This is a genomic window from Bartonella florencae, from assembly GCF_000312525.1.
In the GTDB taxonomy this organism is placed as follows: domain Bacteria; phylum Pseudomonadota; class Alphaproteobacteria; order Rhizobiales; family Rhizobiaceae; genus Bartonella; species Bartonella florencae.
The window spans coordinates 266,898-382,240 of record NZ_HE997451.1 but is presented as its reverse complement, the minus strand read 5'-3'; the positions used below and the strand labels follow the sequence as shown (position 1 = coordinate 382,240).

Genomic DNA, 115,343 nt, shown 5'->3' with positions numbered 1-115,343 from the left:
AATTGGTGTGATTTTTGGTTCTCCTGAAACAACAACAGGTGGAAATGCTTTAAAGTTTTATGCTTCTGTTCGTTTGGATATTCGACGCATTGGCTCCATTAAAGATCGGGATATGATTGTTGGCAATCAGACGCGTGTTAAAGTGGTTAAAAATAAATTGGCACCTCCATTCAAACAGGTAGAGTTTGACATTATTTATGGAGAAGGCATTTCCAAATTAGGTGAGTTGATTGATTTGGGAGTCAAAGTTGGTATTGTGGAAAAATCTGGCGCTTGGTTCTCTTATAATTCTCAACGTTTAGGACAGGGACGTGAAAATGCGAAGCAGTTTTTGCGCCAGAACCCAGAAATTGCTGCAGAAATTGAAACAGCTTTGCGTCAAAATGCTGGTTTGATTGCCATTGAACTGTTAGAAAATGCAGGGGCAGATGTAACAGAAAGTGATGAAGCAATTTGATGCTATGTTTATTTGAGCATAAGTGCTTTATTTAGAATTTTTCTGTTTTTATTTATGAGATTTTTAAAATATAAGATCACTTGTTCTCAGTTTTTTTTAACAAATACCCCTCTCTTTGGTTAAATTCACTCCATGCACGCTAAGAGGATATTTAGTGAGGAGGGGTGATGTTTTATGCGGTATTCTGCAGGTGTACATATGAATAGTGTTAATAATATCCGGTCAACATTTTTGGATTATTTTCATCGAAATGGGCATAAAGTTCTTTCTTCTAGCCCACTTGTTCCACGCAATGATCCTACACTTATGTTTACAAATGCTGGGATGGTGCCGTTTAAAAATGTTTTTACTGGACTTGAGCAGCATCCTTATAAAAAGGCTACAACGGCACAAAAATGTGTTCGTGCGGGTGGGAAGCATAATGATCTTGATAATGTTGGTTATACGGCGCGCCATCATACATTTTTTGAAATGCTGGGTAATTTTTCTTTCGGTGATTATTTCAAAGAAGAGGCCATTTTTTTATCATGGGATCTTTTAACAAAGGAATTTTGTCTGCCAAAAGATAAATTGCTGGTAACCGTTTATCAGAGTGATGATGTTGCTGCTGAATTATGGCGTAAAATCTCAGGTCTTCCAGATGAAAAAATCATCCGTATTGCAACAGTTGATAATTTTTGGGCGATGGGCGATACAGGTCCTTGTGGTCCTTGTTCGGAGATCTTTTATGATCATGGTGATGAAATTTTGGGTGGTCCCCCTGGAACTATGGAAGAAGATGGTGATCGCTTTATTGAGATTTGGAACCTTGTTTTTATGCAGTATGAGCAGCTTTCTAAGGAAGAACGTGTTGACTTGCCTCATCCTTCTATTGATACCGGTATGGGGTTAGAGCGTATTGCTGCTGTTTTACAGGGCGTTCATGATAATTATGATATTGATCTTTTTCGTGCATTAATTGGCGCATCAGAAGAAATTACAGGAATTAAGGCAAAGGGTGATTTCATTGCGAGCCATCGTGTTATTGCTGATCATCTTCGCTCATCGGCATTTTTGATTGCGGATGGTGTTCTTCCTTCCAATGAGGGAAGGGGATATGTTTTGCGTCGCATTATGCGTCGAGCTATGCGTCATGCGCATCTTCTTGGTGCTAAAGAGCCTTTAATGTGGCAGCTTTTGCCTGCTTTAATCCGCGAAATGGGACAAGCGTATCCTGAATTGGTGCGGGCTGAATCTTTGATTTCGGAAACTTTAAAATTAGAAGAAATACGTTTTCGTAAAACGCTTGAACGAGGATTGGGTTTGTTAAATGAAGAAAGTGCTCAGCTTAAGGAAGGGGATCATTTAAATGGTGAAGTTGCTTTCAAGCTTTATGATACCTATGGTTTTCCACTTGATTTGACTCAAGATGTACTTCGGCGTCGTGGAATATCTGTTGATGTTGATGCTTTTGATAAAGCGATGGAACGCCAGAAAGAGGAAGCTCGTGCTCATTGGGCTGGTTCAGGTGAAGCTTTAACAGAGACAATTTGGTTTTCTGTTCGTGATCAAGTAGGGAGTACAGAATTTTTAGGGTATGAAACAGAAAAAGCTGAAGCCATTCTTACAGCTCTTGTGTGTGAGGGTAAAATTGTTGATAAGGTTTCTTCAGGGCAGAAAGCTATTTTTGTTGTCAATCAAACCCCTTTTTATGGTGAATCTGGGGGGCAGATTGGTGATAGCGGTATTATTTCTGGTGAAAATTTTATTTTTGAAGTGCATGATACTCAGAAAAAAGCTGGTGGTGTTTTTATTCATCTTGGAAAAGTTCAATCTGGTCAGGCATCGAGGTCTGATTGTGTAGAATTAACCGTTGATAGTGTTCGTCGTAAAAAAATTTGTGCCAACCATTCCGCTACCCATTTATTACACGAAGCTTTACGTCACGTTTTGGGATCTCATGTTACACAGAAGGGTTCTCTTGTATCGCCGGAACGGTTGCGTTTTGATTTTTCTCATCCAAAAGCTGTTTCTTTGGAAGAATTGAAAAAAATAGAAAATTTAGCAAATGAGATTGTTTTACAAAATAGTAAAGTGACAACGCGCTTCATGGCTGTCGATGATGCAATTTCTGAAGGAGCAATGGCGCTCTTTGGGGAAAAATATGGTGATGAGGTGCGTGTTGTTTCTATGGGTAATCTGCTTGAAATGGGAGACTTTAAAAGGCGTTGGTCTATTGAGCTTTGTGGAGGGACACATGTGGAGAGAACGGGTGATATTGGTTTGATTCATATTGTTTCTGAAAGTTCTGTAGCTTCTGGAGTGCGTCGTATTGAAGCTTTAACAGGCACAGCAGCCCGCCTTTACCTTAGCCACCAAAATGAGCGTATTCAGGAAATTGCTGATCTTTTAAAAATTTCTTCTGCTGGTGTGGAAGAACGGGTGAGAATTTTGCTTGAGGATCGTCGTAAACTTGAAAAAGAGTTGAATGATGTACGTAAGAAAATAATATTGAGTGATAGGGCGATACAGCATGGTCAAGAAGATATTATTATCATTAATGGTATTTCTTTTATGGGACGTGTTGTGAGCAATATTTCACCACGAGATCTTAAGGCGTTAGCGGATTCTGGTAAGAGACAGATTGGATCTGGGATTGTTGCTTTTATCGCTGTTTCAGAAGATGGTAAGGGGAGTGCTGTTGTTGGCGTTACCGATGATTTAACGGATAAATTGAATGCTGTCGAGCTCGTTCGTATTCTTTCAGCTGTTCTTGGAGGTCAAGGTGGTGGTGGGCGTCCTGATATGGCGCAGGCTGGTGGTCCTGAGGGAGAGAGGGCTGGTGAGGCACTCGCGGCATTAAAAGCGGCTCTTTGAGGGGTAATTTCTCATTTGTAGTGCTTTGTCTTGCGATCTCTTAAGGGGGATTTCGTGTTTTTGATAGATTTCTTGCTTAACGTTGGAGAGGCGATTTTATGATGCCATGGCTTCATGTAAGGGGATCACTTTTTTACCTTTTTCTTTAATTTTGGGTTGATTAATCGTCAAACCACTGGCTTTTACAAGCTCATAGAAACGTCCGCCTTTATCAATCAATTCTTGGAAGCTTCCTTTTTCAATTAAATGTCCTTGTTCTAGAAAAAGCACAATATCAGCATTGCGTATTGTTGAAAGACGGTGTGCTATAATAAAAGTGGTACGGTTTTGGCTTATGCAATCAAGAGCATCTTTCACACGCGCTTCTGTTTCAACATCAAGAGCACTGGTTGCTTCGTCTAGAATGAGAATGGGAGCATTTTTTAAAACAGCGCGTGCGATTGCTAATCGTTGTTTTTCTCCACCTGACAATTGAGAACCTTGTTCGCCAACCATTGTGTTATAACGATCGGTTTTTTTAAGAATAAAATCATGGGCTGCTGCTATTTTTGCTGCCTCATAAAGTTCTCCATCTGTTGCGGTTGTTCTTCCTATTGAGATGTTATCGTGAATGCTACGGTTGAAAAGACCAGCATCTTGAAACACTGTTGCTAGAGATTTGCGTAAAGATTCACGATTAACAGAACGTATATTAATTCCATCAATGGAGATATGTCCGAATGTAGGATCGTATACACGTTGCAAGAGATTGATTAATGTTGTCTTGCCTGCTCCTGTTGGCCCTACAATCGCAACAGTTTGTCCTGTTTTAACTTCAAAGGAAATATCAAAAACACCTTGAGAAGAATTTGGAAATTTATAAGTAACATGATGAAATTGTATTGCACCTTTAACATTTTGCAGTGAAGGAAGATTTTTGGGTTCGTTGATATGAAAGGTTGAGTCTTCCATTTCAAAAAAATCTTGCAGTTTGGCTTGTAAGGATACGGTTAAGTTAATGAAATTGCTCATTTGATCAAGACGACTGATCATTAATTGTGCGAATCCGACAAAAGCAACGACTTCACCTACGCGTAATTGACCTATTGTAACAAAAAAAGCTCCAAGAAGAAGGACACAAACTATTGAGATGGTTGAAGCCATTCGATTTAAGCCACTGGCAAGAGCCCACCAATTGAGGACAGGGTTTTGTGCTTTAAGAAGATCGCTTGTATGCTGATGCAATATGGAAGTTTCTTCTTTTATTCGGTTATAGCTTTGTACAGTGGAAACATTAAAGATTGAATCCGTGACATGTTTAAAAAGGTTGTGGTGATAGCATTCTACAGCGGCTTGTCCATCTTTTGTTTTTCGCATGACTAAATGCGCAATTAATATATAAATGATGGCAAGTACAACCAAGACTGTTGAAAGACGCCAATTCATGTTAAAGGCTATGGGGATAAGCACAAATAATGCGACAAGAGTTGAGAGATGTTGACGCATAAAATCAAGCCATATGGTTGACATGGAGTCTACCGCGCGCAAAAGTGTATGGAGAGCATTAGAGGTCCCACGCTGTTGATGCCAGATTAAAGGCATGGCGATAATGCGTTGGAAAGATTCTGCTAAAACAGCTAAGCGACGTCTATGTGTCAAGCGGTCAGCACTGCGAGCAACGAGGACATAAGCGATAATATGGAAAAGACCAAAACATACCCAAATTGTGAGGGTAAGAACAGTACCTGTTTTTTCTGCAATGGAATCAATAACACGCCCAAATAAAATAGGTTCCGCAATGGTAATAATAGCCAATATAACATTAGCACTACAAATTAAAAGAGATGCATTTTTTTCTCGATTTAGATAAGTGAGAACGCGCACATAGGTTTTGAATAAGGACACAGGTGATCATCTCCACTTGTTTGCATTATCGACTCTTGTAATTGCTTATGTTTGAGTTAATAAAATTTGGAGGTTAAGAAAAGGCAATTTTAGATACTTATTGTAATATGCTGTGATAAAGCCAATTTTCCAAGATACGGACTTTTGTGTTTATAGAGATAAAGCGTAAAACGGGGCAATTAAAATTATTGGGCAAAATTATTGCGTTAGGGAACTTTTATGGCAGGTGTAGAAATAAAAAAGGTTGAGACAGACGAGAACGGAATGCGCTTAGATCGCTGGTTTAAAGTGCATTATCCAAGAGTTGGATTTGGCCATTTACAAAAATTATTGCGTTCTGGACAAATACGAATTGATGGTGGGCGTGTTAAAGCTGATACACGTCTTCTCACAGGACAAGTTGTGCGTGTGCCGCCTTTACCTATTGATAACAAGGAAAGCTTTTCGGTCACGGATAAAACAATTCGGGGACAGGATGATGGAACCATTTTAAAAAAAATGCTGCTTTATGAAGATCCAAAGATTTTTGTGTTTAACAAACCAGCAGGTCTTGCTGTACAAGGTGGTTCTGGCTTAACGCGCCACGTTGATAGTATGCTTGAGACCTGGCGCAATAAAAAAGGTGAAAAACCGCGTTTGGTTCATCGTCTTGATCGTGAGACATCAGGTGTGCTCATTGTTGCGCGGTCAAGAGGGGCGGCACAGGCTTTAACAGCTGCTTTTAGAACACGCGAAACAAAAAAGACTTATTGGGCATTGGTTCGCGGCGTGCCTAAAAAAAAGCAAGATAAAATTTCAACATGGATGGCTAAAGAGTTGACTGCACAAGGTGATAAAATGCGGGTTTGTGACCATGGGGAGCCAGACTCTTATCATGCTGTTTCCTATTATCGGGTTGTAGATACCCGAGGGAGAGCTCTTTCATGGCTTGAAATGGAACCTTATACGGGGAGAACGCACCAGCTACGTGTCCATGCTGCTTATATGGATCATCCTATCATCGGTGATGCAAAATATTTTTTTTCCGATAGTAATTGGGTATTACCGGGGGGAATACAAAATCGTCTTCATCTTCATGCACGTCGGATTCGTATTCCTCATCCTTCAGGAGGGATCTTGGATGTCGTTGCACCTTTGCCTCCTCATATGGTACAAAGTTTTAATCTTTTGGCTTTTAATGAGAATGACGGTGACACAGAATAAGTTTTTTATCTTTTGTTCTTTTTGTTTTGTGTGTTTTTTCTGTAGATGTAATAAGGTGTTATATATCACTTATTGTTAAGGGAGCTCTTGATAAGTCATTATTCTTAAAAGTCTTATTTTTTCCATGATGAATTTTTGGATATCATTTGAAAACTTTTTTCTACATTTTTTTATTCTTTGGGGTGGAAAAATATTGATGATACTTAAAAAAGCAGAATAAAATTCTCATTATTGTTTGAATTCTAGAGATATTGAAGAGGTTCTATTACAAATGCGGTATAAAAATAGATCAAGTTCTCTCAATCGTTGATGTTTGAAATATGCCCTTTAAAAGGGAAAGCCTTTGTAAAATTTTAGGAAATCAAATTGTAGCTCTGTTTATTTTAATGAGATTTTATATCAAAGTTAAGAGTGAATAGAAAATATTTCTATCGGGTTATTTAAATATAAGATTTCCATAGGATGCTTAAGTTATCATCAAGCCATTTATGGTAATCGCGCGCTTCTTGATCTGAAGAATGAACAGAGAAAATAAAACTAGGATATCCACCAAATGCTGGTGGAGGTGGTGAAATATGATCAGGTTTAAAGAAAATTATAGTTCTGGTAGTTTGAGGATGTTGTGCAACCTTATCTAGACCTGAAAATCCAGAAAAGCGTCCATGACCACGAAGAGGAATAATGTAATTTGCAGCCACTTTTTTAGCTGGGAGTATATCAGGAAGGTCGGGGTTTTGTTCAGCTAAAGCGGCATTCATACAGAGTTTTGCAAATGAAATTCCTGTACCTTGCTCCACAATAAAATGGGAGACACCCGATCCACCGATACGAGCACCGATCTCAATGATATAAGGTAAGTTATTGGCATCTAGGCGTAGCTCTACATGGGCAGCACCCATATTTATACCAAGAGCTTTTACCCCAGAGCATGCAACCTCACATAAAGCAATAATTAGAGGATCATCTATATCACAGCGTTGACGATAAATTGTTTCTTCAAACCATGGTCCTTCCGGTTGTCCTTTGTCGCCAACTGCTAGAACATGTACACCTGCTGTATCAACAAAACATTCTATGACAAACTCTTTTCCTAGCAAATACTGTTCTATTATTAAACCTAAAGGCTTATTTGCATCGTTAAAACGTGCCATGTCTTTATGCTGAACATTCCATACCGCTTTAATGAGATCAGGAAGTTCGGTGGAATTTTTAGCTAACATTACGCCTGTACTTGCCCATCCAGAGATGGGTTTAATGACGAGCGGATAGTCTAAGGCATGCGCTTGTGATAGGTCTTCTGGATTATCTATATAAAGAAATCTTGGGGTTCTAAGCCCTGCTTTAGCAAAAGCTTGACGCATGAGATATTTATTTCGGGTTAATGCTGCCACTTCTGGTTCAATACTTGGAGTATTGATTTTTTTGGCAGCCAAAGCGGTCCATAGAATAGCTTCTTCACGCAGGGTCATAACCCCACGAATATTGCGTTCTTTTACGCCTGCTGCAAAAGCGTTTAGAGCTGCCTCTGGATTATCAGAAATAGGAAGTTGCCAAGTTGAAGTGACTGCTGCAGGTAGCTGAATAGGAGCGTTTTCAGCGGTATCATAGATCATGACTAATTCGATATTAGCGGCTTGTGCTGCTTCAAATATAAAGGGTAGTTTTGCATTGCGTTGGCAAACTAACGCGAGTTTTTTCATTTTATTTCCTCATGATAATTTGGAATTTTGGGAATGGCGTTTCTGTTGCCATTTAGATACCTTTGATGCATCTATAAATAAGAGTGACATCCCTATAACAGCCATCATCATGGTAATTATTTTGATCATGTTGAGAGAAGAGCTCGAGCCGATGATCCATTCGCATGCAACCACTGCAAAAGGAGATAATACGCCAATAGTGTTGGCATATAATACGCCTCCCTCAGCTAAAACTTTTTAATATAATACGTAAACGGGTGCCGAGCAAACAGTTCCTAAAATCAATATCTTCAATATATCTTCTAACTTAAGATAGAAGAGTGGGGTGGGATCAAAAATGAATAATGGCATAAACGATGCTGCAGAAATTGTCGTGATCCAAGCCAGTGAGGTGAGCAAAGGTAAATTTTTAAGATAACGTTTAGACAATAAGCCATAAGCAGAGTAAGAAAGGGCTGCTGTTAAAGCAAGAGCTATTCCTATTAGGCTGTAAGATTCACTCTCTGCACCGTTTATATTAAATGCTATAGCCGCTACACTGACAATGATCATACCGATAAGTTTTAACCATGAGAACGTAAGGCTATTCGTCAGTGCACCCAATATGTAGGTAATACCTGGAATAGTAGCAAGCACCATCGTTAAATCACTGGCTTTGAGCGATTTTAATGCACCAAAGCTGCATACAAAATACAGCGAGAATCCTAACACTGAGAGAATTAAAAAAGAAGGTATCATAGAAAGTAATGGTAGGGATCTGAAAATAGCTTTCTCACGAAAGACTGCAATCAACCATAAAGCGGCGGCAGTTGCACACAACCTCAGTCCAACTGCATGCATTACTGGTATATTGCTCACCAAATTCTTAGATAGTAACCAACTTATGGAAAATAACGCTAGAATGGCAAAGGTAAATAAGAATAATCGTCCTTTTATGAAATTCAATGATTTACCCCTCCAATAACGCGCTGTGCATAAGATGATGTTGAAAAATTAAATCGTGACTTTGAGGTCTGTGGTTTTCCAAGATTATTTTGGATATAATCCTTAGCTCCTGCCAAATAAGCGTCATCATCTAATGCTTCAAGCGCTTCTATATCCTCTATCATGTTATTACTTTTTCAAGACGCTCTAAATCAAATTGAAGATAACCTTGATCCGTTTCAATCAATGCGTTGTTCCGCATGAATATTTCAAAAAGCAAGATCCCTGTACCAGCATCAAAAGTTATATGCTGATCAGAACCTTTTGGATAACGAAATATGCGTTCTAATAGGATAAATTCAGTTATTTCTTTCCAAAATTTTGGATGATTTTGTAGCATAATACGCACTGTAATTAAATCAACTTTAGTTTTTCTAGAAGACCTGTGAACCAATTTAATTTTATATACAGATTTTTATCCAATGGCCGCGGTCCAGTATGATGTGCATAGTCATGATAATAGCCCCACAAACAGCGAGCATTGTAAATGCCTTCTTTAGATAAGTTACGACTATACAATTGACCGAACAGAAATTTACTATCTCGACCGAGTAAACGTTCAGCTTCCACAATTGTTTGCTTGTTGTAAATATCAAAGAATTTACTGAAAAAAAAACAAAGCAAATGCTTGCTTATCAATTTTTTTTAGCAGTCGCTACAGATTCTGGGAATAGAACAATGCAATTGCCTTCTAAAAAACCCTTTGATGCTATCCCCATTTTTATACACTGAAAAGATGATACGTAATTCTTTGTATATTTTGAGGCGTCAGCAAGATAGGTCGTTTCATGACGATATCCTGTCACTAATTCCAGCCGGAATCCTTCTGGATCAGGTTCATTTGTTGCACGCATGGGGGCCAAGAAAAACAAGGGAGCATCTGGTAATGGCGCTTTGAAAGCAGCCAAAGTGTTATCAAATTGAGGAGGGATCGTTAAATCGTTGAGCATCCACTGATGAAGATCATCAGAAATGGTCGCTAAAAGTTTTGGAGATAATCCGTCAATAATATCTACATGGTGGTTCAGCAGAGTGATCAATTCATTGATTATATTAATATCTGCTGCAATTGGTTTCTTAATGCTTCCATCGAGTTCTTGGCGCATAGGGAATTTGTCAACTAAGTTAACAATGGAAAGAAGCGCTTCAGATTGTTTCATGATAAGCTGACTTTAGTGATTGGAGCAAAAATGCCATTGGCACTTGTCCAAAATTTCCACAATATTTAGCTTATGCGGTTTGCTGCAAACGATGTTGTAATACAAGCATCTGCTTTTTCAGCCTTACAAAGAACGGCTGCAACAGCATTGCTGTTGGCAAATACTTTGTCATATTGATGAGCTACCAGAGATTGAGGGGCAGGATGAGTGGCTACGGTTTTAATTTCATCGGAGTTGTTGCGCTTCGCTAAAACCATAGAGTGAGTAGGCATGATAAAGCTGTCAAATAATTTGCATATCACCTAAACGGGTAAATATGAGTGTATGCAAATCAGGGTAAGCAGCACAACTTAAGAGATATCCATCTTTTTTCTGAGAAAGTTCATTGAATGCCTCTTCAAGAGTTGCGTATAAGGTAATACGGGATCTTGGTCAGTGGACAAAATATTTTGATTGTGATTATCAAGCCACCATTGTGCTGCTGCTGCACAGTTAGTATCTGCAGGGCCAAGTGTATAGACAAAAGTATTATTTTCAGATTGCATGATCTCTATTTTTTTAATTATGCGAATAAATTATTAAAATATATTAAGCATATTTAGTAAATTAATTTATATTTTTAATACAAATTTATGAGTTAATGCTGCCTTGTCGAAAATATTATTAAACAATTAATAAAAATATAACCCAAAATTAAAGAGTAAGTTTTTCTACTGTGCAAAGAATAGTTCTAAGATTAGTTATTTAAAGGTAATGATGGTTATTTTATTATCTTAGCAAAGACTTCTTTTTAGGGTGATGATATCAGGCAGGGAAAACTTTGCGTATGGAGAATAATATATGAGATGAATAATTGGGGTGTCTTTGCAGCTGAAAGGTATGCTGGTGAGTAAAATACACTTCTCCATATTTTGAATGATGTGCGTTTTTCTGCTTTAAAGTTCTGTGAGAAGCATTTTAAAAGCTGTAGTGTAGATACCATTCTTATAAGTGAATAAATTGCAAGGTGATGAATGCATTTTTACTGGCAAATTCAACGCGTTTAGGCTTTTAAATCAAGATAAATTCTTTTTGAAACTTGTTCTAACGGTTGCTACTGAATAGAAGGGCAAGGCCATTGTTTTGTTTGTAAAAGAGACATAAAATATATTTTAAAATCAGATTAGTGTTGGTAAGATTTTCCCTTCTTTAGAGAGAGGAGGGAGGTAGCTCCAAACCTAATCAGATATATGGAATCTTAAAAACAGTCGACTTTTTGAAAATATCAGAGGTGGAACAATATGCGCGAAATTTTGAATCATTTTGATAGGCCCTTGAATAAAAATAGTTCTGTTCAGAAGACTCAAAATCTTTCACGCCAACTACATCCAAAACGGTTTTATAGGGAAGTGAAAATCGCTTGTGAGGAGGGGGGATTTTCTCTCTTATTAGATGAACGTCCCGTTAAAACGCCCGCAAAGCGTCATTTTCTTGTGCCAACGGAAGTGTTTGCTAAATTTGTTGCTCAGGAATTTGAGAGTCAAAAGCATGTTGTTGATCCGGCAAAAATGCCGATGACGCGTCTTGTTAATACTGTTATTGATGGCATTGCCGATGATATGCAAGTTGTTTTTGAAGATTTATTGCGTTTTGCTGCTTGTGATATGATTTTGTATCGTGCACAAACACCAAAAGAGTTGGTGCAGCGGCAATGTGAACAGTGGGATCCTTTATTGGATTGGGCAGAAGAAAAACTTGGTGCACGGTTTAATTTGACAGAAGGACTTATACATGTTGAACAATCACGCGAAGCACTTCAAGCGGTAAGTAATTATCTCCGTAAAGTTGAGTCTCCTTATATGCTTGCTGCACTTCATACAATGACAACTTTAACAGGATCAGCTCTTATTGCGCTTGCTGTTATGGCAGGGAAAATCAATGCTGATCATGCTTGGTCTATTGCCCATTTAGATGAAGATTGGACGTTAGAGCAATGGGGCGTGGATGAAGAGGCAATAATGCGTCGTGCTCATAAGAAAGTTGAATTTAATGCTGCAGCTACAGTCATAACAATTTGTTTGTAAGAAGAATCTTTCTTTTGTTTACATGCGCTTTTTTCTTTCATTATAGTATTTTTGTAATTTTTTGGGGATTGATTTTTATCTTTTCAAGTCCAGGAAATGCTTCACTCGTGATGTTTAAGATTGCCTCATCATTTCCACGGATAAAATACCACTTATCGTTTTCAAGAAGAGCAATAATCTCAGTTTGAATAGAGCATTTTTTTCCAGAATTTGTTTTTGTGACAAACTCTACAGGTATAATGAAATAAGATATGCCATTATCAAGTTTGCCTTCACGTTTTTGCTTTTGGTTAATTTGGATACTTTCAATTTTATAATTTTCTGCCAATTGCTCTATTTGACTTTTCATGATTTGTCGGAATTGTGACTTACTGAATTTTTTTTTGGCAATTAAGCTGTTGATAATTTGCGGAGGAATAGCGTTTAAAATAGCATTCGCGTCGGCATTTTGAATCGCTTTGCTGTAAGCAAATGCTGCTTGTTCAAGGGTTATCAGTTTTTGATTTGTAATTGTAGAAGCTTGGGTTATCGATAGAGTAGAAGCAATGCATAAAAAAATGGAAAACAGAAAACAAATGCGCAGCATTAGAAACCTTGTGAATTAGTTGGAATAGATTCACCAAAATTATAAAGGAAAAGCACACCTGCAAAAAGCCACTTGTGCTCTTTAATGAGAGGTATATCCACAAAAATGGAGGCTTTTGCCTCCATTTTAAAACCAAAAAGAATAAACTGATATTTCTTTAAACAGAATAGTACATATCAAATTCGACAGGATGGGGTGTTGTTTCATAGCGTAAAACTTCTTGCATTTTTATTTCAATGAAAGAATTAATTTGATCATCGTCAAAAACATCTCCAGCTTTCAGAAAACTACGATCCTTATCAAGTGCTTCAAGTGCTTCGCGCAGACTTCCTGAGACGGTAGGGATTCCTTTAAGCTCTTTTAACGGAAGATCATAAAGATCTTTATCCATAGCATGTCCAGGATGAATTTTATTTTTGATTCCATCAAGACCAGCCATTAAGAGTGCTGCAAATGCTAAGTAGGGATTGGCTGTTGGGTCTGGAAAACGCACTTCTACCCGTTTTGAGTTTGGCGAATGACTCATGGGAATACGGCAGGACGCAGAACGATTGCGTGCAGAATAAGCAAGAAGAACAGGTGCTTCATAACCAGGCACTAAACGCTTATAGGAGTTTGTGGATGGATTGGTGAAGGCGTTGATTGCTTTTGCATGCTTAATAATACCACCGATAAAAAATAAGCAGGTTTCCGATAGTCCGGCATATTCATTACCTGCAAAGATCGGTTTGCCATCTTTCCAAATGGACATATGAACATGCATGCCTGAACCATTGTCACCAAAAACGGGCTTTGGCATGAAAGTTGCTGTTTTTCCATAACTATTTGCTATTTGATGAACCACATACTTAAAAATTTGCATCTTATCAGCTTCGCGAACCAGGGTATCAAAACGAATCCCCAATTCATGTTGCCCTGCTGCTACTTCGTGATGATGTTTTTCGACACGGACCCCCATATCTTTGAGCGCTATGAGCATCTCAGAACGCATATCTTGACAAGAATCGACAGGGGGAACGGGGAGATAACCTCCCTTCATTCGGGGGCGATGGCCAAGGTTGCCCACCTCATATTCCGTATCATCATTAGATGGAAGTTCACTTGAATCAAGTTTAAATCCTGTATTGTAAGGATCTGTTTTATAACGCACATCATCAAAGATAAAAAATTCTGCTTCTGGGCCTATATTGATTGTATCTCCTATATTTAAGGATTTCATATAAACTTCAGCCCTCTTGGCGATAGAACGAGGATCTCTGCGATAAAACTCCCCAGAAACAGGATCGAGTACGTCACAGAATATAACCAAGGTAGATTGTGCAAAAAAATAATCAATATGAGCTGTTTCTGGATCAGGTATCAAAACCATATCAGATTCATTAATCGTTTTCCATCCAGAAATTGAAGAACCATCAAACATAACACCATCGCTAAATGTATCTTCACTGATTTCGGCGATATCCATTGTGATATGATGCAACTTTCCTCGCGGATCGGTAAAACGTAAATCAACAAAACGGATTTCGTTGTCTGCAATCTGTTTGATAATATCTGAGGCAGTTGTCATATTCAATTTCCTTATATGGGATTGAGGTGGATAAAAATGGGGTGAAATTTGTCGTTATTTGTTAAAGGGCATCTATCCCAGTTTCATCAGTACCTATACGAATGGCATCATCAATGGAAAAAACAAATATCTTTCCATCTCCGATATGTTTTGTTTGAGCTGCTTTCCGTATTGTATTAACGGCTTGTTCTAGTTTTTCATCTGAAACAACGATTTCAATTTTTACTTTAGGTAGAAAATCAACGATATATTTAGCACCACGGTAGAGTTCTGTATCTTCTCTTTGATGACCAAAACCTTTCGCTTCTGTTACTGTAATACCATGTAAGCCAATTTTTTGAAGCGCTTCTTTCACTTCATCAAGTTTGAAAGGTTTTATGATGGCTTCGATTTTTTTCATGCTGAAATTATCTCCAACTTATTTTGTCTTTTTAGACTGCATCACAGTATATTGGCAACTGTGAGATGTCCAACAGATAGTTTTTACACAAAAAGTCATAAATTATTTCACTTCAGATATTTTGTGGAGAAAGTTTTTTTCTCGCATAAGTCATAAGTGAAGCGCTGTTGCTCCTTTGAGAGAAGATCTTTAAAGCTTGTAGCGCATAAATTAAGAGATGTTTGAGTTTCTTTAGCTCTATCATATTCTTATTTTATAATGGAAATATCTTTGAAAATTGGAATGAGATCAAGGTTAACGCTGTAAAATTTCTTTCAAAAATTTTCCCGTATAAGAAGTTGAAACATGAATAATATCTTCAGGACGCCCAACAGCAACAATTTCACCACCACGATCTCCACCTTCTGGTCCGAGATCAATAATCCAGTCAGCAGTTTTTATAACCTCAAGATTATGTTCAATGATGAGAACTGTATTGCCTTGCTCGACAAGTTCATGTAGCACTTCAAGAAGTTTAGAAATATCATGAAAATGTAGACCTGTGGTTGGTTCGTCTAAAATGTAGAGTGTACGTCCTGTTGTTTTTCGTGAAAGCTCTTTCGCAAGTTTTACACGTTGGGCTTCACCGCCAGAAAGCGTTGTAGCTTGTTGCCCTACTTTGATGTAGCCAAGACCAACTTTCATGAGTGTTTTTAGTTTGTTATGAATGCTGGGCACAGCTTGGAAAAATTCTTCTGCTTTTTCAATAGTCATATCCAAAATATCAGCAATGGATTGTTCTTTAAACTTTACTTCTAGCGTTTCTCGATTATAGCGTTTTCCTTGGCAGACATCGCAAGTAACATATACATCAGGTAAAAAATGCATTTCAATTTTAATAACTCCATCACCTTGACACGCTTCGCAACGACCTCCTTTAACATTAAATGAAAAACGTCCTGCTTTATAACCGCGCGCTTTCGATTCTGGAAGTTCGGCAAACCATTCGCGAATTGGAGTAAATGCGCCTGTATAAGTTGCAGGATTAGAGCGAGGGGTGCGTCCAATGGGTGCTTGGTTGATATCGATGACTTTATCAAGAAACTCTAATCCTTCAATTTTATCGTAAATTGCGGGACTATGATAACTGCCCATGATGTGATGCGAGGCAGCTTTGAAAAGCGTTTCAATAAGAAATGTTGATTTTCCACCACCCGAAACGCCAGTGATGCACGTGAAAGTTCCAAGAGGAATGTTCGCACTGATATTTTTTAGGTTATTTCCACGGGCACCAATGATTTTAAGTGTTTTCGTTTTTGATATTTTGCGCCGTTGAGTAGGCACTTTAATAGCCATTTTTCCTGAAAGATATTGACCTGTGAGAGAGAAGGGATTTTCTATAATTTCTTGTGGGCTACCTTGTGCTATGATTTCTCCACCATGAACACCAGCAGCAGGCCCCATATCAACTACATAGTCTGCCGTGCGAATGGCATCTTCATCATGTTCAACAACAATAACTGTATTGCCAAGATCACGCAGATGGTGCAGCATTTGTAAAAGGCGTTCATTATCGCGTTGGTGTAAACCGATGGAGGGCTCATCCAAAATGTAAAGAACACCTGTCAGACCAGAGCCAATCTGGGATGCTAATCGAATGCGTTGACTTTCTCCCCCTGAAAGGGTGCCTGAATTGCGAGATAAGGTGAGATATTCAAGCCCTACATGATTTAAAAAAGCAAGACGTTCACGAATTTCTTTTAAAATACGTATAGCAATATTGCGTTGTTTTTCCGTGAGATATTGATCAATATTAGCAAACCAATCATCGGCTTTTAGGATAGAAAGCTCTGATATTTGTCCAATATGCATTCCATGAATTTTGACAGCAAGCGCTTCTGGTTTTAAACGATACCCATGACAAGCTGGACAGGGAGAAGAAGACATATAATGTTCGATTTCTTCACGTAACCATGCAGAATCCGTTTCTTTCCATCTCCGCTCCATATTGGGAATGATCCCTTCAAAATATTCAGTTGTTTTATGTGAACTTGAATCGTTTTTGTAAATAAAGGAGATTTCTTTTCCTTTTGTACCATAAAGAATAGCATGTTGCGCTTTGTCAGAGAGATCACACCATTTATCGGTGCGTTTGAATCCGTAAGCTTTTCCTAATGCTTCTAATGTTTGCCTGTAATACGGTGAGGATGATTTAGACCAAGGTGCAATTGCTCCATCTTTTAGGGTAAGATTTTTATTGGGTACAATTTTTATTGGGTCTACTGCCTTTTTGATGCCAAGACCGTCGCAAAGAGGGCAAGCGCCAAAAGGGTTATTGAATGAGAAAAGTCGTGGTTCAATTTCAGGAATAGAAAATCCAGATAGGGGACAGGAAAACCTTTCTGAAAAAATAAGCCGTTTGTGCGTTTCATTTTTTGATTTATAAGCCGAGTCCTTTGTGGTTTCTTTTTGTGCCAAAGGTTGGTCTGCCATTTCAGCAACCGCTATCCCATTTGCGAGCTGTAAACAGGTTTCTATACTATCCGCTAAGCGAGAGGCAATATCATGGTTGACAACAATACGGTCTACTACCACATCTATGTCGTGTTTATATTTTTTATCAAGAGGAGGAATATCAGGAATTTCATAGAACTTTCCGTCCACTTTAGCACGCTGAAAACCTTTTTTTAAAAGCTCGGTGAGCTCTTTTTTATATTCTCCTTTTCTTCCTCGTACCAGAGGAGCCATAATAAAAATCCGTGTGCCTTCTGGTAAGGACATAATTTGATCAACCATTTGGCTTACCGTCTGGCTTTCAATGGGAAGTTCTGTAGCAGGGGAATGAGGAATACCAATACGTGCAAAAAGGAGACGCATATAGTCGTGAATTTCAGTGACAGTTCCTACCGTTGAGCGTGGATTGCGGCTGGTTGTTTTTTGTTCAATGGAAATAGCTGGAGAAAGTCCATCTATGCGGTCGACATCTGGCTTCTGCATCACTTCCAGAAATTGGCGCGCGTAAGCAGAGAGGCTTTCAACATAACGACGTTGACCTTCAGCGTAGATTGTATCAAAAGCTAAAGAAGACTTCCCTGAGCCAGAAAGCCCCGTGATAACAATGAGTTTGTCACGAGGCAGATCGAGATCAATATTTTTAAGGTTATGCTCACGCGCACCGCGAATAGAGATGTATTTTTGAAGAGCCATATTTTACCCTTGGCGTATGAGACAAAAACTGAGCATTTTAAAGTAGCATAAAACTGTTTTTTAGAATTACAATGTTTTTCATGGCTTTAACGAGGATACGGAATATAAGTTATGTGGAAAATAAAATGGAGAAAACAGCTTTTTATTCTTTGATGATGGAATAAACTATGCGTTGTTAGCATCTTTATGTTATAATTACATGATATGTTACCTTAGAAAGGGTAGCAAAATCAATATTGAAGGTCAATTGCAGATATGCAAAGGACAAGGTTATAATGACCGCTATGCAATAAAAGTTATTTGCGAATTAAAATTTTGGAGTTTATGCGATGGCTGGTAGCCTTAATAAAGTTATTTTGATTGGTAATCTTGGCGCAGATCCTGAGATTCGCCGTTTGAATTCTGGTGATCAAGTAGCAAATTTACGTATTGCTACCTCAGAAAGTTGGCGTGATCGTAATACAAATGAACGAAAAGAGCGCACGGAGTGGCATAATATCGTTATTTTTAACGAAAACCTTGTCAAAGTTGTAGAGCAATATTTAAAAAAAGGCAGTAAAATCTACATTGAAGGACAGTTGCAAACACGAAAATGGCAAGATCAGAATGGCAATGATCGTTATACAACAGAGGTTGTTTTGCAAAAATACCGTGGTGAATTACAAATGCTTGACGGACGTGGGGGAGTTGGTGGGGAACAAATGCAAGGAGCAAATCAGTCCGGTGGCAATTATGGCAGTGGTGGTTTTGGCGATAATAGCTTTCATCAAAGAAATGCTTTTGGTCAAAATAATAGTCAAGAAGAAGAAAGTTTTTCACATAAATTAGATGATGACGTGCCTTTTTAATAGCTTTTAAATTACGCTATTCTTATCGTAATTTTTATTGTTTCTTTTAAGATTTTTAAAGTTTGGGGAGTTTAAAGTCTTGAGTGTTTTATCTATGATTTTAATTACGAATAAATAACACGTTGAAAATTATTGTTAAATTTCTTTCCATTAGAGGAGAGAAATTGGCATTTTTTTGCATTTTTCGATATAAACTAAGCAAAGTGATTCTTTTTTGAAAGTCTTGAAACCGTGACCGATCTTATTCCACACCCAGAACGTGATGTGCTGACCGGTATTGAACCAATCAGTATTATTGATGAAATGCAACGCTCTTATCTCGATTATGCAATGAGCGTGATTGTTTCGCGTGCTCTTCCGGATGTCCGTGATGGTCTTAAACCTGTTCATCGGCGTATTCTTCATGCTATGAATGAAATGGGGCTTTCTTTTAATAAATCTTATCGTAAGTCTGCTGGGGTTGTTGGTGAAGTTATGGGGAAATTTCATCCCCATGGTGATGCTTCAATTTATGATGCTTTGGTGCGTATGGCACAGGATTTTTCTTTACGAAATCCGTTGATTGATGGTCAAGGAAATTTTGGTTCTGTTGATGGTGATCCTCCTGCTGCAATGCGTTACACCGAATGTCGTTTAGAAAAAGTTTCAGAACAGCTGTTGATTGATATTGATAAAGAGACCGTTGATTTCCAAGATAATTATGATGGGCGTGAGCGTGAACCGGTCGTTTTACCAGCACGTTTCCCCAATCTTTTGGTTAATGGATCAGGGGGTATTGCTGTGGGAATGGCTACCAATATTCCGCCCCATAATCTTGGTGAGGTCATTGATGGTTGTATCGCTTTGATTGATGATCCCAATATCACTCTTGATAAGATTATTGAAATCATTCCAGGTCCTGATTTCCCTACAGGTGGTATTATTCTTGGCCATTCCGGTGTTCGATCGGCTTATGAAACAGGGCGTGGTTCAATTATTATGCGCGCTAAAGTTGATATTGAAGAAATTCGCAGTGGTCGACAAGCAATTATTGTGAGTGAAATTCCTTATCAAGTTAATAAAGCAACGATGATTGAGAAAATGGCTGAGTTGGTGCGTGATAAACGCATAGAGGGAATCTCTGATTTGCGTGATGAGTCTGACCGTGATGGATATCGCGTTGTTATTGAGATGAAGAAAGATGCGGTTGCGGAAATTGTTTTGAATCAATTGTATCGTTATACGCCACTGCAAACTTCTTTTGGTTGTAATATGGTAGCATTAAACGGGGGAAAGCCTGAACAGATGACATTGCTTGATATGCTTCGTGCGTTTGTTGCTTTCCGTGAAGAAGTTGTCAGTCGGCGAACAAAATATCTTTTGCGTAAAGCGCGGGAACGTGCGCATGTTTTGGTTGGTCTTGCTCTTGCTGTTGCTAATATTGATGAAATTATAGCACTTATTCGCAAAGCATCTGATCCACAGACAGCGCGTACACAATTAATGGAGCGGCGCTGGCCAGCTGCCGATGTAGCACCTTTAATTAAACTTATTGATGATCCCCGTCATATTATTCATGAAGATAATACTTATAATCTCTCTGAAGAGCAGGCGCGTGCTATTTTGGAATTGCGCTTGCAAAGGTTGACAGCACTTGGACGTGATGAAATTGCTGATGAATTAAATAAAATCGGAGTGGATATTACCGATTATCTTGATATTTTGGCTTCACGTTCACGTATCATGGGTATTGTTAAGGATGAGCTAAAAGCTCTTCGTGAGGAGTTCGCAACACCTCGACGCACTGTATTTGGTTTTGGTAGCGCTGAGATGGAGAGTGAAGATCTTATTGCACCAGAGGATATGGTGGTAACGGTGAGCCATAGCGGCTATATTAAGCGCGTTCCTCTCAATACATACCGTGCGCAACGTCGTGGTGGTAAGGGGCGTTCTGGTATGTCTACAAAAGATGAGGATTTTGTAACGCGTTTATTTGTGGCCAATACGCATACACCAGTTCTCTTCTTTTCGTCGCGTGGAATTGTCTATAAAGAAAAAGTTTGGCGTTTACCACTTGGTACGCCGCAATCGCGTGGGCGAGCTCTGATTAATCTTCTGCCTTTGCAGCAAGGTGAGCGCATAACAACGATTATGCCCTTACCAGAGGATGAATCAAGTTGGAGCGCATTGGATGTCATGTTCGCAACGACGCGTGGAACTGTGCGTCGTAATAAATTATCAGATTTTGTCCAGGTTAATCGTAATGGCAAAATTGCCATGAAACTTGATGAAGAAGGTGATGAAATTCTTTCTGTTGAAACTTGTACAGAACGTGATGATGTTGTGCTAACGACCGCTAATGGACAATGTATTCGTTTTCCAGTCGTTGAGGTTCGTGTTTTTGTCGGACGTAATTCAGTTGGGGTTCGTGGTATTAATTTGGCTAATGGTGATAAAGTCATTTCGATGACGCTCTTAGAACATGTTGAAGCTACGTCAATTGAACGTTCTGCTTACATTAAACGTGTGATTAATGAACGACGTGCTGATGGCACTGATGCAGAAGATATTGTAACTCTTGATGAAGAAGATGTAGGAATTGAGACAGAGCTGACAGAGGAGCGCTATGCAGAACTTCAGGCACGCGAGCAGATGCTGTTAACCGTGAGTGAGTTTGGTTATGGAAAACGCTCTTCTTCTTATGAATTCCGGATTTCGGGACGTGGTGGCAAAGGAATTCGTGCAACAGACCCATCTAAAACCGCTGAAATTGGTAAGTTAGTGGCGTCTTTTCCAGTGAAGGCGCAAGATCAAATTATGTTGGTGTCAGATGGGGGGCAGCTTATTCGTGTTCCCGTTGAAGGTATTCGTATAGCAGGGCGTTCAACTAAGGGGGTAACAATTTTCAATACAGCTGAAGGTGAAAAGGTCGTATCGGTTGAGCGTATTTCTGAATCTGAAGAGGATGATCATCAAGTAGATGATGATGCGGGAAAACATTCTGATACGGTTGATGTGAGCGAAGAAAAATAATTTTGAAGGGTACGCAGTGAAATGGTGAGAATTGCTCTTTACGCGGGGTCCTTCGATCCTTTTACCAATGGTCATCTTGATATTTTACAAGGCAGCTTAGCTTTAGCTGATAAGGTTGTTGTCGCTATAGGGATACAGGCTAAAAAAAAACCACTTTTCAGTTTTGAAGAGCGTGTTAATTTAATTACTGAGGTGGGACAGGATTTGTTAGATATAGATCCTGATCGGTTGCGGGTTGTTTCATTTGATTCGCTTTTGATGGATAAGGCGCGTGAAATTGGTGCTTCCCTTCTTATTCGTGGATTGCGTGATGGCACTGATCTTGATTATGAAATGCAAATGGCGGGGATGAACAGCCTCATGGCCCCTGATTTGCAAACTGTTTTTTTGCCAGCAAGTATTTCTGGACGCGTAATAACTTCTACATTGGTACGGCAGATTGCTTCTATGGGGGGAGATGTAACTCCTTTTGTGCCTGCGCATATTGCTAGAGCTTTGCGTTTAAAATTTCAGTCTTCAGGAGAGAATGATTATGTATCTTAGAATTTTCACCGTTTTGGCATGTGTTTTTTGTTTTTTTTCATTGAATACTGTCGCGAATGATTTAAATGTGACCGATAATTCTAACGTTCTTATTTTATCTCTCAAAAATGGTGATGTGGTTATTCGTCTTCGTCCTGATTTGGCACCAAAGCATGTTGTACAAATCAAGAGATTAACAAAAGAGGGTGCTTATAACAATGTTGTCTTTCACCGTGTTATTCCAGGTTTTATGGCACAGACTGGTGATATAAAGTTTGGAAAAAAGGACAGTGTAGATTTTGATCTGAAACATGTTGGGATGGGAGGCTCACATTATCCTAATATCCCAGCGGAATTCTCAGAACAGCCATTTAAGCGTGGCACTGTTGGAATGGCACGTTCACAAGATCCAAATTCTGCTAATTCTCAATTCTTCATTTGTTTTGATGATGCTCCTTTTTTAAATGGTCAATATACTGTTGTTGGAGAAGTCATAAAAGGAATGGATGTTGTTGATAAAATTAAAAAAGGCAACACAAATAATAATGGATCTGTAACAAATCCTGATGTTATTTATGCTGCCACTTTGCAAGCTGATAAATAAATTAAAGGAGTTTGGCTGTATGGGCGAAATTAAAAATTTAGAAAACACCTTAATTCTTGAAACAACCAAGGGTAAGGTTGTTATTGAACTTTTGGCTGATTTAGCACCTGGTCATGTTGCACGTATTAAAGAGCTTGTGCGTGAGGGCGCTTATGATAACGTCATTTTTCACCGTGTTATTGATGGTTTTATGGCGCAAACTGGCGATGTACAATTTGGAAAAAAAGACAGTGAAAAATTTAATTTATCACGTGCGGGTATGGGTGGTTCAGAAAAGCCTAATTTGACAGCAGAGTTTTCTAATCTTTCCCATAAACGTGGTACGGTTTCTATGGCACGTAGTCAGGATCCAAATTCTGCTAATTCACAATTTTTTATTTGCTTTGCCGATGCCCCTTGGCTTGATCGTCAATATTCCATATGGGGGCAGGTTATTGAAGGTATGGAAAATATTGATCAAATTAAGCGCGGCGAGCCCGTTGTAGATCCTGATACAATTATTAAAGCCGCACTTGCTGCGGATATAAAATAAGATAATGATATCAATTTAAAATTTTTGTGAGATCACTGAGTGAAAATATTTCTCTTTCATTGTTTTGGGGCTGGATGAAGAATAAGGAGTGTGTTTTTCTACATTAAGTTTTGTTGCTTTTAGCTGTAATGGCGTTGTGGCATATGATTTGTCCCTTATTTGTAAATATCATTTGCCGACAAGGGGGGGTAAGATTTAATATTTACATAATCCTGCTCGCTTGTAATCTTAGTGCGATGGTCTTGTTTAATTATAAATTAGGGTCTTATGCTTTTGTCGCTGTTTTTATATTTTAGCTTTGTTGCTTTGAATTCACTTTCTTTATGTAAGTAGAGTTTGAGAAGCAGTTATCGGAGGCTCCAGTTTGCATTGCAGACAATTTATTTGGATACAAAGATAGGTTTTGTTTGGTGTTTCTTAAAAGCAAGCAGAAGAATTTTTTGTCTCTATATTTTTAGAAGATTTTTGATGAGGCTGAGGCATAAAAAAGTCACAGAGGGAGAAGGGTAAGATATTTCATTGATGTTTGCTATAATATATTTTTCTTTTCGTTCTCCTATTGTTGTCAAAATATTGAGATATTGATGGCGAAAATGTGAGGAATTGTCTACTTATAAAAAAGTAACAAAGCATTCGCTATCGCTTTGCATGTTCTTTGAAGGTTACTGGACAGTTGCGGACTGTTGATATTTAATAGATAGATGGTCAATTTTTTATCTATGATAAGTAAAATCTATCTGAAACTCTATTCAATATTCAATTTGGTATTTAAAGATTTCTTCTATTCCATACAAAATTCATTAGGTATTATGAGTGTTGAAAGTGTGAAAATAAGGTCATTTTTGTTGTAAAGATAGTTTCACAATCCTTTAAAACTATGGTGAGTGAGTGTAAATATCCTAGAATGTTATGTTGTCAGGTCATTGTTGAGAAATGAGATTATCACGTTGATTGTAGTCATCGCTTGATAGGAAATTTTTTATTTTATTTCATTTTTTTATGTTCGTGACAATAGTTAGTAAGTCGGGAATCAATCTACAAAGTTTATGTTGCTCGTAAGAGAGATTTAGCTTTTCTTTCTATAGCGATATGGATTTATGGAAGCAAAAAGACGAGAGTGATGATAAAGACATTTCATTATAGAAAAATTGCTCAAGATGGCTATGCGCGTCGTGGCGAAATTATAACGGGGCGTGGGTGTGTTCGTACACCTGCCTTTATGCCGGTTGGGACGGCAGGAACCGTTAAAGCTATGTATATGGATCAGATACGTGCCCTTGGAGCAGATATTATTTTAGGCAATACTTATCATTTAATGTTGCGGCCTGGAGCCGAGCGTGTTGCACGTTTGGGTGGTTTACATGAATTTTCACGCTGGTATGGACCTATCTTAACCGATTCTGGGGGATTTCAGGTTATGTCACTCGCTGGAATCCGTAAAATTACCGAACAAAGTGTGCTGTTTCGCTCTTACATTAATGGAGCCTATTATGAAATGAGTCCAGAGCGTTCTATCGAAATTCAAGGGCTTTTGGATGCAGATATCCAGATGCAACTCGATCAATGTATTGCGTTACCAGCCAGTGAAAAAGAAATCGAATCTGCTATGCAACTTTCCTTACGTTGGGCACAGCGTTGTAAAACAGCTTTCGGTAATCAGCCAGAAAAAGCGCTGTTTGGTATTGTTCAAGGTGGCGATAATATGAAATTGCGTGAACGTTCTGCCCAAGCATTAAAAGAGATGGATTTGAAAGGTTATGCTATTGGAGGGCTTGCGGTTGGTGAACCACAGAGTGTTATGACCGCTGTCTTAGATGCTACTTGTCCGATTTTACCAGAGGATAAGCCCCGTTATCTCATGGGAGTTGGAACACCTGATGATATTTTACAAAGTGTTGCACGTGGTATTGATATGTTTGATTGTGTTATGCCGACTCGTGCGGGACGTCATGGCTTAGCTTTTACACGTTTTGGAAGAATTAATTTGCGTAATGCACGTTATGCCGAAGATCGTGATCCTCTTGATCCACAATCGCTTTGTCCAGCAGCCAATGATTATAGTTGTGCTTATTTGCATCATTTGATCAAATCTGGTGAGTCTCTTGGCGGTATGTTGTTGACTTGGAATAATCTTTTTTATTACCAACAACTTATGCAAGAAATTCGTGACGCGATTGAAGAGGGGTGTTATGCCGATTTTTGTACTAAAACTCGTGCTTTATGGGCGCAAGGGCGTTAAAAACGCACTCTCTACATGGTGTTTATCTTTTTTGCTTCATTTATTTTGCATCAAAGAGTTTTGTGAAAATGGTGAAGTGAGAAATGTTTTTCAAAAACGTAAAACTACGTTGCAGTAAAAGAACAGTGCATAGTTTATATTAGTAGATATTCTCTCTGTAATTATCAGAAAAAACAGAAACTGTTACTCCGGTACGCGCTACCTGATCCGGAGGAAAACAGTTTGCTTCTGTTTCTAATGACTGTTTAGAGCAACAATGTTAATGAGGTGTTAGCGAACTCTTAAAGAAGTATAAAAATTGCATTTTTATACGATATTTTTGTATTTTTTTTTGCTAAAAATGAAGTTTTTAAAAAGCACGTTTCTTTTAAGGTGAAAGTGATGGGGACTAAATTAAAAATTTAAAAATGCAAATGGTCAATATCCTAAATTGTTGAGTTTATTTTTCTTGTAACAATATTCTCATAGTTGAAGACTTATTTGGGTTAAGAAATATTGTTGCTGCTCTATCGTTAAAAAATAAATTCTATTTACGAATATATATTTCAATTTTTCTTTTCATTGAGATAGTTTTAAAATGATACGTTGGAAACTTTTAAGGGCAGATGTAAGAATATTTTCAGTTCATTTGTACCATGTTAGGGATATTTATGATTAAAGTGTCACGCTATAGAAATGGTGATAATGAAGAATTCTTATAGCAAAAACATTCTTGCATCAGAGATTGATTTTCGTACATGGTTTTTGGCAATTTTAGCCCTTGCGGTGGGAAGTTTTGCTATTGGCACTGCAGAGTTTGTTGCAATGGGGCTCCAGCCTGAGATGGCACGAAGCTCCTATGTTGATATTCCAACAGCTGGTCAATATGTTTTTGCTTATGCATTAGGCGTTGTGATTGGAGCACCTCTTTTGGCTGTTGTAACTGCTCAATTCTCACGCAAATCTGTTTTGATAGGGCTGATGTTTTTTTATGCATTGGCAAATATTGCCAGCGCATTTTTTTCTAACTTTAGCATATTGGTGGCGTTGCGCTTTCTTAGTGGTCTTCCCCATGGCATTTATTTTGGGCTTGCGACTATGGTTGCAGCTTCAATGGTGGAAATGCATGAACGTTCTAAAGCGGTTGGCTATGTTATGCTTGGTTTAACCATAGCGACCGTTTTAGGAGCGCCCAGTGCAACTTGGATTGGTCAGCGTGTTGGTTGGCAGATTGCTTTTATCCTTGTCGGTGCTCTTGCTTTATTATGTTGTTTGCTTATTTGGAAGTTTTTGCCTTCAGGTTTAAAATTTTCGAAAACAAGTCCTCTACGCGAACTTTGCGCATTAAAGCAAAAACAAGTGTGGTTTCTCTTAATAATGGTTTCGATTGGAGCCTCAGGATTATTTTCTGTTTTCACTTATATTAAGTCAACATTAATGCATATTTCTGGTGTTTCACTTGATTGGGTACCATTTATTATGCCGTTAGTTGGATTGGGGATGGTGGTAGGAAATCTTTTGGGTCCTAAATTTGCTGTTAAAATTGGTATTTCACCATTGATATTTTTTTCTATGCTTTGGAGCACATTTGTTTTTTCTCTTTTTTTCTTTTTATCCCATGCTCCGCTAACGGCAGCATTAGGATGTTTTTTAGTTGGTACTTCTTTTGCAGCTATGCCTTCTATCCAAACAAAAATCATGGATGTTGCTCTCCATGGACAAATTTTGGCAGGAGCATTAATGCAATCTGCTTTTAATATTGCCAATGCCCTTGGAGCAGAATCTGGGGCATGGGTTTTGAAGTTGGGCTATAGTTATGAATATACCGCTGTTGTTGCGGGTATTTTAACCCTTTGTGGGTTAATGATTTTTTGTTTTTCATGGTATATGGAGAAGCGTAATTGATATTTTTCTTTACTTTGTTGAGAGAAAATAATCCTTTTTGTTTATTCAGCTTTTTGATTGTCCTTTTGGATTTTTAGATATGCTATAGGAAACACGTAGAGCAAAGGGAATTCCAAAATAAAATAAAAGGAAGATGAGTGCTCCAAGAAGCGTTTTTGCGGCGAGAATCATTCCTACTATTCCTCCAGGATCAAAAAGGCCAGCAAGATTGGTAATTGTTCCTGCAAGTGCTGCGCTTAGTGCGGCTGAAAATAGTTGTACAGAGGTGAGAGATTCGCTAGCACGGAGAGCATCTTCATCGTTTGCGCATTGTAATATTCGTTTAAGCAAATGTGGCCAAGCTAGGCCAGCACTCATTCCGATAGCAAATAATGAAACGCAAATGATAAAGATATGTTTAAATGTGGAACTTTCTGTCGGAATGAGCCATAAAAGAATGCTTATGCCCCAAATATTTAATATAGGGGAATATATAATAAATCTGCGAACTTTTTTTATGGATACACCAGCACTTGATAGAGAACCACATGTCCAACCCAAACTCATGAGTGATGCTATATAACCAGCAATAAGGGGGGACTGTCCATGAAGCTCTTGAAGAAAAAGTGGAAGATAGAGTTCTATACTATACACGGCTATCGTCATAATAAGTATCAATGCATAGACAGGAAAAAACTCAGAAAAGAAGGAAAAGGAGTTACGTGGTAACATACGGGAAAGCGTAGATGATTCAACTTTTGCTAGAATAAAGAGAAGACTTAATCCGATCACTAGTCCGCAGATCTTTGTAATTGTCGTATCCATAGCTCCTCCAACAGAAATGATAAAGAGCAACAAACTGAGTATAAAAAGTTGTGCAAGAGGGAGTGGCGATGTTGAAATATAATTTTTATTTTCTTTTGGTAAGACTTGAAAAGCTATGAGTGAAAAGACTAAAGCCAATGCTCCAATGCCCCAAAAGGATGCTCTCCATACACCATAATATATTGAAATACCACCGATAGCTGGTCCTAAAAGGGTTGATATTCCCCACATTCCGGAGATAGTGCTTAATGCATATGACCATACCGATGGATGGAAGACAATACGTATCATAGAATAGGATAGGGAGAGTAAAGAACCACTTCCAAACCCTTGCACAAAGCGTCCTATTAAGAATAATGGCATAGTCGAGGCAAAGCTGCAGATAAAAGTTCCAACGGCAAAGATCAAGCCAGAGATGATATAGGCTTTGCGAGCACCTATTTTTCCTAATATTTTTGTCGCAAGTGAAGTACCAAGGAGTGATGCTATAATAAAAACAGTTGCTACCCAAGAATAATAAAACTCACCACTCAACTCGCTTATAAGGGAGGGCAAAATAGTAATAACAATATAAACGTTTGTGGCGTGCAACACAACACCGCCTGTAAACGTCAAAAAAAGAATACCATTCTTACCCCATAAAAGCGCAGACCAGCCTTGTTTTCTCACTGTTTTGCTATTCAGTAAAAAGTTGACATCCCCCTTACTTATAAGGCAGTTACCTGAATTTGCCAAGAGAAGATTCAAAGCTCTCCTTTCGCAGAGCTTTGGAATTTAAATGAAGTTATTATTTAGTTACCCATTGCTTTTTTGAGATTTTCATCGATTTTATCGAGGAAACCTGTTGTAGAAAGCCATTTTTGTTGAGGTCCAATCAAGAGAGCGAGATCTTTAGTCATAGAACCTTCTTCAACGGTTTTAATACAAACTTTTTCCAATGTTGTAGCAAAGTGTTTTAATTTTTCATTATTATCAAGTTTGGCTCGATGTGCTAATCCACGTGTCCACGCAAAGATAGATGCAATGGAATTCGTTGATGTTTCTTCATTCCTTTGATACTGGCGATAATGGCGTGTTACTGTACCGTGCGCAGCTTCTGCTTCAACAATTTTACCATCTGGTGTCATGAGAACAGAAGTCATCAGTCCAAGAGAACCAAAGCCTTGAGCAACAATATCAGACTGAACATCACCATCATAGTTTTTACATGCCCAGACATAGCCACCCGACCACTTAAGTGCAGAAGCAACCATGTCATCAATGAGACGATGTTCGTAATATAATTTACGATTTTCAAATTCAGCTTTGAATTCTGCATCAAATATTTCTTGGAAGATGTCTTTAAAGCGACCATCATAAATCTTTAGAATGGTATTTTTTGTTGAAAGATAAACTGGCAGATTTCGCTGTAGTCCGTAATTAAAAGATGCTCTAGCAAAGTCACGAATGGATTCATCAAGGTTATACATGCCCATGGCAACCCCTGCGCTTGGAGCATCAAAAACATCATGTTCGATAACTTGATTGTCATCACCGACAAATCTAATACTTAACTTTCCTTTGCTAGGAAATTTAAAATCGGTTGCTTTATATTGATCACCAAAAGCATGACGCCCGATAATGATTGGTTTTGTCCAGTTTGGAACGAGGCGCGGAACATTTCTGCAGATAATAGGTTCGCGAAAAATAACCCCGCCTAAAATGTTACGAATCGTACCATTGGGAGATTTCCACATTTTCTTTAAGTTGAATTCTTTAACGCGTGCCTCATCAGGTGTGATGGTTGCACATTTTATACCAACCCCATATTTTTTGATAGCATTGGCAGAATCAACAGTTACCTCATCATTCGTTGCATCCCGATTCTCGACGGAAAGATCATAGTATTTGAGATCAATATCGAGATAAGGGTGAATCAATTTGTCTTTAATATATTTCCAAATGATACGAGTCATTTCATCCCCATCGATTTCAACAACGGGGTTTTCCACTTTGATCTTTGCCATTAGAAGTCCTTTTTCATTTAAGTTATATTATTTTATAACACTTTCAGCTTTATAATGAAAATTAAAAACAAGGATGATAGAGAGATGTTCAAATACGATACTCATAAGATACCTATACATAGAAGATAAATCTTATTGAGAAATTCAACTTTTAGATGGGTATATTGCGAATAGAGGGGTATAGATGTTATGTTTGTAGAATATTTTATCTCGTTATTTGATAAAGTTTTACTTTATTTATAGTTTTTCGCATTACTGCGTTAACTAAATAAGATTATGAATTTTTTTATTGCCATTTCAACTCTCAGATTATGATTGGAAAATACCTCAAAAAGAAGTTCTGATTCGAAAAATTGAAAAGAAAATCTCAAAAAATCTGTTCTTGTGGGACTATAAAGAACGAAAGAAAAATTATCAAACCATATGTTTTTGATCAAAAGTCAGCAAGGCTCATAAATTAAGAAAAGAAGCCTATGCATATCGAAAGAGTTTTACAATAAAACCTTCTGATTCATCCATATGTGATGTTGTTGGTATATTTGTTAGAAATTTAGAGAATTTTTCACAACAGAACTTAACAAAATTTAAAAAATTGTTGGAGGAAGTTGGCAAAAAAAGATGTGCTCTGTAAAGGCAAGTTGCAAAATCCTACTCCCTTACTTTTATTCGAGCATCCCTCACTTTTAAAAATACTAATAAAATCAATATATTACCTACAAAAGAAGGAATGATGGTACGCCCAAGGGGAATCGAACCCCTGTTTCCGCCGTGAAAGGGCGGCGTCCTAACCGCTAGACGATGGGCGCAAACCAATGATGAGGCTTATAGAGAGGATCTTTTTACTTCGCAAGCCCTCTATGTCATTTTTTTTAAAAAAACATGTTTTATTGAATTATTTTTAGGTATTTCTCTTTGAAAAGTGGAAATAAATAACGGTTTTTCTCTCTATTCCTCTCTACATGAGTGAATGAAGAGATCTGGGAAGAGAATGAAAGCTTAGTGCTCACTTTTTCATATAGCAAAATAATTTTTATTCAAAAGCTGCTATATATGGAAAAAATTGATTTAGGTGCCTGCCATTATAAATCACAAATCTTTCAAGATTGCACCATATAGAAGCCAAGTATATGATTTTTTTTGAATTTAAGATTTCATTTAGAGATACATATAAGGTGTTATGGCCTTGCGATTAAGGAAAAGATATTTTAAATAGAGTGGAAGCTATACAATGGTAGCAAGATATGTGGTACTGTATTCTATTACATTTTATTATATCTATCCTTTTAACTTATCATATGAAGGAATGTTGTTTATTCAATAGTTGTTGGATTTGGTAATTTTGCATGCACTTTATCCTAGTTTTTAGCAGATTGTTGGTTGTTCTTTGAAATTTTTGTTGCTTTTATACTTTGTTTATTGAATTTTTTTATGAAAAAGCTTTTGTTTTTGCTAAGAAATAAAGCTATTATGTTTATATAATTTTTTGATGATAATCTGCATCTGTAAATTTCTAGAATTCTATTAAGAGTGTTTGTAATAATTGAGTTTATGTATGAAATATTTTTCAATGTTAGGATAGCAAACGGTTTTTTTATTGGAAGCAAGTGATTTGTAGTTTTTTAAGCGTATGAAACTTTATTAAAATTATGGAGTATTTCTATTTTCATAAAAATTGGTGTTACGATTGCTTTTGAAAATAGTGTTTCTTTATAATAAACCCTTGTTGTTATACGAGAGGGAAAATTGAGTTGAATAGAGCGGGGGACTTCTTTAAATTGGCTAAGTTGTGCGTATCCTGTGAATTAATTTGCACATCATTTCAATCTTTTTCAAAGAAAACTTAAGGATAAGTAGTTAGATAATGGCAGAAGCTTTAAAAGTTGGCATTGCAGGTCTTGGTACGGTTGGTACTTCAGTTGTTCGAATTTTACGTGAAAAAGCTGATAGTTTGGCTTGTCAATGTGGACGATTAATCAAAATTGTTGCTGTGAGTGCCCGTGATAAAGGGCGTAACCGCGGAATTGATCTGAGTGATGTAAAATGGTTTGATTCGCCTGTGGAAATGGCAGCTTCTGATGAGATTGATGTCTTTATTGAATTAATTGGTGGCGAATTAGACATCGTATATGCAGCTGTGAAAAAAGCGCTCGATGTAGGACATCATGTGGTGACTGCCAATAAAGCTCTTCTCGCTCAGCATGGAGTGGAACTTGCTGTAAATGCGGAAAAAAAAGGCGTGTTTCTTCATTTTGAAGCAGCCATTGCAGGGGGAATTCCCATTATAAAAGCCATGAGAGAATCCCTCTCCGGTAATCAAATATCGCGGATTTATGGGATTCTCAATGGGACTTGTAATTATATATTAACACGCATGTTTACGGAAGGCCTTTCATTTAAAGATTGTTTAGCAGATGCACAAAGGCTTGGTTATGCTGAGGCTGATCCAACTTTTGATATTGGGGGAAATGATACCGCTCATAAATTAGCTTTATTAACAAGTTTGGCATTTGGAACCGCTGTTTCGTTAGAAGATGTTTATGTGGAAGGAATTAGCAATATTTCACAGATTGATATCCGTGCGGCTGATGAGTTGGGCTATCGGATTAAACTTTTAGGCGTTGCATTAAAAACCGATACTGGAATCGAACAACGTGTTCACCCAACAATGGTACCATCATCATCAATGATTGCACAGATTCACGGTGTAACGAATGCCGTTTCTATTCAAAGTGATTTGTTAGGTGAATTATTGTTTTCTGGTCCTGGTGCTGGAGGAAAGGCAACAGCATCGGCGGTTATTGGTGATTTGGCTGATATAGCAAAAGCACGATCTCATTTTCAATATTCACCTGTTTTAAGAAATCCAGCATTGCAGCTTACTCCTCACAAAAGAGCACGTATTTCTCACCATGCGGGTGGTTATTTTATTCGTTTGAATGTTCATGATCGCGCTGGTGTTTTTGCAGCAGTTGCAAGGCATATGGCTGATAATCATATTTCATTAGAGTCGATTGTACAAAAGCCTTTTGTAGAAAGTCAGGTTGTGAAAACAATCATTTTAATCACCCATGAAACAACGGAAGTGAATGTACGGCAAGCGCTTGAAGCAATTGAAAAAGATGGTCATCTTGTTGCCAAATCGCAATTCATTCGTATTGAACCGATAGCATAGAATTGATAATTTATTTTGGAATGGTAAAGAAACTTGAATGTTTTTTCTCTTGTGGAAAGTTCTCATCTTTGCCAAAAGCTTTCTTCTTAATATTGTGCAATGGATGCTAATATTTTTTGTTGTGCTCTTTCAGTAGGATTTTTTATATGCTAGCAACTCAGAAAACTTTACATCGACTTGATCGTATTTTAACGCTCGAATTGGTACGCGTGACTGAACGCGCTGCTGTTGCAGCTGCACACTGGCGTGGGCGTGGTGATGAAAAAGCTGCTGATCAAGCTGCTGTAGATGCAATGCGTCAAGAACTTAATCGCTTGCCTATTGATGGTACGGTGGTGATTGGCGAAGGTGAACGCGATGAAGCTCCTATGCTTTATATTGGAGAAAAAGTAGGTCTTCAAAATGGATTGGCAATTGATATTGCACTGGATCCACTTGAAGGAACGACAATTTGTGCAAAAAATCTTCCTAACTCCTTGGCTGTCGTTGCTATTGCTGAAAAGGGGAACCTCCTGTATGCTCCTGATGTTTATATGAGAAAAATTGCTATTGGTCCTGGTTATCCAAAAGGGATTGTTGATATAGATGCTTCTCCTGCTGACAATATTCACGCCCTTGCAAAGGCTAAAGGTGTGGCTGTTAATCAGATTACGGTTTGTATGATGGATCGTCCTCGCCATGCAAAACTGATTGAGGAAGTGCGAGCAACGGGGGCATCAATTCGTTTAATTGGTGATGGAGACGTTGCGGCTGTTATTGATACAACTGATCCAGAAGAAACGGGCATTGATATCTATATGGGGATTGGTGGAGCACCAGAGGGCGTGTTAGCAGCTGCAGCTTTGCGCTGTATTGGGGGGCAGATGCAAGGATGTTTGCAGCTTGATACAGATGAAAAAATAGCACGTGCGGCCAAAATGGGCATTGATAATCCTAATAAAGTTTATACCATGGAAGAAATGGCAAAGGGTGATGTGTTGTTTTCTGCAACAGGTGTAACGGATGGTAATATGCTTTCTGGTGTTAAGTTTACCTCCCGTTGTATTCAGACAGAAACGCTTGTGATGCGTTCACATACAGGTACAATCCGTAATATTAAAGCACAGCATAGAGATTATTCAAAATTTGATTAACGCATTTTTTCCTGCCGCTCTTAGAAAATAAAAAGCAACTTGTAAAAATGCTTCCATGAAAATTCTAAAAGATATCTTCATGGAAGCATGAATGATTTTTTTAAAATATATTTTTTATGAGAGCTCTACAGAATGCACCCAACCATTTTTATCTTCTCTATTGCCTTTTTGAAGGTCAACAAGCTGGGTGCGAAGTTGTTTGGTCACCTCACCAACCATTTCATTTCCGATAATGACTTCACCACCTTTGTACTTAAAACGCCCGATTGATGTAATGACGGCTGCTGTACCACAAGCAAAGACTTCTTTAAGATGTCCACTTCGTGCATCTTCTTTGAGTGATTCAAAAGAATAAGGGCGCTCTTCTATCGTTAATCCCATTTGTTGAGCTAACTGTAAAATTGAATGGCGTGTTATTCCAGGAAGGATGGTGCCATTAAGCGCAGGTGTTACAAGTGTATTATTTTCCATAATAAAACAAACATTCATACCACCAAGCTCCTCAATCCACTTATGTTCAACCATGTCAAGGAAGAGTACTTGGCTACAATTGTTTTCGGTTGCAATTTGTTGTACAAGTAAGCTTGCTGCATAGTTACCGCCACATTTCGCAGCACCTGTGCCGCCAGGACCAGCACGGCTATAATCTGTTTCAAGCCATACATTAACAGGTTTTTCTTCTCCTTTGAAATAGGATTCAACAGGAGATGCTATAATGCAGAAAATATATTCTTTAGAAGGTCTGACTCCTAAAAAGTTTTCATTACCAAACATGAAAGGGCGTAGGTAGAGGCTAGCATTAGGATTTCCAGAAACCCATTTTTGATCAATTCTTACTAATTGATGAACAGCATTTAAAAAAATGTCCTTTGGCAATTCAGGCATGGCTAATCGTTTTGCCGATGCTATAAAACGCTCTGCGTTGGCATCAGGGCGGAATAACAAAATACGTCCATCTTTGGTACGATACGCTTTTAGACCTTCAAAAATCTCTTGCGCATAATGCAAAACCGCACTTGCAGGGCTAATTTCAAAAGGTTTGTATTGAGAGATGACAGCGTTATGCCAACCTTTGGCTTCAGTCCAGCTGATAGTACACATGTGATCTGTAAAAAATTGACCAAAACCAGGATTTTTTAGAATTTCTTCACGTTTCTCATCTGATAGAGGTGAGGGGTGTTGTTCTATTTTTAATGGAAGTAATGATGTAGGAGCTTTCATAAGTAAAACCTTTTAGGATATGCTTTATTTCTAGGTATTTTTTATTATAAAAAATAATGAGATACTTTCACCACAACTTTATTCTTAGCAAATCATTTGTGTCAATGTCTTATTAGAGAATTAGAAGAAAAGGTTCTTGAGAGATATGTTTGTTACTGTGTTCATGCATTTTTTTCCCAATTTTATAATAATCAGGAACCTTTATATATATTTGTCGTTTTTTAAGATAACTGTCTGAATCATTTCATATATTGCATATCTTATAACTTAAAGACAGGGGAGTTGAGAAAAGGAGTTTTTACTATGATTGATAGAAATTACCACACATATGAGAAACGTATGGCTGTAGAAAAGAAAGAGCGTGAACAGCGTAATTCAATTGCTAGAGGTATTCTTGCCATTCTTCTTGCACTCTTTATTATCTGGCTTATTTTTGGCTTTTTTGGATCTTTTTTTGCAAAATCTCCTGAACATCTCTCTCACTATAATACAACAGAATCAAGCCAAACGATACCAAGTACAAGAACAGATCCAAATTCAACAATTCCAGTACCTTATAGCTATAAAGAGCAAGGATCCCCTTTATCTCATGAACAAAATCCTTGAGAAAAATCAACTCAACATTGGATGAAGAATTAAAGTTTTCTCAAATCTATGGAAAAGAAAAATTTGAGAAAATGGATGCTAACTTCTCAAGTTAATTGATAAATTAACATCCATCAAAATAAATAAGGCAGTGGTTTTAATAGCCGCTGCTTATTTATTTAGCGTGTGATGAAGCAACTTCCTCCAGAATTTTTAATGCTTTCACAAAGGTTTATAGCATCATTTCGATTTTGCGTTTGAATACGAACACGATAATAGGTTCCTTTTCCTGGTATGAGAGCAGACTGAATATTTAAAGGACGAGCACCGATAAGAGCTGCAAATCTCAATTGCATTTTCTTTAAAGAATCCCTAGCCAGCGCATGAGTTGGCTGGGATGCAAGTTGCACGTAATAAGCTTCTGAATTTGATGCCACTATTTGATTTGGTAGGGTTGGGCGAGACGTAGCATGTATCTGTTGTTCTGAATTTCTCTCTGTATGTGAAGGAATCGGTATAACTTTTTCTTCCATATGAGAATTAGAAGCATTTTCCGCTATTATTTTATCAATATCATTCGTGAGGTCATTTTCGGTTTCCGTGTTATCGGATTCATGTGAAGTAACAGGAGAAGAATTTTCAAATTGCTCCACAGCTGTTTGATCACTTGCCTCTTTTGCTTCATCAGCGTTTTTTCTTTCTGTCTGATGCTTTGGTTCTAATAGAATTGTACCATCTTGGTTAACAATAACAGTTTGTACTTCTCGCGTTGGAATGGTATGATTGATGGCCCCAGTGACAGCATCTTCAACCTCAGATTCATCAAGAGAATGAGATGAAGAACTTATAGATTCTTGTTGATTTACTTCCGATAATTTTTCAGGCTGTTCAGAGTTATCAATAAGAAACTGCTGTGTATTGTCTTGTTTTTCATTTTGCCCAGTTTCTTGTTTATAAATATCTAAATTATGTGCAACATCATTTTTTGTTTCAGTTGTTTCTTGTTTAAATTTAAAAGGCGTATTGTCAGCATGAATAATGGGGACCGCTTCATTTTTTTGTGATGGTGTAAAAAAATAAGAATAACCAACAAAACCAACCGCTATTAAGATGAGAATAACAGCACTTCTGGTAAGAGTTTTACCAATCATAAAATTTTTCGAATGAGAAGTGGTTGATGCATGCGTGGGGATTTCATCTATGCTTCTATGTGATGGATTCTCAGTCAAAGAAGAGGAATTATAATCCATATTGTCTGTGGGAAAATAGTTGGCATTTTGAGTTTGCGAATTTGTATATACATCATTTCTTGGATTGTGCGTGGTTTGATGAAAAATTTCATTGAAGATTTCATTTTCTCGCTGTTGCTGCGAAAAACGTTCTTCTGGAATATGTCCAACATTGAGTATATCAGCAAATTCTTCTTTCAAACCATCGGTTGGTACATCATATTCTGGAGCTCCATAGGGAACTTCAGGGACCATAATTGGTCCGGTTTTTTCTACGATCTCCTCTGCAAACTTATAAGTATCGACATTTGGAGGAGGAGTGCTTTGATGTGTATAGTTATAAGCAAAAAAACTATCCGTTTGTTTTGTGTTGAGAGTTTCTGGTGAGGCGTCCATATCATTCAAATTATTTTGATTATAGGGCACTTCTTTTTTATTGCTTCGCTCAGAGATATTCTCTGCACTATTGATGTACGGGTCTTGAATATCATAATATCTCTGGTTTTTTTCATCATAAGTTTCTTGTTGTAAAGATTCTTCCTCATAAAACTGGGGATAATTGCTTCTATGGCGTTCTTGTGGAAAGCCTTTTAAATCAGATTGTTTACCTCTTTGTGTTGAATCCAAAGCTGATGGGAAATCTTTTGTTATTTTATTTCTCCCAGTATCTTCTTTTTCTGAAATGAACTCAGAAGAAGAGAAAAACCTCTCTGTAGAGGCAAGGGAGGAATCCGTATGATACTCATTAACCTGATTTTCTTGATCAACTGAAACTTGATAGGGATGATTTACATAAGTGTCGTAGGAGCTTTGATGATCATCATAATTTTGTTGTATATGTGCAGTATTTTCCTGTTGAGAAATTGTTGGTGAAAAATGGTTAGCTTGTTCTGTGGGTTCTGTCGATACTGTCTTCTTAGCGTTTTTATCAGCTTCATCAAAAAAGAAATTTTCTTGTTGTATACTAAAATCACTGTTTTCAAAGAAAGGATCAGTATAGTGTGATGTTGTGCTATTTTGTTGTGATTGATTTTTGGGGATAGGTAAGGGAGAAAGTGCGTCTAAAATTTTCTCTTCATCATGAGTCATAGGTGAAGAATTTTCCCCTTCAGGTAAAGAACGCTTTCTTTCTAAATTGTTAAAAGAAGAAGTTGGTATAGTATCTAAGATTTTATCATCAAGGGGCAAATTATTCGTTAAATCATTTTCAAGTTGCGCTTCTAGGAAGGACAAATCAAAATCATCATAGGACGAAAGTTTAGGAGATGAAGCTTTAGAAGGATGGGATGTCACTTGATCAGCCTGCGTTGGAGATTGATCATTTTGATTGTTGCTTTGTTTTTTTGGGTTAAAAATTCGCGTAAGTCTCTCTAAAGGATCATGATGTTCATGATCTTGTTTTATTTCGTGCGGATTTTTGCGATCGTTATCGCTCATAGCTTTTCTCACATGATAACTGCATCTACATGCAATAAATGGTTAATTTTGATTTTGTTATACTAAATTATAAATTTCCACCTCCTATGACACAGATATACGAAAAAGTTTATCAATAAAGTATCTATTTTATGTATTTATAGAATTTTTTCAACGCATTTCTATTGGTGCTTCTACTCCTACAATTGTAAGTCCTGATGTTAAAACATTCATGAAAGCCTGTATTAATCCCAGTCTGGCAAGTGATAGTTCTTTATCATTAGGCTGAATAAAACGTAAATTGAGATTATCACTGCCTTTGTTCCAGTGGGAATGAAAACTAGAAGCAAGGTCATAGAGATAAAATGCTAATCGATGTGGTTCTTTATGAATAACTGCTTGTTCAATGATACGTGGATATTCAGAAAGTTTGCGTATTAAGAATATTTCATGATCGTCTGTTAATCGGTTGAGATGCGTGATCATAGTATCATGTGAAAGATTTTCGATATGGAGCGTCTCTTGTGCTTGACGAAAGACTGAGTGACAACGTGCACTTGCATATTGTACATAAAAAATAGGATTATCTTTTGATTGTTCTGTTACTTTTGCAAAATCAAAGTCAAGGGGGGCTTCACATTTACGATAGAGCATCATAAAACGCACGGGATCACGACCGACTTCTTCTACGACGTCACGCAAAGTGACAAATGACCCTGCTCTTTTTGACATACGTACAGGTTGACCGTTGCGAAAGAGTTTTACCAATTGGCATAAGAAAACACTCAATTTAGCTTTATCAGCAGAAATCGCTTTTGCCATTGCTTCTAGCCGCTTTACATAACCAGCGTGATCTGCCCCTAAAATGTAAATCATTTCATCAAAATTACGATTGAATTTGTCATGAAAATAAGCAACATCGGCCGCAAAATAAGTGTAAGAACCATCAGACTTAATTAAGACACGGTCTTGATCATCTCCAACATTCGTTGAACGGAATAAGGTTTGCTCACTTGGCTCCCAATCTTCTCCATTTTGTCCTTTTGGTGGTGGGAGTTTTCCTTTGTAAACATAACCATTTAAAGTAAGCTCATTAATGGTATTACGAATAGCACGTGCATTATCTGCATAAAGCATTCGTTCTGAGAAAAAGATATCATGATATATATTAAGAGCAGCTAAATCTTCGCGAATCATTAACATCATTGCATGAATTGCACGTTCCTTTACGATAGATAAAGCTTCCTCTTTATCCATAGTGAGGAGTTTATCACCAAACTTTTGGGAAAGTGCCTTTCCCAATGGTATCAAATATTCACCAGGATAGAGACCTTCTGGAATTTCATCAATCTTTTCTCCAAGAGCTTCGCGATAGCGCAGGAGCACAGAGTGGGCGAGTGTTTCGATTTGTTGACCAGCATCATTGATGTAATATTCTTTTGTAATGTTATAGCCGGCAAATTGCAGCAAATTGGAGAGAACATCTCCAACAACAGCACCTCGGCAATGACCAACATGCATTGGGCCTGTCGGATTTGCTGATACATATTCAACATTGATACGTTTTCCCTGTCCTATGGAAATACGACCGTAGGAGAGGCCTAATTCAAGCATCGATTTTATAACATCTTGCCAAAATAGTTTGGTAAGTCTTATATTAATAAAACCAGGACCGGCAACATCAATATTCTCAATAGAGGGATCATTTTGGAGGAGACTTATGATTTTTTCTGCAAGTGTACGGGGATTTAATCCAATAGACTTTGCAAGAACCATAGCAGCATTGCTTGATAAATGCCCATGAGAAGAATCGCGTGGAGGGTCAACAGTGACTTTTGATAAATCTAAATCTCCTCCATTTTTTCCTTTTATATCAGCTGATTCGAGTATTTTTTTAATTTTTTTCTCGAAATTTTTAAAGACATTCATATTTAATTTCCATCATGGTATTCAAAAGCAATTAAATGAAATTAATTGTGTGGTCAAATAAACGGTGATATTCACGCAGAGCGTAGTGATCGGTCATACCTGAGAGAAAGTCAGCAATAAGACGTGCTAATGCATGATCTTTTAAGTGTGCTGCTTTTTTGCACCAACTTTCAGGCATTGTATCCGGTTTTTTATAATAACAGTCGAATAATTTTTGTACAATGCATTTTGCTGTATTGCGACGGTTCAGTACTTGATCATGATAATAAAGATTTTTAAACAGAAAGTCTTTTAGTTCTTTTTCGTAAACTGTCATTGTGGGTGAAAAGGTCACAATAGTTTGTTTTGCTTGATAAATATCATTGATACTTGTTGGTTTGATTCGTCCTAAGTTTTTTTGTGATTGTTTGATAACATCTTCAACCATGCGTGTTATTTGTCTTCGTACGAGTGTGTAACCGCGCCGTGCTTGATCAAGTTGGGGATATTCGTCTGTTATCTCTTTTAATATTTCTGCTGTCAGTGAAACTTCTTCGAACTGATCGAGTGTTAAAAATTGCGAACGTAGTCCATCATCGATATCATGCGCATTATAAGCAATATCATCAGCAATAGCAGCACATTGTGCTTCTAGCCCAGCAAAACAGTCTAGTTTCAGATCCTGTTTTGCATTGTATTGGAGAATGTCAATAGGAACATCTTTGTTCTTCGCATAAGGGCCTAAAAGGGGGCCATTATGTTTCACAAGCCCTTCGAGAGTTTCCCATGTGAGGTTAAGTCCATCAAAATTTGCATAGCGCTGTTCTAATTTTGTGACAATGCGTAGTGCTTGTGCATTATGGTCAAAGCCGCCATAAGGTGCCATTGCTTCATCGAGAGCATCTTCACCTGCATGGCCGAAAGGTGTATGTCCAAAGTCGTGAACAAGGGCAATGGCTTCGGCAAGATCTTCGTCAATAAAGAGTGCACGGGCTAATGTTCGGGCAATTTGAGAAACTTCTATTGAATGCGTCAGCCTTGTACGATAATGATCGCTTTCATCGGCAATAAACACTTGCGTTTTGTGTTTAAGGCGTCGAAATGCATTAGAATGAATGATACGATCTCTATCTCTTTGAAAAGGTGATCGCAAGGTATTGGTCGTTTCATGGAATAATCTACCACGACTTGTTTGCGGGTTGGTGCTATAGACCGCTCTAGATTGATAATTGAAGTTGATAGTGCTTATATCCATTGCAAGCTGTCCATTCTCATCTTAAAATTGAGGTTGGTTTATACGAATAAACTTCTCTTTCATTGGGAATACTCTTTCTTGATAGTTTAATGCAAGGATATATGAAAATGCGTGTAAATATTTCAGATATTGCTGCCAAGCGGATTGTACAGATAGTTTCGAGTGAACCCGATAAAATAGGATTACGTATTTCCGTTGAGGGGGGGGGATGCTCGGGATTTTCTTATAAATATAGTTTGGTTTCTGAGAAGAGTGAGGATGATCTCGTTCTTGAAAAAAATGGGGCAATTGTTTTTATTGATTCACTCTCATTGCCTTTCATGGAAGGGGCTGAAATTGATTTTGTTGATGATCTTATGGGACAATCTTTTCAAATTCATAATCCTAATGCTGTTTCAGCTTGTGGGTGTGGTGTGAGTTTTTCAATTTAAGAGTGATGACCAAAGTGATATTGTTTCTTGAAAAAATTATCGCTTTGGTCAACAATGTAAAAATGGGTATGCTTATAAAAATATTACGTTGGTTGTTAAGTGTGGTGGTTGCCTTATTGCTTTGCACTAACGCTGTCTTTTCTGAAGAAGGACGAGAGAAAGATCATCAACAAGAACAAACAACAGATTTTATTGTAAAGTCTCAAGATCAGGAAAAAGAAAGTTTCGTTTCTCAGAGCAAACTCATTTTAAATGCTCGATTAAAAGACAGCAATGAAGATATTGTAAAAGGGCTCATATGGCGGATTTATGCTCCCATCTTGGGGATTGATAATAAATTACCACTCATTGCAACTTATGAAGGCGGGAGTGCACATTTTGATTTAGAACCAGGGAGTTATCTTGTGCATGTCTCGTTTGGTCATGTAAGTGCGATGCAGCATGTGAATTTAGAAAGTGGACAAAATCTCACTAAGAAGTTTAATCTTGAAGCTGGTGGTGTTATTTTAAATGCTACATTGTTAAATGGTATCATTAATGAAAAAGAATTGCGTTTCACTATTTATGAGGATGAAAAAGAAAATGATGAGACTGGTGTTATTTTATCTAATATTAAAGCTCAGTCCGTTGTGCGTTTGAAAGCTGGTCATTATCATGTTGCTTCCCATTATGGCTCTATTAATGCGACTGTTCGTTCCGATATACAGATAGATGCGGGTAAGATTACAGAAGTGACTCTTGAACATCAGGCAGCTCAAATTGTCTTAAAGTTGGTTCGGCAAGAAGGAGGGGAAGCCCTTGCAGATACAAGCTGGTCTATTACGAATAATTCTGGCGATATTGTTTATGAGACTGTTGGCGCTTATGTTTCGCTCGTATTAGCTGAGGGAGAATATATTGCCATTGCTAAAAATCAAGATAAAATTTACCAGAAAGTTTTTTCTGTTGTTTCTGGTCATGATGATGAGATAAATGTGGTAGCAAATGCACAAAATATGCAACGAATTGATGAAGAAATGGATTAATAGAAGTTTGTGGCATAAAGCAGAGATGGGGAGAGGGTTTTGGCAATAGAAATTTCAACAGTTGGTGTGTTTTTTGCTGGTGCGCTCTCTTTTTTATCGCCATGTGTTTTGCCATTAGTTCCTCCTTATTTGTGCTATATGGCAGGTATTGGAATTGATGATTTTCGTTTAGAAAAATTTAGTGGTAAAGCTTTTATACGGTGGAGGCTTTTATCTTCTGTTGTTGCTTTTGTGCTTGGTTTTACGACTGTTTTCATCGCTTTAGGTGCTAGTGCGAGCACCGTTGGCAAGTTTATTGGTTTTTATCGTGAGTGGTTAGCACTTGCTGCGGGTATCGTTATTATTATTTTTGGCTTAAATTTTTTAGGTCTTTTCAAAATTTCTTTGTTATTTCGTGAAGCGCGTTTTCAAACCCAAGGAACGCCAGCTGGTCCTTTAGGGGCTTATATTATTGGTTTAGCCTTTGCATTTGGTTGGACTCCATGTATTGGTCCAATTCTGGGACCTGTTATAACTCTTGCTGGAACAAAAGAAACTGTAGGTGAGGGAGCTCTCCTCTTGGGTGTTTATGCGTTAGGTCTTGGTGTGCCATTTGTATTAGCGGCTTTATTTTCTAGCAGTTTTATGAGATTTTTAGGAGCTTTTCGTATTCATTTAGGAAAAGTTGAAAAAGTTATTGGTATTTTTTTGGTGATTACGGGTATTTTATTTTTAACAGGCTCTATGCAGGATCTTTCCTTTTGGCTTTTGGAACATTACCCTTCTTTGAATGATATTGAAGCTATTCGTTGGTATGATATTGTGAATTTTTTTAGGTTTTCTCGTTAGTCTTGTGTGTTTTTATGGTTAGAAATTGCCTCTCTATTGTCCTTGCCGCAGGTGAAGGGACGCGTATGAAATCGTCTCTTCCTAAAGTATTGCATAAAATTGCTGGGTTGCCTCTTATATGCCATGTCATAAAACAAATGGAAACAGCAGGAGCTTCGCAATTGGCAGTTGTTGTGGGGTTTGCTGCTAAAGAGGTGAGCAAAACGGTTCAATCCTTTGCAAAAGATGCAATGATTTTTGAACAAAAAGAGCGCCTAGGAACTGCGCATGCTGCTCTTTCTGCTCGTGTAGCTTTGCAGAAAGAGATTGATGATGTGCTCATTGTTTTTGCTGATACTCCTTTGATTGAGCAAAATTCATTGCAACAAATTCGCGCACAACTTGCTGATGGGGCAGATGTTGTTGTTGCTGGTTTCCGTGCTCCAGAGCCAACGGGTTATGGACGTCTTCTTGAAAAAAATGGCAAGCTTATTGCGATTGTAGAAGAAAAAGATGCGAGCGATGAAGAAAAAAAGATCTCTTTTTGTAATGGTGGGATATTTGCTCTTAACGGAAAATATGCGCTTTCTCTTTTAGAGAAGGTTGGTAATCATAATGCCAAGCAGGAGTATTATCTCACGGATATTGTTTCTATTGCCGCGCATGAAGGACTAGATATTCGTACCGTTGAATTGCCTTTTGAAAATATTGTAGGGGTTAATAACTGTTTTGAACTCTTTAGTGCTGATGCTTTGTGGCAAAAGCGTAAAGCACGTGATTTGATGTTGTCTGGTGTAACAATTCTTAAACCAGAAACGGTTTATTTTTCTCATGATACGGAGATTGAACCAGGGGTGATCATTGAGCCGAATGTTTATTTTGGCTTGGGAGTGAAAGTACAATCTGGTGCAATTATTCATGCATTTAGTTATTTAGAGGGAGCGGTGGTTGGTGTAGATGCACGGATTGGACCTTATGCACGTTTGCGTCCTGGAACAGAGTTAGCAAGATCCGTAAAGATTGGAAATTTTTGTGAAGTCAAAAAAGCGAAGGTGGGAGAAGCTTCTAAAATTAATCATTTGAGTTATATTGGCGATGCAGAAATTGGGGCAGGTAGCAATATCGGAGCTGGAACGATTACTTGCAATTATGATGGATTTCACAAATATAAAACAATAATTGGTGATCATGCTTTCATCGGGTCTAATTCAGCGCTTGTCGCTCCATTGTTGATAGGGGATGGTTCTTATATTGCTTCAGGAAGTGTTGTCACGAAAAATGCTCCTGTAAACAGTATGGTTTTTGGGCGTGCAAGACAAGTGATAAAAGAAGATTATGCAACAAAATTGCGTGCGCGCTTATCAGCAAATAAACAAAAAAAGTGATTATTTTCTATCTTTTCTTTGCTTTATGATAATCTGTCCGTTGTCTGGGAGGTTTATTATTAAGTATTGCCTTGCTCTCTGTTTGAGTTATTTGATAGTTTAGAGTTTTCAGTGAAGGGTATTTGGTTGTTTTGATATATAAATCTGGGATGTGAGTTGGAGCTTTTAAATGTGTGGGATTATCGGAATTCTTGGAAATAAGTGTGTTACATCCTCTTTGATTGATGGTTTGAAGCGTCTTGAATACAGAGGCTACGATTCCTCCGGTATTGCAACAATATATAACGGCCACCTTTATCGCATGCGTGCGGAGGGAAAGCTTATTCATTTAGAAGAAAAGTTAAAAAAAACACCTCTGCAAGGAAATTTGGGAATTGGTCATACACGCTGGGCAACCCATGGAGTTCCTGTGGAGCGGAATGCGCATCCTCATATAACTGAAAAGCTTGCAATTGTTCATAATGGTATTATTGAGAACTTTGTAGAATTGCAAAGGGAACTGATTGAAGATGGTTATTGCTTTGAAACAGAAACAGATACGGAGGTTATTGCACACTTAATTACGCGTGCACTAAACAGTGGCCTCTCTCCACTGGAAGCTATGCGTGAAAGCTGGAAAAAATTGCAAGGTGCTTTTGCAATTGCTCTTATTTTCGAAGGTGAAGATGATCTTATGATTGCTGCACGCTCTGGGCCACCGCTGGCAATTGGTTATGGTGCGGATGAGGTTTTTGTTGGGTCTGATGCCATTGCTTTGGCTCCATTCGTAGACCGTATTAGTTATATGGAAGATGGAGATTGGGCTATTTTAACACGAGAAAGTGTAACAATTTATGATGCAAATAATCAACCGGTAAAACGTCCTATTACAAAACTGTTTGAAGGGAATTTATTGCTTTCTAAGGGTAATCATCGTCATTTCATGCACAAAGAAATGTTTGAGCAACCTGAGGTGATTTCTCATAATTTAGCGCATTATCTTGATCTTGGAAATCATACGGTTCGCCCACTTAAAAATTTGATTGATTGGAAAAATATTCATCGAATAGTTTTTGCAAGTTGTGGAACAGCTTATTATTCAACCTTAGTTGCGCGTTACTGGTTTGAGAAATTTGCTGCTTTGAGCGTTGATAATGATGTTGCTTCGGAGTTTCGTTATCGTGAACCACCTCTTACGGGTGATGTGATATCCATATTTGTTTCTCAATCGGGTGAAACAGCCGATACATTGGCTTCTTTGCGTTATTGTCGTGAACGTGGTGTGAAAACAGCTACAATTGTAAATGTTGAGCAATCGACGATGGCAAGAGAAGCTGATTTTATTTTACCAATATTTGCTGGGCCAGAAATTGGTGTTGCCTCAACAAAAGCTTTTACTTGTCAGTTGTCAACACTTGCTGTAATGGCGCTTAGCGCTGCGAAATTGCGGGGATGTCTTTCCAAAGAAGCAGAGCATCAGTTTGTCCAACAATTGGCAGAAGTGCCGCGTCTTTTAAATGAGGTTCTAAAGCTGGATGATAAAATTGAACATATTTGTCGTGATTTAGCACATGCAAAAGGCGTTCTTTATCTTGGGCGTGGTACCTCGTATCCTATTGCTTTGGAGGGGGCACTTAAGCTGAAGGAGCTTTCTTATATTCATGCTGAAGGTTATGCAGCGGGTGAGTTAAAACATGGGCCAATTGCACTAGTGGATGAAACTATTCCAGTGATTGTTGTAGCACCTTATGATCGGTGGTTTGAAAAAACTTTTTCTAACATGCAAGAGGTGGCAGCGCGCAATGGCCGTATTATTTTGATAACTGATAAAAAAGGGGCAGAAGCCGTTCATCTTGAGACTTTATCAACGATTATTTTGCCTGATATTCCAGAATTTATTGCGCCCATTATTTATGCTTTACCTATTCAGTTAATCGCTTATCATACAGCTGTTTTATTAGGAACAGATGTTGATCAGCCCCGCAATTTGGCAAAATCAGTGACTGTTGAGTAAAAAATAATTTCGTTTCTTTGAAATTTTGAGAAAGTGAAGACAATGTTTTTTACAGATTGGATAAGAATATTACGTACAGGAATATTCTTATCTGCTCCATTTTGTTTTAGAAACAAAAAACTTTTCTTGCATGTCAGACAAAACGGTCAAATACACGAATAGGCCGTATTGAGAAAGGTTAGATCTGCTTTTATGAGCCGTCTTTATGTAAGGGCTGTGTATTAATTATCCTGCTCGTAATAAACGTGTAGCATCGTCCCGTCCGAAAAGATAAAGGAGCAAACGTAAAGCTTGCCCTTGTTCTGAAGAAAGGTGAGGATCACGTTGCAAGAATAGGCGTGCATCTCTTCTTGCCATTGATAAAAGATCACTATGTACAGCAAGATTTGCTATGTGAAACTCAGGCATACCAGATTGCCGTGTGCCTAAAAGCTCTCCTTCTCCTCGCAGGCGCCAGTCTTCTTCAGCGATTTTAAAACCATCTTCTGTACCGCGTATAATATTAAGGCGTGTTGCAGCCATTTTTGTCAGGGGATCTTTGTAGAGCAAAATACAGGAGGATTTTTTATCTCCTCGTCCCACACGTCCACGCAGTTGGTGCAGTTGTGAAAGGCCAAAATGTTCTGCATGTTCGATGACGATGATCGAAGCATCTGGAATATCTACCCCTACTTCAATGACTGTTGTTGCAACCAAAATATTTATCTTTCCATCTTTAAAGGAAGCCATTGCTGTTGCTTTTTCATCTGTTGACATTTTGCCATGTATTATCCCAACACGCGCTCCAAATCGCTCTTGGAGAATAGCAAAACGACTTTCAATTGAAGTGAGTTCGAGAGCTGTCGATTCTTCTACTAAAGGACAAATCCAATAGAGTTTTTCTCCTTTTTCTAATGGAATGGAAATTCTTTCTATAAGTTCATCAATGCGTTTTAAAGAAAGTATTGCTGTTGTAATAGGCTGTCTTCCTAGTGGTTTTTCTGTAAGCTGAGAAACATCCATATCGCCAAAAGTTGTTAAAACAAGTGTGCGCGGAATTGGGGTGGCAGTCATGACGAGCATGTCAGGTTTATGACCTTTTGCTGTAAGGGCAAGACGTTGATGCACACCAAAACGGTGTTGTTCATCGATAATGGCTAAGGAAAGATTATTGTAGGAAACGTTTTCTTGTATGAGAGCATGGGTTCCGATAATAAAAGAAGCTTGGCCTGAGTGAATAGCGTTCGAAATATTTGTACGTACTTTTCCTTTTTCTCGTCCTGTTAAAAGAACTGTTTGTAAGCCAATTTTTTCGGCAAGTGGGGCAATTGTTGCAAAATGTTGCCTAGCAAGAACTTCTGTTGGAGCCATTAAAGCGGATTGTCCTGAATTCTCAGCAATTTGTGCCATTGCCATCAGTGCCACGACGGTTTTTCCTGCTCCTACATCACCTTGAAGAAGTCTTAGCATCGGTTCTGGTGAAGCAAGATCATTGGCAATGTCATGTATTGCTTTTTTTTGTCCATTTGTCAGTTGAAAGGGAAGGACTTTCAGCAATTTTTTAGTGTAAACACCTGTTGGTGGTCGAGATGTTCCTACAAGAGATTTTGTTTTCAAACGCATGAGTCCAAGCGCCAATTGACAAGCGAGCAATTCATCATAGGCGAGACGTTTACGTGCCGCACTTTCTAGAGCTAAATCATTGGGATCGATGGGCGCATGGATACGGCGTAAAGCAACAGGAAAAGAGGAAAAATTTTGCTGCTTTTTGACGCTTTCTTCTATCCATTCTGGTAAGAGAGGAATATGGTCAAGGGCGTTTTGTATTGCACGTCTTAGCGTTTTTGTCGACAGTCCGGCGGTAGAAGGGTAAATAGGTTCGACTAAGGGCATTTGGTATGATTGTTCGCCTGCTATGATATGGTCGGGATGTATCATTGAAAGTTGCCCATTAAAACGTTCAGCTTTTCCTGATACAATAACTTTTTTACCTTCCGGTAGCTGTTTTTTTAACCAAGCAGGTTGGGCATGAAAGAAAACTAAATTCATTTTTCCTGTTGGATCATGTGCAATGATCCGATAGGGTAATCGATTACGGGCCGTTGGTGGTGGCTGGTGCTGATCTATAACAATTTCGAGAGTAATGGTATTCCCTTCTTGTGCATCAGCAATGGTTGGGCGTATTCTGCGGTCTATAACGGAATGGGGCATTAATTGGAGAAGATCAATAAGGGTGGGTTCGCGTTGCGTGGGATTTATATTTAAGATTTTTGCCAATAAGCTATAGACTTTCGGTGTAACCCCAGAAAGGGTACGGATAGAATGAAAAAGGGGAGTAATAAGGCTTGGAGGCATAGGCAAATTTAACTTGCTCTTTTTGTTTTTTCTAGTGTTTTGAAAGAGCTTTTTGGGGATAAGTTATGGAAGAAAAAGTTATTTTATTTACATTTTGCTTTTTAAGCAGAAAAATCAATATTTAAAAAAATGCATAAAATGAAAAGAGTACAAGAAAGAATAGCAATATTCCTAATGTTCTTTATAATCTTCTTCTTTTGTTTTTATCTGTTTATTTACTGTGAATAGAAATATTTTCTTGATGAAAGTCTTTATATAAATAGCGATAAAATTAAAATATCTTGCTCATATGCAGAAGGGATGAACTTATAGATTTATAACGGTGAAATAACTGAGTAAGTTCTCTCTTATAAGGCAGATAAGGGCTGCGATTTACATTTATTTTTTAGTGGGAAATTGTGAGAGTGGCAGAAGATAAAAGTAAAATAGACGATAAAAAAAATTCCCTTCCTCGCTTTATTCATTTGAGAGTGCATTCTGCTTATTCACTTCTCGAAGGCGCTTTGAAGATTCCGCAAATTATTGAACATGTGGTTTCAGATCATATGCCAGCGGTTGCTATTACCGATACAAATAATTTATTTGGTGCTTTAGAATTTTCGCAATATTGTTTCTCTCATGGAATACAACCTATTATTGGTTGTCAGCTTGCAGTTGATTTTGCTGACGAAAATGATAAACCGCGTTTTTCCCAAGGGCGCTATCCTACTAATTTCTGCTCTCTTGTTTTATTTGCTGCGAGCGAAATTGGCTATGCGCATTTGGTGCGCCTTGTCAGTCGTGCTTATCTTGATAAATGTGATATTGATCCGCCTCATATCAAAATCGATTGGCTATCATCGCACAGTGAAGGAGTCATCGCTTTAACGGGTGGTAAGGGAGGCCCTATTAATTTTTCTTTGGCGGAAGGAAAAAAAGAACGTGCAATTGAACGTTTAACACATTTAAAAAAGATTTTTGCTGATCGTCTATATATAGAATTACAGCGGCATGGTTCTTTTGAGAGACAAGTAGAAGCTGCGCTTATTGAATTGGCGTATAAATATGAAATTCCTCTTGTTGCAACCAATGAGGCTTTTTTTCTAAATAAAGAAGGCTATGAAGCTCATGATGCACTGATGGCGGTTGCAGAAGGACAAATTGTTTCTAATCCAGAGCGTAAGCGCGTGACACCAGATCATTATTTGAAATCACAAGATGAAATGGTGGCGTTGTTTTCTGATCTTCCAGAAGCTTTGGAAAATACTGTTGAAATTGCATTGCGTTGTCATATTGCTACGCCAGTTCGAAAACCAATTTTGCCTCGTTTTATAGAGCAATCTGTTGTTTCAAACTGTACTTTAGAAGTAGAAGATAGTGAATTGTTAAATCAAGCAAAAGCTGGTTTAAAAGTACGCCTTAAGACAATTGGATTGGCTAAAGGGTATACTGCTGCAGATTATGAACAGCGGCTTGATTATGAAATTTCTGTTATTACGCGTATGCAATTTTCTGGCTACTTTCTTATCGTTTCAGATTTTATAAAATGGGCGAAAACCCATGATATTCCCGTCGGTCCAGGGCGTGGTTCTGGTGCTGGTTCACTTGTGGCTTATGCACTCACTATTACTGATGTCGATCCATTGCGTTTTTCTCTTCTCTTTGAACGTTTTCTGAATCCAGATCGTGTGTCGATGCCGGATTTTGATATCGATTTTTGTCAAGAACGGCGTGAAGAAGTAATTCATTATGTTCAAAAAAAATATGGACGTGATCAAGTTGCGCAAATTATCACCTTTGGTAAGTTACAAGCACGTGCGGTGTTGCGCGATGTTGGGCGCGTTTTAGAAGTTCCTTATCGTCAGGTGGATTATCTTACAAAATTGGTTCCTGCTACACCTGGGAGTCAGATTGAATTGGCTGAAGCTATTAGCGATGAACCTAAATTTGAAGAAGAAAAGAAAAAAGATCCCCTTATAGAGCGTACGTTAGATATTTCCCTTCAACTGGAGGGGCTTTATCGTCATGCATCAACTCATGCTGCAGGAATTGTTATTGGTGATCGTCCACTTTCAGAACTCGTTCCGATGTATCGTGACCCTCGTTCCGATATGCCTGTGACACAATTTAACATGAAATATGTGGAACAAGCAGGGTTGGTTAAATTTGATTTTCTTGGGTTAAAAACGCTTACTGTTTTGAAAATGGCAGTAGATTTTGTTGCACGAAAGGCAATCAAAATAGATTTGTCGAATATCCCTCTCGATGATGAAGAGACCTATGCTATGATGGCACGTGGTGAAACAGTTGGTGTGTTTCAAGTGGAAAGTGCTGGTATGCGTAAGGCACTGATTGGAATGAGGCCTGATCGTATTGAAGATATTATTGCTCTTGTTGCGCTTTATCGCCCTGGACCAATGGAGAATATTCCAACCTATAACGCACGCAAACATGGGGAAGAGCAAATTGCTTCTATTCATCCCAAAATAGATCATCTGATTAAAGAAACACAAGGTGTTATTGTCTATCAGGAGCAAGTGATGCAGATTGCTCAGGTGCTTGCTGGCTATTCGCTTGGAGAAGCGGACTTATTGCGGCGCGCTATGGGTAAAAAGATTCATAAAGAAATGCAACAACAGCGTACGCGTTTTGTGAACGGAGCTGTTGCTGGTGGTGTTGATAAAGATCAAGCGGATATTATTTTTGATCTTTTAGCAAAATTTGCAGATTATGGCTTTAATAAATCACACGCTGCTGCTTATGCGATTGTTTCTTATCAAACCGCCTATATGAAAGCACATTATCCCGTTGAGTTTTTAGCCGCTTCAATGACCTATGATATGACAAATACGGATAAACTAAATGATTTTCGGCGTGAAGCATTAAGGTTAGGTATTAAAGTCATTGCTCCTTCTGTACAAACATCACATCGTGTTTTTGAGGTTGGTGATAACTGTATTTATTATTCTCTTGCTGCCATTAAAGGTGTAGGGGAAGCGGTTGTTGACCATATTGTTACTTGTCGTGGAAAGGAAGCTTTTAAGGATCTGGAAGATTTTTGTGCGCGTATTGATCCGCGTATTGTTAATAAACGTGCAATGGAAAGTTTGATTTGTGCTGGTGCCTTTGATTGTTTTCATATTGCACGTGAAATTTTATTGGCAAGTCTTGGAACACTTCATGCGCGTGCACTTCGTATTCTCGAAAACAATTCTAGTGGACAAATTGATATATTTGGCATGACGGGGGGATTAAAAGAGCCTTTGATTTTATCGCAAACATCTCCTTGGTTACTAGATGAAAAGCTTCATCGAGAATTTCAAGCAATAGGTTTTTACTTTTCTGCACACCCTTTAGATGAGTATCAGGCTATTCTTGCTAAAAAACGCGTACAAAGCTGGATTAATTTTGCTAATGCTGTCAAAGGAGGGGCAACTGCAGCAAGGCTTGCTGGAACTATTGTGGCAAAACAAGTCCGCAAAACAAAGTCTGGTAAGAAAATGGGAATTATTCATTTTTCTGATACGAGTGGTCAGTATGAAACTGTTCTCTTTTCTGAAGGTCTCTCGGATTATGAGGCGATACTAGAACTCGGAAAATCTTTTATTATTACGGTGAGTGCTGAAAATCGTTCTGAAGGTGTGAGTTTGCGACTGGAGACGGTTCAGTCTTTAGAAAAGGAGGCATCACAGAATCACAAAATGATGCGTCTCTTTATAAAAACAGTTGATATGTTGCCACAAATTGAAAAAAATTTAAGTCCTAATGGGAATGGAGAAGTAGGGCTTATTTTGATTCAAGAAGATGGATTACGGGAGGTCGAAATTACGCTTCCCAAGCGATACAAGGTTAATTCACGTGTAGCAAGTTCTATGAAAGCCATTCCGGGCGTTATTGATGTGGAGTTGACTTAAATCGAAAATGGTAAAATGAATACTTGTTTTTCATGGCGTTTTTGGCTTTATGAGTAATTTAGTTTTTTATGGATTATAAATTCTAAAAATTTTTGCTTTTATTAGGATAACTCATATTAAATTTCTCGCTCAATGAAGTTGAGAAGATGCGCTTTTTCCTCTGTATAGCCAAGTCATTAAGGGAATTTTATAAGTTTTTACTATATATTTCTATGGAATGCATAGCATCATAGCTATAAAGCCAATGAAGATTGGACATAATACTCTCTGGTGTACGAATTTTCATGATAAAATTACGTGCAATTGCTATGGGACCAGTTGCATGATAGGCTATTCTGTTGAAATCTCCCCGTTTTTTTACGGCCCTCATTCGGGGTGTACGGATTTTTTCGTAAAGTGAAAGCGCTTTGGTTAATGAAAGATCTTTATAAGAGAGTATTTCTGCTAATGTGGCTGCATCTTCTATTGCCATAGCGGCACCTTGTGCGGCAAAGGGGAGAGTTGCGTGTGCACTATCTCCAACAAACACTTGTCTCTCTAAGCCTAAAAAACGGTGCTGTTTCATTTGAAAAAGTGGCCAATAGCTCCACGTATCAATATGGTCAAAGATTTGTAAAATTTGCATATGCCAATCTTTAAAAAGAGTTTTCAAATTTTCTTTATTTCCTTGATGTGCCCATCCTTCTTTTGCATTTTCCCCCTTTGTAATGGCTACAAAATTAAACAGTTTTGCTGATGATTGAATGGGGTAGACAACAAGATGATTTTGAGGTCCCATCCAAGCAGTAATTGTTTTCATATTTTGTATTAAAAAACGAAAATCTTTAGGAAGATTTTCAAATTCTGCTGTAGCACGCCAAGCAATAAAGCCACTAAAATCTGCCTTTTCATGAAAAGGAGCCAATTTTCGTAATGTAGACCAAACTCCATCACAACCGATAAGAAGTGGTGTTGAATAAAGCTGGTGTTTTTGTGTTTGATTTGAAGTATCTGTTTTTATTGTTTTTATATGAATACTGTGAGATGCTTTTGGGGTTGCTGATATAACAGTTTCGCCTGTTTTATATTGAATAAAAGGATTTTCTATAACAGCGTTGTATAAAACTTCTTGTAAGGCAGCACGATGAATCGTAATATAAGGCGATTTCCAGTCTTTTTTTGATAAATTGATAAGGTCGACACGCAGTCGTGTTTTTAAAGATAACCCGTCTCTTAATTCGAGAAAGCTTGGTATTGTGCCCATTTGTGTAAGTTTATTAAGAATTTTCCATTGTGCAAGAATACATGTGGCATTTGGGGTAAGCTGAATGCCAGCCCCCACAGCTTCAAGCTGTTGACATTTTTCGATAACTGTACTTGCTATTCCTTTATGGGCGAGCGCCAAAGCAGTACTTAAACCTGCAATCCCCCCTCCAATGATGATTGACGATTGATCCATGAGTTTCTTCATATTGAAAAAGCAAAAAATGCCTTATAATGAATTGTTTGGATGATACAAACATCCTTTTGGGTTTGTTTGATTGTATGATAGGGAGGAAACATAGCGATAAAGTGTTGAACAATAAGGGCAAATTTTTTCATCGGCAGATCCCATGTCAATAAAAATATGAGGGTGATCAAAGGGCTGTGTAGCACCCACACACATAAATTCTTTTACACCGATCTCGATAGTTTTATATCCAAGGTCGTTTTGGAAATGGGGGATGTTATGATCAGCCATAGTGTCAAGCTCCAGATAAAATTGCTTCATAAGATATGACTTATGCTTTTTACGTACGTCAGTTTGTAATAAAGCTTATGATAATGCAAGGTGCTTTTTAAGATAAACACACTGTCTTTATGTTAATGGGCTCGTTCTCTGTTTTTGAGTACTTTGTGCATGGGGAATAATTTCAAATGTTTAATGTAAATAACATAAGAAAAGTGAATTATTAAACGGTAATATATCGTAAAGTGTTCTATGAGATATTTATCCAGAAGATTTTTAGAAATTATAAAGGAAGATTAACTGAAGTATATGGAACAGAGGGTTGCAGATCAAATTTCTTTATTGGATATAACAATGAAAAATCCGATGCGGTTTGTTAATAGAGAATTCTCATGGTTACAATTTAATACGCGTGTATTAATCGAGGCTACTAATCCAAGGCATCCTTTATTAGAACGCCTGCAATTTCTTTCTATTTCAGCAGCAAATCTTGATGAATTTTTTATGGTTCGTGTTGCTGGACTTGCAGCTCAAATTCGTGCTGGGGTTACAGCGTGTAGTGCAGATGGGCATACAGCACAGGAGCAGCTTGATTTTGTGTTAGCTGAGATTTCATGTTTGCAGGCGCATCAATTAAAAGAATTGCGTATTTTACGTCACGAATTAAAACAGAATAATATTGAAATCATTGGTGCTGAAGGACTTTTAGAAATTGAAAAATTATGGCTCGAAAAATATTTCCTTGATAAGATTTTTCCCGTTCTAAAACCTTTATCTGTTGATACTACGCAATCTTTTCCATTTATACCTAATTTGGGGCTTTCACTTGCTCTCCAATTGTCGCAGCGTTTTGATCAACACTCTAGTATAGTGTTGTTGCCACTTCCAATGGCATTAAGACGTTTTATTCTTCTTCCTCAAGAGGACAGTAATTTTCGTTTTATTGCCTGTGAAGATGTTATTAGCCTTTTTATAAATTATATATTCCCCAGTTTTGAAGTTAAAGGAATTGGTATATTTAGAGTTATTCGTGATAGTGATATTGAAGTAGAAGAGAAGGCTGAAGATCTTGTTCATTCTTTTGAAACTGCTCTTAAAAGGCGCCGTCGCGGTCAGGTTATTCGAATTGAATTTGATGCAAAAATGCCAGATGATTTACGCCAATTTATAACGAATGGCATTGTTGTTCCTAATAATTGTATCAACGTTCTTGATGGGCCTTTGGCGCTTAATATGGTATCAGAGATTGTTTCTATTCCACGTGATGATCTAAAATTTATTCCTTACATTTCTCGTTTTCCTGAATGTATTCGTGCGCATAAGGGCGATTGTTTTGCAGCTATTCGTGAAAATGATATGGTACTTCATCATCCTTATGAATCCTTTGATGTTGTTGTGCAATTTTTATATCAAGCGGCTTACGATCCTGATGTTGTGGAAATCAAACAGACGCTTTATCGGACATCGAATGATAGTCCCATTGTTAGTGCTTTGATTAGGGCTGCTGAACAGGGAAAGTCAGTAATTGCTTTGGTAGAGCTTAAAGCGCGTTTTGATGAAGAAGCAAATATTCGTTGGGCACGTGATCTTGAGTGTGCAGGTGTGCAAGTTATTTTTGGTTTTGTTACCTTAAAAACACATGCTAAGATGTCCCTTATCATGAGGCGGGAGGGAGAGCGCCTTTGCCCTTACGTTCATCTTGGAACGGGGAATTATCATCCTATTAATGCTAAGGTTTATACTGATCTTTCTTTCTTTACTACTGATGATGATATTGCTCATGATGTTGCATTATTATTTAATTACATTGCTCAATATGAGCGCCCAAAGGAAGCAATGAAAATTGCTTTTTCACCCTTAACATTACGCAGTCGTATTTTAGAACATATTGAAGGAGAAATTATCAATGCACGGCAGGGGCGGTCTGCTGCTATTTGGATAAAAGTTAATGCATTGGTAGATCCTGAAATTATTGATGCTTTGTATCGTGCTAGCCAAGCGGGTGTACAGATTGATTTGGTGGTGCGTGGTATATGTTGTTTGCGTCCTGGTATTCGAGGAATTTCGGATAATATTCGTGCTAAGTCAATTGTAGGACGTTTTCTTGAACATAGTCGCATTTTTTGTTTTGGTAATGGGGAAGATTTGCCAAATGAAAATGCACTTGTTTACTTAGGGTCTGCTGATATGATGCCTCGTAATTTGGATTACCGTATTGAAATATTGGTTCCCATTTTTAATAAAACAGTTCGTAAGCAGATTCTTTTACAAATTATGTTGGCTAACATTATTGATAATCAACAAAGTTTTGCTATACTCAATAATGGAAAATCAAGACGTATAACACCGCGTGAAGGTGAAAGTCCGTTTAATGCACAGGAGTATTTTATGGCCAATGCAGGTTCTACGGGGTGGGAAAAGTCTTTTGATTCTTCTGCTTCTCGTTTGGTAGCGTTGCATCGGCAACAAGCCGAAATGCATAAAGACTGAAATTCAATGACATATATCAATGCTCAAGGACGGATTAAAGGGTGTAAACCTATCGCTGTTATTGATATTGGCTCAAATTCTGTTCGGCTTGTTATTTATGAAGGGCTCGTTCGTTCTCCAGCCGTTTTGTTTAATGAAAAAGTTCTCTGTGGTCTGGGACAAGGTGTGGCAAAAACTGGTTTTTTAGAAGAAAAATCAATGAATATGGTGCTGCAAACATTGAAACGATTTCGTGCGCTTTGTCAACAAATTGGAGCAGATCAGGTTTATACTCTTGCAACAGCAGCGGCGCGAGAAGCGAAAAACGGATCAGTATTTATTCAAAATGCTGAAAGTGTCTTGCAAAATAAAATATATCTTCTTTCAGGAAGTGAAGAAGCTGTTTATTCAGCATATGGGGTTATTTCTACTTTTTACAAACCAAAGGGTATTTCTGGAGACCTTGGTGGTGGAAGTCTGGAACTTATTGATATTGATGGTTTTGAGGTAGGTGAGGGAGTCACTCTCCCATTGGGTGGTTTACGCCTACAGTATATGTCCAATAATGATATTGCTGTTGCCGCAAAAATTGCCCATGAGCAGTTTGATAAATCTGCTGCTGTTCGTAAGGGTAGTGCACGTTGCTTTTATGCAGTAGGAGGAACTTGGCGTAATTTGGCAAAACTCCATATGGCTACCAAACATTATCGGCTACCTGTTATGCATGGCTATGAAGTTGATGCAGTTGAAATGGAAGATTTTTTGCGTTTTGTAGTGCGTGGCAGTATTGATAATATGGAAGGAATCACAGCTATTTCAAAAAATCGCCGTCAGCTTTTGTCTTATGGAGCTATCATTCTTATTGAACTTATTCAGTGTATGGGATTTGAAAAAATAGTCTTTTCTGGTGCGGGGGTTCGTGAAGGCTTTCTTTATTCACGATTGCCCAAAGAAATTCGTGTTTCAGATCCTCTCATTGCGGCATGTACGGAAATGGCTATTTTACGGGCACGCTCACCAAAGCAGGCAGAAGAACTCATTGATTTTACAACAAGTGCTTTTAATGCTTTTGGAATTTCAGAGACTGAAAATGAATGCCGTTATCGCAAGGCCGCTTGTCTTCTTGCAGATATTGGTTGGCGCATACATCCAGATTATAGGGGTAATGAGGCAGCTAATCGGATAGCATTAGGATCATATCCGGGAATTTCCCATGAGGGACGTGCTTATGCTGCGCTTGCTGTTTTTTTTCGCAATACAGGTTTATTAATTGATGAAGAATCCCTTCCTATTTTTCAACTCACAACTGAAAATATCATTAAGAAAGCAAGCATTCTGGGGGAAACTATGCGGATTGCTTATCTTTTTAGTGCTTCTACTGCGGGCATTTTACCCCATCTATCATGGCATAGAAAAATAGATCATGTTGTCTTGTATATTCCAAGGCGTTATGCTGATTTATTAGGAGAGCGTCCTCTCAATAGGTTAAAGAAATTATCAAAAATAATAAAACAGCCTCTCTCTTTTGAAGTTTTTTGATTCTTTTTCTATTAAATTATAAAAGTTCATCACTCTATTGCTGTGTATTTGTGTTGTTGTGCAAATTTATGTTTTAGTTGTGAAGTTGCGCTTTGATAAAGCATGTCTCACGACATGTAAGATAATTCTACCTTTAGACTTTGTTTTCAGGCTAATTTCTTCTTTCAGCCAATGTTATAGATAATTTTTCTTTGTATATATTAAGTTTTTTATTGTTAGATTTCTCTTGATATACGAACTCATTTGACAGAGGTTATCAAAGTCTTATTGCCATTTTAAAACAATTATTGATCAAATTTAAGTTTCGAAATGGTGATATGTTTTCTGTATCATGTTTGTAGTGACAATAAAACACATTCTAAGTAAATGCAGAAATATGGATAACCTAGCAAATTTTTTTAGAATACAAATATTTAAAAGCTTTTTGTAAATTAGAGCTGCTTTGTGCTTATTCTTCCATTGTTAAAATAAAGTCCTATTTGTCCCTCTAGCATTTGTTCGGCTCTTCGACCAAATATTTCATAGCGCCAACCATTCATCGCGGGAATATTTTTCTTTATACATCCATTGGCTATTTTTTCTAAGTCATTGGCAGTTGCAATAATTTTGGGTGCAATGCCATTTTCATTTGCAACGAGTTTTAATAATACTTTGAGAAGGTCAATAACAGCAGGTGATGTTTCATTTAGGGGATTATGTTTAGGAAGGGGGGGTAAGGTAGCAAGATCAACCTCTAAGCCCTCGTGGATAGCTTCAATTAATGTCTGTGCTATTGAGAGTTTATTCCAGTTTTTATTCAGACTGCGCAAACGTTTTAGAGAAGATTCATCTTTTGGTTGTTGGGTTGCAATTTCGATGAGGCACTCATCTTTCAAAATATGACGACGCGGAATATTATATTTTCGTGCTTTACGTTCACGCCAAGCAGCTATTTTTTGTAATACGGCAAGTTCACGCTGTTTTTTTACTTTGCCTTTTACTTTTTTCCATGCCTCATCTTCTGGCATATCATAGGTTTTAGGAGATAAAAGGATTGCTATTTCATCATCCATCCAGTGAGCGCGTTTGTTTTTTTCTAACTGTTTTTTTAATAAGAGGTAAACTTCTCTTAGATAGGTTACATCAGCGAGTGCATAGAGTAGTTGTTTTTCGGAAAGAGGGCGGCAGCTCCAGTCTGTAAAACGAGATGATTTATCAAGTTGATGACCTGTGCAACGTTGTACAATTTGATCATAGGAGATAGAATCACCAAATCCACAAATTGATCCTGCTACTTGTGTGTCAAAGAGAGGGGAGGGAATGATTCCTCCAAGATGATAAATTGTTTCGATGTCTTGGCGTGCAGCATGAAAAACTTTGACAATTTTTTCATCGAGCATGAGATCAAAAAATGGCTGTAAATCAATATCTTGTGACATTGGATCAATGAGAGCTGTAGTGCTTGGTGATGCAAGCTGAATTAAACACAGCTGTGGCCAAAAAGTTGTCTCGCGCATAAATTCAGTATCGACTGTTACAAAATCTGAGGTACGCAGAATGGCAAGTGCGGTTTCAAGGTCTGTTGTTTTTGTAATAAGATTCATCATGATCCTTAATTATAGCGAGATAAATTAAATTTGTCTTTTCTTGACTTTTTTTTGAGTCTTTATCCTTATATCTTGACAAATGGTTATTAAAAAGCGTTTGTAGCGCATGTGGAAAATATTATAATTAAAGGCAAAAACTATGCATCGTTATCGCAGTCATAATTGCGCTGCTCTTCGTAAATGTGATGTAGGAACAAAGGTTCGTCTTTCGGGATGGGTTCATCGTGTTCGTGATCATGGCGGAATCCTTTTTGTAGATTTGCGTGATCATTTTGGGATCACACAAATTGTTGCGGATCCTCTTTCACCAGCTTTTAAAGTTATCGAAAAAGTGCGTTCTGAATGGGTTATTCGTGTAGATGGGGAAGTGTGTGCACGTTCTGATGAAGTCATTAATACATCTCTTCCAACTGGCGAAATTGAGATTTTTGCGAAAGAGGTGGAAGTTCTTTCAAAGTCTGATGAGCTTCCTTTACCCATTTTTGGTGAGCCTGACTATCCAGAAGATATTCGCTTAAAGTATCGTTTTCTTGATTTACGTCGTGAAACTATGCACAAAAATATCATGCGTCGTACCGAAATTATTGCTGCTATCAGACGCTCTATGCAAGAGAATGGTTTTACAGAATTTACCACACCACTTTTGACAGCTTCATCACCAGAAGGGGCACGCGATTTTCTGGTTCCAAGTCGTATTCATCAGGGAAAATTTTATGCGTTGCCGCAAGCGCCTCAGCAATACAAACAGTTGTTGATGATGTCGGGTTTTGATCGTTATTTTCAAATTGCTTCCTGTTTTAGAGATGAAGATCCGCGTGCAGATCGTCTTCCAGGGGAATTTTATCAATTAGATCTTGAAATGAGTTTTGTTGAACAGGAGGATGTTTTTGTAACAATGGAGCCTATTATGCGCTCTCTTTTTGAAGAGTTTGCAAATGGAAAACCTGTAACACAAAACTTTCCTCGTATTTCTTATGATGAAGCAATGCGCAAATATGGTTCGGATAAGCCTGATTTACGTAATCCAATCATTATGGAAGATGTTTCACAGCATTTTTGTGATTCTGGTTTTAAAGTTTTTGCTCATATTTTAGCAAATGATGAAAATGCACGAGTATGGGCTATTCCAGCTAAAACAGGTGGGAGCCGTGCTTTTTGTGATCGTATGAATGGATGGGCACAGGAAGAAGGGCAACCAGGGCTTGGTTATATTTTCTGGCGCGAAGAACAAGGAAAGTTTGAAGGGGCTGGACCTATTGCCAAAAATATTGGTGAGCAAAGAGCTGAGGCAATCCGTACACAGCTTGGACTTGAAAATGGTGATGCTTGCTTTTTTGTGGCAGGAGATCCAAAGAAATTTGCGTCTTTTGCGGGAGCGGCCCGTACACGTGTGGGAGAAGAGCTAGATCTTATTGATCGCGAGTGTTTCTCTTTAGCATGGATTGTTGATTTTCCATTTTTTGAATGGAATGAAGATGAAAAAAAGCTTGATTTTGCCCATAACCCTTTTTCGATGCCACAGGGAGGAGAAAATGCTCTTGAATGTCAAGATCCTCTTACTCTTAAAGCATTTCAGTATGATCTTGTTTGTAATGGTTATGAGATTGCATCAGGTGGAATTCGCAATCATTCACCAGAAATGATGCTTAAGGTTTTTAATCTTGCTGGTATTTCTAAAGAGGTGGTCGAAAATCGTTTTGGTGCTCTTTATCGTGCATTTCATTATGGCGCTCCACCACATGGTGGTATGGCGGCTGGTGTTGATCGCATTATTATGCTTTTGCAAGGTGTCAAGAATTTACGTGAGGTCGCTTTATTTCCTATGAATCAGCAAGCGCTTGATCTTTTGATGAGTGCTCCCTCTGATGTTTCTTCTGCGCAATTGTGTGATTTAGGAATACGAATTGCTCCTACTGCCAAAAATAGTTGATAAAGGTGATTTTGGATTATTGCTATCTTCCTGTCTACAATGAAGTTTTTGTGTTTTTAATGATATTCATTCCTGTATATTTTGTTATAAAAGCTTAGTTGTATTATTATTATGCTTCATTTGCATTATTTAACCTTATAAAAAAGAGCACTTGAATTTGTAAAGAATAATGCAGGTTGTTAAATTTGCATTATTCAGAGTTCTGGTAAGCTCGATAAGGTTCGTCATATAAAATGAAAATTATTTTTATTCTATTATTATGCTGTAAAAAAGTGCTGTTTAGAAGGGTGATAGGCATATAATTTTATATATGTGCTATTTTGTTAGATATAGGAGTGGATATTCAAGATCGGGCTTGCTTGTAAAAATCTTATATTATGTTACCCATAAAGTGGTTAACTCAAGTGGAATTTGCTTAAGAGGTGTCGGAGTGTTGTCAGATTAGCACAGATAGAAGTTTTTATTCTTTAGGCTAGGAAAGAATTAAAACTATTAAAGTTCTATAAGATTAGAGAGCTTATTTATTGTTTGATTTTCAGAAAAATGTTTAGAATTCACTATTTCTCAATAGGATGTTGAAGTTTAGAGTGCGTCTATAAATTTTTCAAATTGCTATAATTTTCTGTTCATGTTTTAATCATACTGGTTATTTTTATATAGTCTATTTTAAATAACAATAGTCTTTTCATAAAAGATTACACTGAAGAAATCTTATGAAATAATTGCTCATTACTTTGGGAATTTTTGTCCTTGTACTATGTCTGATAAAATGAATTTACCTTTTAATAAAGAACATATTCAACAAATAGAATTACGTTCTGCTTTACAAGAACGTTATTTGGCTTATGCGCTTTCTACTATTACGCATCGTGCGTTACCTGATGTCCGTGATGGTTTGAAGCCTGTGCATCGGCGTATTATCCATGCCATGCGTTTACTCAAACTCCATCCAGGGCAATCTTATGCAAAATGCGCACGGATTGTTGGTGATGTGATGGGGAAATTTCATCCGCATGGTGATGCCTCTATTTATGATGCGCTCGTGCGCTTGGCTCAGAGTTTTGCTGTTCGTTATCCATTGGTTGATGGACAAGGCAATTTTGGTAATATTGATGGTGATAATGCTGCTGCTATGCGCTATACAGAAGCACGTATGACTGAAGTGGCTGCTTTATTGCTTGAAGGGATTAATGAGAATGCTATTGATTTTCGTTTAACCTATAACGAAGAAGATGAAGAGCCAGTTGTTTTACCAGGAGCTTTTCCTAATCTTTTAGCAAATGGTTCATCAGGCATTGCGGTTGGTATGGCAACATCTATTCCACCTCATAATGTTGCTGAGCTTTGTGATGCAGCGCTCCATTTGATTGCGCATCCCGATGTAAATGATGAGGAATTAAATCAATTCGTGCTTGGCCCTGATTTTCCGACAGGGGGCATTTTAGTTGAGCCTAAAAAAAGTATTGAGGAATCCTATCGTGTTGGGCGTGGATTCTTTCGCTTGCGTTCACGTTGGCATCAAGAATCTGGTAGCCGTGGTTCCTATGTGATTGTTGTGACTGAGATACCCTATCAGGTTCAAAAGTCACGCCTTATTGAAAAAACAGCAGAATTATTGCTTGCAAGGCGCTTGCCAATGCTTGAGGATATCCAAGATGAGTCAGCCGAAGATATCCGCATTGTGCTTATTCCTAAAAATCGTACCGTTGATCCCAAACTCCTTATGGAGTCTCTTTTTAAATTGACTGATTTTGAAGTAAGATTTTCTCTTAATCTCAATGTTTTGTCTTTGGGAAAAATACCCAATGTCCTCTCTCTGCGTGAAAGTTTGCAGCAATGGCTTGAACATCGTCAAGAAGTACTTATCCGTCGCTCTCATTATAGACTTGATCAAATTGATTGTCGATTAGAAATTCTTCACGGATATCTTATTGCATATTTAAATCTTGATGAGGTGATCCAAATTATCCGTGAAGAAGATGAACCGAAAAGGAAGCTTATTGATCGTTTTCAATTAACAGAAAATCAAGCTGAGGCTATTCTTAATATGCGTTTGCGTTCTTTACGTAAGCTTGAGGAACTTGAAATTCGTAAGGAATTTGAAAGCTTAAAAGCTGAAAGAGAAAAGCTAAAGAATTTGTTAGCTTCTCGTACAAAGCAATGGAAAGTAATTTCAGAGGAAATCATAAAAGTTCGTAAAACTTTTTCTCCTGATACTCTTTTGGGCAAAAGGCGTACAACATTTGAGGAAGCTCCAAAGCATGATATTGATGATATCCACCAAGCAATGATCGAAAAAGAACCGGTTACGATTGTTATTTCTGAAAAAGGCTGGATGCGGGCTTTGAAGGGGCATTTGAGTGATTATAGTGGGCTTTCTTTTAAAGAAGGAGACAGTTTAAAATTAGCATTTTCGGCGTTCACGACCGATAAGATCGTTGTGATAACTACGGGGGGAAAATTTTTTGCTATTGCTGCAAATAGTTTACCTGGAGGACGAGGGCATGGTGAACCCATTCGTCTTTTAGTCGATATGGATGATGAGCATGATGTTCTGACAGCTTTTGTCTATAAAGCACAGGAAAAATTGCTTTTGATTTCATATCATGGAAATGGCTTTATTGTACCTGCAACTGAGGTTATTGCTAATACACGAAAAGGCAAGCAGGTTATGAATATGAAGTCCCCTGATAAAATAAAGCTTTGTATTCCAGTAAAAGGTGATCATATTGCTGTGGTTGGTGAAAATCGTAAAATGCTTATTTTTGCCATTGAGCAAATACCGGAAATGAATCGCGGGAAAGGTGTTCGTCTACAACGTTATAAAGAAGGTGGTATTGTTGATGCTAAAACCTTTTATTTATCAGAAGGTTTAAGTTGGCAAGATACAGCTGAGCGTTGCTTTAATCGTCAAGCCGATGATCTTATTGAGTGGATGGGAACGCGTGCCGGTATAGGCCGTTTGCTACCAAAAGGATTTCCAAAATCCGGAAAATTTACCAATTGAATTTCTAAATTATAAAGCACTAAAGAGAGCGCCTTGTGGCTTTGTTTATTTGTTAGGATTGTGATGATATTGCCTAAAAAGATGCCCGTGTTCAGCCCATAAGACAAGAAGTATAGCAATGAGGCTAAGAAAGAAAAATGCTGCTGAATTGGGTGTTGTGGTTTCGTTAAATTGTTGTGCAATAAAGAAGCCAAGACTTGTTGCGATAGATGTCTGAAGAAAACCGGATACAGAAGAAGCTGTTCCAGCAATTTCGCCTACGGGCTCAAGAGCAAGTGTATTGAAATTCGCCATAATGCCACCGCAGGCAAACATCAGTATACAGAATAGCAGCATATAAAAAGGAAAGGGGAGAATGCCATTTGTTAAGAGAGAGCTAATAAACCAGATACATGAAGTGGCGCAAAAGAGCAAAAGCATTGTATGTGCGATGCGTCGCATGCCAAGGCGACCAACAAGTTGAGAATTAAAAAATGATGAGAGAGCCTGAAAAGCAGCACCAATAGCAAAGGCAACGGGAAACCAGAGTCCTAGGTTATAAATTCCTTCATATGTTTGCTGTGATGTATTTACGGCGGTAAAAATACAACCTAAAATAATAGAAGTTGCTAGTGTGTAGCAGAGTGTTGTGCGATTGGTTATCACAATCCAGAGGTTGTGTTTGATTGAAGAGAAGGAAAGAGAGCGTTGTTCATAAAGCGTTTCAGGTAAACGCAGTTGAATCCAAACCATCAGCCCGAAACCAATTATTGCCATGAAGATAAAAATAACTTGCCAGTTCCCAAATAATAAAATGAACTGTCCGGTTGCTGGACCAATCATTGGTGCAATAAGAAAAATCATCATGACAATAGACATAACTTCTGCCATTTTTCGACCGCTATAAAGATCCCGTACAATGGAAACTGTGAGGACACGCATAGCGGCACCTCCTATGCCTTGTAAAATACGTAAGACGAGTAATAGAGAAAAATTGGAAACAAAAGCACAACCAATTGCAGCAAATGAATAAAATGCAAGACCAATGAGAATAAGGTTACGGCGTCCATAACGATCACTTATTGGACCAAAAAATATCTGTGTGATGCCATAACTCAAAAGATAACCAGAAATGATATAATGCTGATCATTTTCGTTGATAACATGTAAGCTATTCAAAATATCAGGCATGGCTGGAAGCATAATGTCAACAGCTATAGAATTGACGGCCATAAGCGCACCAATGAGAAAAACAAATTCTTTATAGCCAATTTTTTTTCTTATCGTATCACTATGTGCTTGTTCGTCGACTGAATATGACATACGGCATCCTTGAAATAAAAAATTCGACTGAGCACAGTTCTATAAGAGCTTGAATAAAATGAAAGATACCTATGATTTATTGCAGGGAATATTTTTTTCTTTTAATAGTTCTTGCAATTCATTATTCTGAAACATTTCTTTCACAATATCACAGCCACCAATAAATTCACCTTTGATATAGAGTTGCGGAATTGTTGGCCAACTTGAGTAGTCTTTAATTCCTTGACGCAATTCAGCAGAGGTCAAGATGTTAATTGCTTTATAATTTATCCCTAAATAGTCAAGGATTTGGACAACCTGTCCTGAAAATCCACATTGTGGAGCGTCAGGCATTCCTTTCATGAATAAAATGACATCGTTTTCTTTAATTTCGTTGTCAATAAAATCATGAACAGCGGTCATATTCGTTCCTTTTAATTGCAGAATTTATAGGTGTGTATTTATACTTGTATTATTTTCTAATCGCATCTTGCAAATGAATGCAAGAAGAAATTTTAAATTATTTGGGAATATTCGTTTGCAACATTAAAGCATGAAGATCATTGCCCATATTGCCTTTAAGAGCATCATAGACCATTTTATGTTGCTGAACACGGCTTTTACCACGAAAACTCTCAGAAGTGACTTCTGCAGCATAGTGTTCTCCATCTCCAGCGAGATCACGAATTGTCACAGTTGCATCGGGGATGCCTTCACGAATAAGCATTTCAATTGTATGGGCGCTCATTGCCATGATTATTTTCCTTTATTTATTTTTTGTGAGCATAGCATAAGTAAAAAGAGACAAATAACTCTTTATTTCTCTCCCATAAATTGCGGAAACCAACTTTCATAGGTTTGTGTGAGTGTGTCTACTGAAAGCGTTAATATTTCATCTATATTGAGAGCATCACCTTCAACGATACCAAGTTCTGTTAAAGAAATTGCGTTTGCTTGGGCGAGTTCTTTAAGGCTGTTAAGAGCATGAGGTTTAACGCTTAAGAGATAACGCGCTTGGTCTTCTCCAAAAAGCTCTGCATGATGTGGTTGTTTGTTGCTTAATTTGGCTTTGATTCCTTTACCGGATTTAATGACCATCTCTGCAAGTGCAAGGGCTAATCCTCCGTCAGAAATATCATGCGCGGCATGAACAAAACCATGATGAATGACATCTCTTACAAATTGCCCATGCTTTTTTTCAAGCTGTAAATCCACATGGGGTGGGGCACCTGTTGTGATATTTAAAATGTCATGTGCATAAATTGATTGTCCTAAATGAGAGCCGCAAGCTCCAATCAAAACAATAGTATCTCCATTTTGCATGCCATTGATTGTCACCATTTTAGACCAATCAGCAAGAAGTCCAACACCAGCAATTGTTGGTGTGGGAAGAATTGCTTTTCCATTGGTTTCATTATAAAGAGAGACATTTCCTGAAACAATAGGAAAGTCAAGGATTCTACAAGCTTCACCTATACCTTTAATGGCAAAAACCAATTGTCCCATAATCTCAGGTTTTTCAGGATTACCAAAGTTGAGGTTATCTGTAATTGCCAGTGGTGTCGCACCTGTCGTACTGATATTTCGCCAACATTCTGCAACGGCTTGTTTTCCCCCTTCATAGGGATCAGCTTTACAATAGCGAGGTGTTACATCAGAGGAAAAAGCAAGAGCACGTTTGTCGTTATTGCCTACACGAACGACTCCTGCATCGCCGCCTGGACGAATAACTGTATTTCCTTGAATAAGTGTATCATATTGTTCATAAACCCATCGCCGTGAACTTTGATTAGCAGAATTCAGTAATGTAAGGAGCGCATCACCAAGATTCTCAACCTCCTCAATTTTTTCTGCTTTAAGAGGTGGCTGTTTTACAGGTTCACTCCAAGGACGATCATACATGGGGGCTTCATTCCCGAGCTTTGTGATGGGAAGATTGACGACTTCTTCTCCCTGATGGAAGACACGAAAACGTAAATCATCGGTTGTTTTTCCAATGATAGAAAAATGAAGTCCCCATTTATGAAAAATGGCTGCTGCTTGTTTTTCTAGTTCCGGCTTAAGCACCATCAGCATACGCTCTTGGCTTTCTGAAAGCATCATTTCATAGGCTGTCATGTTTTCTTCACGAACGGGAACTTTATCAAGATTAAGCTGTATGCCTAAATCCCCCTTTGCACCCATTTCAACTGCAGAAGATGTGAGACCTGCCGCTCCCATATCTTGAATGGCAACAACAGCTTTCAATTCCATGAGTTCTAAGCAAGCTTCAAGAAGGCATTTTTCTGTGAAAGGATCACCCACTTGGACAGAAGGGCGCTTTTCACTGATTGAATCGTCAAATTCGGCAGAAGCCATTGTTGCTCCACCAACACCATCACGCCCTGTTTTGGCTCCAAGATAAACAACAGGAAGTCCTACTCCTTGTGCTTTCGAGTAAAAAAGAGAATCTGTTTTTGCAATACCAGCGACAAAGGCGTTGACAAGGATATTGCCGTTATAGCTCTTGTCAAAATTTACTTCTCCACCAACAGTTGGAACACCAAAAGCATTGCTATAGCCACCGATTCCAGAAACAACACCAGCAACAAGATGGCGTGTTCGAGGATGATTGGGGGCGCCAAATCGTAATGCATTCATAGCAGCAACAGGGCGAGCACCCATTGTAAAGACATCACGCAAAATACCACCAACACCTGTTGCAGCACCTTGATAAGGTTCAATATAGGAGGGATGGTTATGGCTTTCCATTTTGAAAACGACACATTGACCTTCACCAATATCAACAACACCAGCATTCTCACCAGGACCTTGAATGACACACTTTCCTTCTGTTGGAAGAGTCTTAAGCCATTTTTTAGATGATTTGTAGGAACAATGCTCGTTCCACATTGCAGAAAAAATTCCAAGCTCAGTAAATGTTGGCTCTCTGCCAATTAAGGTTAGGATATGTTGATATTCATCTTCTTTTAGTCCATGTTGGGCAATTAATTCTGGTGTAATGGCGACATTATTGCAAGGATTCATGAGCGTTTTATCCGTCAAATTAATCGAAATTTAGCATCGTTATTGTTTGAAATCTAGCAGCCTAAATCATAGGTAACATTGTTGTTTGATAAAGTAAAAGTTTATAAGCCATGAACGGAAATACTGGTTATTTGCTTGATAGATTCAAAAAACATAAACTGCTTTTGAAGAAATCTTTGTTTTTTTAAAAAGTACATCCGATTTTATCCGTAAAATATTTGATTTGCAAATTTACAATCTAAGAGATGATACAGATTTTTGACTGTACAACAGTAAGGTAGTGTAGAAGCTTCTTTATCATCATCCATTTGCTAACTCTAAAGCACTTTGGAAAAGCAAACGACCATCACTCCCACCATGTGCGGATTCAATGAAATTTTCAGGATGAGGCATCATACCAAGAATATTACCAGCCTTATTGACGATACCGGCAATATCATTCATTGAACCATTAGGATTTGTATTTTCTGCATAGCGAAAAACAATTTGCTCATTGTCTTCCATTTCTTTTAATGTTTCATTGTCGGTAAAGTAATTTCCATCGTGATGTGCAACAGGACAACGAATGATTTGTCCTTTGGAATAATACCGAGAAAATCTCGTGTTAACGTTTATAACTTCGAGCTTTATTTCACGACAGACAAATTTTAATGAAGCATTACGCATTAAAGTTCCAGGCAATAAACCTGCTTCCAACAAAATTTGAAATCCATTACATATGCCAATTATTGTAACGCCTTTTTGTGCTTTCTCACGGACAGCTTGCAAAACAGGTGTTCGCGCACCAATCGCTCCACATCTCAAATAGTCTCCATAAGAAAACCCCCCCGGAATAACAATGACATCTACATCTGGAATTGTTGTTTCTGTTTGCCAAATTTTTAATGGCTCAATTCCTGTGATATGATGCAACGCCGCAACCATATCCCTATCGCGATTTAATCCAGGTAATTGAATGATAGCAGTTTTCATGAAGAGGCCCACTTAAAGAGATTCTATAGTGTAATTTTCAATAACGGTATTTGCTAATAACTCTTTACACATCTGCTCAAGTTTTTGCTTTGCGATTTCAGAAGGCTGATCATCGAGCACAATATCAAAAACTTTTCCTTGGCGAATGGAGCGAATGCCTTCAAAATCTAAACTTTTTAAAGCACCAACAATTGCTTCTCCTTGTGGATCAAGAACGCTATTTTTTAAGGTAACTGTAATGCGTGCTTTCATTTCTTATTTCCTGTTAATAAAATTTCTCTCTTTAAAGAGGGATATCAATAAAAGTAAGATGACATAATGTCGCGTGGCTGTTTATTTTACTAAAACAGGACCACTTGGTCGTGGCGGGTCATTTTCATTGATAATCCCAAGACGCTTTGCAACCTCTTGATAAGCATTAATAAGTCCCCCCATATCACGCCGAAAACGATCTTTATCCAACTTTTCTCGTGTTTGCATATCCCATAACCTTGCAGAATCAGGAGAGATTTCATCAGCAAGAACAATGCGCATTGTTTCATCTTCCCACAAACGACCAAATTCCATTTTGAAATCAATAAGTTGAATATTAACACCAGCAAAAAGCCCAGAAAGAAAATCATTAATACGAATCGAAAGTTGCATAATATCTTCTATTTCTTGGGGAACAGCCCATCCAAAGGCAGTGATATGTTCTTCTGTTACCATGGGGTCATCGAGAGAATCATTTTTGTAATAAAATTCAATGATAGATTGTGAAAGGGCGGTTCCTTCTTCCAATCCTAAACGCTTAGCAAGAGAACCCGCCGCAACATTACGGACAACAACTTCTAAAGGAATAATTTCAACGGCTTTAATGAGTTGTTCGCGCATATTTATACGCTTGATAAAATGTGTCGGGATTCCCAAACGGCTAAGATGACTAAAGATATGTTCCGAAATACGGTTATTTAAAACCCCTTTTCCGTCGATGACTTCATGTTTTTTTGCATTAAAGGCAGTTGCGTCATCTTTAAAAAACTGAATATAGGTTCCTGGTTCAGGTCCTTCATATAAAATTTTGGCCTTGCCTTCATAAATACGGTGGCGACGATTCATTATGCTTCTCTATTGATTTTGAGAGGTTTTAAGTAACACTGATAAGCAATACTATCTTAATTGATAGAATTTCTCAATGATCGCTATAACACTTCTTATCGTTTTTGTCATTGGTGCTCTGGTCTAACAAGAAATAAAACTGCATAAATGGAGATTAAAGTAAAAATAATTGCCTCTTTTGAATTAAATTTTTGCAAGAAAATGCGAGAATACCATAAGTCCTTCGGGCCAAGGGCCATGTCCAGATTTTGTATTAATGTGGCCAGATTGACCTGCATCAACAAAGAGTGATCCCCAATGACTAGCAAGATTTTCTGCTACTGAAAATGGGCAAAATTCATCATTTCGGCTAGCTATCACAACAGATGGAAAAGAGAGTTTTTTACAATGATAGGGACCAAAGCTCATAAGATGTTTGGGGCGTATTTTTTCATTGCTTACATCTGGAGGCGCAACAAAAAAAGCGCCACAAACTTTTTCTGTATTTTGTAGCGTTGCATGAAGAGCTGTGGGGACCCCTAATGAATGGGCAATAATCATAACAGGCTTTTGAGCTTGCGCAATGGCGATTTTAACTGCTTTGACCCATTCTTCACAAACAGGTTTTGACCAATGCATTTGTTGAACACGGCGCGCTGTAGACAATTTTTTTTCCCATCGTGTTTGCCAATGGTCGGGACCAGATCCTTTGTAGCCAGGAACAATAAGAATATCGAGTTGATTTGCTTTCATGAATTATTTCTTTCATTATTGCATATTTTGTCTCATAGGAAAAATATCTCTGTATCTTATATGTCATCGATGCAATTTTTGTTATTTTCCAAAAACACGTTGAAAAATCGTATGAATATGTTTGGTATGGTATGAAAGGTCAAATTTTTCGCGAAGTTCTGCTTCACTGAGAGCTTTTGTAACATCTTTATCATTGAGTAATTCTTCTAAAAAATCTTTTCCTTGTTCCCAAACCTTCATCGCATTTCGTTGTACAATCCGATAAGATTCTTCACGACTCATTCCTGCTTGTGTGAGTGCTAAAAGTACCCGCTGTGAATGAACAAGTCCTCGGAATTTATTGAGATTTTTTTGCATATTTTCTGGATAAATAATTAAATTTTCAATGACAGATGTGAGGCGAGCAAGAGCAAAATCAAGCGTAATGGTAGCGTCAGGAGCAATATAACGCTCAACAGATGAATGGGAGATATCACGTTCATGCCAAAGGGCTACATTTTCCATGGCAGGGATTGCAAAGGCACGTACTATGCGCGCTAGCCCTGTTAAATTTTCGGTTAAAACTGGATTACGTTTATGCGGCATAGCTGATGAGCCTTTTTGTCCAAGTGAGAAATGCTCTTCTGCTTCTAAAACTTCTGTTCGTTGTAGATGGCGTATTTCTATAGCCAACCTTTCAATAGATGAAGCAATAACACCAAGCGTTGCAAAAAACATCGCATGACGATCACGTGGGATTACTTGGGTGGAAACGGGTTCAGCGCTTAATCCTAATGCTTTTGCTACATGTTCCTCAACACGTGGGTCAATATTTGCAAAAGTGCCTACGGCACCCGAAATAGCGCAAGTAGAAATTTCTTCGCATGCTGCAAGAAGGCGTTGGCGACAACGCGAAAATTCAGCATATGCAAAAGCAAATTTGACACCAAATGTTGTTGGTTCAGCGTGAATACCATGACTGCGTCCAATGGTGATGGTCTCTTTATGTTCAAAAGCACGTCTTTTTAATGCTGCAAGAAGCTGGTCTATATCTTTTAGCAGAATATCACTCGCACGCATCAATTGAATGCTAAGCGTTGTATCGAGAACATCTGATGATGTCATGCCTTGGTGGATAAAACGTGCTTCTGGTCCAATGAATTCAGCCAAGTGAGTGAGAAATGCTATAACATCATGTTTGGTAATTGCTTCAATTTCATTAATGCGATTGACATCAAATTTAGCGGATTTCCCTTTTTCCCAAATGATTTTTGCTGCTTCTTTTGGAATAATTCCTAGTTCAGCTAGGGCATCACAGGCATGAGCTTCAATTTCAAACCAAATACGATATTTCGTTTCGGGTGACCAAATTGCTGCCATTTCAGAGCGGGAATAACGTGTTATCATGATTTTTTCCTTATTGTTTAGAGAGTTGCTGCTTGGCGCAATGCATGAATGCGTGTTTTGTAAAGCTCTTTGTTGCCATTTTTATAAATTGCAGAGCCTGCGACAAATACATTGGCACCAGCTTTTGCAGTTATCCCGATTGTATCAACAGTGATACCACCATCAACTTCAAGATCAATAGGCCTATTGCCAATTATGCTTTTAACGCGTTTGATTTTATCTTTCATTTCCGGAATAAAATTTTGCCCACCAAAACCAGGATTGACTGTCATAATGAGGATAAGGTCTAATTGATCAAGCAAATATTCAATGACATGTTCTGGTGTGCTTGGATTAAGCGCAATTCCGGCCTTTTTTCCCATTGCTTTGATTGTTTGTAATGAACGATGGAGATGAGGAGTTGCTTCAGCATGAATGGTTATAATATCTGCACCAGCCTTTGCAAAAGCTTCTAAATAAGAATCTATGGGCGAGATCATCAAATGAACATCAAATATTGCTTTGGTTAATGGGCGGAGTGTCTTGACGACATCGGGACCAAAAGTGATATTAGGAACAAAGTGACCATCCATGATGTCAAGATGGAGCCAATCTGCACCGGCATTAATAACATCTAATAGTTCTTGGCCAAGTTTAGAGAAATCACAAGCCAAAAGCGAAGGTGAAATGAGATGAGAATGGGGCATTAGGTTCTCCTTGAGAGGCTGCTTTTATCACGTTGTTCTGTATACTAAAATATCTTTTGTGTTATGGCGTAAAAGAAAAATACATGTCATAGGTCTTTTATGCAAAGATTACTTGAAATTTTAAAGCTGTATAAGTGAAAGATATGTCAAATCATACAACACATTTAATGCCTAAACTTCACCATAATATTACCGTTTCTTCGCGAGAATATAGAGATGCTATGAGTCATTTTGCAGGAGCTGTGCATATTGTGACGACAAATGGCATTAAAGGAAGGCGCGGGGTAACAGTTTCAGCCTGTTGTTCTTTATCTGATGATCCCCCAACACTTCTTGTTTGTCTCATGCGTCATAACCTCAAAAATCAGTTGTTTATGGAAAATGGAAACTTTTGTGTTAATAGTTTGGCGGGAAAACATCGTTTATTAGCAGATATTTTTTCTAGACGTTGCAATATCGCACAAAATGAACGTTTTGATGTAGCACAATGGGAGACTTTACTAACTGGTGCCCCTTGTCTTTCCGATGCTTTGGTATCTTTTGATTGTCGTTTGATTTGTTGGCATGAACATGCAACCCATTATGTTTTGATTGGTGAAGTTGTTGCTATCAACCGTCATCAAGAAAAAGATGCTTTGATATATTTGAATCGTGGATATCATACTCTTCCTCTGTAAAGGTTTTTATTTTTTTGCATATTGAGATCATTTGTTGTTGATATGGTTAAGATTTTGCTTAATCACTTGCGGGTATTGCATATCACTCTGAAATATCTGCATTTTTTTTATTTATAGTCTTGTAGATATAACCAAAAAGGGGATGAATCTTTTGTAGTCAAGTGGTTATACCCAGAGAACACATGCTATACAAAAAAGTGAAGATCTCAATTATATGTCTTTGAAGTATATTCGTAGAGATGGAAAAAAGCATTTTGCACTTGTGTTGAGTGATGTTGCACAATATATAGTCCGCACATACCATATATGGAGGTTTTTATGGCATGAGCGAAGAGATTGATGATCAATATCGTCCTAATGAAGATGAGCCTTTTATGAATGAGCGGCAAAAGGCTTATTTTCGTGCTAAGTTGGTTTCTTGGAAGAATGATATCTTAAGGGAAGCACGTGATACTTTGGAGAATTTGCAAGAAGAGAATTTTGCTCAACCTGATTTGACGGATAGAGCATCTTGTGAAACTGATCGCACAATTGAACTGCGTGCTCGTGATCGTCAGAGAAAACTCATTTCAAAAATAGATGCTGCTTTGGAGCGCATTGATAATGGAACTTACGGTTTTTGTGAGGAAACCGGCGAACCTATTAGTATAAAGCGTCTTGAAGCTCGACCAATTGCGACTTTATCATTGGAAGCACAGGAGCGTCATGAACGACGAGAAAGAGTTTATCGCGACGATTAAAATCAATAGGGATGATTAGAAAAACACTCACTGTTAAAATTTGGCGTTTTATTTGTTTTGAGCAGGGATAAATAAAGAAGGTTCTTGTCGTCCTTCAATTTCTGCGGTTATTTCTGAATCTTTTACGGGTTGATTCATAAAAAGAGCAGCATTATTGCCTTGTGCTTGCTCTCTTTCGTCTAAAGAACACGCTTTTTTTTCTGCAGGGTTCGGGTCTGTATTGATTTTTGGGGTTGTGAATGTTGGCTGTATTTCTTTCGTTTGTGTGATAGATATACCAGTAATATCGGATTCTATAACAATATCTGTAAATCCACCAGTAAGAAGCAAATGCTCTTTATCATCACAACGCACTAAAACAAGATGACGTGTACGATCGATAGCAAGAGTTTCGCAGAGAGTTAATCGCGGTGGAGGTTGTTTGCTTTTGAGTCTTCTTTTACTTAAACCGCGTAAAAGAAAAATAATCATAGCAACAGCTGTAAGTGTTATAATGAAAAATACGAAGCTTGTTGTTATATTCTCAGTGAGTGTATCTATTTTACTTGATAACCAGGCATACATAAAATTTCTTTCATTTTAGAATGGAAATATTATTTTTTATTGAGATAAGTTCGTAAATATACCCTTAAAAGATTCACTTATATAATATAAAAAAGATCTTTTAAAATTGAGAGATTGTTTTTGGAGATATTATTGTTGCTATATACTTCATAAGAATGTTTATGAAAGTAATTTAGGCTATAAGAAACAGCTATAATCAAGGCAAAGTGAGATGGATAAAGATTTTGAAAACAGTGAAAAATCATCGGCTTCTTTTGTATATCGAAGAGGTGTGATTTTTCGTGTTGTTTTTGTAATCGTTTTTCTCTGTATTTTAAGCATTGTAGGTTTTTTTATCCGCAGAGCTTTTTGCAAAAGGTTGGAGTGGTATCTTTTGGGGCTCTGGCAGTTATAGGGGTTGCTGCACTTGTTCTGAGTGGAATGGGGGTTTTAAAATATAGTGGGGTGCAGTTATATGATGACTTTGATTTTAGTATTTTTGATAATAGCGATGATGCAATTATCGTTTCTAATTTATCCGGTTTTGTTTATTATTCTAATCAAAATTATCAAAAAATCCTCACCTATAATTCTCAATCTTCTTGTTATGTGGTGATTGCTGAGCTTCCTGGTGCTGGTGCACTGGCGTATCGCTTAAAGGTTGCTGCATGTAGTCATCTTGCCGCGCAAGAGGAATTAAAGGTTGATCAGTCAATTTTTGCACATTCTACACAAAAAAAACCTGTTTGGTATAATATCTCTGTTCAACCGATCACAAAGAAGGGAGAAAAGCTTTTATTTTGGCGCATTAGCGATATTTCGCATTTGCAGGAATACCGTGAAGTTTTTTTCTCGAATCTGCAAGAAGCTATTAATCACTTAGATCAAGCACCTGTTGGCTTTTTATCCGTTAATACACAAGGGACCGTTCTTTATACAAATGCGATTTTTGCCGAATGGTTTTCAATTGATTTGGCCAATTTTACCGTTGGTCAATATAGTTTTGATCAATTATTTGATAGCGTTGGAGAAAATAATGCATGGAGTGATATTTGTTTGCAAAACAACAGACATCAAAGTTCAGATTACTCCCTGCCTTATAGGTTTTCATTATGTTTAAATACAGAGACAGGTGTTAAGAAAATATTAAATTGTTTTATGTCTGTTTCTTCTCTCTCAGAACACGAGGCCATTTATCGTATTGTGATAATCCCACAACAAGTGCAAAGACAAGAAAACGATGATCAAGTACAATTACCCAGTATTTTAGGAGAGTATTTTAATGCGAGCCCCTTTGCAATAGCAGTGGTGAATCAGAAGGGACAATGGGTCCATATGAATGATGCTTTTTCATCACTCATGGGATGTGCTGGCAAAACTCTTGATCTTTATGATATGATATCGCATCGTGATCATGCACAGTTAGAGCGTGCATTTCAAAAAATTACGACAAATAAAAACTATACAGTTTCTATAGAAACTGTTTTAGCAAAAAATGAAGAACGCCATTTGCGCCTCCATGTCATGCCTATAAAGACCTATTATGATGATCCCTTACAGGATTTTGTCATTATTTCCGTTATGGAAACAACAGAACAAAAAACGCTTGAAGATAAAATGATGCAAAGTCAGAAAATGCAAGCTGTTGGGCAATTGGCAGGCGGTATTGCTCATGATTTTAATAATGTTTTAACAGCAATTTTGATGTCGTGTGATCTTCTTTTAAATACGCATCGTAGTTCTGATCCTGCTCATGCTGATCTTATCAATATCAAAAACAATGCCAATCGTGCAGCAGCACTTGTACAGCAGTTACTTGCTTTTTCTAGAAAGCAAACACTTCGACCTGAAGAAGTTGATTTTACAGAACTTTTATCAGATATCCGCAATCTTATTTTACCCCTTTTAGGCAATAAAATTCAGTTAAAAATTATCCATGGAAGAGATTTATGGAGCGTTGAAATTGATCAAGCATCTTTTCAGCGTGTCATTATGAACTTAGTTATTAATGCACGTGATGCCATGCCTAATGGAGGTGTTGTTACGATTGCAACAAATAATATTACAAAACAACAAAGTGCTGAATTCGATCATGTTGGCTTTGGAATTGGTGAGTATGTGCAATTGACTATTTCAGATACAGGAATGGGAATATCATCTTCTATACAAGAAAAAATGTTTGAACCATTTTTTACAACAAAAGAAGTTGGAAAAGGAACTGGACTTGGTTTATCAATGGTTTACGGCATTATCAAACAGACAGGGGGGTATATTTACTGTGAGAGTAAAGAGGGGGAAGGCGCTGCATTTCATATTTTTCTTCCTCGTTATATTCCTAGTATTCACGGTGAAATTTCCCAAAAAATAAGAAAAGAAGAAGAACAAGATAAAAATATAGATTTAACAGGATCTGCGACTGTTTTGTTGGTTGAAGATGAAGATGCTGTCAGAATGGGTGGAATAAGAGCTCTTCAAATGAGAGGATATAGGGTTTTAGAGGCGGCGAGTGGAGTGGAAGCACTTGCCATTCTTGAAGAAAATGATGGGGATGTTGATATTATTGTTTCTGATGTGGTGATGCCAGAAATGGATGGACCAACCTTGCTTAAGGAAGTACGTAAAAATTATCCTAATATCAAATTTCTTTTTGTTTCTGGATACGCAAAAGATGCATTTGCTAAAAATCTTCCACAAGATGCTGTTTTTGGTTTTTTATCTAAACCATTTACACTCAAACAGTTAGCTTTAACGGTTAAAGAAACACTTGCAGAATAAAACAAAAATTGTGTCATAAAATACTATTGTTTAGGGGAAAAGGCATATAAAATTTATAGATGGGGTGTTTTTTATTAGTCGTAGAGACAAATATTTGGCTAGCCTATGTTTGAAATACCTATGAAGTAAAGTACATGAAGTGGTCAATCGTGCGATCCCGCGAAAAGAATCTAGATTATCTATAGGCTTTTGTGGTAGGGAAGCTGCGTCCTTTAGAAGGAGGAGGGAAATTTTTAAAGATTATTGAGATAAAAATTGAGAGTATCTTGAAAAAATAAACATAAATAGTGTGTAAAATGATTACACTGAATACGTGATAGTTGTTTAGAAATTTATTGTTGGCATTTAAAATTGGAAAAGTACTTCATACTTTAATGAAATTATTCATGAAGATACGTAGATTCTATTAATTAGTTTAAAATAGTCATATTGATATGAATCATTTTAAATACAATGTTAAAAAACACTCAATGATATATTCAAAAGGATAAAAGTTGTTGTTGCGTATCTATATTTTTATTTTTCCCTTCAATGAAGAATTTTAAAGCCTGTGGGTAAAGTTTATGTTCTGCTTTCAGAACTCTCTGTGCTAAGTCATCCGCGGTGTCATTGGGACAGACTGGAATGGCTGCTTGAGCAAGAATTTTTCCTGCATCCATGTCTTCTGTCACAAGGTGAACAGTGCAACCAGTGATTTTAACCCCTGCCTGTAAAACTCTTTCATGCGTATTTAAACCTTTAAATGAAGGTAAAAGAGAAGGATGAATGTTTAAAATTCGTCCTTCATAAAGTTTTACAAAATGCGGTGAAATGAGGCGCATATAGCCTGCAAAGCAGAGAAGATCCGGTTGATATTGGGCTAAAATCTTAAAGATAGCTTCTTCATGCGTTTGCTTTGTTGGATAATTTTTACGATCAACAACATGAACAGGTAAGTTATGGTGATAAGCCTTTTCAATGCCAGCAGCATGGGGATTATCACAAATAACTGCAGTGATTTCAGCAGGGTATTCTTTTTGTTTGCTGGCTTTGGCAAGAGCCGTCATATTGGATCCATTGCCAGAGATAAAAACAACGATTTGTTTTTTCATAAGTGAAGTGCACCTTTATAGAGTATTCCTTTGTCTTGGCGTTTTGTTAAAATGCCAAGAGAGGTAATGGTTTCTCCCTGTATTTCAAGTGCTTGGGTAATTTTTTCAACTGCGTGTTGTGCTACGATAACAATCATGCCAATGCCACAATTAAATGTGCGTAGCATTTCTTTTTCTTCTATTCTACCTTGTTTGGCAATCCATGAAAAGATGGGTCGAACAGGAATGGCAGAAAGATTGATTTCAGCGCAGAGAGAAGATGGAAGTATTCGTGGAATGTTTTCAGGAAAGCCTCCACCCGTGATATGGGCAAGAGCTTTGATTCCTTTATAATTTCGTATAATAGGGAGGAGTGATTTTACATAAATGCGTGTTGGTGTGAGAAACGCTTCACCAAGGCTCATCTGAGGATTAAAGGGAGCAGGATCTTCCCACTTTAGATGATTCTGTTCGATGATTCGCCTTATAAGAGAAAAACCGTTGGAGTGAACTCCAGATGCACTAAGACCTAAAATGATGTCACCTTCTGTCAGATCTTTTGCAGGGAGTAATGCACCACGTTCACATGCTCCTACAGAAAAGCCAGCTAAATCATAATCTCCCTGCGCATACATACCTGGCATTTCTGCAGTCTCTCCTCCAATAAGAGCAGCACCTGCTTGTTTACAACCCTCTGCAATACCAGAGACAATTGCAGCACCTTGTTCAGGATCAAGTTTACCCGTTGCAAAATAATCAAGAAAAAAGAGAGGTTCAGCACCTTGTACGAGTAAATCATTAACACACATGGCAACAAGATCAATACCCACAGTGTTATGGTGACCTACTTCAATGGCGATTTTTAATTTTGTTCCCACACCATCATTGGCTGCAACAAGGATGGGATCTGTAAAGCCCGCTGCCTTTAAATCAAAAAGGCCACCAAAACCGCCAATTTCTCCATCTGCTCCTGCTCGTTTTGTCGCACGTATGAAGGGTTTAATTTTTTCTACCATAGCATTGCCTGTATCGATGTTAACACCGGCTTGTCTGTAGGTAAGACCACATTTAGATTTATCATTTATAAGATCTTGATTGCTCATTGGAGCCTTCCTTATGGAAAATCAGGTTTTGATGTTATGCAATGCCATGATAGAGTTATCTCTGCAAGAGATATTGATATTTACCATTTTTAGAAAATAAGCAACTCTGCTTGTGCCCATATTGAAGAAGTTTATAATCTTTGTGAAGAATTTTTAGGATATTTTATGAGCAAGATACCAAATAATCAGGAGCAGTCTTCTTGGCAGCTTAAGAAAAAAAAAGTGCGTGAGAATGGATCTCGTGATCATTATAAGACTTATGTACCAGCTTACACTCAAGTGCCGTTACCAAGTAATATGAAAAAACAAATTTTTTTCTGGCTTGGTACATTGGTTTTTTTCATTCTTTTTATGTTTGTTTTTGGATCTGTTTTACTTCCTTTTGTAGCAGGGATTGTATTGGCTTATTTCCTTAATCCCATTGTTCAATTGCTTGAAAAATTTGGTATTCGTCGTGTTTTTGGTACTATCCTCATTACTTTGTTCATTATTGTTATCTTTGTTGCGGCTTTAATTATTTTAATTCCTATTATTAGTTGGCAAATACAGCAATTTATGAGTAATGGTTTGCCTGTTTATATTAATCGTATTCAAACTTTTTTCGTTGAACATGATTTTGATTGGGTTCGGCGCTATTTTGGGAGTGACCCAAATGAATTACAGAGTAATATTAAAGGGCTTTTAGGAAAAAGTTCTGATTTTATTACATCTCTTTTAAATTCACTTTTAAAGTCAGGAAAATCTATCGTTAATCTTGTCAGTTTGTTTGTGGTGGCACCTGTAGTGACATTTTATATGTTATTAGATTGGCCTCGTATGGTTTCAGCAATTGATTTGTTGATACCACGAGATCATCTTGAAACCGTTCGCAGTATTTTTCATGAAATGGATAGAGCTATCGCTGGCTTTGTGCGTGGACAAGGTACAGTCTGTCTTATATTGGGAGGCTATTATGCTATTGGCCTTACTATTACAGGTCTCAATTTTGGTCTTTTGATTGGTATGTTTATTGGCATTATCAGCTTTGTTCCTTATATTGGCACGATGAGTGGTTTTGTACTCTCTGTTGGTGTCGCATGGGTCCAGTTTTACCCAGATAATTGGGGGTGGATTGTCATTGTGATGATACTCTTTTTAATTGGCCAATTTATTGAAGGCTATATTCTTCAACCAAAACTTGTCGGATCATCAGTGGGGTTACATCCAGTGTGGTTGATGTTTTCACTTTTTGCGTTTTCTTCGCTTTTTGGTTTTACTGGTATGCTTGTTGCTGTTCCTGCAGCAGCAGCTGTTGCTGTTTTGGTTCGTTTTGCTCTTCATACTTATCTTAATTCTCAAATGTATTCGCGAAGTGGAAACTTGGAGTCGCTAGAATGAATGGGCGTGAAAAGCAATTGCCTTTAAATTTTTCTTATAATCCGGTTTTCCAATTTGATGATTTAGTCGTGACGGAAAGCAATCGTATCGCTTTTCAGCTTGTTGATCATTGGCCAAACTGGGTCTTCCCTATAGCGGTTTTGGTTGGAAAAGAAGGATCTGGGAAAACGCACTTTTCTAGTGTATGGGCACAAAAAGCGGATGCTTTAAGTCTTCATCGCAATGAAATTGATCAAGCTGTTGCTATGGCTTCTTCAGGGCGATCATTTTTAATTGAAGATATTGATGCAGATGAAATTAATGAGACGGGGCTTTTTCACTTGATTAATAGTGTTAAGCAAGCGAATCTTAATACAGGTCAAGCGACTGTGTTAATTACTGCTCGTACAGTTCCATCAGCGTGGAATTTAAAGTTAAATGATTTAAAAAGTCGACTTAATTCAGTTATGTTGGTTGCAATTAATCAGCCTGATGATGCGTTGTTAAGAGCTGTTGCTTTCAAACTTTTTTCTGATAAGCAAATTATTGTTCATCCGGATACTGTTCAATACCTTGTAAGCCGTTGTGAACGTTCCTTATTTGCCTTGAGGCGTGTTATTGATTCTGTTGATTGCTTAGCATTACAGAGAAAGAGCAAAATAACACGTGCTGTCATTAGTGAAGTGCTTAATATGAAAATTCAGTAGAAACTGCTTTTTAGCATATTGCATTTTGTTTCATATAAAATGCTTTTGTTTTATTTTCGTTTCAGTATGTATAGAAAAGTGCCATTGTATTTAGATTTTTTATTTCTATAATTTGCATCAGCCTATCAAATATTTGAAAATAGTTTAAAGGCTAAAAGTGAATCACACTTTTTTCTATAATGTATTTTTATGATTTAAGGAAAATTTTTGTTTTTCTAGTTTATACATTGGTATGATTAGCAAAGCATGAAATGAGTAAAATAAAAATCATGAGATAGAGCGATAGGAGAGGCTATGTAGTTTTCTTCGTGATTCGTTTTGTCTGTATGAAAAAAGTTTGAATGTTGTTTTTTCCCTTCTTTAGAGTTTTTTTGTGATGTTGAGTTCCTGTGTTAGGATCGCATTCCTTACGAGTGTTAATGTTGTAAAGTTTTTTGAAGCGATATATGAATTATAGAGCTTGCCTAGAGAAATGCGGTGTTTGTTAATGCGGACTTGGCTTTCCTTTTTCAGATAAAGGCTTTTTTATTTTTGTCAATCAATATATCATTTAGGAATATATTATTGAGAAAAATAAACCGTTGAAAAATTTTTCTTGTAAAGAAATACAACAAATTTTAAAAAAAACGTGTTTTTCTCTTGCACTTCTGTTGTGAAAATTTTAGGGAATGTGCATTAAATAAATGTAAATGGCGGAGCGTAGCGCAGCTTGGTAGCGCACCTGATTTGGGATCAGGGGGTCGTAGGTTCGAATCCTATCGCTCCGACCATATTTGGTTTTATGTGAGGGAATGGTACAATTGTTTGCATGGGTTGAGAAATTATCATTCAATTGTTGTGTTTCTAAAGGAAAGTAACCATGATCGCGCGTATTTATAGTCCTGCAAAGACGGCTATGCAGTCAGGTAGAAGGAATACGGGGATTTGGATTTTACAATATGAGCCGTTACAAACAAAAATGCTCGAGCCTCTTATGGGGTATACGGCGACTTCTGATATGAGTAGCCAGATAAGAATTCATTTTAACAGTAAGGAAGAAGCAATTGCTTTTGCATGTAAGAATGCTATCCCTTATCGTGTAGAGAAAACACATAGAGCGATTCGGCGTGCTGTTTCTTATTCTGATAATTTTCGTAGTGATAGGCAGCAATCTTGGACGCATTGAGTTATATTATTTTGAATTGAGAAAATCATCAGTTGGTCCCGTAGCTCAGCTGGATAGAGCAACGGCCTTCTAAGCCGTGGGTCACAGGTTCGAATCCTGTCGGGATCACCATGTTTAAATAATATATACAAAAATTCGGGGGCTTTTATTGCTTTCATTCTATTCACTTATTTTTTTGTATGCCTTGAGCCTTTTTAAATTTTTCTTGTTGATTTTATTATGAAGTTTTGTCTATTGGATGTTTTAGTAGGAAGGGTGCTATGCACTTTTGACAGCTAATAGCGCTTGAAGTTTGTGGCACTCCATTAATAACCCTTTTTAGGGGAAAGTATACAGCTGGGCTTACGACCGTGTTTAAAGCCTAGCGTTCTTATAGGGAGAATAGAAACTGTAATTTCGTAAGGACAAATTAGTATGAACGTTACAGTTAAAAAACCTCAGGAGACTTCTCGATTAATTGCAAATGATAACACCTCCTTTCAAAAGCCAGATCTTGCAAAAATATGAATTAACAAATGAAATGAAAACAGTGAAAGATCTTTTAAGTGATTGAGTTCGAACCATTTATCGTATTCGTGCCTTAAGAGACTTTGATAATGTCAAGGCGGGTGATTTGAGTGGCTTTATATAAAAAGAAAGTAACCTCTCTCATGATGGCAATTTCTGGGTAAATGATAATGATTTTGTTAGTGATTTTGCCAAGGTTTTTGGTGATGCTAATGTTTGCTTTGGAGCACTGATTTATGGCAGTGCGTGGATTTATGGGGCTGCATTACTGGTTGGACAGATGTTTACGATAAGGCAAGTGTTAGTATAATGCATATATTGATACAAAAGAGCTGAATAGTGATAGCAAAGTTAGTGGTGATGGTGGTGACAGAGCAGTACTCATAAAGGTATATTTATAAGATGGAATAAAGTAATAGCATGGAAAATAAGTGAAGACTGTTTATACTGTTTGAAAAAGTGGGAGGGTTTGCGATTACAGGTTTACCAAAGTGTAAAAATGATGTCTCGTCTCATGAAGTGGACTGTATTTTTTCTCTTTTTATTGATCCTCGATTTTGTCCGCCTCATGGATGCAATCAATAAGGTCATTGTACATTTCAAACAGTGGCTTTCAAAAATTTAGCTTCGCCAAAAATCTTTCATAAAAACTCTCAAAAAAATACTTACAAAAGAAGTTTTGATTCGTAATAATTGAAAAAATCTTAAAAATATTTGCTAAAATCATAAAGAAGCTTTCTTTTTTTAGCAGGGCTTTCTATATGCTTACATCATTTGGCAAAACTTTACGCAAAATTCGCATGGAGCATTTCGAACGCTTCTCTTAGATATGGCTAATAAACAGGCATATCTCTAGCGTTTTTATCTTCTGTTGAGATTGGCAAGAAATCTGTACCGAGTTGGTATGGAAGCCAAAATCATAGAGTTTTATGGTTTAGATACAGCTACTGCTTTACTGTTAAGAAAAGAAGCCTATACATGTCGAAAGAATTTTACAATAAAGCCTTCTGATTCATTTGGGTGTGAAATTGTTGGCACGTTTGTTAGAAACTTAGAGAATTTTTCACAACAAGATGTAGCAAGATTAAAAAAATTATTGGAGAAATTAGGCAAAAAAACAGACGTCCTATAGGGGCATGTTGCGAAATCCTATTCCCTTACTTTTATTCGGGCATCCCTCATCTCTTAAAACATACATAAAATCAGTAAGTTAAATAAAAAGTAAAAGTATATGGTGGGCGTGACAGGGATTGAACCTGTGACCCCTACGATGTCAACGTAGTGCTCTCCCGCTGAGCTACACGCCCATTTACTGGGGTTGCATACACCACATAGAATGACAAACGTCAATGCCTAATTTAGTTTTCTATTTAATCAGACACAAATAATTTAAAAAAATGCTCTTTAAGCAGCTATAAGTATTTTTTCAACCTCATTTACAAGCTCACGTAAATGAAAAGGTTTAGAAAGCACTTTGGCATCTGGAGGAGCATCGCTATTTGAATTCAGCGCAACTGCTGCAAATCCTGTAATAAACATTACACGTAAATCAGGATCAATTTCAGTAGCACGTCGTGCTAGCTCAATTCCATCCATTTCTGGCATTACAATATCAGTAAGGAGAAGAGAAAATGGTTCTTCTTGTAGACGTTCATACGCGCTAGCACCATTATCAAAGTGGGCAACTTCGTAGCCTGCACGTTCTAAGGCTTTTACTAAAAAGCGACGCATATCGTTGTCATCTTCTGCGAGCAGGATTCGTTTCATGATTATATTCCAGTGGCTCCATTCGTCAGAGTTTTTTGCCATATCAATTATACAATATAGAGTTTTTATACAAAAGATAATAAAATGCTCATAATCGAAATGAATGGCAAAATGGTTAATTCTTACATTCTTGTCAAGAATATAGCATATTCGTTGTGAGTTGGTTAAATTCGAAATGTATTGATATTAAAAGAAAAAACTAGTGTTCGCATATTTTAAGCATGGTTAATCGTAAATTTTACTTTTTTATTTTTATAAAACCTTCATTAAAAGATTTAGGTGTCTATTCATTTAATCCACTTTCGATGTTGGAAAATCAGAGAGGTGTGTTGTTTATTGTTGTTTTAATCTTAAGGAGTTATACGACAAGATAGAGTTTTTAGAGCCATTTGTTTTCCCTATAACTTCATGGAGATCTCTATCTGTAAATAGCGTATCTTTATTTTTTAATTTTATACTTTAAAAAAATTTATTTTAAGTAATTAACTGTGTAAACGAAATTTTATAAAAATTCTGTGAAATATTATATTTTTGTTTTTAAAATTAGTTTATTCCCTTTTGTTAAATTATGGTTTTATTAAGAAAAATTAGCTCATAGATATATCAGTAGAAATAAATGCATCAAATGCAGCCCAAAATTGTTTTTTGTAATTTTCTTCTTGCATGATGGTATCAAGTTCAGCACCTGTAATGGTGATACTTTCTAATAGACGTGTATGTTGGCACAATTGTCGCACTTCAATATTGTTTACAATATTGCTTTGATTGGCCAGAATAAACAGAGTGGGAATTTTTAAATGTCCACGAAGTATATTTTTTTTCGTGGAATCAATTACATTAAGTATTGATGACATCCATTGGGATGTTGGAGGCTTGATAGAGGAAAAAAGTGCTTTATGAGCGTGCTCTGATTGCATATTTTTTTGTTTTATTTGTTTGAGCTTTTTTCCACCTTTAGCAGGTAAGAAACCAAGACCTATATCAGAAAGAAGTTGTGTTAATTTATGTTGAAAACCATTTGCCTTGTTGCCTAAAGGGGCAAAAAGAGGAGAAACGCAAAGCATTTTATTAAACCGATGGTTAAGGAGCTCTAATCCACTCAGTGCTATCAATCCACCCATTCCATAGGCTAATATAAAGTAAGGTGGTGGACAATCAGAATACACTATATTTTTAAGAAACTCATCTAAGTCATTAATATCATTGTTAATATTAAAATAATGGTGTCGAAGTTGTTTTCTTTTATTGAAGGCTGAATTTTCTCGACCAAACCAGTCAAATATTGCGGTATGAAAACCGCGTTTAGACAATTCATTCATTAATAAAAAATATTCTTCTAAAATATTTGCATAGCTTTCGAGAATAACGACTGTTCCCTTCGATTTTTTTATTTCAGGATATGTTGTCGCAAAACGAATTTCCCGATCCATAGCTGTTCTAAAGGTGCTATCGCGGATATTATGAGGAGTGGAATTTCTATCTGTGGGATAAAGAGGGGTTTCCAATTGGCATCCTTTGCAGTGTATTTTTGCAACTTAGTGCAAAATGAGATAACGAGAGGACTGACATCTATGTAATGGTAAAGAAGAGTTAAGAAACAGTTATATTGCTTTTTATATATTTTTATGAATTTAAGTGCAAAAGAGTTGAAATAACATAGAATGATTACCAGATAAATAATGTGCAGTTGCCATAGTGGGACTGCGGGTTCACGGAAGAGTTGGCCATTTGGGAACTTAGTGAATCAATTATAGGTTACAGTCGCTCTAGAGGAGGGCAATATTTATGCGTCAAGTAGATTTTTCACCATTTTATCGTTCTACAGTAGGATTTGATCATCTTTTTAATTGGTTTGATTCGAGAACTCAGCCCGATGAGGTTTCTTCTTATCCACCCTATAATATTGAGCGCTTAACTGAAGACTCTTATAGGATTTCTATGGCTGTTGCTGGTTTTTCCCAAGATGAAATCGATATTGAAACGCATTGTAATCAATTGATCATTAAGGGTGAAAGAAAACCTGAAAATGATAATGAAGAACGGGAGTTTCTGTATAGGGGTATCGCTTCGCGCGCTTTTGAGCGGCGTTTTCACTTAGCTGATCATGTTAAAGTTATTGGAGCAGAACTTGCCGATGGTCTTCTTCATATTCAGCTTAAAAGAGAAATGCCTGCAGAGCTAAAACCTAAAAAAGTAACTGTGCAGACACCATCATCTACGATGAAAAATGATAATAATTCATAACAGGTGTAAAGCGAGTTTAAAAGCTGAGGACGCTGGATCATTATCAATTTTTTAAGATTACAAAGTGACGCGGGACAAAGGTCTCGCGTTTTTAATATTTTTTATCTGTCTTATGTTTTCTAGAAAAACTGGTCGGAGCGGCGGGATTCGAACCCACGACCCCTTGACCCCCAGTCAAGTGCGCTACCAGGCTGCGCTACGCTCCGAATTGTCTAAAAACGACTAAACGACTGTTTCTTTAAAGGCAAGAGAAAAATAAATAGAATAAAATCTGAAATGCTCTTGCACTTTTAAAAAGAGCTTGTATTCGTAAAAAATTGTTCTTTAAAATATGTCTATTTTCTTGGTACTTAAAATAAAGGTGAGAGGAAACTCCTTTATTTTGAAGGATTCTGTTTTTTTTACGGAAATTTTTAAAAAAGATGATCTCTTTTATAAGGGTAGAAGCAGATTAATAGCATTGAAGAAAGTTTTCTTCATTTTTGATTTTTCTAAAAAAGGCATGTGGTATAAGATGAAGATAGTAAGATAGAAATCTCAGATTACATAATCATAAATCAAAATTATTGGATATGAGGTTTTTATTTCGATGAAAAAGGAGCAAAATATTTCATTATATCTTGTTGTTTTGTTTCTGATATACCAAATAACTAAAGTATCAAAGATGAAACATTGTCAAAGTTTTTGTTGAGTGGAAAAGAGTAAATGATGAGGCGTTTTTCGGTAATAACTTTAACGGAAGCTGCAATAAGTCGTGTGCAAGCAATTATGGATTCAAAGGATGCGCGTGGTATTCTTATTGGTATCAAGAAAGGCGGCTGTGCAGGGATGGAATATAGTATTACCCTTGTAAAGGAACAAGAACTAAAAGCGGATGTTGTTGAAGTGAATGGTGCTCGTGTTTTTATAGCACATGATGCGGTATTATTTTTGTTAGGAACAGAGGTGGATTATGAAGTAACAACACTTCGTTCTGGATTTGTCTTTAAAAATCCTAATCAAGTTTCAGCATGTGGGTGTGGTGAATCAGTAGAACTTCGTCCTGCTTTACGAAATCAGTTAAATGAAACATATAATAAAGCTAATTGAGAACCGTGATATGATTTTATTGGATGATTTGAAAGATTAGTAATTTTTTAGTTTGGTTAAATCTGTTGTTTTTATTTCTTGTTTTTAGCTTCCTGCCAAAGGGATTCCATTTCGCTTAAAGATGTGTCAGCCAGTGTTTTAGATTGAGCAGATAGACTTTCTTCAATATAGGTAAAGCGATTTCGAAATTTTGTGTTTGTTTTTCTTAATGCTTTTTGCGAATCAATATTCAAGTGAAGTGCGAGATTAAGGAGGATAAAGTAAAGATCTCCGAATTCTCCTTCTATATCTGATATTTCATCTTCTCTAATTGCTTCTTTAAGCTCATTGAGTTCTTCTTCGATTTTTGCAAAAATTTTATGTCTCTCATGCCAATCGAATCCTACTTTCGCAGCTGTTTTTTGTAAAGCGAGAGCTTCTTGATCTGCTGGCTGAATCTTTTTTACTTTTGCAAGAATGCTTGTGCTGGAACCGTCTGATAGGTTTGTTTCTTTGCAGATTTGTTTCTTTTCAGCACGTTCTTTTTTTTTGATATGCTCCCATTCACCCTCCATAAAGCCGCGTTTCTTTTGTTTGGTATTTCCAAAAATGTGAGGATGGCGACGAATCATTTTTGCAGTGATTGCATAAACAACATCTTCAAAAGTAAAGCTACCTTCTTCTTGTGCAATTGTAGCATGATAGACAACTTGTAAAAGAAGATCACCGAGTTCATTGCAAAGATCAGCTCGATTTTCTCGTTCAATGGCATCGATAACTTCGTAAACTTCTTCAAGTATATAGGGTATGAGAGATTCAAATGTTTGTTTTATATTCCAGATGCATCCACTATCATGGTTTCGTAATGCTGCGACAATTGCGATAAGATCATTAATATCTTTTGATGCGATCATTTATGCCTTTCCTATAAGTGCAGCGGATATATCAATCATCCCAACGTCTGTGTAACCACGACCATTGTCCTGGATATTCTCGTACCCAACTTTCAACAATATCATTTAATTTCTGTGTGGAAGCGGTTATATCGATTTCGTTTTTTTCATCAAGTGGAAGCTCTATGCGTTCATATAGTTCTAAACGATGACGTCCTCCAGCGAGACGAATACAACGTGCAGGGTAAATATCACAATCATATTGTCGCGCAAGTTTTATAATTAAAGGATTTGTTTTAAGTGGTCTCTTAAAAAATGTTCCCAAAACACCACGACGAAATTTTTGATCAACCAGCATGCCAACATTTTTACCTTCTGCTAATTTGGCTGCTAGTGCCCAAGCTGCACCGGCTTTAGACGGTACGAGATATCCCATGGAAGTTCTCCGAGCTTGAAGAACTCGTTTTGCAATATAAGGATTGTTGGGGGGTCTAAATAACACTGTGACATCAAGACCAAAACTTTCGGCACATATAGGGAGTAGTTCGAAGTTTCCTGTATGTGCTGTGAAAAAAATATGTGGTTTTTTTTCTTCTTTTAATCGCTGAAATATTTCAATACCTTTAACTTCAATAAAACCTGGTTGGTTTGCATGAGGGTCGAAATCAAAAATTTTATCAAGAAAAATATATTCAGCTAAGAAATATCCTATATTTTCCCACATTTCTATTGCAATCGCGTGGAGTTGTTCTTCAGTTTTTTCTGGATAGGCAGCTCTAAGATTTGCAAGTGCAATTTGATGGCGATGTACAAGAGGGCCAAATGTTTTGGCTAACCAAGAAAAGAAAGAAAGTCCAATGTTGACAGGAAAATATTTCAAAATATTTAAAGAACCAATAAGTAAATATCCCCACAAAAAATAAAGTGACTTTTTTGCTGCAATTTTAATACGATAGATAAGAGTTTTAATATAAAATTTCATTATAATTTAATCGATTTTAAGAATAATTTTACCAAAAACGTCACGACTTTCCATGCGTTTTAAAGCTGTGTCAATTTCATCAAATTCAACAATTGTATCAATAACGGGGTGTACAATGCCTTGTGCCATTTTTTGCATAGCGTTTTGCATATTTTCCATACGGCAACCAAAGGAACCAAATATTTTCAGTTGTTGTTGAAAAAGCTGCATAAGATTGAGTGGTGCTGTAACTCCGGAGGTAGAGCCGCAAGTTACCAAGCGTGCTCCTCGTTTCATGCACAACAAAGAACCGCTCCATGTGTCGGCTCCTACGTGTTCAAAAACAACATCAACGCCTTGTTTTTTGGTTAATTTACGCACAACACCTTCAAAACGATCTTTACGGTAATTAATAACGTGATCCGCTCCAAGAGATTGTGCTTTTGCAATTTTTTCATCCGAACCCACAGTTGTGATAACGGTACATCCAGTATGTTTTGCAAGTTGAATCGCTGCTGAGCCAATGCCAGAACCACCTGCCTGTATGAGGATTGTTTCTCCTGCTTGTAGTTTTGCATTATCGAAAAGCATATGTTCTACAGTGCCAAAAGTAATTGGAGCAACAGCTGCTTGCAGTTCATCACACTCTTGAGGAGCTGGGACTAATAGACGTGCTGGTAAGTTAACAAATTCACAGGCAAAGCCGTCAAGATGAAAACCGTAAACGCCTTGTACATGACTGCAAAGATTATCACGTCCTTCATAACAAGCTTGGCATATTCCGCAGGTTTGTGCACCGTAGATTGAGACGATTTGTCCAAGGTGTAAATTTGTAACATGGCTTCCTAGTTGTGTAATTTCACCAGAAGCTTCTGCGCCAATGATGAGTGGCATTTTTCTTTTCGCGAAAGCCATACCACGCCAACCCCATACATCAATATGATTGAGAGCAACGGCTTTTATACGCACTGTTACTTCATCGGGGAGAGGAGGTGGTGGCGGAGCAATATCAGTAATTTCAAGCTGGCGTTCATTTAGCAATTGTAGCGCACGCATTATTAACCTTTTTCAATTTATAAGAGCTATTCGTTTCAGTATGATTAAGTTTAATCAATATGGAAAAGATTATCCTTTATAGGCAGTGATAACAAGACTGGTATTTTGACCACCAAATCCAAATGAATTTGACAAAACCGCGTTGACACAGGCTTTACGGCTATGGTTTGGAACAACGTCTAAAGGGATAGCAGGATCAGGATCATCATAATTGATTGTAGGGGGCAATATCCCTGATTGAATCGTTAAAAGTGAAAAAACAGCCTCTATGGCGCCAGCTGCAGTTAGTGTGTGTCCAATCATTGATTTATTTGAAGAAACTGGAATATGTTCTAAAATATCACCAAAGACTGTTGATAATGCAAGATACTCCATCTTTTCATTTTCGGGTGTTGAGGTCCCGTGTGCATTAATATAGTCAATTTCATTGATGGTTATTTGCGCATCCTCTAAGGCTCCACGAACAGCTTGAATTGCTGGAGATGCATCGGGTTTAGAACGGGTACGGTGGAAATCATCTGCTGTTTCTCCACAGCCAGCCAAAATTCCTAAAATTGTTGCATTACGATCTAGTGCGCTTTTGAGAGATTCAAGAACAAGAGCACCAGAACCTTCTGCCATAACAAAACCATCTCGGTCGCGGCTGAAGGGCTTTGCTGCTTTTTCTGCAGGATCATTCTGTGTTGAAAGAGCCGATAATAATGAAAAGCGGATAAGGGATTCTGCTGAAATTGAACCATCTGTAGCAATTGTGAGCGCACGATTTGTCTCTTCCCGTCGAATAGCTTCAACAGCGAGTTGAATTGCTGTTGCACCAGATGCACAAGCCGTAGAAAGCGTGATAGGGAGTCCTTTTGTACCAAATTTTTTTTGAAGTTTTTCTGCAATTGCAGCAAATTGTGTGGTTTCAAAAAGCCTCTCGTGGAGATTGTGACTGCAGACTTCGAGAAGATTTGCGTAGGAAGGATCATTCTCGCATGCTCCCTCTTGATCAAGTGCAAAGCGCTCTGTCCATTCAAGCTCAACAGGGGGAGCTGCTAAAAAGAGTGGGCCATTAAAGTTTGTTTTATCTAGTGCAGCTTGTTCTAAAGCTTCCTTTGCAGCAAGATCAGCAAGTTTTTCAGAGAGAGCTGAAGCACCAAGGCTACTTTCTTTAAGAAAGTCAACTGTTCCAGCGATAGATGTCTTTAATCCCTCAGTGGGAAAACGTGTTATTTTATGGATACCACTGATACCACTTGTTAATTTTTGCCAATTTTCCTGTTTGCCTTGCCCTAATGATGTTACAATTCCTGCTCCAGTTATTGCAACAAGGGGACGCCCAAAATGATCATTATATCTCACTACAGAAATTCTCCTCAAGCAGCCGTTAGGCGGACTATACCTTCAGCTCTTTTTATGCCTATGGTCGTAACAAACGCTTCACGTACTTCTTTAGAAAAAGGTTTTTCATGTGCACTTAATGCCGGAAAACTGCGTTTTTTATCAATAGCGAGTGCAGCAAGTGCAAGTGCTAAAGGAAACTGTGCTTCCCGCATATAACCAAATAATGTTGTAATACCACGATAAAATACGTCAGAAGCTTCAAAAGCATTTTGTTCTGCTTTGGTCACTTCATGAAATCCTGATGCTGCTGAAATAACTAAAGAAGATTTAGCTTCCATTGTTTTCAACATTGATAAAATTGATTCTTCAAGTGGGACTTTTTTTCTATCTGTTTGATCAGTGATGATTTGGCTAATTTCAGCATAAGCATGTGCATTACGCTTTTTTGCATGTTCCCCACTTTCAAGAACCAGAAAGATACCACCAGAGCCTGTTATAACACCGCCACCAGGATAATTTTTACGATCCCATACAGGTGCCCATCCACCTCGGGTTAAGAGCCCTCCAAGTTCATATGCCAATAGCATATCATAGCTTTGCGCATTGTAAGAGCTTCCTACCAGAGCATGGGTACTTTGGCCTGAGCGAATACGCGCTACAGCAATTTGAATTGCAGAAAGTCCACTGCCTTCTTCTCCCATAAATGTGCGAGAAGATCCCGTTACTTTGTGAACAATTGAAATGTTTCCAGCCAAGAGATTTGAGAGCTGGGCTAAAAACAAAGTTGGACGAAGTTCTGTCGAAAGAACTGAATTTAACATAGAGGCACGATCAGCTGCTGTACGTGCTTGTGAGAGAATTTGTGTATCAACAACAATATCACGTTCTCCACCACTTGCTGCAACGATCATATCCATTGTTGATGTTAAATCTTCATTATTTTTTATACCAGCATCATCAAGAGCAAGACCCGCCGCATAAGTACCAAGACGTTGCCATGTGCCCATTTGTCGTTGATCACTTTTTTTAGGAATTTGTAAATTCCAATCAACTTCAGGTAATTTATGAACAGTGTAAGGAGAAAAAGTTTTATAATCAAGCTTCGGCATGTGCGTTTGATCATTCAAGAAATTCCAATGATGACAAATGCCTTCCCCAAGAGAGCTTATAAGCCCGATACCAGTGATAAATACAGCTTGATGATGCATGGTGAAAGAATTACTCCGCCTGTTTTAAGGCAACGAGTTCATCAATTTTTGCACAAAGGTTTTTAAGAACAAAGTATTTTTCTGTTGCAACCACACCTTCATTGACTTCTTGTGTCCATTGCTCTAGCGGAATTTTAATTCCAAAAGCTTTATCAATAGCAAAAACAATATCCAGAAAATCAAGGCTATCGATTCCCAAATCATCAATTGTATGGCTTTCAGGTGTGATTATGCTGCGATCAATTTCACTAATTTCTGCGATAATATCAGCAACTTTATCAAACGTAGAGGACAATGTACGACTCCTTATTATAGAGTTAGTAAATTCAAAATACACTTAACGCCATTCTTCTAGCCTTTTTTTCTCTTAAAAAAAAGCCTTAATCTAGAATATAGCCGTCTTTGTCACAGAGCAGATACGCTTGCGGTGTATAAAATACTATATTTAAAGGGTTTGAAAAATTTTATTATAAGTTTTGTTATTTTTTCTTACTTTGCCTTGGAAGTTTTTCTATTTGCAGCGAGAACTGCAAGAGCTGTCATATTAACCACTCCTCGTGAAGTTACTGAGGGTGTCAGGATATGTGCAGGACGTGAGGCTCCGATCAAAATAGGGCCTACATGAAGAGCATTGGTTAGATTTTTTACGAGATTGAGTGTTATATTAGCGGCATCAAGCGTTGGAAAGACAAGCAAATTAGCTTCCCCTTTGAGGCGTGAATCAAGAAAAACACGATTACGAAAATCTGTAGAAAGTGCAGCATCACCGTGCATTTCTCCATCAGCTTCTAAATTTGGGTGTAATTTAGCAAGAATTTCGGTTGCACGGCGCATTTTACGTGCACTTTCTGTATTTTTTGAACCAAAATTTGAGTGTGACAATAAAGCTGCTTTTGGTGTTATACCAAAGGCTTCAATTTCTTGCGCTGCTAACACTGTCATTTCTGCTATTTCTTCTGCAGAAGGATCTTCATTGACGTAAGTATCGGTTAAAAAGAGAGTACGACGTGGAGAAATAAGCAAACTTACAGCAGAAAAATGACGAACATTTGAATCAAGTCCAATAATTTGCTCAATCAATTCAAGATGACGTTCAAAACGTCCCTCTAAGCCGCAAATCATTGCATCAGCTTCTTCTCGCATCACAGCAAGGGCAGCAATGGCTGTTGTTGATGTTCTGACAATTGTTTTGGCAACTTCGGGTGAAACACCACGTCTTCCTGTATAGCGAAGCAATAAATTGACATAATCATGAAAACGGGGATCATTTTCTGGATTTGTAAGTTCAAAATCTATACCGGGGCGAATTCTGAGACCAAAGCGCTTTAATCTCGCTTCTATGACATGTGGGCGGCCAATAAGGAGAGGAATTGCAGTTTGTTCTTCAAGCACAATTTGTGCGGCTCTAAGTACACGTTCATCTTCACCATTGGCATAAATGACGCGTTTACGTTTTGCTGTTTTTGCGGCAGCAAAAACAGGCTTCATTGTTAGCCCAGAACGGAATACGAATCGATTAAGGATATCATGATAAGCTTCCATATCTTCAATCGGCCGAATTGCGACACCTGTTTCCATCGCAGCTTTGGCAACAGCAGGAGCAATGCGTAGAATTAAACGCGGATCAAAAGGAGAGGGAATGAGATAATTGGGTCCAAAATTGGGAGGTGCTTTTGAATAGGCGCGTGCCACAACATCTGAAGTCTCTTCACGAGCAAGAGCCGCAATCGCATGAACAGCAGCCATTTTCATTTCTTCATTAATTGCGGTAGCTCCTACATCTAATGCACCACGGAAAATATAAGGAAAACAAAGAACATTATTGACCTGATTGGGATAATCAGAGCGCCCTGTGCAGATCATTGCATCTGGTCGTGTAGAGCGTGCTTCTTCAGGCATAATTTCTGGTATTGGATTAGCAAGTGCTAAAATGAGTGGATTGGGAGCCATTTTTTTTAAGTATTCAGGTTTTAAAACACCTCCTGCTGAAACGCCTAGAAAAATATCTGCATTATCAATAATTTCGGCTAATGTTCGTGCATTCGTTTTTTGCGCATACTTGATTTTCCAAGGATCCATCAGTGTTTTGCGGCCTTGATACACAACCCCTTCTAAATCGCTAAGCCAAATATTTTCAACTTTTGCTCCAAGACGGACTAAAAGATTAATACAAGCTAGAGCTGCAGCCCCCGCACCTGAGGCAACTATCTTTGCATTTTCAATTTTTTTCCCAGAAAGATTTAAGGCATTTAATACGGCTGCCGAAACGATAATGGCAGTTCCATGTTGATCATCATGGAAAACCGGAATATTCATGCGAGAGCGAAGCTTTTCTTCGATTTCAAAACATTCAGGAGCTTTTATATCTTCAAGATTAATACCACCGAATGTAGGCTCTAAGGCAGATACAGTTTCTACCATTTGTTCAATATTGGGAGCATCGATTTCAATATCAAAAACATCAATATTGGCAAATTTTTTAAATAAAACAGCTTTTCCTTCCATAACCGGTTTGGAGGCGAGGGGACCAATATTTCCTAACCCGAGAACAGCGGTTCCATTTGATATAACGGCGACTAAATTAGAACGGGAGGTATATTGAGCCGCAAGATTAGGGTCTTCATGAATTGCAAGACATGGTGCTGCAACACCTGGAGAATAAGCAAGAGCCAAATCACGCTGATTATCAAGAGGTTTTGTCGCTTGTATTTCCAATTTTCCAGGTTTTGGATGTTGGTGATAAAAAAGTGCGGCACTATCAAGTTCAGCTTTTTGTAAACTGAAGTCATTATTTCGTTCTGTAGACATTCTTGTGTTATCCAAGTTCGTGTATGTTTATATGAAATGTTCCATTTATGATAATTTCTTTCACTGATAGATCCTCATTTCTCTGAAAGTCATCAAGCCATTATTTTTTTGCAATGCTGGCAAGAGAAAGGAAAAAAACCGTTTATTTATTAAACTTAGTTGTCATAAACATATGCTTTATTCATATTTTATAAGAGAGTGTAATATTTATAGACCATTATTGTCTGTATGAAAAAGATAAAAGAAGCACATAAGGGTATTAGGGAGTGTTATATTTATTCCTATTATTATATTATCTGGTCATTAATTATGCATATTTCAGATATTTTTTGTTAAGATACCACAGAAAACACCATAATCAATTATCTATTCGACTTTTATATAATATTGCAATCAATGTATTACGTAATGATAAACAACAATTTTCATTGAAAAAATAAAAAAGATACTTTTTTCAATTTTCTTGTTGTTTATTGAATTCGTCCACTTGCATGAGCGAGCATAGTGTAGACTTTTCCAGTATCCGATGTCAGATATTTTCGAGTTGAGTTGGGAGATCTAGAACTACGGGATACATCACGTAATAGCTTTTCGAAATCTATAATATACTGATTAACGGAGCGTTTAAAATCAAGATCACTCATATATTTTTGCTTAATCATATCAAATATCTTTTTGCCATTCAAAGTATAAAGGCGTTCTGTTATGATGTTTTCTTGTCCACGGCGATAATGGTCCCATAGTTCAATGACAGCATTATGGTTCATGGATTGTACTATACCTGCTGCTAAAGAATTAAGAGAGACATTTGTAGAACGCGGTTTTGTTTGTACCGATGCAAAAACAGTATCATTAGGTGCCTCATCATACCAAGTTTCTTCACGTGAAGCTCTTTCTAGGAGATTTGATACCCATTTGTTTGGCCGTTTTTTGCTTTGATCTTGTTGCAAAATAGGCTTAGGTGGCACTATTTTCTTAATGACTTCAGGAGAAATACTCACGTTTTTCTTCAATGTCGATGATGTAGAAACTGACGGCATTAGCTGCCCATTTGTATTCTCTTGATTATTTTTTTGTATAATGTTTACTAAGTCTTTCAATGCTATAATTTGTTCATTTAAAGCAGAGCGAATTGTTTGCGCTGTTTCTTTCGTCTTTTCCGGAAGTTTTTGTACATTTTCATTAATATCATTATTAATTTTTGAAAGTTCTAAACGAACTTCATCAGCTGAACGGCGTATATCTTTTGCTGCTCCTGAAAAACGCATTGAGGCTTCACTAATAAGCTGATTAAGTGATTGTTGGAGCGAATGGGTAGAATTCCGTGCATTTTTATCAGTGCGTTCTAGTGCTAAGTTAAGAACATTTTCGTAATGTTCAATCATTTGATTGATTTCATTAGATTTTGAAACAAGAGCATTGCTTAATACAGAGAGTATATTGTGTTTTTCTTCAAGTGTTGCACTGAGTGAATTTTCCGACTGTTCCAGAACATGAACTGCCTCAGAAAGTGTTTTTGCATGTTCACCAAAACTACTTGTTATATGACTAATCTGCTGAAATGTATTTTGTGAGAGTCCTTGTAAAACTTCAACATTGTTATTAAGCGCTTGATTCGAAGCTGATAAATGCTCTGCTACTTGGTTGGTATTGCGGAAAAAATTATTCGCAGCCTCGCTAAATTGTCCATCAATATTTTGAACTGCTGATAATAAAACATTAGTGTTTTCATGAAAGCTGTACATTGATTGATTTAGTTGTGTAACGATAGATGAAACGTTGTTGATAAGATCTTCCTTCATAGCAGTTACTGTTTGAAGTGTTTCAGAGTTTGTTTGTGTTAAACTATTCACTAAAGATTCATTATATGCATAAATCCTTTGTTCAGCATCTTGTGTTGAGAGAGAAAGTTGCTCACCAATATGCTGTGTTAAATAACCTATTGATTCTGTTGTATTTTGCGCAGCTTGATTTAAGTGGTTCGTCAGTTCTGCAATTTTTCCAACATGCTCTGAAATTTGAATTTCTGTTTGATTTTTTGCTTCTTCCAAACGGCTGCTTACATCAGAAAGCTGATATCCTAAATCATTTTTCATATTCTGCATCGAATGATGAAGAACATTGCAGCGTTCATTGAGGACTTGTTCAATTGCTATTGTTGAAGTGTGAATTGTTTCATTTAGCAATGCCTGCGCATTATGGCTGGCTGTTGTAAAGGCTTCAATCGTATGGGCTGTTTGTTCAGAGAGAACAGATAAAACTTTTTCACTGGTATCATAAACCGTTTGTTTAACATTTGATACAATGCGATTGCCTGACTCAGAGAGAATACTTTCTGCTTTTATAGTAACATTTTCTACAGACGAAAGTATTTGTTCGCTTGTAGAAGAAAGAATGCCGGAGGCTTCTACAATTTTGTCATGTAAGCTTCCGGTAACTGTGTTAACAGAGTCTTCTAGTGTTGTTCGTATATTATCAACACTTGTTTCTAACGCTTGTTGAATTGCTCGGTTTTTTTCATTATTAAGAACGATAGATGTCTGCAATGAATCAGAGCGTCTTTCAAGGACCGATGTTTGTATCTCTATAGTTTCGCATACTTGACCAAGTTTCTCTGAAAATGTTTCTTCTAGGGTGGCCGCGCACTCAAAAACTTGGCGCGCACGGTTCTCTAAATTCTCATCGAATGATTCTATCCGTGTTTCAAGGGTTTCAAAAAATTCCTCTTTGGATTGAGAAAGAGTATTTTTCAAAATTTTAGCTTGTCCTTCAAGATTTCTGATATGACCTTGAACAGTTTCTGTAATGTTTTTATTATTAGCAGCAATCGCATCTTCAACGAGACCTATTTGCTGTTTTAGTGCTGCATCAACGTGTATATCACTTTTGGCGATAAGATTATGTATTATTTCCATTCTTTGCTCAAGCGTGCGCGCTTGATCTGCAAGAACTTCGTTAAGAGAAAAACTATTAATGGCCAAAGAGTCACGCAGAGCGTCAGCACGGATATCAATATTTCTAGCTTGTGCTTCTAATGCATCTTGCGTGGCATTGCAGCTTTGCGCAATAGTTTTTTGTAGTTTCTCTGTGCATTGAATGATATTCGTAACATGATTTTCAGTATGCTGATCAACGGTTTTAACATTATCAATCAAAAGTTTTTCAAGACTTGAAGTATTTTGCGTTAAGACATCAATTTGATTTTTTAATGTATCGGCAATTTTACTCTTTTCGTTATCGAGCATGTTTGCCATGAGAGCTCTTTGATCAGAAAGTTGTAATGTGAAGTCTTGTGAACGTTCTTGTATGATATCAACAATAGCATTATCGATATGTTGAACTTCCTCTCTTAGTTTTTCTGTGCTTTTATCAATTGCAGAAAGAATAGTTTCACCGCCATTTGTAAATGCTTTGGTAATATCAGCTGTTCTTTCTTGGAGATTGGTATCAATTTGTAAGATATGGGATTCCAAAAAATTACCCAGTTTTTTAGCATTATCTTCTAAGGTAAGACTGCGTGCTATGAAAGATTCAATTATAGAATTGCTATGTTCTTTAAGAGAAAGATCAACGGTTGCTAAACGATTTTCAAAAGCTTCAATTGCCTCTAAAGTTACGTTATCAAATTTAGAAGAAAGCTTATATGCTTTTTCATCAAAACTCTGTAAAAATTGATTATTGCGCCCCATAATGGATTCATCTAGCGTTTTAAACTTCTCATCAACATCCTGTAGCGTTTGGTCTGTTGCTGTTTGTATATGCGTTACAATTTCACTGATATGTCTTTCAGCTTTAGCAGCTGTTTCATTAAAGGTTTTTTCTATTTGTTTCTCATTATTATTAAAACGTTCTGAAAAATTATCGAAGTTTTTTTCTAATTCATAGAAAAAATCCGTGTTTTTTTGCTGAAGTTGCGTTGTGGTTTGATGAAATTTTTCAACGAGTTGATTTGTTACGCCATCACCAGCATAGGAAAGCTTCTCAACAAGATCTTCTCCTTGTTTTTGTAACGTCTGGGAAAGAGTTTGTGCGAGTTTTTCAACATTGGTTACAATTTTAGAAGTTACCAAGCCAAATTCATCACTCAGTTGTTCTTGTGTCCCTTTAATTGTCGACTGTACACGGTCAGCATGATTTAAGATGGCTATGCGCTCATTGCTCAATTCTTTGATGAGTGTATGAATACGTGATTCATTTTCAGCGTAAGCTTGTTCTAGATTATGAACTTCTCCTTGTATGATGGCTTCAAGTTCAACAGCCCTTCCAAGAGTGCGCTCAATTCCCTCGTTCATTGCTGCAACTTCTTCACGAATAGTTTGTCCTATGGCAATAGCTTGTTGTTCAGATATATGTTGGGGTTCACTAAGACGTTGTGCAGCATTTGTCATAAGAAGAGCAATATTGTGCAATTCATTGGAGCGTTTTGTTAATTGAGCAAAGCCCCAAGATATGAGAATAGGGATTGCTGTTCCGGCTGCTACAGCTAATCCGCTTGGAGATGTGATAAAGGCGGTAATATTCGATAAGGAATTCAGTCCAGCAGGCGCTAATTTATGCGCAATAAAAGCTCCTCCTGTGGCCCATAAAGCACTAAGTGCTGTTGTACACCAATAGATTCGAGAGGTAGAATACTGCTTTAATATCTCAAAATTTGAAGGAACTGTTATATCATCATTAGCAGGAAGAAGTTGTGTAGATAATAGTTTATTATGAACAGTTCCACCTGAAATTTTAGATCCAGATTTCTGGGAAAAAAGCTGTTCAACAACTGATTCATCAATAACAGCACTATCATGGATATTTGAGATAAGAGTCGAAGTACCATTTTCAGCGAAAATTTCTTCTTCTGCCATTGCGATCTTTTGAATAAGTTCATCTACATTGATGACATTTTCAGAATTATTGGATGATATCACTTCAAGCGTCGCGTCATCAAAGTTAAAGTCCATAGCTTTTGAGAGAGCTTCTTCAACTTCAACTTCAAATGTTCGTAACTTCGTTCTACGTGCCATACTCGCCTCGTACTCTTACAGACGGAAAAGTAATACGTTCTCTTCCAAATATCTCAATATACTAGCTGTTAATTATTTAGAAAGGAATATGCCTAAGGCAAAATTTTAAAAACTTATCAAGATAAAGTTAACACAGAGCATTTAACCTGTTCAAAAATGCTACAAAATATAATATAAACAAAGCATTATTTGATTTTCATAAAAATAAAAATACTGTTTACAACTTTCACTTATAGGTAGAATTATATGTCTGTTGTATTGATGTTTAGGGGAAATCTAATGATAGTTCTAGACAGCGTTTAAAGATGTCTGCAGGGCGATACTGCATTAATAAATGAACGAATCATAATGTCATGCTAATAATTCTTATTGATTTTAACGAGAACAATGCATCATTATACTTCTTGGAAATGCAGCTGATTTAAGGCATATAACACTCTGATATCTAAAATAGAGGATTGTCTTTTCATAATGCCTATAATAGGGTAAATATGATGGAAAAGTTGTGTGTTTTCTGATGGTTTTTCATTGATTATTGCGTTCCTTATCTTAATAAGGAGTCGTTTTTTTTCATTATATAAACTGTCTTTTGCTAATTTTTGAAGCTGTTGCGTTGACAATTAGAGATTTTTCGGTCGATATGCATGCACGAATATTTTAGCAATTCGAGGTAAAGGTGTAAAAATAATGGCAGAACGATCACAACACCTGCAAGATGTATTTTTAAATACTGTACGCAAGCAAAAAATTTCTCTTACAATTTTTCTTGTAAATGGCGTCAAATTAACGGGTATTGTAACTTCGTTTGATAATTTTTGTGTCCTTTTGCGTCGTGATGGACATGCACAATTGGTCTATAAGCATGCTATTTCTACAATTATGCCCGGACAACCGGTACAGATGTTTGAAGGTGAAGATTCTGAATAAACAGGTTATTTCACTTTAAGTCTCTTATCCCATTTTGAAAGTGCTTAGATTGTCATGACAAATGAAAATGAGAGATTCTGTGATTTTTCTTTACAGATTGCAAAACAGGTGCGTACACTTGTTTTGATACCTATTTGCCAAGAAAATAAAAGTGAAGGTCCTTTAAGTGAATGTTCGGTCTCTTCTCGGGTTAAGGAGGCGTTAGGGCTTGCACATGCTATAAGGTTGGATGTTGTTCATCATGAAACGATTTATATTGTTAGACTGCGTCCTGCAACCTTGTTTGGGAAGGGAAAAGTGGATGCGCTGGCTCATTATATAAGTGAATGTCAGATCGAACTTGCAATTGTAGATTATTTTTTAACACCAGTTCAGCAACGTAATTTAGAAAAATTATGGAATTGTAAAGTTATTGATAGAACAGCTCTGATTCTTGAAATTTTTGGGGAGCGTGCGCGAACAAAAGAAGGGGGTCTACAAGTTGAACTCGCGCATCTGACCTATCAAAAAAGTAGACTTGTGCGTAGCTGGACACACTTGGAGAGACAACGTGGTGGTCGTGGTTTTTTGGGTGGTCCTGGTGAAACTCAGATTGAAGCTGATAGACGTCTTTTACAAGAAAAAATTATTCGTATCCGTCGCGAATTAGAAACAGTGATTAAAACAAGAGCTCTTCATAGAGCTAAAAGAAAGAAAACATCTCATCCTGTAGTTGCTTTAGTTGGATATACTAATACAGGAAAATCAACTCTTTTTAACCGTTTAAGCGGTTCTGATGTTTTTGCAAAGGATATGTTATTTGCGACACTTGATCCAACTTTGCGCAAAGTTGCTCTTCCTCATGGGAAAACTATTCTTTTGTCTGATACTGTAGGTTTTATTTCAAATTTACCTATGCATTTGATTGCAGCTTTTAGAGCAACTCTAGAAGAAGTCATTGAAGCTGATCTTATTCTTCATGTAAGAGATATGTCAGACTTTGCTCATCATGTGCATGCTCAAGATGTTTTAAAGGTGTTGTCAAGTCTTGGCATTGATATTGATGATACGGAACATATCATAGAAGTTTGGAACAAAATTGATCTATTGGACGAGCAGGCACAAAATGTTTTGCAAACAAGCGCAAAAACACGCTTGAATCCCGCAATAATGGTGTCTGCGCTTATGAATGATGGACTAGATCAATTATTAATAGCAATTGAAAAGCGAATTTTTGGAGAAATGCAAAAGGTTGAATGTCTTTTAAGACCTCATGAAATGTCGCTTATTGATTGGTTTTATGAAAACTCTGGGGAAATAACACAAGAAGGACATGATGACGGTTCTGTTACTATTAGAGCAGAGCTTACTCGTAAAGCAAAAAAACATCTCGAGCATATCAAACAAAATATGAATTAAATTTTTTTGAGTTATTATTGAATATTTATGCTTAAATCTTAATGTTTTCTTCTTTCAAAATAATATGAGTTAAAGTTAAGAGGATAGTTACTACTTTCTCTTAAATAAAAATAAAAAATATTTTGTTGGTTGAAATAAAAATGAGTCTTAAGCGTAATAAAGGACTGTTAACACACACAGTTTCGCAAAATGTGTTGGTCGTTTTGCTGTTAGCGGTGCTTTGTGCATTTTTGATTTGGTTATATTATTTTATGCAACCACAAGGTTACCGAGCAACCTTAACGTTTTCATTATCTGATTCGGTAGGAAAGCCATTACCAATTGAAAAACAAAACAGTGTTATTGCATTCTTATTCTCGCAGCCCATACTTTTAAATAATTCGGACTTACAGAATTTTTCTTCAAGTGCTTCTTATAAAAAAGATTTTCGTGAAAATATTCATTTATCACGTCATGCTGATTTCATCGATCTTACTTTTGAAGCAGGAACACCTGATGCTGCTCAAAATGGGGTGGAAATTCTTTTTGCAGCATTTTCACAAGCGATCCTAAAACAGAAACAAAAATTATTTTTAACAGAACAGAATAAAAATCAACAATATGATAATACTACTCTATTCAATATAGTAGAGGGATTTCGTTCATCTGTTGATTCTTTTATTCAACAGGATGTAAAAAAAATAGAGCTTCATGATCTTTCTGTGCAGTTAACAGAAGCAACTCTCAAGCGTATTCATTTAATGAGTTTGAATTCTACTATTAATATGATGCGTGAAAAGGGACAGTCTTTATTGTCTTTATCGTTTATTGCAAACAATGTATCGATTGTTGCATTGGAAGCTAAACGTAATCTTTTGGAAACGCAAAGAGCGCATATGGTCGCACAATTGGGGTGGACACATCCCCAAATTAAAGCAATGACTGCAGAATTAGAAGTTTTGTCTCATCAATTAGAAAATAAAATTTTGCAGATCGTTCAGCAAGTTCGTTCAGATGAAGTTATTGCAACTGAATTTGAAGAACAGCTCAAAAAAAGAATGAGTATTTTTGTAAAAGGTCAATCTCAATCCTTAATGCAAATGTTTAACGAGCTAGAAAATAAAATAAAAAGCGTGGTCAATGCACAAAGCAAAGAGATGGATAAGGATTCTTCTCTTTTGCAAGATATAAAAATTCATATGGTTGTGCCAACAACATTAGTGCCAATTTCTTTTATGACGCTTTACGGAAAAAATATTATTGTGAGTGCGTTTGTAAGTTTAATCATTCTTTTGGCAGGAGTGTTGTTATTTCGTCAGTTCTCTAGAAACAGAAGAAGTCATTTGAAATATGGTGATTTAAAACCGGAAGAAAGTGACTTAAAAAATCATGAAGATGTCTTCGTTTCTCAAAAGGTAAAAAATCTTGAGACTTTTGTTACAATAGAGGGATTGTCTAATTTTCTAAAATCCTGCACTTCAACAGTTATTTCAATTATTGGTCCAGAAGCTGCACGAACAGCAGCAAAGCTTTCTCTGCACCTTATAAAAGAGCGCAAAACAATTTTGTTGGTGGATATTTCTGGTCAACAAATAGAAAGGGTCATAGGTCCACATCGGGGATTAAGCGATATTTTAACGGGGAATGCTCAGTTGCAGGATGTTATTTATCGTGATTATGATACGGGGATTGATATCCTTCCCCAAGGGTTAACGAGTACTGTTTCTGCACAAAATTTTTCAAATGATATCTTAGGGCTATTACAAGAATTTAAAAAAGATTATGATTTTATTATTTTAGAAATGGAGAGTGAGCCCAAATATGGATTTGAGCAATTTGCGAGGCTAACAGATTATTATATTTGTAGTATTGCTGTTAACGAACAAGATTGGATACAGCAGATGGTGCGTCAGTTTCCGAAAACTGTTTATCGTGTGATTGCATCATAAGTTTTGTAAAATATTAATCCCATGTTATAGTGCTCCTCTTGTCTTATGCTAGAGTTGTAGTACATTAGAATAGTCAGTATTTGTAATGTTGACGTTTTGAAATGCGTTGTGGTTGGAGAGAGACGTGGGGCCATCAGAGATGACAGTAAAGAGATTAAATGAGAGCGTTTTGACGCCATTGCAGAAAAAAAATCGAAAACAAATTCGCCTGTGGCTTTATTCTATTTTATTGCTTTGTTTGGCAATTGTTTTAGTGGGGGGTGCTACCCGTCTAACGGGATCAGGATTATCGATAACCGAATGGAAGCCGATTCATGGCGTTATTCCACCTATTGGAGAGGAACAATGGCAGGAAGAATTTTTAAAATATCAACAAATAGCGCAGTATAAATTGCTTAATCACGATATGACGTTAAGTGGGTTTAAGGTCATTTTTTGGTGGGAATGGGCACATCGCGTTCTCGGGCGGCTTGTTGGGATCGTGGCTTTATTGGGCTTTATTTGGTTTTGGGCGACTAGGCGTATTGAAAAAAATCTTTTGCTTCAGCTTATAATTGTCCCTATTCTTATTGGCTTTCAAGGGGTTATTGGCTGGTGGATGGTGGCTTCAGGTATTGGAGAAAGCAATCTGACAAGCGTAAGCCAATATCGTTTGGCTTTTCATCTTATAACAGCATGTTTTGTTATTATTTTTGTTACTTATTTATCTCGAGGACTTACAGAATATTCCGAAAAACCAGCTGATCAAAAGATTCAATATTTTGCAGGTTGGCTTGTTGTTTTGATTTTAATGGAAATTTATTTTGGTGCTCTTGTGGCAGGGCTCCATGCTGGAAAAGTTTATAATACTTGGCCCTTTATGGATGGTCAAATCATCCCCGATGGGTTATTGCAGCATAGTCCTGTTTGGCTTAACTTTTTTGAAAACTCCTTAACAGTTCAGTTCGTTCATCGTTTTTTTGCCTATTTTTTGTTTTTTGTTGCGCTTATTCATGTATTATATGTAAAAAAGAACGTTCCAAACTCAACTCATTCTCGTCGTGCTCTTTTTGTTTGTGTTATGATTATCATTCAAGCACTTTTAGGTATTCTCACATTGTTACATGAAGTTCCTATAAGTTTGGGGCTTATTCATCAAAGTGTTGCGTTAGCCGTTTTGTGTTTTTCGGTTGCGCATTGGAGAGCGACAAAGGGGGCTTATTGTGCTGTTGAATAAAGCTTTATATAGAGAGCAGTTTAATTTCCAGAAAGCATTAAGTCGAGATTTTGAACCGCAGATGCAGATGCACCTTTCCCCAAATTATCAAATATAGCGCAGAGATTGAAAATGCCTTCGCGTTCATTACCAAAAACGAACAATTTCATCTCATCTCTATGTGCTAAGCATTCTGGGTTGAGTTTAGTGAGAGAATCCGTTTCTTCTTGTGATGCAATTGTTATGACATTTTGTCCATTGTAATGGTTTTCAAGAATTTCGCGCAAATCAGAACAGCTCGCTGATTTTGTAAATAAATTGCGATGGAGTGGAACATTTACAATCATTCCTTGAGGAAAACGTCCAACGCTTGGTATAAAAATAGGTGTCTGGTTGATTTGTCCATGTAGTTTAATTTCTGGGATATGTTTATGTTCAAGATTGAGACCATAGATAAAATAATTTTCTTGAACGTTTTTTTGCTGAGATTGGCTTTCCATTTGTGCAATCAGTTGTTTTCCGCCACCAGTATAACCCGATATTGCGTTAATTGATATAGGATAATCAGCATCTATCAGACCTATTTCACGGAGCGGTCGAATCAAACTAATTGCTCCAGTGGGATAACAGCCTGGATTGCTTACATACTGGGCTGTTTGGATACGTCTTTTTTGTCCCGCAGTCATTTCAGGAAAACCGTAGATCCAATCTGGTGCAGTACGGTGGGCTGTTGAACTATCAATGATTCTAATTTTTTTATTATTTTTAAGCCAGTTAACTGTTTCACGTGCAGCATCATCTGGCAGACATAAAATAGCAATGTCGGTTTGGTTAAGACAATCTCGTCTCATCTCAATATTATGTTTGTCTCTATGAGCAAGAGAAAGTAATTTAAAACCTGAACGCTCTGCTAGTCGTTTTTTTATTTGTAAACCGGTTGTTCCATGTTCACCATCAATAAAAACTTTCATCGCCATTCACTTTGCCTTGAATTAAAGTTTTCTTCTATATTTAGTTTGTTATATTATCAATTATTATAAATTGTTACCAATAAATTATTGAATTTCTTTAGATTATAGAGAATCTTGCGTGTGAAAAAGTATGATAAGAAAAGTGCAATGAGAAAAAATAGACTCTCAATTTTTCATACTTTTCGTCAAGGAAGTTTTTTGTTTTTCAAAAAAAGGAAAATTATGAAAAAGCTGCTATTAGCAATGGCGTAATCCATCTTGACAGATAAAACAGGAAAAAAGCCACTGATAGCGCAAAGAGCTAAGAAAAAATTTCCTCCCTTAACTGCGATACTAACACAGCTTCATAATATATCACAAAGAGATCTCATAAAGCTGGAACAAATCTTCCATAAAGATCTTGAAAATGGCAACGTAATTACTGGAAGAAGGGTTTAAATACAGCAATGAATCCTACAGAACCATGTTTCTTAAAGAATATCTTTTTGCTGTGATTGACCGTAATGAAAAGGGCAACAATTGTCTGTCAAGCATCAGACAGGTTTTAGGGGGCCGGTTGCGTGGTCTGCGTGGTTGTTACACTTGTAAAGAAGAAGCACAAGCTGCTGCTGCATCAGAATCAGATAGGCTTTGCCGTGCTATAGGCAGCGGTTCTTTGACCCTCGAGGGGCGCCCCGAAATCATGGCTGATCAACCCCTTCTCTTGCAAGGGTTTCGAGGCGAAATCAATGGCCCATGGAAGGCTGCTACCGTGACCACCGCTATGAAAAGCAAAGCGGATACACCACAGAAATCACCTTAGAGGCACCAAATCAAGGAAAGAAAAAGAAATAGAGGCTGGGCTTGTCAACCCAGCCAACGGGACTAGTTTTGCGACAACCCCGTCCGATGCGACTTAACTTAACATCGCAGCCGCTTCTTATCACTTAAAGCAATGAGAAGACGGCTAATATAGATGAAAGAGTGTTAAAAAATGATGGACATACTTTACAAAGAAAAATTAAAATCTGTCGAACCCATCTCGCCAGCTACTGCTTATATTGGTGGCAAAATCAAGTTAGCCAAAACCATTATCAAAATCATAGAAGACATTCCCCATCGCACTTATGCTGAGCCTTTTGTTGGAATGGGGGGAATATTCTTCAGGCGGAAATTGATTCCCTTATATGAAGTCATCAATGACCGCTCAGGTGATGTGGTGAATTTTTTTCGGGTGTTGCAACGTCATTATCACCCTTTTATGGATCTGTTGGAGTTCCAGATAAGCAGGCCGTGAGGCGTTTCAACGTTTCACTCTACAAGACCCAAATACCTTAACCGATTTAGAGCGGGCTTTGCGGTTTTTATATCTCCAGCGGTTAAGTTTTGCTGGGCAGGGGGCTAAACGAACATTTGGCGTTGATCCTAACCGTGGAGCACGATTTAACAGTTTCAAACTTGAAGGCTTATTAAAGCTTATATACCGCCGCTTAGCGGGTGTGACCATTGAACATTTAGACTGGTCTGAGTTTATCAGGCGCTATGACCGGCCTACCACTTTGTTTTACCTTGATCCGCCTTATTTTGGCGTTGAGGGTTATTATGGAAAGGATTTGTTTAAGTGGGAGGATTATCAGACGATGTCTGCGCTGCTTGCGCAATTAAAGGAGAAGTTTCTTCTCTCTCTCAATGATGTAGCAGAGGTCCGGAAAACCTTTAGCCAATTTAAGATAAAAGAGGTGAATACATCTTATACATGTGGTTCAAATAATGCGATTCCGGCAAAGGAACTGATCATTACCAATTGCGATATTTAGGAGAAGAGAAAAAGATTCATGAAAGGGGCTTTAAATAACCTTTGAAAGGTCTTTAAAGACCCTTTGAGAACCCCTTAAAAATCATTTGAAAGAAAATAAATTGGTACAAAACCTAGTGTCAAAATATACAAAATCCGCTGACAAGCTACAAGCATGATAAAAGTGCTGTGGCGGAGGGGGTGGGAATGCTATGTTTATATAAAATCAATAAGTTATATAAAGGTAAGGGAATTTTATGGTTATTGATTTTATTAGCTTATTTTTCTGTCTATCCCGAACCTTTTTATAGCTTATTCTCAATCATTTTATCCAAATATGAAATTAAATTTGGTCGTATAGAACTTGACTCTTATTTTTATTGATCGTATAGTAATAGTATACGATAAGGGACAGTAATGGCAATTGTGAGTTTCAAACATAAGGGCTTAAAATTATTTTATACAACAGGGTCTACAAAAGCTATTAGAGCAGATCACGTAAAGAAATTACGCGTTATTTTAACGGCTTTAACAAGTGCTACTACGCCCGAAATGTTGAAAGCACCTGCCTTTAAAATGCACCCTCTTAAAGGTGAACTTACAGGATATTATTCTATATGGGTGAATGGAAATTGGCGTGTTACTTTTCGCTTTATAGGAACAGATGTGGAGCTTGTTGATTATCAAGACTACCATTGATGAAAGGAATAAAAAATGATGCATAATCCTGCACATCCGGGTGAAGTTCTAAAAGTAGCTTTCTTGGAAGAAATGGGGCTATCAATACAAAAATTAGCCGACCACCTCCATATAACAAGAGCTTCTCTCTCAAGAGTGATTAACGGACATGCTTCTATGAGTACCGAGCTTGCGATTAAATTAGAGTTGGCTGGTTTTAGTAAAGCAAAATTTTGGTTAGATATGCAAACAAACTATAATTTATGGCAAACAATGCAACAGGCACAACCAACTATTTCTCCTCTAGTTTCTGAGGATAATCAAACACACATTTGATTTTGTTCATAATTTTTCTGGTGCTTTTCTTTGTTTTTAGCTGCTACCCATTGCTCTAACTTTTTTGAAGTTTTTTAATGGCTTCTATTGCAAGGCGTTTTCTATCGGCTGTTTTGGTATAAAGGGATGCCATTTTATCTTCTGTCCAGCCAAAAAGCGCTTTCATTTGTGAAACTGTAGCACCAGCATTGGCAGCACGTGTTGCTGCTAATTTTCTCAAACCGTGGGCTGATTTTTTAACTCCTGCTTGATTACACGCTTCACGAAACAAGTTGCCAAAACTTTCTTTTACAAGCTTCTTTCCATTTTTTCCGCAAATGAATGTTTCATTACCTATGGGACCAATTTTAAGAGTTTCTGAAAGTTCTGGCAAAATCGGAAGAAAAACATCTGTTTTAAATTGGCTCTTTTCTGTTTTGAGATGAATAATATTATCTTTAACGTTTTTCCAGCCAATGCGAACGGCGTCACCACGGCGTAAGCCTGTATATAAAAGAACATCAATCCAGACGCGTTCATGGGTACCATGATGCCATTTGTGATAATATTTCTCAACATCTTCTTCTAACCATGGTGCCAATCCTTCAGTGTTAAGAGATTTGGGGGCTTTGATATTAAAGGCGGGGTTTCTGTTTAAAAGAGCATTATCAACCGCCCAATTAAAAAGACCGTTTAAAGCCGTTAAAAAGTGTCTTGCTGCTGCGGGAGTATTGCGCCTTCTTTCTACAGCATCAAGAATATGGTGTTTTTCTATGCTTTTATAGGCGCGATTACCAATATGTTTAGAAACATTATTCAGAATTCGATATTTAACTTTTTTTGTTGACTCTGATTGATTATGCCATTGCATGCTTTGTAAATACTGATGCAATAACCAGTCAAAAGACCCTTCTGTAAGCTTAGTGCGTTTCATTATCTTAGAAGAGCCATTTTGCGCTTGCTTAAGGGCAAGTGTATAATTGTCAACAAATTCTTGCGTTCCGTAAGTTTCTTCAATGCGAAACCGTGGTCCATGACCAATACGTACATACCATATGATTTTACCATGGCGTGTACGTTCACGAACAAGATAGGGTGGACGACGCTTTGGCATGGCTAAAACTTTATGTCATCAACAGGGGGGCAGGATGGATTTGTACTACATTCTTCTTGCTCGTTTTCAAGAGGTGGAAAATCTTCAATACTATAAGCATTACTCCTTATTGTTGGTGGTGTTATAATTTTATTGATATGAATGAATAACTCTCCAGTAGGTTTTATTTCTACAACCTCTGCGCCTTGTTTTTTGGCTTCTCTTAAAGCGCGCGCAATGGCTGGTTGTGTTATGGTAGGTGGGCGGTGTGCCATGTCAGTTCCCCTTAAATTTAGCTGCAATTCACCCGTGTTGTGAATCATGATTTTTTTTGAAAATTGTGGTAAGAGGGTGGGGGTGCTGGGAGGAGAAA

The 115,343-nt window shown here is 37.4% G+C and carries 85 protein-coding genes, 5 tRNA genes and 4 pseudogenes (1 of these 94 only partly in view); 44 read left to right on the top strand and 50 right to left on the bottom strand.

Features of this window, described 5'->3' with window-relative positions:
• Together recA and alaS are read left to right on the top strand one after the other, a co-directional pair.
• Positions 1 to 457, top strand: partial view of a recombinase RecA gene (gene recA / locus BN202_RS01720; RefSeq protein ID WP_019218798.1) — the final stretch only. The gene continues 587 nt to the left of window position 1, outside the view; only the last 457 of its 1,044 coding nucleotides appear in the window; the start codon falls outside the window, past its left edge; its stop codon occupies positions 455 to 457.
• Between the two features lie 198 nt (positions 458 to 655).
• Complete coding sequence (gene alaS / locus BN202_RS01715; protein WP_034987067.1) at positions 656 to 3,313, top strand: alanine--tRNA ligase; 2,658 nt, start codon at positions 656 to 658, stop codon at positions 3,311 to 3,313.
• Between the two features lie 96 nt (positions 3,314 to 3,409).
• On the opposite strand, the gene BN202_RS01710 is transcribed toward alaS, so the two are convergent.
• Positions 3,410 to 5,197 carry a glucan ABC transporter ATP-binding protein/ permease gene (locus BN202_RS01710; protein WP_019218796.1) on the bottom strand — a complete coding sequence of 596 codons (1,788 nt, stop codon included), beginning with the start codon at positions 5,195 to 5,197 and terminating at the stop codon, positions 3,410 to 3,412.
• 219 nt (positions 5,198 to 5,416) lie between these two features.
• Between BN202_RS01710 and BN202_RS01705 the strand changes: the two genes are divergently transcribed.
• Positions 5,417 to 6,400, top strand: coding sequence for an RluA family pseudouridine synthase (locus BN202_RS01705; protein ID WP_019218795.1), 984 nt, complete (start codon positions 5,417 to 5,419; stop codon positions 6,398 to 6,400).
• A 440-nt stretch (positions 6,401 to 6,840) separates the two neighbouring features.
• On the opposite strand, the gene BN202_RS01700 is transcribed toward BN202_RS01705, so the two are convergent.
• From BN202_RS01700 to BN202_RS09885, 6 genes are all read right to left on the bottom strand, one after another.
• Positions 6,841 to 8,100: an ATP-grasp domain-containing protein gene (locus BN202_RS01700; RefSeq protein ID WP_034986926.1), complete on the bottom strand. Its 1,260-nt coding sequence runs from the start codon at positions 8,098 to 8,100 to the stop codon at positions 6,841 to 6,843.
• A gap of 237 nt (positions 8,101 to 8,337) precedes the next feature.
• The gene (locus BN202_RS01695) at positions 8,338 to 8,958 is read right to left on the bottom strand and encodes a DMT family transporter (RefSeq protein WP_244426394.1); all 621 of its coding nucleotides are present in this window, start codon (positions 8,956 to 8,958) and stop codon (positions 8,338 to 8,340) included.
• An 83-nt stretch (positions 8,959 to 9,041) separates the two neighbouring features.
• Positions 9,042 to 9,209, bottom strand: a complete 168-nt coding sequence (locus BN202_RS10205; protein ID WP_019218791.1) for a hypothetical protein — start codon at positions 9,207 to 9,209, stop codon at positions 9,042 to 9,044.
• Entirely contained in the window at positions 9,206 to 9,424 is a 219-nt protein-coding gene (locus BN202_RS10200) for a hypothetical protein (RefSeq protein ID WP_244426381.1), read from the bottom strand. Before BN202_RS10200 ends, BN202_RS10205 begins: the two co-directional genes overlap by 4 nt.
• Before the next feature lie 295 nt (positions 9,425 to 9,719).
• Positions 9,720 to 10,244: a hypothetical protein gene (locus BN202_RS10195; RefSeq protein WP_019218789.1), complete on the bottom strand. Its 525-nt coding sequence runs from the start codon at positions 10,242 to 10,244 to the stop codon at positions 9,720 to 9,722.
• 65 nt (positions 10,245 to 10,309) lie between these two features.
• Positions 10,310 to 10,516, bottom strand: coding sequence for a hypothetical protein (locus tag BN202_RS09885; RefSeq protein ID WP_244426379.1), 207 nt, complete (start codon positions 10,514 to 10,516; stop codon positions 10,310 to 10,312).
• 1,008 nt (positions 10,517 to 11,524) lie between these two features.
• Between BN202_RS09885 and BN202_RS01680 the strand changes: the two genes are divergently transcribed.
• Complete coding sequence (locus BN202_RS01680) at positions 11,525 to 12,307, top strand: ATP12 family chaperone protein (RefSeq protein WP_019218786.1); 783 nt, start codon at positions 11,525 to 11,527, stop codon at positions 12,305 to 12,307.
• 40 nt (positions 12,308 to 12,347) lie between these two features.
• Here BN202_RS01680 and BN202_RS01675 read toward each other — a convergent pair whose 3' ends face one another.
• From BN202_RS01675 to uvrA, 4 genes are all read right to left on the bottom strand, one after another.
• On the bottom strand, positions 12,348 to 12,893 hold the full coding sequence (locus BN202_RS01675; protein WP_019218785.1) for a hypothetical protein: 546 nt from the start codon (positions 12,891 to 12,893) through the stop codon (positions 12,348 to 12,350).
• Positions 12,894 to 13,050: 157 nt separating this feature from the next.
• Positions 13,051 to 14,460: a type I glutamate--ammonia ligase gene (gene glnA / locus BN202_RS01670; RefSeq protein WP_019218783.1), complete on the bottom strand. Its 1,410-nt coding sequence runs from the start codon at positions 14,458 to 14,460 to the stop codon at positions 13,051 to 13,053.
• A gap of 61 nt (positions 14,461 to 14,521) precedes the next feature.
• Positions 14,522 to 14,860, bottom strand: coding sequence for a P-II family nitrogen regulator (locus BN202_RS01665; protein ID WP_019218782.1), 339 nt, complete (start codon positions 14,858 to 14,860; stop codon positions 14,522 to 14,524).
• A 294-nt stretch (positions 14,861 to 15,154) separates the two neighbouring features.
• A complete protein-coding gene (uvrA, locus tag BN202_RS01660; protein WP_019218781.1) occupies positions 15,155 to 18,046 on the bottom strand; it encodes an excinuclease ABC subunit UvrA in 2,892 nt (963 codons plus the stop codon).
• A gap of 329 nt (positions 18,047 to 18,375) precedes the next feature.
• Between uvrA and ssb the strand changes: the two genes are divergently transcribed.
• The 7 genes from ssb to BN202_RS01625 all read left to right on the top strand — a co-directional run bounded on the left by ssb (position 18,376) and on the right by BN202_RS01625 (position 27,687).
• Entirely contained in the window at positions 18,376 to 18,894 is a 519-nt protein-coding gene (gene ssb, locus BN202_RS01655) for a single-stranded DNA-binding protein (protein WP_019218780.1), read from the top strand.
• A 231-nt stretch (positions 18,895 to 19,125) separates the two neighbouring features.
• On the top strand, positions 19,126 to 21,906 hold the full coding sequence (gene gyrA, locus BN202_RS01650; RefSeq protein ID WP_019218779.1) for a DNA gyrase subunit A: 2,781 nt from the start codon (positions 19,126 to 19,128) through the stop codon (positions 21,904 to 21,906).
• A 24-nt stretch (positions 21,907 to 21,930) separates the two neighbouring features.
• On the top strand, positions 21,931 to 22,449 hold the full coding sequence (gene coaD / locus BN202_RS01645; RefSeq protein WP_198005537.1) for a pantetheine-phosphate adenylyltransferase: 519 nt from the start codon (positions 21,931 to 21,933) through the stop codon (positions 22,447 to 22,449).
• Positions 22,439 to 23,032: a peptidylprolyl isomerase gene (locus tag BN202_RS01640; protein ID WP_019218777.1), complete on the top strand. Its 594-nt coding sequence runs from the start codon at positions 22,439 to 22,441 to the stop codon at positions 23,030 to 23,032. Before coaD ends, BN202_RS01640 begins: the two co-directional genes overlap by 11 nt.
• A gap of 19 nt (positions 23,033 to 23,051) precedes the next feature.
• The gene (locus BN202_RS01635; protein WP_019218776.1) at positions 23,052 to 23,564 is read left to right on the top strand and encodes a peptidylprolyl isomerase; all 513 of its coding nucleotides are present in this window, start codon (positions 23,052 to 23,054) and stop codon (positions 23,562 to 23,564) included.
• A 1,120-nt stretch (positions 23,565 to 24,684) separates the two neighbouring features.
• Complete coding sequence (gene tgt / locus BN202_RS01630; protein WP_019218775.1) at positions 24,685 to 25,803, top strand: tRNA guanosine(34) transglycosylase Tgt; 1,119 nt, start codon at positions 24,685 to 24,687, stop codon at positions 25,801 to 25,803.
• Between the two features lie 675 nt (positions 25,804 to 26,478).
• The gene (locus BN202_RS01625) at positions 26,479 to 27,687 is read left to right on the top strand and encodes an MFS transporter (protein WP_034986917.1); all 1,209 of its coding nucleotides are present in this window, start codon (positions 26,479 to 26,481) and stop codon (positions 27,685 to 27,687) included.
• Between the two features lie 45 nt (positions 27,688 to 27,732).
• Here the strand turns inward: BN202_RS01625 and BN202_RS01620 are convergent, their stop codons facing one another.
• The 3 genes from BN202_RS01620 to BN202_RS01610 form a co-directional block, all read right to left on the bottom strand.
• The gene (locus BN202_RS01620; RefSeq protein WP_019218773.1) at positions 27,733 to 29,160 is read right to left on the bottom strand and encodes an MFS transporter; all 1,428 of its coding nucleotides are present in this window, start codon (positions 29,158 to 29,160) and stop codon (positions 27,733 to 27,735) included.
• A 122-nt stretch (positions 29,161 to 29,282) separates the two neighbouring features.
• Positions 29,283 to 30,497: an NADP-dependent isocitrate dehydrogenase gene (locus tag BN202_RS01615; protein ID WP_019218772.1), complete on the bottom strand. Its 1,215-nt coding sequence runs from the start codon at positions 30,495 to 30,497 to the stop codon at positions 29,283 to 29,285.
• A gap of 731 nt (positions 30,498 to 31,228) precedes the next feature.
• Positions 31,229 to 31,303, bottom strand: a tRNA-Glu gene (locus tag BN202_RS01610).
• A 1,055-nt stretch (positions 31,304 to 32,358) separates the two neighbouring features.
• On the opposite strand from BN202_RS01610, the gene BN202_RS01605 reads away from it, so the two are divergent.
• Together BN202_RS01605 and glpX are read left to right on the top strand one after the other, a co-directional pair.
• Positions 32,359 to 33,669: a homoserine dehydrogenase gene (locus BN202_RS01605; protein WP_019218771.1), complete on the top strand. Its 1,311-nt coding sequence runs from the start codon at positions 32,359 to 32,361 to the stop codon at positions 33,667 to 33,669.
• Between the two features lie 146 nt (positions 33,670 to 33,815).
• On the top strand, positions 33,816 to 34,802 hold the full coding sequence (gene glpX / locus BN202_RS01600; protein WP_019218769.1) for a class II fructose-bisphosphatase: 987 nt from the start codon (positions 33,816 to 33,818) through the stop codon (positions 34,800 to 34,802).
• A gap of 114 nt (positions 34,803 to 34,916) precedes the next feature.
• Here glpX and BN202_RS01595 read toward each other — a convergent pair whose 3' ends face one another.
• Positions 34,917 to 36,023 (bottom strand): branched-chain amino acid aminotransferase, encoded by a 1,107-nt coding sequence (locus tag BN202_RS01595; RefSeq protein WP_019218768.1) that lies wholly within the window; start codon positions 36,021 to 36,023, stop codon positions 34,917 to 34,919.
• A gap of 303 nt (positions 36,024 to 36,326) precedes the next feature.
• Here BN202_RS01595 and BN202_RS01590 point away from each other — a divergent pair, with 303 nt between their 5' ends.
• Complete coding sequence (locus tag BN202_RS01590; RefSeq protein ID WP_019218767.1) at positions 36,327 to 36,629, top strand: hypothetical protein; 303 nt, start codon at positions 36,327 to 36,329, stop codon at positions 36,627 to 36,629.
• 158 nt (positions 36,630 to 36,787) lie between these two features.
• Here the strand turns inward: BN202_RS01590 and BN202_RS01585 are convergent, their stop codons facing one another.
• The 3 genes from BN202_RS01585 to BN202_RS01575 form a co-directional block, all read right to left on the bottom strand.
• Positions 36,788 to 39,274, bottom strand: coding sequence for an SPOR domain-containing protein (locus tag BN202_RS01585; protein ID WP_019218766.1), 2,487 nt, complete (start codon positions 39,272 to 39,274; stop codon positions 36,788 to 36,790).
• Between the two features lie 150 nt (positions 39,275 to 39,424).
• On the bottom strand, positions 39,425 to 41,182 hold the full coding sequence (argS, locus tag BN202_RS01580; RefSeq protein ID WP_019218765.1) for an arginine--tRNA ligase: 1,758 nt from the start codon (positions 41,180 to 41,182) through the stop codon (positions 39,425 to 39,427).
• Between the two features lie 31 nt (positions 41,183 to 41,213).
• A complete protein-coding gene (locus BN202_RS01575) occupies positions 41,214 to 42,416 on the bottom strand; it encodes a deoxyguanosinetriphosphate triphosphohydrolase (protein WP_034986914.1) in 1,203 nt (400 codons plus the stop codon).
• A gap of 107 nt (positions 42,417 to 42,523) precedes the next feature.
• On the opposite strand from BN202_RS01575, the gene BN202_RS01570 reads away from it, so the two are divergent.
• The 5 genes from BN202_RS01570 (at position 42,524) to glmS (ending at position 48,057) form a co-directional block, all read left to right on the top strand.
• Positions 42,524 to 42,847 (top strand): HesB/IscA family protein, encoded by a 324-nt coding sequence (locus BN202_RS01570; RefSeq protein WP_034987064.1) that lies wholly within the window; start codon positions 42,524 to 42,526, stop codon positions 42,845 to 42,847.
• Positions 42,848 to 42,909: 62 nt separating this feature from the next.
• On the top strand, positions 42,910 to 43,872 hold the full coding sequence (locus tag BN202_RS01565; protein WP_051013496.1) for a hypothetical protein: 963 nt from the start codon (positions 42,910 to 42,912) through the stop codon (positions 43,870 to 43,872).
• Positions 43,873 to 43,911: 39 nt separating this feature from the next.
• On the top strand, positions 43,912 to 44,700 hold the full coding sequence (locus BN202_RS01560; protein ID WP_019218761.1) for a cytochrome c biogenesis CcdA family protein: 789 nt from the start codon (positions 43,912 to 43,914) through the stop codon (positions 44,698 to 44,700).
• Positions 44,701 to 44,714: 14 nt separating this feature from the next.
• Entirely contained in the window at positions 44,715 to 46,064 is a 1,350-nt protein-coding gene (gene glmU / locus BN202_RS01555; RefSeq protein ID WP_034986911.1) for a bifunctional UDP-N-acetylglucosamine diphosphorylase/glucosamine-1-phosphate N-acetyltransferase GlmU, read from the top strand.
• Between the two features lie 169 nt (positions 46,065 to 46,233).
• On the top strand, positions 46,234 to 48,057 hold the full coding sequence (glmS, locus tag BN202_RS01550) for a glutamine--fructose-6-phosphate transaminase (isomerizing) (RefSeq protein WP_019218759.1): 1,824 nt from the start codon (positions 46,234 to 46,236) through the stop codon (positions 48,055 to 48,057).
• A 225-nt stretch (positions 48,058 to 48,282) separates the two neighbouring features.
• Here the strand turns inward: glmS and recG are convergent, their stop codons facing one another.
• The gene (gene recG / locus BN202_RS01545; RefSeq protein ID WP_019218758.1) at positions 48,283 to 50,391 is read right to left on the bottom strand and encodes an ATP-dependent DNA helicase RecG; all 2,109 of its coding nucleotides are present in this window, start codon (positions 50,389 to 50,391) and stop codon (positions 48,283 to 48,285) included.
• A 404-nt stretch (positions 50,392 to 50,795) separates the two neighbouring features.
• Between recG and dnaE the strand changes: the two genes are divergently transcribed.
• Positions 50,796 to 54,284 (top strand): DNA polymerase III subunit alpha, encoded by a 3,489-nt coding sequence (gene dnaE / locus BN202_RS01540; protein ID WP_019218757.1) that lies wholly within the window; start codon positions 50,796 to 50,798, stop codon positions 54,282 to 54,284.
• Between the two features lie 187 nt (positions 54,285 to 54,471).
• Here dnaE and BN202_RS01535 read toward each other — a convergent pair whose 3' ends face one another.
• Together BN202_RS01535 and BN202_RS09380 are read right to left on the bottom strand one after the other, a co-directional pair.
• Entirely contained in the window at positions 54,472 to 55,722 is a 1,251-nt protein-coding gene (locus BN202_RS01535; protein ID WP_019218756.1) for an FAD-binding protein, read from the bottom strand.
• 33 nt (positions 55,723 to 55,755) lie between these two features.
• Positions 55,756 to 56,004, bottom strand: a complete 249-nt coding sequence (locus tag BN202_RS09380; RefSeq protein WP_083859149.1) for a zinc-finger domain-containing protein — start codon at positions 56,002 to 56,004, stop codon at positions 55,756 to 55,758.
• Between the two features lie 297 nt (positions 56,005 to 56,301).
• Between BN202_RS09380 and BN202_RS01530 the strand changes: the two genes are divergently transcribed.
• Both BN202_RS01530 and ppx read left to right on the top strand, forming a co-directional pair.
• On the top strand, positions 56,302 to 58,482 hold the full coding sequence (locus tag BN202_RS01530; protein ID WP_019218754.1) for an RNA degradosome polyphosphate kinase: 2,181 nt from the start codon (positions 56,302 to 56,304) through the stop codon (positions 58,480 to 58,482).
• A 6-nt stretch (positions 58,483 to 58,488) separates the two neighbouring features.
• On the top strand, positions 58,489 to 60,000 hold the full coding sequence (gene ppx / locus BN202_RS01525; protein ID WP_019218753.1) for an exopolyphosphatase: 1,512 nt from the start codon (positions 58,489 to 58,491) through the stop codon (positions 59,998 to 60,000).
• Between the two features lie 431 nt (positions 60,001 to 60,431).
• Here the strand turns inward: ppx and rnd are convergent, their stop codons facing one another.
• Positions 60,432 to 61,586 (bottom strand): ribonuclease D, encoded by a 1,155-nt coding sequence (gene rnd / locus BN202_RS01520; protein WP_034986908.1) that lies wholly within the window; start codon positions 61,584 to 61,586, stop codon positions 60,432 to 60,434.
• A 139-nt stretch (positions 61,587 to 61,725) separates the two neighbouring features.
• Between rnd and aspS the strand changes: the two genes are divergently transcribed.
• Both aspS and parC read left to right on the top strand, forming a co-directional pair.
• Positions 61,726 to 63,516: an aspartate--tRNA ligase gene (aspS, locus tag BN202_RS01515; protein WP_019218751.1), complete on the top strand. Its 1,791-nt coding sequence runs from the start codon at positions 61,726 to 61,728 to the stop codon at positions 63,514 to 63,516.
• A 757-nt stretch (positions 63,517 to 64,273) separates the two neighbouring features.
• A complete protein-coding gene (gene parC, locus BN202_RS01510) occupies positions 64,274 to 66,523 on the top strand; it encodes a DNA topoisomerase IV subunit A (RefSeq protein ID WP_019218750.1) in 2,250 nt (749 codons plus the stop codon).
• A 45-nt stretch (positions 66,524 to 66,568) separates the two neighbouring features.
• Here the strand turns inward: parC and BN202_RS01505 are convergent, their stop codons facing one another.
• The 10 genes from BN202_RS01505 to rpe form a co-directional block, all read right to left on the bottom strand.
• Positions 66,569 to 67,825 carry a multidrug effflux MFS transporter gene (locus tag BN202_RS01505; protein ID WP_019218749.1) on the bottom strand — a complete coding sequence of 419 codons (1,257 nt, stop codon included), beginning with the start codon at positions 67,823 to 67,825 and terminating at the stop codon, positions 66,569 to 66,571.
• Between the two features lie 69 nt (positions 67,826 to 67,894).
• Positions 67,895 to 68,227, bottom strand: a complete 333-nt coding sequence (gene grxD, locus BN202_RS01500) for a Grx4 family monothiol glutaredoxin (RefSeq protein WP_019218748.1) — start codon at positions 68,225 to 68,227, stop codon at positions 67,895 to 67,897.
• A 97-nt stretch (positions 68,228 to 68,324) separates the two neighbouring features.
• Positions 68,325 to 68,558, bottom strand: coding sequence for a BolA/IbaG family iron-sulfur metabolism protein (locus BN202_RS01495; protein WP_019218747.1), 234 nt, complete (start codon positions 68,556 to 68,558; stop codon positions 68,325 to 68,327).
• A 62-nt stretch (positions 68,559 to 68,620) separates the two neighbouring features.
• Entirely contained in the window at positions 68,621 to 70,831 is a 2,211-nt protein-coding gene (purL, locus tag BN202_RS01490; RefSeq protein ID WP_019218746.1) for a phosphoribosylformylglycinamidine synthase subunit PurL, read from the bottom strand.
• 300 nt (positions 70,832 to 71,131) lie between these two features.
• A complete protein-coding gene (purQ, locus tag BN202_RS01485) occupies positions 71,132 to 71,803 on the bottom strand; it encodes a phosphoribosylformylglycinamidine synthase subunit PurQ (protein ID WP_034987057.1) in 672 nt (223 codons plus the stop codon).
• Between the two features lie 12 nt (positions 71,804 to 71,815).
• The gene (purS, locus tag BN202_RS01480) at positions 71,816 to 72,055 is read right to left on the bottom strand and encodes a phosphoribosylformylglycinamidine synthase subunit PurS (protein WP_019218744.1); all 240 of its coding nucleotides are present in this window, start codon (positions 72,053 to 72,055) and stop codon (positions 71,816 to 71,818) included.
• An 81-nt stretch (positions 72,056 to 72,136) separates the two neighbouring features.
• Entirely contained in the window at positions 72,137 to 72,901 is a 765-nt protein-coding gene (gene purC / locus BN202_RS01475; RefSeq protein WP_019218743.1) for a phosphoribosylaminoimidazolesuccinocarboxamide synthase, read from the bottom strand.
• 183 nt (positions 72,902 to 73,084) lie between these two features.
• Positions 73,085 to 73,633: an RBBP9/YdeN family alpha/beta hydrolase gene (locus BN202_RS01470; RefSeq protein ID WP_019218742.1), complete on the bottom strand. Its 549-nt coding sequence runs from the start codon at positions 73,631 to 73,633 to the stop codon at positions 73,085 to 73,087.
• An 81-nt stretch (positions 73,634 to 73,714) separates the two neighbouring features.
• Complete coding sequence (gene purB / locus BN202_RS01465; protein WP_019218741.1) at positions 73,715 to 75,019, bottom strand: adenylosuccinate lyase; 1,305 nt, start codon at positions 75,017 to 75,019, stop codon at positions 73,715 to 73,717.
• A 17-nt stretch (positions 75,020 to 75,036) separates the two neighbouring features.
• Complete coding sequence (gene rpe, locus BN202_RS01460; protein WP_019218740.1) at positions 75,037 to 75,705, bottom strand: ribulose-phosphate 3-epimerase; 669 nt, start codon at positions 75,703 to 75,705, stop codon at positions 75,037 to 75,039.
• A 143-nt stretch (positions 75,706 to 75,848) separates the two neighbouring features.
• Here rpe and BN202_RS01455 point away from each other — a divergent pair, with 143 nt between their 5' ends.
• Positions 75,849 to 76,382: a flavin reductase gene (locus BN202_RS01455; RefSeq protein ID WP_034986895.1), complete on the top strand. Its 534-nt coding sequence runs from the start codon at positions 75,849 to 75,851 to the stop codon at positions 76,380 to 76,382.
• Between the two features lie 323 nt (positions 76,383 to 76,705).
• Positions 76,706 to 77,122 (top strand): RNA polymerase-binding protein DksA, encoded by a 417-nt coding sequence (gene dksA, locus BN202_RS01450; protein WP_019218738.1) that lies wholly within the window; start codon positions 76,706 to 76,708, stop codon positions 77,120 to 77,122.
• 48 nt (positions 77,123 to 77,170) lie between these two features.
• Here dksA and BN202_RS01445 read toward each other — a convergent pair whose 3' ends face one another.
• Complete coding sequence (locus tag BN202_RS01445) at positions 77,171 to 77,686, bottom strand: flagellar biosynthetic protein FliO (RefSeq protein ID WP_019218737.1); 516 nt, start codon at positions 77,684 to 77,686, stop codon at positions 77,171 to 77,173.
• A gap of 211 nt (positions 77,687 to 77,897) precedes the next feature.
• On the opposite strand from BN202_RS01445, the pseudogene BN202_RS01440 reads away from it, so the two are divergent.
• A pseudogene (locus BN202_RS01440) lies at positions 77,898 to 80,440 on the top strand (response regulator).
• Between the two features lie 479 nt (positions 80,441 to 80,919).
• Here BN202_RS01440 and purN read toward each other — a convergent pair.
• Both purN and purM read right to left on the bottom strand, forming a co-directional pair.
• A complete protein-coding gene (purN, locus tag BN202_RS01435; protein ID WP_019218735.1) occupies positions 80,920 to 81,531 on the bottom strand; it encodes a phosphoribosylglycinamide formyltransferase in 612 nt (203 codons plus the stop codon).
• The gene (gene purM, locus BN202_RS01430) at positions 81,528 to 82,613 is read right to left on the bottom strand and encodes a phosphoribosylformylglycinamidine cyclo-ligase (protein WP_019218734.1); all 1,086 of its coding nucleotides are present in this window, start codon (positions 82,611 to 82,613) and stop codon (positions 81,528 to 81,530) included. Before purM ends, purN begins: the two co-directional genes overlap by 4 nt.
• 165 nt (positions 82,614 to 82,778) lie before the next feature.
• Here purM and BN202_RS01425 point away from each other — a divergent pair, with 165 nt between their 5' ends.
• The 7 genes and pseudogenes from BN202_RS01425 (at position 82,779) to BN202_RS10530 (ending at position 87,480) form a co-directional block, all read left to right on the top strand.
• The gene (locus tag BN202_RS01425; RefSeq protein ID WP_019218733.1) at positions 82,779 to 83,990 is read left to right on the top strand and encodes an AI-2E family transporter; all 1,212 of its coding nucleotides are present in this window, start codon (positions 82,779 to 82,781) and stop codon (positions 83,988 to 83,990) included.
• Positions 83,987 to 84,676, top strand: a complete 690-nt coding sequence (gene hdaA / locus BN202_RS01420; protein WP_019218732.1) for a DnaA regulatory inactivator HdaA — start codon at positions 83,987 to 83,989, stop codon at positions 84,674 to 84,676. The genes BN202_RS01425 and hdaA overlap by 4 nt, the downstream gene beginning before the upstream one ends.
• Before the next feature lie 693 nt (positions 84,677 to 85,369).
• Positions 85,370 to 85,446: transfer RNA gene (locus BN202_RS01415), tRNA-Pro, on the top strand.
• An 89-nt stretch (positions 85,447 to 85,535) separates the two neighbouring features.
• On the top strand, positions 85,536 to 85,841 hold the full coding sequence (locus BN202_RS01410; protein ID WP_019218731.1) for an ETC complex I subunit: 306 nt from the start codon (positions 85,536 to 85,538) through the stop codon (positions 85,839 to 85,841).
• Between the two features lie 34 nt (positions 85,842 to 85,875).
• Positions 85,876 to 85,952, top strand: a tRNA-Arg gene (locus BN202_RS01405).
• A gap of 823 nt (positions 85,953 to 86,775) precedes the next feature.
• A complete protein-coding gene (locus BN202_RS10535; protein ID WP_083859148.1) occupies positions 86,776 to 86,973 on the top strand; it encodes a hypothetical protein in 198 nt (65 codons plus the stop codon).
• Between the two features lie 136 nt (positions 86,974 to 87,109).
• Positions 87,110 to 87,480, top strand: a pseudogene (locus tag BN202_RS10530) (helix-turn-helix domain-containing protein).
• A gap of 100 nt (positions 87,481 to 87,580) precedes the next feature.
• On the opposite strand, the gene BN202_RS01395 reads toward BN202_RS10530, so the two are convergent.
• The 3 genes from BN202_RS01395 to BN202_RS01385 all read right to left on the bottom strand — a co-directional run bounded on the left by BN202_RS01395 (position 87,581) and on the right by BN202_RS01385 (position 89,620).
• Positions 87,581 to 87,655: transfer RNA gene (locus tag BN202_RS01395), tRNA-Val, on the bottom strand.
• A 97-nt stretch (positions 87,656 to 87,752) separates the two neighbouring features.
• Positions 87,753 to 88,115, bottom strand: a complete 363-nt coding sequence (gene cpdR, locus BN202_RS01390) for a cell cycle two-component system response regulator CpdR (protein ID WP_019218728.1) — start codon at positions 88,113 to 88,115, stop codon at positions 87,753 to 87,755.
• Positions 88,116 to 88,702: 587 nt separating this feature from the next.
• Positions 88,703 to 89,620 (bottom strand): alpha/beta hydrolase, encoded by a 918-nt coding sequence (locus tag BN202_RS01385; protein WP_019218727.1) that lies wholly within the window; start codon positions 89,618 to 89,620, stop codon positions 88,703 to 88,705.
• 280 nt (positions 89,621 to 89,900) lie between these two features.
• Between BN202_RS01385 and BN202_RS01380 the strand changes: the two genes are divergently transcribed.
• Positions 89,901 to 90,359, top strand: coding sequence for an Hsp20 family protein (locus BN202_RS01380; protein WP_019218726.1), 459 nt, complete (start codon positions 89,901 to 89,903; stop codon positions 90,357 to 90,359).
• Positions 90,360 to 90,488: 129 nt separating this feature from the next.
• Here the strand turns inward: BN202_RS01380 and BN202_RS01375 are convergent.
• Positions 90,489 to 90,565 (bottom strand) — tRNA-Pro (locus BN202_RS01375).
• A 502-nt stretch (positions 90,566 to 91,067) separates the two neighbouring features.
• Here BN202_RS01375 and BN202_RS01365 point away from each other — a divergent pair.
• The gene (locus BN202_RS01365) at positions 91,068 to 91,448 is read left to right on the top strand and encodes an iron-sulfur cluster assembly accessory protein (protein ID WP_019218724.1); all 381 of its coding nucleotides are present in this window, start codon (positions 91,068 to 91,070) and stop codon (positions 91,446 to 91,448) included.
• Positions 91,449 to 91,519: 71 nt separating this feature from the next.
• On the opposite strand, the gene mazG is transcribed toward BN202_RS01365, so the two are convergent.
• The 8 genes from mazG to BN202_RS01325 form a co-directional block, all read right to left on the bottom strand.
• A complete protein-coding gene (gene mazG, locus BN202_RS01360; RefSeq protein WP_019218723.1) occupies positions 91,520 to 92,341 on the bottom strand; it encodes a nucleoside triphosphate pyrophosphohydrolase in 822 nt (273 codons plus the stop codon).
• A gap of 31 nt (positions 92,342 to 92,372) precedes the next feature.
• Entirely contained in the window at positions 92,373 to 93,302 is a 930-nt protein-coding gene (locus tag BN202_RS01355; protein ID WP_019218722.1) for a lipid A biosynthesis lauroyl acyltransferase, read from the bottom strand.
• 6 nt (positions 93,303 to 93,308) lie between these two features.
• Positions 93,309 to 94,337: a zinc-binding dehydrogenase gene (locus tag BN202_RS01350; RefSeq protein WP_019218721.1), complete on the bottom strand. Its 1,029-nt coding sequence runs from the start codon at positions 94,335 to 94,337 to the stop codon at positions 93,309 to 93,311.
• Between the two features lie 69 nt (positions 94,338 to 94,406).
• On the bottom strand, positions 94,407 to 95,681 hold the full coding sequence (locus BN202_RS01345; protein ID WP_019218720.1) for a beta-ketoacyl-ACP synthase: 1,275 nt from the start codon (positions 95,679 to 95,681) through the stop codon (positions 94,407 to 94,409).
• 14 nt (positions 95,682 to 95,695) lie between these two features.
• Positions 95,696 to 96,871, bottom strand: coding sequence for a beta-ketoacyl-ACP synthase (locus BN202_RS01340; RefSeq protein ID WP_019218719.1), 1,176 nt, complete (start codon positions 96,869 to 96,871; stop codon positions 95,696 to 95,698).
• A 10-nt stretch (positions 96,872 to 96,881) separates the two neighbouring features.
• Positions 96,882 to 97,166 (bottom strand): acyl carrier protein, encoded by a 285-nt coding sequence (locus tag BN202_RS01335; RefSeq protein WP_019218718.1) that lies wholly within the window; start codon positions 97,164 to 97,166, stop codon positions 96,882 to 96,884.
• A gap of 194 nt (positions 97,167 to 97,360) precedes the next feature.
• Positions 97,361 to 99,679 carry an NADP-dependent malic enzyme gene (locus BN202_RS01330; RefSeq protein WP_019218717.1) on the bottom strand — a complete coding sequence of 773 codons (2,319 nt, stop codon included), beginning with the start codon at positions 99,677 to 99,679 and terminating at the stop codon, positions 97,361 to 97,363.
• Positions 99,680 to 100,149: 470 nt separating this feature from the next.
• Positions 100,150 to 104,691 (bottom strand): coiled-coil domain-containing protein, encoded by a 4,542-nt coding sequence (locus tag BN202_RS01325; RefSeq protein ID WP_019218716.1) that lies wholly within the window; start codon positions 104,689 to 104,691, stop codon positions 100,150 to 100,152.
• 687 nt (positions 104,692 to 105,378) lie between these two features.
• Here BN202_RS01325 and hfq point away from each other — a divergent pair.
• From hfq to BN202_RS01305, 4 genes are all read left to right on the top strand, one after another.
• Entirely contained in the window at positions 105,379 to 105,618 is a 240-nt protein-coding gene (gene hfq, locus BN202_RS01320) for an RNA chaperone Hfq (protein ID WP_019218715.1), read from the top strand.
• 54 nt (positions 105,619 to 105,672) lie between these two features.
• A complete protein-coding gene (gene hflX / locus BN202_RS01315) occupies positions 105,673 to 107,016 on the top strand; it encodes a GTPase HflX (protein WP_019218714.1) in 1,344 nt (447 codons plus the stop codon).
• Positions 107,017 to 107,156: 140 nt separating this feature from the next.
• Positions 107,157 to 108,944 (top strand): membrane protein, encoded by a 1,788-nt coding sequence (locus BN202_RS01310; RefSeq protein WP_019218713.1) that lies wholly within the window; start codon positions 107,157 to 107,159, stop codon positions 108,942 to 108,944.
• A gap of 139 nt (positions 108,945 to 109,083) precedes the next feature.
• The gene (locus BN202_RS01305; protein ID WP_019218712.1) at positions 109,084 to 110,160 is read left to right on the top strand and encodes a COX15/CtaA family protein; all 1,077 of its coding nucleotides are present in this window, start codon (positions 109,084 to 109,086) and stop codon (positions 110,158 to 110,160) included.
• A 20-nt stretch (positions 110,161 to 110,180) separates the two neighbouring features.
• Here the strand turns inward: BN202_RS01305 and argC are convergent, their stop codons facing one another.
• Positions 110,181 to 111,116 carry an N-acetyl-gamma-glutamyl-phosphate reductase gene (gene argC, locus BN202_RS01300; protein WP_019218711.1) on the bottom strand — a complete coding sequence of 312 codons (936 nt, stop codon included), beginning with the start codon at positions 111,114 to 111,116 and terminating at the stop codon, positions 110,181 to 110,183.
• Positions 111,117 to 111,617: 501 nt separating this feature from the next.
• On the opposite strand from argC, the pseudogene BN202_RS01290 reads away from it, so the two are divergent.
• The 4 genes and pseudogenes from BN202_RS01290 to BN202_RS01275 form a co-directional block, all read left to right on the top strand.
• Positions 111,618 to 111,944, top strand: a pseudogene (locus tag BN202_RS01290) (hypothetical protein); the annotation flags it as partial.
• 142 nt (positions 111,945 to 112,086) lie between these two features.
• Positions 112,087 to 112,906: pseudogene (locus BN202_RS01285) on the top strand (DNA adenine methylase).
• Positions 112,907 to 113,301: 395 nt separating this feature from the next.
• Entirely contained in the window at positions 113,302 to 113,583 is a 282-nt protein-coding gene (locus BN202_RS01280; protein ID WP_019218707.1) for a type II toxin-antitoxin system RelE/ParE family toxin, read from the top strand.
• A 15-nt stretch (positions 113,584 to 113,598) separates the two neighbouring features.
• Complete coding sequence (locus tag BN202_RS01275) at positions 113,599 to 113,898, top strand: HigA family addiction module antitoxin (RefSeq protein WP_019218706.1); 300 nt, start codon at positions 113,599 to 113,601, stop codon at positions 113,896 to 113,898.
• 55 nt (positions 113,899 to 113,953) lie between these two features.
• Here the strand turns inward: BN202_RS01275 and BN202_RS01270 are convergent, their stop codons facing one another.
• Complete coding sequence (locus BN202_RS01270; protein WP_019218705.1) at positions 113,954 to 114,991, bottom strand: tyrosine-type recombinase/integrase; 1,038 nt, start codon at positions 114,989 to 114,991, stop codon at positions 113,954 to 113,956.
• Positions 114,992 to 114,993: 2 nt separating this feature from the next.
• Complete coding sequence (locus BN202_RS01265) at positions 114,994 to 115,245, bottom strand: hypothetical protein (RefSeq protein WP_019218704.1); 252 nt, start codon at positions 115,243 to 115,245, stop codon at positions 114,994 to 114,996.
• Between the last annotated feature and the right edge of the window lie 98 nt (positions 115,246 to 115,343).

What these genes read in the sequence shown, in the direction of transcription:
- alaS (WP_034987067.1), top strand. Translation starts at nt 656, where the DNA reads ATGAATAGTGTTAATAATATCCGGTCAACATTTTTGGATTATTTTCAT.
- BN202_RS01705 (WP_019218795.1), top strand. Translation starts at nt 5,417, where the DNA reads ATGGCAGGTGTAGAAATAAAAAAGGTTGAGACAGACGAGAACGGAATG.
- BN202_RS01700 (WP_034986926.1), bottom strand. Translation starts at nt 8,100, where the DNA reads ATGAAAAAACTCGCGTTAGTTTGCCAACGCAATGCAAAACTACCCTTT.
- BN202_RS10205 (WP_019218791.1), bottom strand. Translation starts at nt 9,209, where the DNA reads ATGATAGAGGATATAGAAGCGCTTGAAGCATTAGATGATGACGCTTAT.
- BN202_RS10200 (WP_244426381.1), bottom strand. Translation starts at nt 9,424, where the DNA reads ATGCTACAAAATCATCCAAAATTTTGGAAAGAAATAACTGAATTTATC.
- BN202_RS10195 (WP_019218789.1), bottom strand. Translation starts at nt 10,244, where the DNA reads ATGAAACAATCTGAAGCGCTTCTTTCCATTGTTAACTTAGTTGACAAA.
- BN202_RS09885 (WP_244426379.1), bottom strand. Translation starts at nt 10,516, where the DNA reads ATGCCTACTCACTCTATGGTTTTAGCGAAGCGCAACAACTCCGATGAA.
- BN202_RS01680 (WP_019218786.1), top strand. Translation starts at nt 11,525, where the DNA reads ATGCGCGAAATTTTGAATCATTTTGATAGGCCCTTGAATAAAAATAGT.
- BN202_RS01675 (WP_019218785.1), bottom strand. Translation starts at nt 12,893, where the DNA reads ATGCTGCGCATTTGTTTTCTGTTTTCCATTTTTTTATGCATTGCTTCT.
- glnA (WP_019218783.1), bottom strand. Translation starts at nt 14,460, where the DNA reads ATGACAACTGCCTCAGATATTATCAAACAGATTGCAGACAACGAAATC.
- BN202_RS01665 (WP_019218782.1), bottom strand. Translation starts at nt 14,860, where the DNA reads ATGAAAAAAATCGAAGCCATCATAAAACCTTTCAAACTTGATGAAGTG.
- uvrA (WP_019218781.1), bottom strand. Translation starts at nt 18,046, where the DNA reads ATGGCTCTTCAAAAATACATCTCTATTCGCGGTGCGCGTGAGCATAAC.
- ssb (WP_019218780.1), top strand. Translation starts at nt 18,376, where the DNA reads ATGGCTGGTAGCCTTAATAAAGTTATTTTGATTGGTAATCTTGGCGCA.
- BN202_RS01640 (WP_019218777.1), top strand. Translation starts at nt 22,439, where the DNA reads ATGTATCTTAGAATTTTCACCGTTTTGGCATGTGTTTTTTGTTTTTTT.
- BN202_RS01635 (WP_019218776.1), top strand. Translation starts at nt 23,052, where the DNA reads ATGGGCGAAATTAAAAATTTAGAAAACACCTTAATTCTTGAAACAACC.
- tgt (WP_019218775.1), top strand. Translation starts at nt 24,685, where the DNA reads ATGATAAAGACATTTCATTATAGAAAAATTGCTCAAGATGGCTATGCG.
- BN202_RS01625 (WP_034986917.1), top strand. Translation starts at nt 26,479, where the DNA reads ATGGTGATAATGAAGAATTCTTATAGCAAAAACATTCTTGCATCAGAG.
- BN202_RS01615 (WP_019218772.1), bottom strand. Translation starts at nt 30,497, where the DNA reads ATGGCAAAGATCAAAGTGGAAAACCCCGTTGTTGAAATCGATGGGGAT.
- BN202_RS01605 (WP_019218771.1), top strand. Translation starts at nt 32,359, where the DNA reads ATGGCAGAAGCTTTAAAAGTTGGCATTGCAGGTCTTGGTACGGTTGGT.
- glpX (WP_019218769.1), top strand. Translation starts at nt 33,816, where the DNA reads ATGCTAGCAACTCAGAAAACTTTACATCGACTTGATCGTATTTTAACG.
- BN202_RS01595 (WP_019218768.1), bottom strand. Translation starts at nt 36,023, where the DNA reads ATGAAAGCTCCTACATCATTACTTCCATTAAAAATAGAACAACACCCC.
- BN202_RS01590 (WP_019218767.1), top strand. Translation starts at nt 36,327, where the DNA reads ATGATTGATAGAAATTACCACACATATGAGAAACGTATGGCTGTAGAA.
- BN202_RS01585 (WP_019218766.1), bottom strand. Translation starts at nt 39,274, where the DNA reads ATGAGCGATAACGATCGCAAAAATCCGCACGAAATAAAACAAGATCAT.
- argS (WP_019218765.1), bottom strand. Translation starts at nt 41,182, where the DNA reads ATGAATGTCTTTAAAAATTTCGAGAAAAAAATTAAAAAAATACTCGAA.
- BN202_RS01575 (WP_034986914.1), bottom strand. Translation starts at nt 42,416, where the DNA reads ATGGATATAAGCACTATCAACTTCAATTATCAATCTAGAGCGGTCTAT.
- BN202_RS01570 (WP_034987064.1), top strand. Translation starts at nt 42,524, where the DNA reads ATGCGTGTAAATATTTCAGATATTGCTGCCAAGCGGATTGTACAGATA.
- BN202_RS01565 (WP_051013496.1), top strand. Translation starts at nt 42,910, where the DNA reads ATGGGTATGCTTATAAAAATATTACGTTGGTTGTTAAGTGTGGTGGTT.
- glmU (WP_034986911.1), top strand. Translation starts at nt 44,715, where the DNA reads ATGGTTAGAAATTGCCTCTCTATTGTCCTTGCCGCAGGTGAAGGGACG.
- glmS (WP_019218759.1), top strand. Translation starts at nt 46,234, where the DNA reads ATGTGTGGGATTATCGGAATTCTTGGAAATAAGTGTGTTACATCCTCT.
- recG (WP_019218758.1), bottom strand. Translation starts at nt 50,391, where the DNA reads ATGCCTCCAAGCCTTATTACTCCCCTTTTTCATTCTATCCGTACCCTT.
- BN202_RS01535 (WP_019218756.1), bottom strand. Translation starts at nt 55,722, where the DNA reads ATGGATCAATCGTCAATCATCATTGGAGGGGGGATTGCAGGTTTAAGT.
- BN202_RS09380 (WP_083859149.1), bottom strand. Translation starts at nt 56,004, where the DNA reads ATGGCTGATCATAACATCCCCCATTTCCAAAACGACCTTGGATATAAA.
- BN202_RS01530 (WP_019218754.1), top strand. Translation starts at nt 56,302, where the DNA reads ATGGAACAGAGGGTTGCAGATCAAATTTCTTTATTGGATATAACAATG.
- ppx (WP_019218753.1), top strand. Translation starts at nt 58,489, where the DNA reads ATGACATATATCAATGCTCAAGGACGGATTAAAGGGTGTAAACCTATC.
- rnd (WP_034986908.1), bottom strand. Translation starts at nt 61,586, where the DNA reads ATGATGAATCTTATTACAAAAACAACAGACCTTGAAACCGCACTTGCC.
- aspS (WP_019218751.1), top strand. Translation starts at nt 61,726, where the DNA reads ATGCATCGTTATCGCAGTCATAATTGCGCTGCTCTTCGTAAATGTGAT.
- parC (WP_019218750.1), top strand. Translation starts at nt 64,274, where the DNA reads ATGTCTGATAAAATGAATTTACCTTTTAATAAAGAACATATTCAACAA.
- BN202_RS01505 (WP_019218749.1), bottom strand. Translation starts at nt 67,825, where the DNA reads ATGTCATATTCAGTCGACGAACAAGCACATAGTGATACGATAAGAAAA.
- grxD (WP_019218748.1), bottom strand. Translation starts at nt 68,227, where the DNA reads ATGACCGCTGTTCATGATTTTATTGACAACGAAATTAAAGAAAACGAT.
- BN202_RS01495 (WP_019218747.1), bottom strand. Translation starts at nt 68,558, where the DNA reads ATGGCAATGAGCGCCCATACAATTGAAATGCTTATTCGTGAAGGCATC.
- purL (WP_019218746.1), bottom strand. Translation starts at nt 70,831, where the DNA reads ATGAATCCTTGCAATAATGTCGCCATTACACCAGAATTAATTGCCCAA.
- purQ (WP_034987057.1), bottom strand. Translation starts at nt 71,803, where the DNA reads ATGAAAACTGCTATCATTCAATTACCTGGATTAAATCGCGATAGGGAT.
- purS (WP_019218744.1), bottom strand. Translation starts at nt 72,055, where the DNA reads ATGAAAGCACGCATTACAGTTACCTTAAAAAATAGCGTTCTTGATCCA.
- purC (WP_019218743.1), bottom strand. Translation starts at nt 72,901, where the DNA reads ATGAATCGTCGCCACCGTATTTATGAAGGCAAGGCCAAAATTTTATAT.
- BN202_RS01470 (WP_019218742.1), bottom strand. Translation starts at nt 73,633, where the DNA reads ATGAAAGCAAATCAACTCGATATTCTTATTGTTCCTGGCTACAAAGGA.
- purB (WP_019218741.1), bottom strand. Translation starts at nt 75,019, where the DNA reads ATGATAACACGTTATTCCCGCTCTGAAATGGCAGCAATTTGGTCACCC.
- rpe (WP_019218740.1), bottom strand. Translation starts at nt 75,705, where the DNA reads ATGCCCCATTCTCATCTCATTTCACCTTCGCTTTTGGCTTGTGATTTC.
- BN202_RS01455 (WP_034986895.1), top strand. Translation starts at nt 75,849, where the DNA reads ATGTCAAATCATACAACACATTTAATGCCTAAACTTCACCATAATATT.
- dksA (WP_019218738.1), top strand. Translation starts at nt 76,706, where the DNA reads ATGAGCGAAGAGATTGATGATCAATATCGTCCTAATGAAGATGAGCCT.
- BN202_RS01445 (WP_019218737.1), bottom strand. Translation starts at nt 77,686, where the DNA reads ATGTATGCCTGGTTATCAAGTAAAATAGATACACTCACTGAGAATATA.
- purN (WP_019218735.1), bottom strand. Translation starts at nt 81,531, where the DNA reads ATGAAAAAACAAATCGTTGTTTTTATCTCTGGCAATGGATCCAATATG.
- purM (WP_019218734.1), bottom strand. Translation starts at nt 82,613, where the DNA reads ATGAGCAATCAAGATCTTATAAATGATAAATCTAAATGTGGTCTTACC.
- BN202_RS01425 (WP_019218733.1), top strand. Translation starts at nt 82,779, where the DNA reads ATGAGCAAGATACCAAATAATCAGGAGCAGTCTTCTTGGCAGCTTAAG.
- hdaA (WP_019218732.1), top strand. Translation starts at nt 83,987, where the DNA reads ATGAATGGGCGTGAAAAGCAATTGCCTTTAAATTTTTCTTATAATCCG.
- BN202_RS01410 (WP_019218731.1), top strand. Translation starts at nt 85,536, where the DNA reads ATGATCGCGCGTATTTATAGTCCTGCAAAGACGGCTATGCAGTCAGGT.
- cpdR (WP_019218728.1), bottom strand. Translation starts at nt 88,115, where the DNA reads ATGAAACGAATCCTGCTCGCAGAAGATGACAACGATATGCGTCGCTTT.
- BN202_RS01380 (WP_019218726.1), top strand. Translation starts at nt 89,901, where the DNA reads ATGCGTCAAGTAGATTTTTCACCATTTTATCGTTCTACAGTAGGATTT.
- BN202_RS01365 (WP_019218724.1), top strand. Translation starts at nt 91,068, where the DNA reads ATGAGGCGTTTTTCGGTAATAACTTTAACGGAAGCTGCAATAAGTCGT.
- mazG (WP_019218723.1), bottom strand. Translation starts at nt 92,341, where the DNA reads ATGATCGCATCAAAAGATATTAATGATCTTATCGCAATTGTCGCAGCA.
- BN202_RS01355 (WP_019218722.1), bottom strand. Translation starts at nt 93,302, where the DNA reads ATGAAATTTTATATTAAAACTCTTATCTATCGTATTAAAATTGCAGCA.
- BN202_RS01350 (WP_019218721.1), bottom strand. Translation starts at nt 94,337, where the DNA reads ATGCGTGCGCTACAATTGCTAAATGAACGCCAGCTTGAAATTACTGAT.
- BN202_RS01340 (WP_019218719.1), bottom strand. Translation starts at nt 96,871, where the DNA reads ATGCATCATCAAGCTGTATTTATCACTGGTATCGGGCTTATAAGCTCT.
- BN202_RS01330 (WP_019218717.1), bottom strand. Translation starts at nt 99,679, where the DNA reads ATGTCTACAGAACGAAATAATGACTTCAGTTTACAAAAAGCTGAACTT.
- BN202_RS01325 (WP_019218716.1), bottom strand. Translation starts at nt 104,691, where the DNA reads ATGGCACGTAGAACGAAGTTACGAACATTTGAAGTTGAAGTTGAAGAA.
- hfq (WP_019218715.1), top strand. Translation starts at nt 105,379, where the DNA reads ATGGCAGAACGATCACAACACCTGCAAGATGTATTTTTAAATACTGTA.
- hflX (WP_019218714.1), top strand. Translation starts at nt 105,673, where the DNA reads ATGACAAATGAAAATGAGAGATTCTGTGATTTTTCTTTACAGATTGCA.
- BN202_RS01310 (WP_019218713.1), top strand. Translation starts at nt 107,157, where the DNA reads ATGAGTCTTAAGCGTAATAAAGGACTGTTAACACACACAGTTTCGCAA.
- BN202_RS01305 (WP_019218712.1), top strand. Translation starts at nt 109,084, where the DNA reads ATGACAGTAAAGAGATTAAATGAGAGCGTTTTGACGCCATTGCAGAAA.
- argC (WP_019218711.1), bottom strand. Translation starts at nt 111,116, where the DNA reads ATGGCGATGAAAGTTTTTATTGATGGTGAACATGGAACAACCGGTTTA.
- BN202_RS01280 (WP_019218707.1), top strand. Translation starts at nt 113,302, where the DNA reads ATGGCAATTGTGAGTTTCAAACATAAGGGCTTAAAATTATTTTATACA.
- BN202_RS01275 (WP_019218706.1), top strand. Translation starts at nt 113,599, where the DNA reads ATGATGCATAATCCTGCACATCCGGGTGAAGTTCTAAAAGTAGCTTTC.
- BN202_RS01270 (WP_019218705.1), bottom strand. Translation starts at nt 114,991, where the DNA reads ATGCCAAAGCGTCGTCCACCCTATCTTGTTCGTGAACGTACACGCCAT.
- BN202_RS01265 (WP_019218704.1), bottom strand. Translation starts at nt 115,245, where the DNA reads ATGGCACACCGCCCACCTACCATAACACAACCAGCCATTGCGCGCGCT.